This is a genomic window from Paenibacillus sp. 79R4, assembly GCF_013393165.1.
Lineage (GTDB): Bacteria > Bacillota > Bacilli > Paenibacillales > Paenibacillaceae > Fontibacillus.
This window is the reverse complement of record NZ_QJOT01000002.1, coordinates 1-115343: the sequence shown is the minus strand read 5'-3', so window position 1 is coordinate 115343 and position 115343 is coordinate 1. Positions and strand designations below refer to the sequence as shown.

Sequence of the window (115343 nt, the reverse complement as noted above, 5' to 3'; positions counted from 1 at the left end):
AATCCTTGCCGTAAGCATTCACATTCTGACCCAGCAGCGTAATCTCCTTGAAGCCCTGCCGTGCCAGTTCCCTCACTTCGGCGATGACATCCTCTGGCCTGCGGCTTCGCTCCTTCCCACGTGTGAATGGAACAATGCAATATGTACAGAACTTGTCACAGCCATACATAATATTCACCCAAGCGCGCATGCCTTCGCGTTTCTTCGGCAGGTTTTCGATAATGTCGCCTTCCTTGGACCAGACCTCGACCACCATCTCTTTACCGAACAGTGCCTCCTGAATCAAATAAGGCAGACGATGAATATTATGCGTACCGAAGATCATATCTACAAAACCATGCTTCTGCAAGATCCGGTTGACAACGCCCTCTTCCTGCGACATGCAGCCGCATACGCCGAGCAGTAAATCCGGCTTCTCCATTTTCAATACTTTCATATGCCCAAGTTCACCGAATACTTTGTCTTCGGCATTCTCGCGGATCGCACAGGTATTGTACAGAATAATATCCGCTTCCTTACGATCCTCCGTGGGCTGATAACCCATCTGCTCCAGAAGGCCCTTGATCGTCTCACTGTCATGCTCATTCATTTGGCAACCAAACGTATACACAATATAGTGCTTGCCGAGTCCAATATGCCGAAGCTCCTCCGGTACCATATTGTCATATAGCACTTTGATCTCTTCCTTGCCACGCTGCTTCTCAATTCGGCTGTTCGGTTCCGACAAGATTTGGATCTCCCGTCCGCGGATTCTGATCTTCTTCCCTCGTTCGTCCTCCGAGATGACTTTAGCGTCCGAAAAATCAAAATACTTGGAGTAATCCTTGGTTTCTTTAGCCACGGTGTCGGCTCACTCCCTTTTACCAATCTATGTGTGTACCCATGAGGTTCAGCAACCTTATAAAAATGCATTACACTAAATTATAACATGATTTATAGTGCTTATCTACCTGGGTCCCCGCGAAAAGGTCTATTTCCACAGTCCTTAACGCACACACTTATTCCACAAAAAAAGAAACCCCGTTCCGGTCAGAACGAAGCTTCTCTTTATACCCTTTTAATGCTTAGAAACCTTTATACTGTGGCTCTTCCTGCTCCAGCTGTTGTACGCGGGATTGCACTTGATCCACGATTTGCTGCGTTTGCTGGGCAGCATTAGTGAACAGTTGCTTGGCTTCCTGGTTTTGAGTGCTTAGAGCAAATGACTCAAGGCTGGCCTGGGCACTTTTGAGGGATGCAACGGTTGTCTTCACTTGGGATGCTACAGTCAATTTGTTCACCACCTTATCTGATTCAATTTGAACAAGCATTAATTTTGCCATATTCGCTCGGACTGATTCATCAGCCTCTTGCCATATATTGTGTTAGTAAAATAACGCAAGTTGCGCATAATTGGGATACAATGACTGTTCAAAAATCTGATAAGTAAATGTCAAATTGCGCATGCATGCTGAAAGGAGCTTTCTCGCTATGCCCGTGTGGTTAGAAATTATCATCAGAACTTTATCCGCCGCCTTCGTGCTCTTTCTCATGACCCGTATTCTTGGAAAAAGGCAGCTCTCGCAATTAACCTTCTTCGAATATGTTACGGGGATAACAATAGGGGATTTAGCGGCTTTCCTATCCATAAATCACGACCAAGATTGGTACATTGCGCTTGTCGCTATCGTGACCTGGTTCTTAGTCTCCCTGGGAATCGAGTTCCTGCAGATGAAGAGCAAGAAATCACGGGATGTCATCGACAGCAAAGGCACAGTTCTTATTAAAGATGGCAAAGTTCTCGAGGACAATCTGATGAAAGAGAAGCTGACCAATGAAGAGCTCATGGAGCAGCTTCGCAGGAAGAGCATCTTTAAGGTATCCCAGGTCGAATATGCCGTCATCGAACCGGATGGCCAGGTTAACGCCTTGCTGAAGGATCAATATCAACCGATTACGCTGGCGCAGCTGGGGATTTCGATCCCGACCGAAGCCGAGCCGCAAACTGTCATCCTTGACGGCAAAATCATGGACGAACCTCTGGCAACAGCTGGCTTCGGTCGGCAATGGCTAAATACCGAGCTGGAGAAGCAAGGCGTGTCCCTTGAAAATGTCTATCTTGGCCAGGTCGATGGCTATGGGCAGCTCTATGTCGACCTGTACGATGATAAAATCAAAATTCCGCAACCTCAAGAGAAACCGCTGCTTCTGGCAACACTCAAGAAATGTCAAGCGGATCTCGAAATGTTCGCCCTCTCGACGGAGAACGAGACGAATAAGCAAATATATACCACCTGCTCCGAGCAATTGCAGCACGTCATTGATGACACGAGGCAAGTGTTGATACAACAATAAAGGAAGTGCGTAACATGGCTAATGCAAAAAACAAAAAAATGACTCCTACGCAGCAAAAGTACCAGCGCCTGGCTTCATCCATGGAGCCTAAACGCCCGGTGCTCAAAAACTGTCTTCGTGCTTTCCTGGTCGGTGGGATGATCTGTTTGCTCGGCGAGTGCATTCGCCAGGCCTTTATCGCTTTTGGCGGATTTGACGAGAAGAGCGCCTCTAATCCGACGGTTGCCGTGCTCGTTCTGATCGCTGTTATTCTGACCTGCCTGGGGGTCTATGATAAGATCGCACAGTGGGCCGGGGCAGGCACAGCCGTGCCGGTCACCGGATTCGCCAATTCCATGACCTCGTCTGCGCTTGAGCATCGCGCGGAAGGAATGGTTCTCGGCGTTGGCGCCGGCATGTTCCAGCTCGCCGGTTCCGTCATCGTGTTCGGTACCTTTGCAGCGTTTATCGTAGGTTTATTTTACGCTATCTTCATTCCAGATTTTTCCGGGGGAGGTCATTAACTATGCTAAAAGGCCATCAAAGCTGGGTGTTCGAGAATAAGCCAACCATTATAAGCAGCGCTACCATCGTCGGCCCCTTCGAAGGGCAGGGGCCCTTAGCCAATGACTTCGACATCATTCATGGCGATCTGTACTTAGGTCAAGACAGCTGGGAAAAGGCGGAGAAAACGTTGCTTGAAGAGTCCGCCAAGAAAGCTATTGAGAAGGCTGGACTGACGAAGGAACAAATTCAATTCTACTTCGGCGGCGATCTGATGAACCAGATTATTAGCAGCAGCTTTGCTGCCCGGACGCTAAGCATCCCTTATCTGGGTGTATTCGGGGCCTGCTCTACCTCGATGGAAAGCCTGGCCTTGGCAGCATATATTGTGAATTATAACGGTGCCAAGCACGCGCTGGCCGGGACTTGCAGTCATAATGCCAGTGTGGAGAAGCAGTTCAGATATCCGACGGAATACGGTTCGCAAAAGCCGCCAACCGCGCAATTTACAGTCACCGGTTCAGGTTCAGCCGTCCTGTCGCTGGAAGGGAGCGGTCCGAAAATTACTTCAGCGACGATTGGCCGCGTGATCGATATGGGAATCACGGACCCCTTTAATATGGGCGCAGCGATGGCACCGGCGGCAGTCGACACCATCCAGGCTCACTTCCGAGATATGCAGATTGAACCTTCGTATTATGATCTGATCGTTACTGGCGATCTATCCAAAGTTGGCTATAAGATCGCCAAGGAATTATTCAAGCGCAATAACTTCCCGATCGACCAGACGGATTATCAGGACTGCGGGATGATGATTTATAACTACGATAAGCAGAATGTACAGGCTGGGGCGAGCGGGTGCGCCTGCTCCGCTGTTGTTACTTACGGCCATTTGCTGAATCGTATGAAGCGCGGCGAGTTGAAGCGACTGCTTGTCGTTGCTACCGGCGCCCTCCTCTCCCCGCTATCCTTTCAGCAAGGAGAGAGCATTCCATGCATCGCTCATGCCGTAGCGATCGAAAGCGATTAATTCAACCTGCAAAAGCCTCCTAATGAATAAAGGGTCTCGCCGATCTGTTACGATCGAGCGAGACCCTTGTCTATAATAACCGATGATTATTCTACGATTTCTGCGATATCGCCATTTTTGGCGCCAGCAGCATTCGCTTCATCTGTATCGATATGCATATCAAGTGCGAAGGAATCCGATACACGCGCGATGACATTTTCCATAATCATACCGCGTTCTCCGCCGAAACGAACCTTCAGCAATTCTTTATCCTGGATGCCCCATTTCGCAGCATCGGAAGTGTGGAAGTGGATATGACGCGCTGCTACGATCACGCCTTGCTCCAGTTCAACTTCGCCAGCAGGACCCACTACTTTGATTCCAGGCGTTCCGTCAATCTTGCCGGACTCACGAACCGGAGCCTTAACGCCGATAGCAAAGGAATCCGTACGGGAAATTTCCAATTGGGAAGCCGGACGTGCAGGGCCCAAAATGCGAACTTTGTCAAATTGGCCTTTCGGTCCAACGACGGCTACTGTCTCGTTAGACGCGAATTGTCCTGGTTGGGACAACGGCTTGAATTCAGTAAGCTGATAACCTTGTCCAAACAAAGCTTCAATATGCTCTTGAGTTAAATGAATATGACGTGCTGATACGCCGACAGGTACAGTCTTGCTCATTTTGTAAACACTCCTCGTTTTTTCTCTATCACGGGTGTGACATTTCTACATCGCCCCTTATTATACACCTTTTTCATGTAAAAAGAAAAAGATGTCCGTAAAATACGGGCATCTTTTTACCAATTATCTGAATTCTGCAACAAGATTGTCAAACTCAGTCTCGCTTAATGCCAGCGGCTGATTCACAAGCGGCTCTGGCTTAAAGCCATGAACCAGGTCCTCATAGCACTTCCTGTCTTTGTTCTGATAGATCAGACCCGTAATCATGCTGCCCGTATCCATCAACGTCGTCATGGCCTGCGTGCGGTTGCTAGGATCATAATCCGGCATCGTGTCGAGATTCGTAATATGTTCTTTGAACCAATCGTATGTGTTCACCTTGTTAAAGGTGACGCACGGGCTGAATACGTTGATTAACGAGAAGCCTTCATGCTGAATGCCTTGTTCGATCAAGGAAGTCAGTTGCTTCAGATCGCTGGAGAACGATTGAGCCACAAAGGTCGCCCCGGCTGAAATCGCCAGCTCAAGCGGGGAAAGCGTCGATTCAATCGAGCCTTCCGGCGTGCTCTTCGTCTTGAAGCCCTCACCGCTGCGCGGTGAAGTTTGCCCCTTCGTCAGGCCATAAATCTGATTATCCATAACGATGTAGGTCATATTAATATTTCTGCGGATCGCATGGATGGTATGCCCGATACCGATCGCGAACCCATCACCGTCACCGCCGGATGCGATCACCGTCAGATCGCGGTTAGCCAGCTTCACGCCTTGTGCGATCGGGAGCGCACGGCCATGAATGCCGTGAAGACCATACGCGTTAATGTACCCCGAAATCCGCCCGGAGCAACCGATGCCTGAGATTACAGCCAAGTTCTCCGGTTCAAGTCCTACATTCGCTGCAGCGCGCTGAATCGCGGCCTGCACTGAAAAATCTCCACAACCTGGACACCAGTTAGGTTTGATATTGTTACGGAACTCCTTAAAGGTTGCCATTTTGTACCAACTCCTCGTGCGGTTTATAGCCGGCGGCCTTTGCGCATTCTTCGAATACTTCCGAAGGCAGGAACGGACTGCCATCATATTTTAATGCATTCAGAATTTTGTCATGGTTGCCGCAATGCAGCTTCATCAGGTTCGCCAATTGGCCCGTCGCGTTATTCTCAAATACGAGAACCTTCTTCGCCTTCTCGATTTCCGGAAGGATCAGTTCCGTTGGGAACGGATGCATTTGGCGTACCGTCATATGGTTCGATGTCACTCCTTCACCATTCAGGCGAAGGCGAGCTTGATCGATTGTGCCGCCTGTTGAGCCCATGCCTACGATCAGAAGATCGGGCTCGGCATGCGGGGAATGCAGATGAATCGGGTTCGTAATCTGCATTTCGTCCAGCTTACGCAGACGTTTATCCATCATTTTCTTCCGGTTGGCCGTCGATTCGGACGGACGTCCGGCTTCATCATGCTCTACGCCAGTAACATGGTGAATACCATTCTTCTCGCCAGGCAATACCCGAGGAGAAATACCATTGTCCGTCACCGCGTAACGGTTGAACATACTCTTATCTTCACGTTCCGGAATATCCTTCACGATATAACCGCGTTCGATTTGAATCTTGTTATAATCCAGCATTTCACAGGACTGCTTGCCCAAGGATAATTGCAGATCGGTAGCCACGATGACCGGAACCTGATACTTCTCAGCCAGATTGAACGCTTCAACGGTATCATAGAAGCATTCCTCGATCGAGCTAGGCGCAATGACGATCTTTGGAATTTCGCCATGCGTTCCGTAGATCAGGGCATTGATATCGCTCTGCTCCTGCTTTGTCGGAAGCCCGGTACTTGGGCCGCCACGCTGTGTATCAACGATAACGACCGGCGTCTCGGTCATGCCGGCAAGTCCGATCGCCTCCATCATCAGCGACAATCCAGGGCCCGCTGATGCGGTCATAGAGCGTACACCGGCATAGTTCGAACCGATAGCCATCGTAATGGCGGCAATTTCATCCTCCGTTTGTACAACGGTGCCGCCAAGCTTAGGCAATTTCTTAATCAAATATTCCATAATTTCGGAAGCCGGTGTAATCGGATATGCACTCATGATTCGGCAGCCTGCCGCAACCGCACCAAGTCCGATCGCATCGTTACCGATCATGAACAGCTTCTGCTTGCCGTCAGCCGGTTCCAGCTTGAAGTTATCAAGAGGTCCCCCGGCCAGCTCCAGTACAAAATCGGCACCGCGCTTCACCGCTTCGATATTTTTGTCCACAATGGCTTGACCTTTACGGCCAAATTCCTCTTCAACCGCTTTATTAAATACTTCAAGCGGCAATCCCAAGAGGGCCCAAGAGGCGCCTGAAGCAACCATATTCTTCATCAGCGAAGTGCCCAGTTCCTCCGCAATGCTCGTAATTGGAACAGGGAACAGCTTCGCATCGATTCCTTCAGGAACAGACGGATTAAACTTGGCGTCTGCAACAATGACTCCACCGCTGCATAGCTCATGCGCATTCAAATCGATACTTTCTTGGTCAAAAGCGACTAAGATGTCCAAGTCGTCGGAAATAGCTCGAATCGGCTTGGTACTAATCCGGATTTTGTTGTTCGTATGACCACCTTTAATACGCGAGGAAAAATGACGGTATCCGTACAAATAATACCCAAGTCTATTCAAGGCTGTCGAAAAAATCCGGTCCGTACTTTCAACCCCTTCGCCTTGCTGTCCACCGATCTTCCAAGACAATTGACTAATCAAGATCGCCCACCCCTTTAATCGTATCGCACTATAAAAGATATAAAATTAAAATAATAATAGCACTCCCAGAACATCGACATGTTAACTATCACACTTTACCGTGACACTTGTGAACATTCTGTTTCAGAGTCATGTCAATTTTATGTCGAAGACATATAAAAAGCAAGCGTTTTCTACCCTTTTTCATATAGTTGTTTTCGATCATAACGATCTCGTAATTGGATTAATTAAAGCGCTTACTTATCTGAGGGTAGCCACTTTTGCAAAAATTCCAGGGCATTGCCGGACATCCAGCCCTTTACAAGCTCTTCCGGATAGTGTTTAAGCAGGGTCTCTACCCATCTGTAATAATCACCTGCATGCCGCAAATCATCTATATGGGTATCAATTCCGTCAAAATCGGAGCCAAACATAATTTGCTTCTCGCCGCCCAGCTGGCAAATATGATCGAGATGCGGCAGCAGATCCTCACTATGTACCACTGTGCTGTCTTTTACAAACCAAGGGACAAATGTCACACCGATCCGACCGCCGCTATCTATTATCGCTCTGATTTGTTCATCGTGCAAATTCCGGGCATGAGCGCAAATATGATAGGCATTCGAATGAGAGGCAATAAAAGGCCGCTTCGCACTCTCAGACAGCTCTACCAGCTCCCAGAAGCCCTTCTGAGATAAATGTGATACATCTAGTATAATTCCTAGCTCGTGACAGACCTGCACCAGCTCAAGCCCCTTACGAGTGAAGCCGCCATTACGCAGCTCCATCACACCATCCGCCGCCCAATTCGCATAATTCCAGGTAATCCCGAGAAAGCGCACTCCCCGTTCATAACAAAGCCGTAAGTAGAATAAATCCCCCTCCAGGCCATCCGCTCCTTCAATAGAGAGCAAGCCGCTCCTCTCTCCCGAAGCTGCGACCCGTTCCAAATCAGCAGTATTTCTAATGAGACCGATTCCTTCCGATGCGATACGCTCCTGAAATAGATCAAGCTGCTCCATGATATGTTCAATGCCCGGCGGGCCTAATTTCTCCGATAGGTAGATGGCAAAGCATTGCAGATCTACCCCTCCTTGCTTCATACGCTCTAGATTGACATCAAGTCCATTAGCACCCTTGAAGTCCAGACTGCGATCCAGCTGTATTTTGCTAAGCACATCACAATGGAAGTCAACAATTTTCAATACGTCCCCCTCCTTCATCACTCTATTTTCCAGTATATTTTAAATCTTGCTTATACATATTCATTTTTTACAAAAAAGCAAAAAAACCTGTCTACTTATGAGTAAACAGGTTCACCTACATTCCTACAAGACCTTATCTAGGTTCAACTATGAGCTTGATCGCCGTGCGATCCTCACCATCAATCACAATATCCGTAAAAGCCGGAATGCATATCAGATCTACGCCGCTAGGTGCAACGAATCCCCGGGCTATGGCTACCGCCTTGATGGCCTGGTTAAGAGCACCCGCTCCAATAGCCTGAAGTTCAGCAGCACCACGCTCTCTTAGAACTCCAGCTAGAGCACCGGCAACGGAGTTGGGATTGGACTTTGCTGAAACTTTTAATACTTCCATGGTAAGTACCTCCCTGGGAATAATGGTTTGACTCCACTACTTAGAAGATATTCGTGAGCTGCAAAATAATTCCTTCTTTTTTGGGAGGTACCTTGAAGGTCGTTCAAAAAGTCCATTCCTCACGAGAAAAGGGATCGAACTCATCCAAGGATGAGCAACAGGCTCTGGCCTCATACTCCTGAAATGTTTTGAAAAAAACGCGCATCGGAAGCATCAGCTTTAGTATTGAAAGCCGTTTTTTGGGAAAACAGTATCGGAAGCACTGCATTCATGCTGAAAGCCGCCTTTTGAAGACCTATTTTTAGAGTATATCTGATCCGTTAGTCCATGAACCATTCATCTTCAAGCATTTTTATCTTCTCGATCTTTTTCGCTTTGCCGGTGGCTTCATCGATCTCGACGAACACAGCGTGGAAATGCCATTTACCTTCACATACCTGGAACCGAACCGGCAGCTGCGTCGTGAACTTGCGAATCACCGCCGAACGCTCCATCCCCAGCACTCCTTCACGAGATCCAACCATGCCGGAATCCGTCAAATAAGCGGTGCCCTGCGGCAAAATAATATCGTCATTGCTCTGCACATGCGTATGTGTTCCTACAACGAAGGAAGTTCTGCCATCTAAATACCAGCCCATCGCAATCTTCTCCGATGTTGCTTCGGCATGGAAATCAACCATGATGCATTTATGCTTCTTCGACAGCTCGGCTAGAATATCATCCGCTACCCGGAACGGATCATCAATCGCCGGCAAGAACGTGCGCCCCATCAGATTGACCACCGCCAGTTCCTTGCCATTCCCCTTAATAACGGTATGACCGATCCCGGGTGTCCCTGGAGGGAAGTTGGCCGGACGAACCATTCGCGGCTCACGGTCAATAAAGTCGAAGATCTCCTTGTTATCCCAGGTATGATTGCCCATCGTCAAACCGTGGATGCCTAGATCGAAAAATTCCTTAGCAATCTTCTCCGTAATTCCGCGTCCGGACGCCGCGTTCTCCCCGTTTGCGATAATAATATGGGGACTGTATTTAGATTTTAAGCGAGGAAGGGATTCCCGCACTGCTTTCCGCCCCGTACTGCCAACAATATCTCCAATAAATAAAAGTTTAATAATGTCTCTCCTCCATTCCGTACACTGCTGTTTCTTAGTAGAATCTCTAACGAAACTGGGTAGCGCTATTTGGCCCATAACGGGCTCCTGGGATTTTTAACGAAACTGGGTAGCACTATTTTTGCATATTAGCGGTTAAAAGCAGGGATTTCTCCTGAATAACGATATGACGTTTCGTTAGATTTTTTTTGCCTCTGTTTTTAAGGAAATAACGATACGTAGTTTCGTAAGAGTTTTCATAGATCTGTCTACACATCGTGGCCGCTCATCCATAGGTGCTGATGAGAGGTTTTGCTTAACGTAAGTGGATCGATTGAACCTCTCAATATAGAGCTTTCAATGAAAAAGCGGCCCACGAGGGGCCACTTCATCAGCATAACCTTTACTTCGCATATTCAACCGCTCTCGTCTCACGAATAACCGTAACCTTGATGTGACCCGGATAATCCAGCTCACTCTCAATCTTCTTCGTAATGTCACGCGCCAGACGGAACGCTTCAGCATCATCGATTTTCTCAGGCTGTACCATAACGCGAACCTCGCGACCTGCCTGAATTGCGAATGACTTCTCCACACCTTCGAATGATTCCGAAATCTCTTCCAGCTTCTCCAAACGACGGATATAGGTTTCCAACGTTTCACGCCGAGCGCCAGGTCTAGCTGCCGACAATGCATCAGCCGCACCAACCAGCATAGCGATAACCGAAGTAGCTTCACAATCTCCGTGGTGGGAAGCGATGCTGTTGATAACAACCGGATGTTCCTTGTATTTCTTCGCCAGTTCCACGCCGATTTCGACATGAGATCCTTCCACTTCATGATCCAGCGCTTTCCCGATGTCATGCAACAGTCCGGCACGTTTGGCAAGCGCAATATCCTCGCCCAACTCGGCGGCCATAAGTCCGGCCAAGTAAGCTACTTCCATCGAGTGCTTCAGCACGTTCTGACCATAGCTTGTCCGGAACTTGAGACGACCCAAAATCTTGATTAAATCCGGGTGCAGCGCGTGAACACCAACCTCAAATGTCGCTTGTTCACCGTATTCACGAATTCTTTCGTCCACTTCACGACGTGATTTCTCAACCATCTCTTCGATCCGTGCTGGGTGAATTCGTCCGTCAGCTACCAGTTTCTCCAGCGCTGTGCGGGCGATTTCACGACGGATTGGATCAAAACCTGACAGGATAACCGCTTCCGGCGTGTCATCGATAATCAAGTCAATACCAGTCAACGTTTCCAGTGCTCTGATGTTGCGGCCTTCACGCCCGATAATCCGGCCCTTCATCTCTTCATTCGGAAGAGCAACTACCGAGACGGTCGTCTCAGCAACGTGATCAGCGGCACACCGCTGAATAGCTAGTGTAATAATTTCACGCGATTTCTTATCGGCTTCTTCCTTCGCCTGCAACTCAATGTCTTTAATCATTTGAGCCGTTTCATGGCGAACCTCCTGCTCGACATTATTAAGAATGATCGTGCGGGCGTCCTCCATGCTCAAATTGGAAATACGCTCAAGTTCCTGAACCTGACTCTTATAGAGCAGATCGATCTGTTGCTGGGTTTCTTCAATTCTCTTCTCTTTGCCAGCTACTTGTTCTTCTTTACGTTCCAGTGATTCAATTTTTTTATCCAGCGACTCTTCTTTTTGCAACAATCGTCTTTCTTGTCGTTGAATTTCATTCCGACGTTCACGAATGTCTTTGTCAGCTTCGGTTCTCAGTTTATGAATTTCGTCTTTCGCTTCAAGAACCGTTTCCTTTTTCAGTGCTTCTGCGTCTTTTTTTGCACTTTCCAAAATTTGACTTGCTGCATGTTCCGCACTGGAAATTTTAGCCTCTGCAAGAGATTTGCGAATAAAATATCCGATCCCGAACCCAAAGAATAAAGCGGCGACGGCAACGAGAATGATCCAGATTACTGTGTCCATCTGTTCACCTCCCCGCTGTTTCCTCCAAGGCATTCCCTGGGATGCTTGTTAGTTTTCAGTTTTCATTCATCATCATACAAAGAATCGATTTCTTGCCGATTCAGACAGGCTATCACGCCAAATCAGCATGAATATTCCGTTAAAATGCCGGAATCTTGGCCCCATGATTGCGAATAGAATCTAGTTAGATCCATCATTTGGAAGGAATAAGGATCCACATGATATAGATTCATGACCATTTTATTATTTAATGAAAGAAATTGTCAAGCAAAGGACATGATTGTACAATCTGTGTCCCTCTATATCGCTATGAATTTATAATTCTTCCCACTCATCCCTGTCTTCTATACCATCTTTTTGAATCAGCTCACGGAGTACCTTGCCAGCGAGCTGGCCGGAGAAGCCCCTCCGCATTAAAAATGCGCCTATCTTGCGCTTCTTGTCCGCCGTCTCTCCGGACGTAGTCCGCCATTTACGCTGCGCGAGCTGCATGGCGCTGTCATACTCCTCGTCTTCGCTGACCTGCCCTAGCGCCTCTTCAATCAAAGGCTTGGAAATGCCCTTCTGACGCAGTTCATATCTGATCCATGCCTTACCCTTCCCGCGGCTGCGAAGACGTTGTCCTGCCCATTCCTGAGCGTATGCGGCGTCATTGATCCAACGCTCTTGGATCAACCGTTCGATTACTTCACCAATCGTCTCCTCGCTCCATCCCTTCTCTTTAAGTCGAGTAGCGATTTCAAAAGAAGTTCGCGGTTTGCGGCTAAGATATTTCAAGGCTTCTCCATATCCCCGCTGCCGTTCATCGGCAATTACGATCTCTTCCAATTCAAGTTTGGTAAATACAGCGCCCTTCATCATGCGATACTTGACCATCACATCTTCATGCACTTCCACCTGGAAAGTACCGAAGTAAATACGGTATCGGAATTTTGGCGATTTCAGCAGCTGCACCGATGTAATGGTCAGCTCTTTATCCTCAGGGAAAGCAGACAGATCATTTCCCTCTGCTGCCGCTGGGCTTGCTGCTTTTTCCGATTCTTCATTCTTATATGAACGGCGATTCTCCCATGAGCCAGGATCAGAAATGTCGATGATTTCGTCCTTCTCATTATCCTTGCCCGCTCCTGTATACGGTTTGGATCTAGACTTCCCAAATCGTTGCTCCACCAGGTTTACGCTCCTTTATTAGACAAGAGCGCCCTGTCCGAACCAGTGTTTACTGGCGGCAGAGCGCTCCATATCATTCTTACTCTTCTTCGAAAAGTGCCTGCTCTTCCTTAGCTTCTTCTTCCTGCTCGCTTGAAGACGATGGCGCAACTGAAGTCGTCAGGTTGCTGTTCTCGCGAATCTTCTGCTCAATCGTATTTGCAATTTCCGGATGCTCCTTCAAATACTGCTTCGCATTCTCACGTCCCTGACCGAGACGCTCGCCAGCAAAGGAATACCAAGCGCCGCTCTTATCCACAATATCCTGCTCAACGCCGATATCGATAATGCTGCCTTCCTTGGAGATCCCTTCACCATACATAATATCAATCTCTGCCTGTTTGAACGGCGGAGCTACCTTATTCTTTACAACTTTAATCCGGGTCCGGTTACCGACCATGTCATTGCCCATCTTGATCGTCTCTACCCGGCGAACATCAAGGCGAACCGTCGAATAGAACTTGAGTGCTCGTCCACCTGGAGTGGTCTCCGGATTACCGAACATTACGCCCACCTTCTCACGAAGCTGGTTGATAAAGATGGCAATCGTCTTGGATTTGCTGATCGCCCCGGACAGTTTACGAAGTGCCTGGGACATCAGACGAGCTTGCAAGCCGACATGAGAATCGCCCATCTCGCCTTCGATTTCAGCCTTAGGTACCAAGGCTGCTACGGAGTCTATAACAATGATATCTACTGCGCCGCTGCGAACAAGCGCTTCGGCGATTTCCAACGCCTGCTCGCCTGTGTCCGGCTGAGACAACAGCAACTCATCAATATTTACACCTAGCTTACTTGCATAGGAAGGGTCAAGCGCGTGCTCGGCATCGATAAATGCAGCTTGTCCACCAACCTTTTGAACTTCCGCGATTGCATGCAAGGCTACGGTAGTCTTACCGGATGATTCCGGTCCGTATACTTCAATAATTCTCCCCCGAGGCAATCCCCCGGTTCCAAGCGCGATATCCAATGCTATCGATCCGCTGGGTACAATTTCCACCTGCATATGGGTGGATTCTCCCAACTTCATGATCGAACCTTTTCCGAATTGTTTTTCTATTTGACGAAGCGCCATTTCCAGCGCAGCACGGCGGTCTGACAATCAGCTCACATCCTTCTCAATGATTAGAAATTTACACAAATTTGATTGATGACAAATTAGTTAAATAAGAAAATCAATTTCTTTTATACAACAATTGTACCTTGTTTTGAAACGTTTGCCAAGCATTTTTTCGAACATACATTCGTAGTCTCAACCCACCCAAACCCTCCCTTACCGTAAGGGAGGGCTCCAAAGGGCCTGCCGCCCTCTGGACTCCTGCAAACTGAACTAACGGGTGGATGGGGAACAGGCGCTCCTTAGCCGCTCTCCCCATTGGGGAGAGCTCTACTTTGGCACGTGGCACGCTTTTCCCCCTTCGGGTACGTCTTACTTTTGGATCTCCTTGGTTACCTGGGCTGGGGAGTTCTGCTGCTTTCGAGGCACCCGGGTATATGTCTCCAATCAACGCTTTCCTCCCTTCGGGCACGCTTTACTTTTTGTGCTCCTGCCCTTGGTGCTATGTTGGAGTTCTAATGGCGCTCTCCCTACGGGATTCGCTCTACTTCGTGCGGCGCGCGGCACTTCCATTGTGATGTCCGTGGCTTCGCCCACTTCACATCTTTAATACACTTATGGTGCTACTTCGAGAACTTGATCGGCGCTCTCCCTACGGGATTCGCTCTACTTCGTGCGGTATACGATAGTCCGGGACATTATATTACATATCAATTGCTGCATCAGCCCTGTCTTTAGATCACCTTTGGTTCTCCATTGGTTCCAGCAGCGATCAAAGCCTCCTCTCTTCTCTCTCCATACTTCATCACGCAATTACGCAAAAAAGAACCGCAGCAGCAACTTGAAGCAAGTTGGGCTACGGTTCTTCCGTAATTCGATTATATCCAATATTTAGGAGTCCGGCAATGGTTATTTGCCAGCTTGGTTCTCATTCCGTTTAAGCTGCTTCCAGAGATGGTAAAGAACAGCCTTGGTGGAGCGTAGACGGATCGTGTTGCGGTTCCCCTTCAGATGCAGTTCGTGCACCTCGGTATCGCCATTACGGCGAGAGATCGCGATATAGACCAGCCCCACCGGCTTGCGCTCGGAATAGGCAGGTCCAGCTACGCCGGTAACGGCGAGGCCAAAATCGGTATCCACGATCATCCGCACCTGTTCAGCCAGCACCTTCGCTGTCTCAGCGCTGACGGCTCCGGGCGCGTTCTCGCCCTCCAGCAGATCATGCGGTACGTTGAGCAGCTTCTCCTTCATGGCATTGGAATAGCACACGATTCCGCCGAGGAAAACGGTGGCGCTGCCAGGGATCGTCGTGATTGTCTGCATCAGCATGCCACCGGTACAGCTCTCCGCACAACTGACTGTAAGTCCCTGCTCCGTCATCATATCGACGATGGTCTTCTCGATCGGCACATCCTCATTCGCATAGAAATGCTCCGGCAGGCGAGAAGCGATCTGCTTCTCCATCACGTCCAGCTTGCCCTCGGCCGCGCTCTGGCTGTCCGCCTTTGTCGAGATGCGGATCGTTACCTCACTCTCCTTGGCATAAGGAGCTATTGTAGGATCGGTTTGACTTTCAATCAGATCAAGCAGCTTGGTCTCTAAAGCCGATTCACCGATACCGGCGAATTTAAGCATTCGCGAATAGATTGGAGATTCATTCGTCAGCACATGCTGCATCATCCAGGGCTTAGCCTGTTGCTCGAACATCGGCTTCATCTCGCTAGGCGGTCCGGGCAGCAAAATATAAAATTTCCCGCCCTCAGCGAGGGCATTTCCTACAGCAAGACCTGTTTCATTGGCCAGCGGGGTTGCCCCGTCTATAGACAGCGCCTGCCTACGATTATTTTCCGTCATCGGCACGTCGCGATCCTTGAAGAACCGCTCTATATTATCCATGGCCATCCGGTCGATATGTAAGGATCTGTCCAGCACCTCGCCCACTACATCTTTCGTTAGATCATCCTGAGTGGGACCGAGCCCCCCAGTAAAGATCAATACGTCCGCCCGTCCTGCGGCCAGCTCGATCGCTTGCTTGAGCCGGGATGTATTATCGCCCACTACGGTCTGGAAGTAGACATCAATCCCTAGCGAAGCCAGCTCCTGAGACAAATATTGGGCGTTGGAATTGACGATTTGCCCCAGCAGCAGTTCCGTTCCTACGGCAATAATTTCCGCTTTCATTCAAGTCATTTCTCCCTTTTAGAGATTGTTCAAAAAGTACTTGAACACATAGCTATAATTAAGCTACCTTCTCGAAGTTGTCTCTTTTTCCAATTGGATAAGAGGTATTATAACCCCCAGCAAAAGTTCCATTAGCGATTACATTTTTGAAAAGTTCAGCACATGCTTGTTCTTGACGAAGTAATCAATCCCGGAATACACCGTAATGATCGTCGCAAGCCAAATCATAATGTCCGCAAATGGAAATCCGATCCATTCGAACGGGAAATTGTTAAGCAGCAAAGCCGAGATGGCAATAATCTGCGTAATCGTCTTCGCTTTTCCCCAATTACTGGCAGCAATCACCGAGCCTTCCAGCAAGGCGATCTCACGCAAACCCGTAACTGCAAACTCACGACTGATAATGATGACGACCACCCATCCGTTCACCTTATCGAGGGCTACGAGCGATATTAGCGCAGCCGCTACAAGCAGCTTATCAGCAAGGGGATCAAGCAGCTTGCCAAGATTAGTGACAAGATTGCGTTTACGGGCAATATGTCCATCGATGCCATCTGTGCTCGCGGCAATAATGAACAGAATAGCTGCAATCAGATGATTCACAGACAGTGAGTAACTCCCCAGAATCAATTCATGAGACCACCACTCAAAATCAAACAGCAAGAACACCAACATCAGCGGGATCATGAAAATACGCGCTAAAGTGATACGATTGGGCAGATTCAAAGTACACCCTCCCCGGACATATCATATTCATAGGCATGAGTAATTCGTACTGGAATAATCTCACCAATTTCAACTTTGCAATTCGAGACATAGACATCTCCGTCAATTTCCGGTGCATCATACTGCGAACGGCCGACAAACACATCGCTGCGACCATCATAGCTTTCGATCAATACCTCCAGCACCTGTCCAACATATTTTCCGTTGTTCTCATTGGACACCTGCCGCTGAATTTCCATAAGCGTATTCGCCCGCCACTCCTTAACTTCCTCGTCGATTTGGTTTGGCAGACGCGAAGCAGGGGTATCGTCCTCCTTGGAGTATGTAAAGACGCCCAGGCGATCAAATTTAACCTCTCTAACAAAATCGCATAACCGTTCAAAGTCCTCTTCCGTCTCTCCTGGGAAACCTACGATCAATGAAGTACGCAGCGCCACACCCGGGATCCGCGAGCGGATCTTGGCGATAAGCTCACGTATATCACGATTTCGGCCCGGTCTCCTCATACGCTTTAACACCGCATCCTCACTATGCTGCAGTGGCATGTCGATATATTTGCAGACCTTCGGATTAGAGGCCATCGTCTCGATCAGTTCGTCTGTGAAGAAGCCCGGATAAGCGTAGTGCAGTCTGACCCACTCGATACCTGGCACCTCACTGGCCTTGTTGATCAGCTCTGCCAGCTTATACTCTCCATCGTACAGATCAGTTCCGTAATTCGTTGTATCTTGGGCGATCAAGCTGATCTCCTTCACACCTTGAGCCGCAAGCCCGGTCACTTCCGCAACAATGGACTCCATAGAGCGACTGCGGAATGCCCCCCGCATAATAGGAATGCTGCAGAAGGTACAGTTATTGTCGCAGCCTTCCGCGATCTTCACATAGGTTGTATATTTCTCCGTCGATAACTTGCGAGGCAAGATCTCCTCGTAGTTAAATACAGGATTCCCGACAAATGCCGGTTTCTTACCTCCTAACGCTTCATCGACGATCTGATTAATGTTATAGAAGTCGCCGGTACCAACGATCCCATCAATCTCCGGCATTTCTTCCATCAGTGCCTGTTTATAACGCTGCGTTAAGCAGCCCGATACGATAAGCGCCTTCAGCTTACCTGTCTCTTTGAGCTCGGCCAAATCAAGAATCGTATTTACGGACTCCTCTTTGGCGGCATCAATAAATCCGCAAGTATTTACGATAATAACGGTTGCGTCCTCTGCCTGCTCTACAAGTGAATATCCGCGCTGATCAATCAGACCGGACATAATCTCGGAGTCAACCATATTTTTCTCGCAGCCTAATGTAACGATCTTCACCTTTTCAGTCATCATGCTATGAGCCCCTCCATTTTACAACCATAATACCCTGTATAAGTATAATATTTCGTGAATACCGCTGTCAAAAACATGAAAAAGTCTCACGTCGCGGCTTGGCCGCTACGAGAGACCGCATGTCATGAACTATCGAAGACACAATCATAATTCTGCTTACTTCATATTCGTAAACTGTAGATCGACAGTAAGATCCGCTTTGCGAAGCATTTGGATTACTTGCTGCAAATCATCTCTACTCTTGCCGGTTACGCGAATTTGATCCCCCTGGATCTGGCTCTTCACCTTCAGCTTCGAGTCGCGGATCAGGACATTAATCTTCTTCGCATTTTCCTGATCGATCCCTTGCTTCAACTTGATCCGTTGACGAACGGTACCCAGGGAGGCCGGCTCGACCTTGCCATAATCCAGATTCTTGATCGGCAGACCGCGCTTGATCATCTTCGACTGCAGAATATCTATGACTGCACCAAGCTTGTACTCATCATCGGAAATAACGACCAGTACATCCTTCTCTACCTTAAGTTCACTTTTGCTGCCCTTGAAGTCAAACCGGTTCGCAATTTCACGCTCCGTTTGGTCAATGGCATTGGATAGTTCCTGCATGTCCATTTTGGAGACAATATCAAAAGAGCTTTCTGAAGCCATCTTTCACATTCCTTTCTCTATAAGGGTGCTCAGGCAAAATTACCAATGAACACACTATAATCCTATGTCTCCTAATTATATGTAATAAATTTAGCAAAGTCGAGTATTAAGCCCCTTCATAATAAAAAACAGGTGTGACTGAACCCTCTGCTCAGCCTACACCTGTTATATTTTATTATTGACCCGTTACCGTTCCGTCAGTACCGGAATTGGAACTATTAGTGCCTGTATTTGCACTATTTGAATCCGAAGAAGTATCCACGGTACCCAGGTTCAATTGAATTTTCGAAGTATTCTTGCCGTCATCAACGACCTGTCCTCCAACGGTAATCGTCGTATTCGGGGAGGCCCCGGACTTGATAAACATCCCTTCCTCGCCAAGATCAAAGTTCAGCACTTCACCATCTTGCATCGTCTGATAGTAAAGCTTCTCGCCGCGCTTATCGCCCTTGCGCACTTCAACCCAGCTGCTGCCCTTCGCTGTAATGACGATTTTCACCGGTTCACTGCCTACAGGTTGTACCTTGAACTTCGTCGTACTTCCTTCCTTGCCGTCAGGAGCTACGACAACTTCTTTGTTAGCCGTATTATCCGTATTCGTATCATCAGGCCCCGTTGTATTTGTATCCGTTGCATTTCCATCACCAGGAGTTCCCGTCTGATCATCCGTACCGGCATTCGTATTTGTCGCGCCATCTTGATCAGTTCCTGTATTGGAATTCGGCTTTGTATTATTTTGCGGATTTTCCGAATTGTTAGTAATCGCTGTTGGATCAGGCTCTTTGGTCTTTGCCTCATTCGACTGACTCCATACGGTGAAATATAAATAAATGACGATCACAATCAGCGCAAAGAAAGACCACATCAAAGCAGTCGTAAGCCACTTCGAATTGCGTTCAGTGGTCTGTCTGCTGCGACGCTTCTGAAGCACAGGTTCCATGGTTGTGTCCGGTACCGCTTCCGGCACATTCTGTTTATGTTCGGCCAGAAGTTCATCCGCGTTAATCCCTACTGCTTCCGCATATGTTTTGATAAATGCCCGGACATAAAAACTCCCCGGTAAAACCTTATAGTCTCCCGCCTCGATGGCTTCCAAGTATCGCTTGCGTATCTTTGTTATTTCCTGAACGTCATCCAATGATAGGCCCATAGATAGACGAGCTTCTTTTAACTGTTGTCCCAAATCCGACACGACCATCACCTCCTGATATTATTTATACTCCCTCTTCTATCACACCAATTGACATAACACTGTCAATACAAGAGCTTCATTTAATCTAAAGTTTAATCCTCCGGATATTGCGTAGCAAACGTATCTTTAACGATTTTCTCTTCCGGATTGTTACGTAATTCGATAATAATGTCAAAATCGTCATAACTATAATCCGTATGCTCTATAAATACATCCGGGTGCTCAATCACCTTCGTGGAAGGCATCTCCATAATTTGTTTGATCAGCTGATTATGCTTCTCATTGGATCGCATCGTGCTCATAATTCCATCTATAATAAATACATGCTGTGGATTATTTTCCTCTTCAGAGAGCTGTGTTCGTATCGTCTGCCGTAGCAGTGTGGAAGATACGAACGTCCAGCGCTTCATTGCGCAGACGCTTCCGGCAATGATGGATTCCGTCTTGCCTACACGGGGCATTCCTTTGAGACCAATCATTTGATGGCCATCCTTCTTAAGCACTTCACCTAGAAAGTCCACCAAAAGACCTAATTCATCACGGCTAAAACGAAATGTCTTCAAATCGTCTGAGTCCCGCTCAATATATCGACCATGTCGAACCGCTAACAAATCAACCAGTCGAGGGCTGCGGAGCGCAGTTACGGTTATACTGTCCACTTTGGCCAGCATTTTTCCAATCTGCTCAATCTTCTCATCTTCATCGCTTTCCAGCAGCAGTCCGCGCGTATCTCCTTCTACCCCGTTAATGGTCAAAATATTGACTTCCAGCATACCGAGCATCGATGCAATATCACCTAACAAGCCCGGGCGGTTCTTATGTATTCTATACTCCAAATACCACTGTCTTTGACCCATCAAACATACACCTTCTTATATTCCTTACAGACTACTCTTTTTCGACAAAATCATCCAAATGTCCTGCCTTTCGAACATAAATGGATACTTTCTCGCCGAAACGTATAAAACAATACGTGTCTAATAATAAAGAAAAAATTTTTGAAAGGCAAGTAGTTGTAAAAAATGGGAGAAAAGCCCCCAGATTTCGGGAGCTTTCCAGGCAAGTCTATGCGTTTTTCTTCGCCAATTTAACCATCAGACGGGCGATTGCCTTGCGCTCCGATTCATCCCCAACATCCCACAGTTCTTTCAGAGTACGGTTGGAATCATTTTGCGGATCAACCTTGTCCTCCAGAAATCCCCCAATCTCATAAGCAAGATTGGCGATGGCTTCCTCGCTAAAACCTGCGTTCTCCGCATGTTTTACGCGCTCACCCAGGAACTTCTTCCATGTATCAAAATTTTTGAGTACTGTTGACAAAATTAACTCCTCCTCAATGTCGGTAAATTATAATCAACAGTCGTAATATTCGTTATTCCCTGCTCATTTATTCACGAGACAGCACAGCCTAAATCAGGTAATCCAGCCCCCGTTCGGGCTAATGATCTGACCTGTAATATAGCTGGACTCCGGCAAAGCCAAAAAATAAACCAGAGAGGATATCTCCTCCGGTGCGGCGAGCCTGCCCACCGGAATATCCTCCTCCAATTGTTTCAGTTCTTCGGCATCGAAGCGGTCCATCATATCCGTCTTCACAGCCCCCGGAGCGACCGCATTTACGGTTACGCCGGAAGGGGCTGCTTCCTTGGCCAGCGCTTTCGTAAAGGCGTTAACGCCGCCTTTGGCGGCGGAATAGACAACCTCGTAAGAGCCGCCGGCGATGCCCCAGACGGAGGACACATTAATGATCCGCCCGAAACGCTGCGATATCATGTAGGGCAAAAAAGCCTGACTCAGCAGAAAGACACTCTTCAAGTTAACATCCATAATCTCGTCCCATTTAGCCTCCTCGACATCCGTCAGCAGTCCGTAATGGGAAATTCCCGCATTATTCACAAGAATATCCGGATGCAATCCGTAGCCCGCCAGCCTCTCCTTCATCCGTTCAATCTCCGTCTTGCTCCGCAAATCTGCAGAGATGGTATGTACCTTCGCCCCCATCTCCATGCATTGTCTGGCTACTTCATTCGCTCTTTCATGCGAATTCAAATAGTGAATCACTACATTCATCCCCACCGACGCGAATCGGAGCGCAATTTGCGCTCCAATCCCTCGACTGGCTCCCGTAACGAGAACCGTCATATCCCCGATGCTTTTCTCACTCCCATGTTGTATTGTCATATTACGGACTCACCACTAGTGATACAGCTAATTGATTCCAGTCAATATGCTCGCGCAGACGTTCGTTTACATCCTCCAGTGTCAAGGTTTCATAAATCGACAGTACCTTGAACAGGTCCCCGCCCCGGAAGTTATATCTGGTAAATTCATGGGCGATATTCTCCGGGTAGTTCAGCATCCGCAGATAACCACCGATCTTCTTGTTCTTGGCCCGTTCAAAATCCTCCGCCCGGAATCCGCTGGCCTTGACAGCCTCGATCTCGCTCTTGATGACTTCCAGCAATTGATCCGGGTCTTTGGTATCCCCGCCAATCGCCGAGAAACAGTAATGCGGATTACTGTTATATTCATAAGAGAAGCCGTCCGATATCAAATCCATATCATAGAGCTTCTGGTAAAGCTTCGTGCTTGAGCCAAGCAGCAGATCCATCGCCAGCTTTGTCGTTAAATCCCGGCGTAACAGTTCTTCTCCAGAAACCCCCAGTTGCGTCTCTTTGAAGCCAAACAGACATTTTGGCAGCGAAACCGGCAGCTTGGAAACTTTACGAGCCTGGTGTACAGCAGTGGGCTCTTGGTCAAACAAACGTTCAATCGCACCCTGCGGCTTGTAATCCTTGGCCGCCTGATTGTCCCGAATCATTCGGAATACTTCTTCAGGATCCACCCCGCCCACGACAAACAGCAACATGTTGCTTGGATGGTAGAAGGCATTATAACAAGTGTATAACGTCTCCTTCGTAATCGTGGCGATTGATTCCACCGTTCCGGCAATATCGATGCGAACTGGATGCACCGCATACATCGCTTCAATTAAGCCGAAATACACTCTCCAATCCGGATTATCTCCATACATACCGATTTCCTGGCCGATAATTCCCTTTTCCTTCTCCACATTCTGATCCGTGAAATAAGGATGCTGCACAAAGTTCACAAGAGTTTCCAGATTGGCCATAATATTTTCTGTAGCCGAGAACAGGTATACCGTCTGATCAAAGCTGGTAAAGGCGTTAGCCGAAGCCCCTTGCATAGCGAATTTGGTGAAGATATCGCCCTCTGGCTCCTCGAACATTTTATGCTCAAGAAAATGGGCTATGCCATCCGGCACTGATATTTCCGATTCGCCTTCTACCCTGAAATGATTGTCGATCGAACCGTACTTTGTGGAAAAAGTAGCGTAAGTCTTTTGGAATCCGGGCTTGGGAAGTACATAAACCTGCAAACCGTTGCTCATCGTCTCGTGATATAAGGTTTCCTGTAATCGATCATAAGTGATAGCTTCCACAGGTTATCCCTCCTTCTGCCCTGTCAAAAAGTATATCGTGTCAAGCCGAACCGTATTCGCTGCTTCAACAACATCGGCAGGCTGCACCTGTTCTACCTCGCTTAGCAATTGCTCTACCGGACGATCCTTGCCGGAAAGTATCCGGTTGAAATCATAAGCGATCATTTCAAACGCCGAGTCCTGCATTTCCAGCAGACTGTTGCGGATCATCGCTTTGGTCTGTGTCATTTCCATCTCACTGATCTCGCCGGCTTGCAGGCTAGCTAATTGGGCCTTGATAATATCTAAAGCTTTTTCATAGTTAGCGATCTCAATGCCGGATTGAATGCCGATCATTCCCTTATGGCCATCAAATCTCGAAGCTGCATAATAAGCCAGACTTTCCTTCTCCCGTACATTTACGAAAAGCTTGGAATGCGGATAACTTCCGAGAATTCCGTTATACAACAATGCAGCGGCATAGCGTTCATCCCCATAGGTGATATCCGTGCGAAGTCCAAGATTTAGCTTGCCCTGGCTTACATCCAGCTTTTCAGTAATTGTTCGTGGTTCGGTATTGGATAGCTTCACTCGCTCCGGCTCATAACCCAGGAAGGCAGAACGATTCAATTGAAAATGATGCGTCACCAGCTCTTCAACCTCAGCCAGTGTCGTATCCCCTACAACATATAGATCAAGGCTTGCGTTCTTCAGCCATTCTTGATAAGCGTTATATAACGATTCAGGTGTATTTTGTTCAAGATCGCTGCGCTCGCCAAGAGGATGCAACCGATAGCTGTCATTGCGGAACATTTCCTCAATACAGCGCTCAGCAGCATAACGCATTTTGTCGTTGATGATCGCCTCAAGCTTCTTGCGCACATTCTCGCGCTCCGAAGCGACATAAGATGGGCGAAAAGCATTTGACTCTGTCACGGGCTTCGTTACGACTTCACCAAGAAATTCAAAGCTCTGCGACAGGAGCGACTGCTCGCTCTGCACAAACGAATCATTTATTGTATCCATCCGAAACTGAACGATCTGATAATTACCCCTTTTGTAGACATCAAAACCGAATCCCGCGCCGTACAAGCGCTCTAACTGCTCTCTAAACTGGGTTGTCTCCGGATATGAAGCGGTACCGCGACGAAGTACAAACGGCGTTAGAGCTGTCGCAGTAACCGTCTCTCTGGCCAGAGGAATACCTGCATAGAGCGACACTGCAAACGTCTTGAATCTGGTAGTCGGCATTACATGAATCCGAATTTGACCCACGCTGCCCCGTTCAAAAATCATCTTGTTCAAGACCAAAACTCCTTTACAAAAGACTTAAAATGCAAATCATGCATGTGTAAAAAACAGGCGAAATGAAGATTCGAAGCTAAATCCACCCGCTTAAAAATCAGTGGCCAGATGTGGACCACTTCGAATTTAACAATGAAATTAGTTCCATTCTATACCATTGGAAAGGAAAGAAGCAACCACCCATCAAGCAAGCGGCTGCTCTTCATTTAGATCTATTTACATACAGAAAATATGCTTTCCAATCGTCTTAACCTGCGGTCTGGTCCAGATCCATTTAGAAGTTGCTGTCTCCGGATTGAAATAATAGAGGCAGCCTCCGGAAGGATCCCAACCATTTAATGCTTGCTGAACCGCCTTCTTGGCAGTCTCGTTCGGCGTCAGCCAGATTTGCCCGTCAGCAACCGCTGTAAAGGCCCCTGGCTGGAAGATAACCCCTGAGACGGTATTCGGAAAGCTTGGCGATTTGACCCGATTCAGAATGACAGCGGCAACCGCAACCTGACCTTCAAACGGCTCTCCGCGTGATTCACCATATACGGCATTCGCCATTATGTTCAAATCATTTTGTGAAAGTCCCATCGCATTGGAAGGCGATAACTCCTCACTTTCCTTCCCTTTCTCCGGTTCCTTCGACGGAGTCTTTGCCGTCTCCTTGCCCGTTCCCTGGCCTGACTCCATACCCGGCTTCCATTCCTTGGTTGCTTTCCATAGCATAAGCTTCGTTTTCGGACCTGCTAGACCATCCACCTTGAGTCCGAACTCGGATTGGAACCACTTTAAGGAATCCCGGGTCTTATCTCCGAATTTACTGTCGATCTTCCCGTAATAAAAACCCAAAAAAGCCAGACGGCCTTGGAGCTCGTATACATCCTGTCCAAATGCACCATAGTTGATAACCTGTTCACTAAATACAGGCACGGCCTGCTTGGGAACCTCTTGATTTGCCTTTACATCGTTGGCCTGGGTAAAATGATATATCCCGAACCCGATGCCAAATAAAAGCAGCACTAAACCGGCGGCATACCATATTTTCGCTTTTATCATTCGTTTAGCTCTACCTTTCTGTTGTGGATTAACATGGATGGTTGACTTTAGTATGACAAGCCCGACCACTTCCTATGCACTCCAAAAAAGGCAGCAACAAATGAGGTTTTGCAGCTATGATATGAGCGTAGAGCTGAGGTGGCTTTTTAAAAAAACTGCTCTACGATGAGATTTTATTATTATTCATTTTGAATTGCTCCATTGTAAGCAGCACTTCCCGCGGTTTACTTCCTTCATAGGGACCTACGATCCCCCGCGCTTCCATCGAATCGATTAATCTTGCGGCCCGGGTATAGCCAACGCGCATTCTTCGCTGCAGAAGCGATACCGAAGCCTGCTTCGCCTCAAGGACAATCTGCACCGCCTGATCATACAATTCATCGAGAACCTCTTCCGGCTCTGTCGACTCCTCATCGATTTCCGGAACCAGGCTCTCATCATATTCCGCTTGGCCTTGAGTCCGCACATAAGAGACGATGGTCTCGACCTCCTGATCACTCATAAATGCACCTTGTACGCGGATCGGCTTCGAGGCGCCCATCGGCATATACAGCATATCACCACGGCCAAGCAGCTTCTCAGCACCGGCCATGTCGAGAATCGTACGGGAATCGACCTGTGAGGAGACCCCAAAGGCAATTCGCGACGGAATATTAGCTTTAATCACCCCGGTAATAACGTCAACCGAAGGCCGTTGTGTAGCAATAATCAAATGAATACCCGCGGCCCGCGCCATTTGTGCAAGACGTGCAATGGCATCCTCTACATCATGCGCAGCTACCATCATCAAATCGGCAAGCTCGTCCACAATGACGACGATATAAGGCAGTACAGCCTCGGGATTATCTTGCATCATTTGGTTATAACCTTCAATATTGCGGGCTCCCGATTTGGAGAACAGCTCATAGCGCTTCTCCATCTCAACAACGATCTTCTTCAGCGCCAGTGAAGCGCGGCGTGGATCGGTAACTACCGGAGTCAGCAAATGAGGAATACCGTTATATACATTAAGCTCGACCATTTTCGGGTCAACCATCATAAACTTGACCTCATCCGGTTTGGCTTTGTACAGAATACTTGTGATGATCCCGTTAATACATACCGATTTGCCTGAGCCAGTTGCTCCGGCAACGAGCAAATGCGGCATCTTGGCCAGATTGCCAACGATGGTCTGTCCTGAAATATCGCGACCAAAGGCGATCGTTAATCGAGCCTCCGAATTCATAAAGGTCGGCGTCTCCATAACTTCACGCATCGTGACAAGAGAAACTTCATTATTTGGCACTTCAATGCCAATCGCGGATTTACCAGGTATCGGCGCTTCCATGCGGATATCTTTGGCGGCAAGCGCCAGCGCAATATCGTCAGTCAGATTGACAATCCGGCTAACCTTCACGCCGATATCCGGCTGCACCTCATAACGGGTTACCGCAGGCCCCCTTACCACCTCAAGCACGCGCGCGCGCACCCCGAAGCTCTCCAGCGTAGCTTCAAGCTTGCGAGCAGTTTGCATATAATCTGCCTGATCGCCGGCTTTGCCTGATCCGGCAGGCTTCGAGAGCAAACGGAACGATGGCAATTTATATGGCTTTGGTGCAGGCTTTGGAGGTGCTATCGGCACATCCGTTTCGGTTTCCTGTTCTCCCGAGGAAGCTTCCGCTTCAGGACTGGAGTCTATCTCATCCAAGTCCGCCGCCTCATTCATGAAGCTTTCTTCAGCAAGGGGGCCGGAAGGAATTTGCTCCTCTTCTGGATAAGTCGCCGCATGATCGAAGCCTTCTAAGTCTAGATCTTCCTCCATGGCTTCATCCTCTTCATGCAGACGACTCTCCCGCTGAATATTGTCGAAGAAATCTCGAATGATTGGGCCTCTATCCTCAGCGGCGAGCTCCCCGTTCTGCTGGCCTTCATATTTCAATTCGTTCCAGTTAATGCCTTGGGAAGCGTCTGATTCCAATGGTTCCGTCTGCTGGTCTTCATCTATGTAATCATTCGCGGTCTCAGCTTGGTTTGCAGAAACGCCTTTAAAGCCAAACAACTGGAAAAATACCGGTTTCTTCTTTGGCGTAGACGGCGGTTCCTCATCAGCCAGCATATAACCTGCATCGTCTTCCATGTCCTCTGGCGATACTGCCACCGGCTTCGCCTCCCGCCGATTCCGGTTCTTTACGGGAACAGGGCGCAGCATTCGCACTTTCTCGCCCATCTGTTTGCCCAGCTCCCCCAATCTGCCACGAAGCAGACGAACAATATCCACGTAGGATAAACCGGTAATCAGCATAAAGCTGATCGCCAGCATAACGATCATAATCAGCGTAGCTCCAGCAGGACCAAACAGAGAATAAAGCAACGCAAATTCAATACCGCCAATATATCCTCCGCTGATATTTAAATTCAGCATGCTGAAGCCCGCTTCAATCGCTGTCGGCTGAAATAATGAGGTGCGCAGATCGATATGAATCTGATTCAAAATATTGCCAAAGGTCATCGGAACAACCGGCTCCAGCCTTTGCTGCATCGAAATTAGAGTGCTCATCAGAGCGAGCGCGAGCACAGCAAGAAGGCCCCCGCTGCGTCTAGTCGTCCAGCGGGATGGCCATTTGCGATTGATCATAACGGCTAGTCCAACATAAATACCTATTAAAGGAATCACGAAATAGAACTTGCCCAGCAAAAGAGCCGACATCTTGGACAGTGTTCTCCCCACCGCAGCTTCGCCGGATAGCGCTATTATAGATAGAGTAATCAGGATGATCCCATAAATTTCATATTTTAGTAAATTGCCTATGGCAACAGCCTTTTTCTTCTTCCTTTTTTTTGCCAAAACAGGAACACCCCCCAGATGAATATTATACCATATTCACCCGATAAAACCGCTACCCCTTTCTTTGAGGTCGTTCAAAAAGGCTGCTTTTGATAAGAAAACCGCCCGAGGTAATTCAAGGATGAGCGACCGCGATCCAGAGGTAGGGTTTCTTGCGATATAGAATTTCATCAGCTTCCGCTGATAACGAATAAATTCTATATCCAACACGAAGATTTACCAAGAAGTTACTCGACATCGAATCTTAAATTCAACCGAACCCTCCCGGTGCTCTCGTACAAACCACGTACGCTCCGCTCCTCAAGCCCTAGCTTCATCCAACCTTCTCGGTGTTGAAAACCCGCTTTTTGAACTTGATTTAATTGAGGCGGTTCAAAAGGCTGCTTTTGGGTCACACACTTAGTTAAACAAGGTTGGCATATAGATGATTTGCTGGCCGGGAGCGAGCCGCGGGTTCAAATAATCCTCAAGATTACAGCGCAGCAGCCTGATAATTGTAGCCCGATTTCCCTGTTCCATCCGGACCTGCATCAGAACGCCTCCCATCTCGAGCTCCGTATACATTTCCTGAACCTCAGGCTGGGCCCAGTATTCCTCTTCCGGCATAATGGTATAATGCGTCATTGCTTCGGTCCCCCTTGGGCAGTTTTTCTTCGCGAATCGATCAGACTGTTCAATTGAAGCAAACCTTCACCGATCCCGCCAACCCCGTCAATCAGGCCATATTTGACTGCATCGTTTCCCCCGACCGAGGTTCCGATATCCCGATTAAGCTCGCCCGTCTTGAACATCAGCTCCTTGAACATTTGTTCAGTAATATTAGAATGCGACGTTACGAAACGGACCACGCGCTCCTGCATTTTCTCGATGTACTCGAATGTCTGCGGAACACCGATAACCAGCCCGGTCATGCGAATCGGATGAATGGTCATCGTCGCACTCTCGGCGATCAGCGAATAATTAGAAGCAACAGCAATAGGTACGCCAATGCTATGTCCGCCTCCTATAACGACTGTGACCGTAGGTTTAGTAAGGGAAGCGATCATCTCGGCGATGGCCAGCCCTGCTTCTACATCACCGCCAACCGTATTTAAAATGATGAGCAAGCCCTCGATCTTCGGATTTTGTTCAGCTGCAACCAATTGCGGAATCAAATGCTCATACTTCGTCGTCTTATTCTGCGGAGGCAGCACAAGATGACCTTCGATCTGACCGATTATCGTCAAGCAATATATGTTGGACTCTCCTGGAGTCGGTACAGCCGTTTGACCAAGCTGCTGGATCATCTCAGTTACATCGGGTTTATCCTCAGGCATCGGCTGCTGTACCTCGGGCTTTTCCCCGGGCTCGATCTCCTGCCTCATTGATACTTCACTATGTCTATGCATGATGCACCTTTCCTTCCGGCATTAGCCTGTAATCTAATCTTGCGTCCATAAGGTTTAGTATGCCGTTATTCCTATGGCCTCATTACAATACCAAGCAGAAGAAGTGCCGCAACACAAAAAAAGCCCCCCTCCCACGGGGAACCGTCCAATATTACCTTTGGGAGAGAGGCGACTGTGTGCCTAAAATATTATTTAATTAGCTAAATTTACAGAAGTATTACACTTCCATGATGATTGGCAAAATCATCGGTCTGCGACGTGTCTGTTCATATAGGAAACGTCCGAGCGCATCTTTGACGCTGGTCTTCAACGAAGCCCACTCATTCACGTTCTCGCTCATCAATTTCTCCAGTGTGCTGGATACGATCCGGTTCGCTTCTTCCAAGAGCCCTTCGGACTCACGCACATATACGAAACCTCTGGATATAATGTCCGGCCCAGAGACGATAGTGCCATCCTGCTTACTCAGCGTGACAACGACAACCAGAATTCCGTCCTGTGACAGAAGCTTGCGGTCGCGCAGTACAATATTACCTACGTCACCAACGCCAAGCCCGTCAATCAGTACATTACCGGACGGAACTTTGCCTGCCTTGCGGGCTACACCGTTCTGGATCTCGACAATATCTCCGATATCAACCAGAAAGATATTGTCTGGATCAACGCCAACGGATTCCCCAAGAAGCGCATGCTTGCGAAGCATCCGGTATTCACCGTGTATTGGGATGAAATATTTCGGACGCATCAGGTTCAGCATCAGCTTAAGCTCTTCCTGACTGCCGTGACCCGATACGTGGACTCCGGAATTTGAACCGCTATATATTACTTCCGCACCTAGACGGAATAATTCATCAATCGTTCTTCCAACATACTTCTCATTACCAGGTACTGGAGTAGCAGCGATGATAACGGTATCCCCAGGCAAAATATCGACCTTGCGATGTGTTGAGCGCGCCATCCGCGTCAGAGCGGACATAGGTTCGCCTTGGCTGCCTGTACAGAGAATGACTACACGATCTGCGGCCATTTTATTGATCTCTTCCGGCTCAATCAACAAGCCGTCAGGTACATTCAGATAACCAAGCTCAGAGGCAATCGTCACCACGTTCACCATGCTGCGCCCGATGATAGTTACCTTGCGTCCCGTTGTATAAGCCGCATCAATGACCTGCTGAATCCGATGAACGTTGGAAGCGAAGGTCGCGACAACTACCCGCTGTGCGGCCTTGCTGAAGATATCGTCAAGCACGATGCCTACATTTTTCTCAGATGGCGTAAAACCGGGTCTCTCCGCATTCGTACTATCCGATAGTAAGGCGAGCACGCCTTTCTTCCCGATTTCACCCATGCGATGAAGATCGGCAAACTGATTGTTCACCGGCGTATGGTCGAATTTGAAGTCCCCCGTGTGAACGACATTGCCTTCTGGTGTCTCCAGACATACCCCGACGGAATCCGGAATACTATGGTTCGTTCTGAAGAAGGTGGCCTTCATCGTAGACCCCAATTGAACTTCGGAATCCGCGTTAATAAGCACCCGCTTCGTCTCACCAAGCAGACCTGCCTCCTTCAGCTTGTTCTCAACCAGCCCCAATGTAAGCTTAGTACCGTAGACAGGTACATTCAGGTTTTTGAGAACGTATGGCAAGCCACCGATATGATCTTCATGACCATGGGTAATCAAGATACCCCTTACTTTATCACGGTTCTCCGTCAAGTAAGTAATATCAGGAATGACGATGTCAATGCCAAGCATATCTTCCTCCGGGAATTTCAAACCGGCATCGATGACGACGATATCATTGGCATATTGAACGACGTACATGTTCTTTCCGATTTCGGCAACGCCGCCCAATGAAAAGATCATCAGTTTATCATTATTCATTTTTTTGGACAAGTGAATCTAACCCTCCTAATTTGTTTGGACGTCAAAAATTTTTGAATTTGTTGTTATGCACCCGATCAGTGCTCATTTAAATGAAACTATAAAAAACTTAACCGCACCCAGTCACTTGAATTACATTATACATGATTAAAAAGATAAAAAACAAGTCAGCCGAATTTACCGCATACCTCTACATTGCTCCATAATAAAAAAAGCAATGCCTCATTCAAGGCATCGCTTTATGGTTAAGTATCATAAATTTGGTTGTCGCGAACTAGTTCAGCAACTCGCGAATGCGCTCTGCTTCCGCCTCTGTCGGAGGAATAAGCGGCAGTCGCACCGAACCCACCAAATATCCGCGCAGATTAAGCGCGTACTTCACAGCAACCGGATTCGGGCATTCGAACAATCCCTTAAACACAGGCAGCAGTCTTTGATGCAGCTTTGCAGCTTCTTCTACCTGACCTGCCAGGAAGCCAGTGATCATTTCCTTCATCGGGCTGCCAACGATATGGCTTGCCACACTTACAACCCCATAGGCCCCTACGGCCAGAGCCGGAAGCGCAGCCGCATCATCACCGGAATACACTATGAAACCGGCCGGTGCGCCGCTGGCAATCTCGGCTACCTGATCCAGGGGAGCACACTCCTTCGTGGCAACAATATTAGGGATTTGCGCTAATCTCAAGGTGGTCTCGGCACTGATGCTTATCCCCGTACGACCTGGGATATTATACAGTACTGCTGGTAATGAAACCGAATTAGCAATTGCAGAGAAATGTTGATATAAGCCTTCCTGGGAAGGCTTATTATAGTATGGGGCTACAAGCAGCAGTCCATCTACACCCAGCTTCTCCGCTTCTTTGGACAATTCAATAGTGTGGGCTGTATTGTTGCTTCCTGTCCCCGCAATCACTTTGCATCTGCCAGCCACATGTTCTACTGTAAAGCGAAATAACTCCAGCTTTTCCTCGTCTGTCAATGTTGGAGACTCGCCGGTCGTACCGCATACTACCAGGCTGTCGGACTTCTGTTCCTCAATTAGATAATCGATAAGACGAGCTGTCTCGCCCCAATGAATTCGATTCTGTTCATCAAATGGTGTAACCATCGCTGTAATCAATCTACCGAAATCCATCTTCGTCTCCCCTCTCAATTCGCTGAATAAGCGGAATAAAACTTATTTATAGGCTTAAGCGATCTACCGGCCCAGTTCAAACTTGGTATGCAAAGCCCGCAATGCCGCCACCATATCATCCTGATTAACTAGCACCCAAATCGTCGTATTGGAGTCTGCAGATTGCAAAATCTGTACCTTTTGCTCCGTTAAGGCTTCAACGATTTTGGCCATAATTCCCGGAACCCCATTGATTCCACCGCCGATGACCGATACTTTGGCACAGCCTGTCAATACATCCGGCTTCAAGCCGTGCTGCTCCAATACCTGTACCGCTTTATCGGAATCATGGTCAAATACCGTATAAACGACTCCTGACGGGGTAACATTAATAAAATCGACACTGATTGAATTTTCTGCCATCGTCTTGAAGACTTGCAGCTGCAAGGACTCCTTATTGTTACTACACGATGCATCAACCTTGATCTGTGTCACATTGTTCACATAGGCGATGCCGGTAACATAACGGTCCAGAATGCCAAGTTGCACATCCTTGAACCCTTCCGGATTCGCAACGAGCGTTCCTTCGCTTTCCGAGAAAGTGGAACGTACGCGCACAGGTATACCTGATTGCATGGCAATTTCAACTGCCCGCGGATGAATGACCTTAGCCCCTTGATGAGCCATATTGCATATTTCAGCATAACTCACATAGTCAAGCTGTCTTGCATCCTCTACGATTCTAGGGTCTGCTGTAAGGATGCCGTTCACATCCGTATAAATATCGACCATTTCAGCATGAAGCGCCGCACCCAGCGCTGTTGCCGAAGTGTCGCTTCCACCGCGTCCCAGCGTCGTAAAATCGCCGATCTGATTTTGCCCCTGGAACCCGGTTACAATCACAACATCTTTCTGCTCCAGCTGCTCCAGCACTCGGGTAGGTACAATATCGAGAATTCTGGCGTTGCCATAATGGCTATCCGTTCGGAACCCCGCCTGCGCTCCCGTTAATACGGAAGAAGAGATATTCTCTCTATTTAGCAGGCTGCTAAGCATGGAAGCGGAGATCATTTCACCACAGGCTAACAGCAGATCCTGTTCCCGCGGCTCCAATGATCCCCCGCTGCCAGCAATAAGATCAAGAAGCGTGTCTGTTGCATACGGGTCGCCTTTGCGGCCCATTGCTGACACCACCACAACGAGCCGGAAACCGTTAGCCAGCTCCCGGCGAATATGTGAGATGACGTAATCTCTTGCCTCCGGAGTGGAGAGAGAAGTGCCACCGAATTTTTGCACTAAGATGCGCATGGGTATTCCTCCAATTTACGTATGCGGAGTAAAGCTTGACTTTATTCCGTTGTTCTAGGCTGCTATGGTATCAAGTTTTATCCATTAGCTGCAATAATCTCTGCAATTTAAACAGCGTTCCATGCTGCGCCTTTTCAGCAGATTATCGGACACAATCTACAATTTAGCGCCCGTGCATTGCCAAGATTACGACGCAGACGGTCTATGAACACCTCCGTCTTGACGGCAGTTTCCGTAACCAGAGCTCCAGCTCTGCACTGCCGGATCGTCAACAAGCGTCACACCCGGTGCATCGGACAGCAAGCTTCTCACTTCATCCAGATCGTGACCCGTGCCAACTTTGACAATAGACCGACCTCAAAATGCCCATAAACAACCGGAATACGCACGCAGGTTGCTGTTACCTAAGTTAATAATCCTTCATATGCCCCTATGAATTGAACCGTTCTACAATGAGCGGCTGCAATTGCTTACCTTCAAGCGCCGCGAAGCAGGCCTCAGGAACCAGTTCCATCCGTGCCACCAGAGAATTCGGCTTCTCTGCCGGATTATCCTGACCGAAAGGAACGAAGTATATATTCTTCGCGACGATAAGCTTGGCGATATTCGCCAGATTAAACCCCAGACCATCATTCGTTGAAATAGCGACCACTAGCGGACGCCCATTGCGCATTTGCGCTTTTGCTGCCATCAGGACAGGACTGTCTGTTACCGCATTCGCAAGTTTACTGGTCGTAGTTCCTGTACAAGGCGCTATAACCATAATATCCAGCAATTTCTTAGGTCCGAGCGGCTCGGCCTCGACAATTGTAGAAATGATATTATTCCCGGTAATATCTCTTAACTGCTCCTGCCAATCCTCTGATTTGCCAAAACGGGTATCCGTTGTTAGTACCGATTGGGATATGATCGGAACAACTTTAGCACCATCATCCACAAAACGCTGGATTTGCGGCATCACCTCAGCAAGTGTACAATGTGAGCCTGTTACCGCATAACCTACTGTTACACCTTGCCAATTCACTCTTCATCCCCCCGTAAATGGAACTCTTCCGTAATCGACTGACACAATGTGTTCGCTATAATAATTCCAGCCGTTTTAGGAGCTACGATTCCAGGTAATCCGGGAGCAAGGAGCGCTTTGATTCCACGCTTCTCGGCGAAGCGGAAATCCGTTCCGCCAGGAGCTGAGGCAAGGTCGATAATTACCGTTCTTCTGGGCAATTTCGATATGATTTGCGCTGTGATTATCATAGTCGGTATTGTATTAAAAATCAAGTCAATATCGCTGGTGCAAGCGGTCAAATCCCTTGTCATAAAAGGCTCCCAGCCCATAACGGCCGCTCTCGCAGCATCCGCCTCCCTGCGGACACCTACCCTGATTTTCGCTCCTAATCCCTGCAAAGTCTTCGCCAGAGTGAAGCCTGTTCTCCCAATTCCAAGCACGACACAGGTCGAGCCGTGAATGGTAATATCAGTATTCTGAATTGCCATCATAAGGGCTCCCTCTGCCGTCGGAATCGAATTGTATATCGCCACATCATCACGATCAAGGAGTTCGATGAGCCGGAAACCATACTCGCTGCTCATCCGTCGCAGCAAACTCTTGGCCATGCCCGTGTAGACCAGGGCTCCCTCCCGTATGGCCATGAACAGCTCCTGCTTCATCACCAGATCTCCGCTTCCGAACGGCGCAGCGATAATTCCATTGTCATCGCAGCCAATCACCGGCATGACGATAATATCCGCCTCTTGCAGCAAAACAGAAGACAATGCTTCATGCCTCACTCCGGATGGCGGATTTTCCAACTTGTCGAAGCCAACCAGACGAACTGAGGCATCCAGTTCAATGCACTTATTAATGACTTCGATCTGCCTGGCATCTCCACCCAGGAACACAATTGTAAGACCGGTCAGCATTCAGGACGCCACTCCTTCCAGGCAATACAGTATAGAGCATAGTATGCCGTTGCCTACCAAGTGGTGATGGAGGGGGGGTTATCTTTTTGCGCGGCTCAAGTTACATATAAAAAAACAAGCATCCGGCCCCGGTTTTTACAACCGAAGGCAGGATGCTTGCTTGTTTTAAGTATGTCTCTTCACATGATATGCTGACCTGAAGTTTCAAATCCAGGCCAACTTCTACGGAGCTTTTACTTCGTTCCCGTATGGCCAAATCCACCGGCCCCACGCTCTGTATCGGACAGCTCGTCCACGGCAACCAGGTTGACCACAGGCACAGTCTGAAACACCATCTGCGCAATCCGCTCATTGCGTGTAATTGTGAACGCCTCATGCCCCAGATTAATCAAAAGCACTTTGATCTCTCCGCGATAATCGGCATCGATCGTCCCGGGCGTGTTAAGGCATGTAATACCATGCTTCAATGCCAATCCGCTGCGCGGACGGACTTGCGCCTCAAGCCCGGCTGGCATGGCGATTGCAATGCCGGTCGGTACGAGGAACCGTTCTCCCGGCTGCAATCTGATATCCTGTGTTACTGCTGCATAAAGATCAAAACCAGAGGCAAGTTCAGACATTTTGCGGGGAAGCTCTACATCCTCATTGCCTGGCATACGTTTTAGCTGTACATCAAATGACAAGTTCATCTCTCCTTAATCCGGATATTGCCCGGTCCGAAGCACCTACCATGGCAAGTGCGAACGGCTTCTTGAACATTTCCATAATACAATAGTTTACATCATCCATCGTTACCGCATCAATACGATCTATCATTTGATCGAGGGTAAAATGACGTCCCAGCATCAATTCATTCTTACCGAGGCGGTTCATCCGGCTCCCCGTACTCTCCAAACTTAGAATCAGGCTGCCCTTAAGCTGCTCCTTGCCCTTGCGGAGCTCGTTATCAGTCAGTCCGTTTTGGGCGATATCTTGCAAAATTTCTTTCGTCAAGCTCAGAACATCCTCGGTCTGCTTAGGGGCAGTTCCGGCATAGACCGTAAACAGGCCGCTATCCGCACTGGAGCTATGATAGGAATAGACAGAGTAGGCCAGGCCGCGCTTCTCGCGAATTTCCTGGAACAGGCGAGAGCTCATGCCGCCGCCAATCGCATTGTTAAGCAGCACCATCGCATATTGTCTGTCATCCCCAGTAGCAAGTCCCGGGAAGGAGAGACAGATATGATTTTGCTCCGTCTTCTTCTTATAGAACTTGAGCTCGCCCAGGAATTCGGGCACAACCAATGGATCGCTAATACCATGATTGCTGAAACTTCCGAAATATTTCTCTAGCAGCTCCATCAGAGAGTCATCGATATTGCCTGCAACACTGATCACAGTATTCTCGTTCGTATACTTCTCTCTCATATATTGGCGAAGATGATCTGGCGTCATCGCCAGAAGCTTCTCCTCGGTTCCGAGAATAGGCAGAGCCAGAGGATGTCCCCCATAGGCGGCTTCTGTTATAAGATCATGAACCATGTCGTCCGGCGTATCTTCATACATCGAGATTTCCTCCAGGATGACGTTCTTCTCTTTGCGAAGCTCTTCGGCATCAAACAGCGAATGAAAGAACATATCCGATAGCACATCAACTGCAATCGGCAGATGTTCATCAAGTACCTTGGCATAGAAGCAAGTATACTCTTTTGAGGTGAACGCATTAACATTGCCGCCGATGGCATCAAATTCCTCAGCGATGTCTTTGGCGCTGTATTTTGACGTTCCCTTGAACAGCATGTGTTCAATAAAATGAGAAATCCCGCCCTGCTCCGGCGTTTCATTACGCGATCCGGTTTTCACCCAAATTCCGAAGGAGACCGATCGACAGGATGGAATTTTCTCCGTAACGACCCGCAGGCCATTGCTTAATTGCGTCTTATTCACTAAGGATCCTCCTAAAGGTTTTGCCCCGCAAAACTTGTTTCGTGAACCATCATTTAAACGGATAGCTTGACCAGCAACCCGCGAATTGATAAATGCAATCCTATCCTATCAAAAAAAAGGCTACCGCTCAACTCCAGGCGTATCGATTCGTTCTGAGGACAAGGTCTCTGCCACCGTGCCCAGCTTGATCCCCTTGCGCTCAATCACCTGAATCATCCCTTTTAGGGCATCTCGTGAGGATGCGGTGGGATGCATCAGAATCAACGATCCGGGCTCCACCTTTTGAGCGATTTTTTGTATAATTGTACTTGCTGCAGGCTTCTGCCAATCAACCGTATCTACGGTCCATAATACCGTTTTTAGTCCTTGCTCAGCCGCCAGATCGACCGTTCTCTGATTGTAATCCCCGGACGGCGGTGCGAACCAGCGATTCTCTACCCCTAACTTCTCCTTCAGCAGATCCTTCGTCTTCGATATTTCCAGCCGGGCCCGGCTATCGTCCAGTTGACTCATGTTCGGATGGGAATAAGCATGATTCTCAAGCTGATGCCCTCTTTTTTGAATTTCCAACGCCAGATCGGTATTCTTCTTCAGCCAGCTTCCATCAAAGAAAAAGGTTGCTTTCACATTAGCTTCATCGAGCGTGTCCAGCATTGGAATAATATACTCGTTGCCCCAGGCCACATTAATCATAAATGCAGCCATCGGCTTGTTGGGATTACCGCGAAAGATCGGCACCGCCCCCAGATCATCCAGGCTGACCTTCGGCTTCAGCTCGCGATAGACGAACTCAAGCTTCTGGCCGGGACCTGCTGCTTTAGCCTTTTCATAGGTCTTATCTATATCTACCTCACGACCATTGTATCCGGGAACAGCTTTCCATACCCGGTCATTGACTGCATCGATAGGCTCGATTCTCCGTTTATCTGCCTCGGCGCGTATTTGCGCCAGCAAGGGATCATCCTCTTTCTGCTCCCCAAGTAAACCGAGCACAAGCTTATTGCCCTTCTCAGGGTCTCCGCCTGCTACAAATTTGTGAATTCCGGCAAACTGACCCAGCATCATCACGAGCAAGGTTGTTGCTACGATAACCACCAGTTTTTTTCGACTCATGACAGACTCACCCCTTCAGCGGGTTTTGTCCTAATCTTATGAAGACAAGTCCCGGAATATGCGAAATAAGCACAGTTTGGAAATAATCCTGTCCTTTTCAGAAAACTTATGTTATAATTACATTCGTTGAGTAAATTTAACCTCGTAAGTTCCTCTAAGTTTTCTAATTAACCCATCTAGAAGTGAAGAAAATTCCTATTTGATAACCCTACAAAGTAAGAGTTTCTAGTTTACGGAACGTTTGAAATTTTCTGATTCACGCTGGAGCGGTCTTCGGAGCCGCAAGGACGAAAGAGAGGCAGGGCTTTTGTTGTTTTAGAAGTAATGTACCGATTGATGAACTTCACAAATACGGAACCGTGTACAGCATTTTTTCTATTGTGCTGTCAGAGGTTAAATTTATAAGAGTCGCTTTATTCATAGTTCATGTTCAAAAGTTCGCTTTTCAGCACCAAAAGGGCTGGATCAAGCCAAGGGCTGAGGCGTTTAGTCTGGTATGTTTTCGTAGAAAGCGATCTCGGATGCATACCTTTTGAACAACTCTAATAGCGCATAATACACAAGTACCCGGCGATTCTAATCGCCGGGTACGTCCAATTTATAGCTTAAATTTATCTTCTTTATATCGAGCTCAATTCCACCTTTTTAACGATTTCCGCCCGATCCGAATCCGCAGATTCACCTTGCCACAGCAGGCGCATTTCTTCACAGGAGGCTAACAGGTCCTGCAAAGTACCTTCAGCTTCGATTTGCCCTTCTTTCATAACTATTATATGATCCGCCCTACTTAACGCTGCGCGCCGGTGCGATACGGCAATACAGGTTACATCCGTTTCCTGGAACAGTCCTTCCCATACCTTCTGCTCGGTCTCTACATCTAGCGCGCTAGAGAGATCATCAAATATACACAAGTCCGAATCTGTCATCAGCATCCTGGCTGTCGCTGCCCGTTGAATCTGCCCGCCAGACAACATAACTCCACGTGGACCTACATAAGTATCCAGTCCGTCATCAAGATCGGCTATATCTTTGTCCATGACGGACAGGCGGATCGCCCGTTCCAGAGTTTGCTCATCCGGTCCACCCTGCACGATATTCTCCTTCAATGTATCACTGAACAGACGAGGCCCCTGTGGAGTGTAGGCTGCTCTTGGAGGGATCAGGAACTCGGCGGTGTGCACCTCCTGGCCATTCCACAGAATCTCTCCTTCTTCTTTAGGCAGAAGCCCTAGCAGCGTCCGTACCAACGTTGATTTACCCGAGCCGATCCGACCGGTAATTACGAGGAATTGTCCCCGCTCAAGCCGCAGATTCACTTGCGATATCCCGCTGTCCGATTCCGGGTAATGGTAGGACAAGTTATTCACCTCAAGACTTCGCAGACGCTCCTCCGGCTTTTTCTGACGTACCGGCAGCTCCGGAGGCTCACTGTTCAGATAAGTCTCTCTCGCTTCGATAATTCGATCCTCTTCACCTGGCCTGAACAAATTACGCATTCTATCAAAAGATACTTTTAGACGTTTATGCTGATATACCATATAGCCAAATAACGAAATACTGAAGCCAATATTGGTAAGATAGGTCGTATATAAGGCGAAATCCCCTACTGTAAACCGCCCCGCCTTCATCTCTGCCGCACACATGAGCAAGATCAACCCTGTGCATATGCTTAGCACATGCTGGTTCAGCGATCTCATCCACTGCTTGAACAAATTGTCCTTCAGCGCCGCCTGACGCCGCTCCTCATTAAGCTCAGTAAACTTGCGATGCACATGCTCCTCGGCCTGGCCAAGCTTGAGCGCCTGCACCGCCCCAAAAGTCTCAGCAATGAAGCTCGTAATGCGTCCGGTTGCCTCACGGTTCATCTGGCCGTATTTGCGCGCTTTATTGCCAGACAGATTGTTCAGCAAGGTGACGATAAGCAGAGGGAGAATCGCAACCAGTGTGATCTTCCAGTTAATATTGGCCATAATGATAATGGATGCGGCGGCAAATATCAGCCGGCCCCAGAAATCAACCCAGGACTCCACATATTCGACCACCTCATTTACATCATCCCGAAAACGGCTCATAGCCTCCCCGGGAGTCGCAGGCAGGTTCCGACCCGGCCAGCGCATAATTCCCGCCAGCATATTTGTACGCAAAATTGCTTGAATATGAAAAATATAAGTTACCCATTGATAGAAAGCGGTGAAGAAGGTTCCCACACGCAGAAATCTGACCACCGCCAGGAAGATCAGTGGCGTGGCAAGCCACAAATAATTATCGCTCCCCATCGTCGCACGGTCAAAAAACCACTGCATTCCGAGTCCAAACAGGAGCGGTAAAGAGTGAAATACTCCCCACAGCAATCCATTTAAAATAAACAGGACTGGCTTATATCGGAATAGGCGGCTGATAAAGCCTGTAATATTCATGCCAATTCCTCCTCTCGGCCGGTTGCCAGCAATCTGGCGTAGTGCGAATCCGGACGGTCAGCCAGCTCCTTCCGATCACCGAACTCCAGGATCTGCCCATCACCGAGCACTAGGATCTTGTCAACCTGCTCCAACGTAGCCAGGCGGTGTGCGATAACGACTCCGGTGCAATGCTCCATCAGCGAGTCCACAGCGATCTGAAGCATCGATTCCGTAGCTGCGTCCAATCTTGACGACGGCTCATCCAGAACGACGAGACTCGGCTCGGTTAGAAATACACGTGTCAAGGCGAACAGCTGGGCTTCTCCGGCTGACAAGGAAGAGCCTCCCGAGGAGAGATGAGTATCCAGTCCATCCGGCAAAGCTTCAATCCATGTACTCAGCCCAAGGCGTCCCGTCGTCTCCAGTATTTGTTCATCCGTTACCTCTGTATTAAACAGCGTTAGATTGTCACGCAGCGTCCCGTCGAATAGCTGTACGTCCTGAGTAACCATTCCTACACGCTGATAGAGCGAAGGCAGATCCAGCTTCGTAATATCGATGCCTCCGATTCGGATTACCCCTTGATTGATGTTATAGAGTCGTAGCAGAACACGGCTAAGACTCGATTTGCCACTCCCCGTACGACCAATAATCCCCAGTCTCTCCCCGGCTTCAACCCGGAACGACAGATTGTTCAAGACGGGCTTATCCTCGCTATAATGGAACGAGACCGCTTCAAATTCCAGACTTAGAGCACATTCAGGCAATAACGCCTGATCCCCGCCAATAATCTCGCTGCGGCTTGACAGCAGTTCTCTGGAGCGGAGCATACCCGATTTCGCCTTTTGGAACTCCTGCACCTGATCGCCAAGCATCTCAATCGGATCATTCAGCATCTGTGTATATTGATAGATGAGGAACAGCATGCCAAGCGATATTCTCCCCGTTAAATAATAATGAACGCCAAGCAGCAGCACTGCAGTTACGGCAAGCGCAAACAGGACGACCGTCGTGTTCCAGGGAATGATTCGCAGTATCCATGCCCTTCGTCCCGTTATCGCTACCGAGCGCATCGCGCGGTAGAAGCGATTCATCACATAAGGCACATGCCCGTTGGCCTGCACATCCTCGATCCCGGCGATTCGCTCCTCGATCAGACCAAATAGAGCCGCACTCGCTTCCCGCTCTTTCTTGGACGACTGTACACCCAAATTGCGGATGATGACCATGAACAGAATCGCAAGCAGGGTGAACAAGGTCATTACGCCAGCGATTAGCGCGTTAACATTATACATATATCCTAGGATTCCGGCCAGCAGTACAAAGCTCCCGATAACTTGAACAATGAACATAGCAAAAAAATTTGAGATCCCCGTTACATCGCCATCAACTCGCTCGATCATTTCTCCTGGGGTCTTCAGATTATGGAACCGCATATCCAGCTTCAGACAGTGTCTGAGCAAATCGCCACGCAGCTTGTTCGTTGACCTCCAGGCGACATCATTGCCTATGTAGCTTACGGCTACTGTAATTAACTGATTGCTTACAGCCACCACGAGAAAAGCGCCCGCAAGCACCAGCAGGCTGGATACGAGACCGTCCGCAGCGGCTGTATCGATAAAGCGTGCCACAATCTGCGGATGAATAAGCTGCAAAGCTGTTGAGGCAAGCAGCATGACAAGCAGAAGCGCCAGCTTCCCCCTGACCGGCTTCAAATAGGTTAAGAGCCAGGTCATTGATAATTTCTCTTTTGTAGCCATCTCGCCCCTCCCATTCTTGGCAACCCTAATTGCGATGGCAGAATATTTATTAATTATGGCATGAATTCAACCGCAGATTCAAAGTAAAAAACAAGTATAAATAAATGAGCACGCAAAAAAGAGCCAGAATAATCATTCTGCCTCTTTTCCCGTAACGGTATCTGTTCAAAGTTAGAGCTTAAGAGTGTGATTTTTCCTCCGCGGTTAATACCGCTTTACGGGAAAGGTTAACACGTCCCTGTTGATCAATCTCGGTTACTTTAACAGTAATTGTGTCCCCGATCGCAATGACATCCTCTACTTTTGCAACACGTTCCGTTGAAAGCTGGGAGATGTGCACTAATCCGTCCTTACCCGGCAGGATTTCAACGAAGGCGCCGAATTTCTCAATCCGTTTAACCGTACCTACGTAAATCTCGCCAACGACAACTTCCTTAACGATGCCTTCGATAATTGAGCGTGCTTTGTTATTCATCTCTTCATCGGTTGAAGCGATGAAGACTCGTCCATCCTGCTCAATATCAATCTTAACGCCGGTTTCCTCAATGATCTTGTTAATGATCTTGCCACCAGCACCGATAACATCGCGGATTTTGTCCGGATTAATGTTCATGATTGTAATCTTAGGGGCATACGGAGACAAATGCTCCTTTGGAGCATGGATGCGTTCCTGCATTTTGCCCAGGATGAACATACGGCCTTCTTTTGCTTGCTCCAAGGCTTCGGACAAAATTTGACGATCGATTCCGTCGATCTTGATATCCATTTGAATCGCGGTTACGCCTTCTGCTGTACCTGCTACCTTGAAGTCCATATCGCCGAGATGATCTTCCATCCCTTGAATATCTGTTAGGATCGATACATGCTCTCCGTCCTTGATCAAACCCATAGCTACACCGGCAACAGGCGCTTTGATCGGAACACCAGCATCCATCATAGCCAGCGTGCTGGCACAGATGCTCGCTTGTGAAGTAGAGCCGTTCGATTCCAAAACTTCAGATACAAGGCGAATCGTGTAAGGGAATTCCGATTCTGGCGGAATAACCTTTGACAGCGCCCGTTCACCCAATGCGCCATGCCCAATTTCACGACGGCCTGGTGCGCGCAGAGGACGAGCCTCGCCCACACTAAATGGCGGGAAGTTGTAATGATGCATGAATCGCTTTGATTCCTCAAGGTCGATGCCGTCGAGGATTTGTACATCGCCCAATGCTCCAAGCGTACAAATGCTAAGCGCTTGCGTCTGACCACGAGTGAACAGACCAGAGCCATGGGTACGCGGCAGTAAATTGATGTCGCATTCGATCGGACGAATCTCATTTAATTTGCGTCCGTCCGGACGAACTTTATCGTGAGTGATTAAGCGGCGCACTTCTTCTTTGACGATGTCATGCAGCACTTCCTTCACATCATCCAATAACTCAGGAGATTCTATGTACTTCTCCTCAAAATAAGCGACCGTCTCATCATTGATCGCATCGATCGCATCCTGACGGGCATGCTTCTCCGCAATCTTAACCGCTGCAACCAAACGCTCGGAAGCAAAGGCGCGAACCTCGCTATTTACCTCAGCATTAACAGCGTGCAGCTTCACTTCCATTTTTTCTTTGCCTGCAGCAGCAACCAGCTCTTCAATAACGGCGATGATCTTCTTGATCTCATCATGTCCGAACATAATCGCTTCCAGCATCACTTCTTCCGGAACCTCATTAGCTTCGGCTTCAACCATCATGATTGCATCTTTGGTGCCGGAGACAACAACATAGATATCGCTTGCTTCTTGCTGAGCAATATTCGGGTTAATGACGAATTCGCCATTTACACGTCCTACAGCAACGCCGCCAATCGGTCCATTAAAAGGCACATCCGATATGCTCAGTGCGGCCGAAGTACCGATCATTGCAGCAATTTCAGGCTCACAGTCCTGGTCCACACTCATAACCAGATTCACGATCTGTACATCATTGCGGAACCCTTCTGGGAACAGCGGGCGGATCGGGCGGTCGGTCAACCGGCTTGCAAGAATGGCTTTCTCGCTAGGGCGTCCTTCGCGCTTGATAAAGCCGCCAGGAATTTTACCTACAGCGTACAACTTCTCTTCATAGTTCACGGTCAATGGGAAAAAATCCAGGTCCTTAGGTTCCGCAGATGCTGTAACAGTACACAGCACAGCTGTATCCCCATACCGGACCATTACCGCAGCGTTAGCCTGCTTGGCCAGACGCCCGGTCTCCAATGTAAGAGGTCTTCCTCCCAACTCCATCTTCACATGCTTTTCCATGAAATCCCTCCTTATTCACAAATAAAACTTCGTTACAAATCTCATTATTTCCTGCTTCTATCCGATTCATAAAGCAACAAAAATGATTATTGTTTGTTTTTCTCATTATAGCTAAAACAAAAGCTCCTCACGGAGCCCTTCATTAGCATATATGCGTCATTATTTCAGGAAACGGTACGTATTGTATTTCTTCGTAAAAAGCAACCCGGCTGCCGGCCATTCGCTGTAATAGCGCTCGGCGGCTACCAGGCTGCTTCTCAAACAAAGGAAAATTAACGGCGCAATCCGAGTCTTTCGATCAACGCGGAGTAACGTCTAACGTCTTTGTTCTTCAAGTAAGCCAACAGCTTGCGGCGTTGACCAACCATCTTCAGAAGACCACGACGAGAGTGATGATCCTTCTTATGGGAACGCAAGTGATCCGTCAAATTCACGATGTTCTCCGTGAGGATAGCAATTTGTACCTCTGGTGATCCGGTGTCGGATTCATGAGTTTTGTACTCTTCGATCAATTGTTGTTTACGCTCTTGAGTTAATGCCATCCTATCCACCTCCTTTACAAGAATCGCCATTAGCCTAGTAGTCGGACGGTGAGACCTGACAACCAAGCCAAGGTTGTATGTTGACATGCGGAAACTCCTGCATGAGCAACGTAAATCAGTATAACATAGATAAGAGATAAAAGTAAATGATGCTTGTTCGCATTATTCTGCCGAAGATAATATTTGCTTCGCCGTCTCGGCATCCTTGGTAATTTGCGCAATCAATTGCTCAATAGAACCGAATTTACGTTCCTCGCGAATAAAATCGATTAGCTCGACTGGTAGCGGTTTTCCGTACAGATCTCCACTGAAGTCTAGCAGATGAATTTCGATGGAGGGAACCGTCTCATTCTCATGGAAGGTCGGCTTGACTCCTACATTCATAACTCCATGCAGCACCTGAGCCTCGTAGCCAACCTTTACGGCATAAACTCCTTTTTTCGGTAAGACAAAATGCTCATCCATCTTCAAATTGGCCGTCGGGAAACCAATGGTCCGTCCGCGCTTTTCACCGTGCATAACGATTCCCGACAAGGAGTAAGGACGGCCTAATAACCGCCGCACTTGCTTCACATTGCCTTCTTGAAGATCAAGGCGGATGTTGGAGCTGCTTACTTTATCGCCTTCGATCAGAAAAGGAGGCACAATCGCGACATCAAGCTTGTAATCGCTCAGCTCGCGCAGCATTCCCGCATGGCCTTCACCACGGTATCCAAAATGAAAATCAAAGCCAACGACAGCGGTATGAATCTCAAGCGGCATCAGCATGCCGCTGACGAAGTTCTGCGGACTTACTCGCGAGAAGCTGTCATTGAATTCAACAATATATAAATAATCCACACCCATATCGCGGATAATCTTCTCTTTCTCCGCCGGTGGGGTCAGGTATCCTTCATAGTCACCTTTCTTCATGACTTCTTTCGGATGGGGATGAAACGTCATTACGCCGGAGGGGAGGCCCTGCTCAGCAGCAACCCGTAATGCAGATTTAATGACACTCGCATGACCTAGATGCAGTCCATCGAATTGTCCGATGGCAATGACCTGCTTTCTAGCACACCGTGCGATCACATCTTCAGTTAAAGGATAGGTCAAATATATCGTTTCCACTTGTCTCACCTGCAATTTCACTGATATAGAGATAGTTTGAAAAAAAGTCCACTTTTTGATCACGGAGCAGATTTAGAGGCTGAGCCTGCTCCAAGCCTAATTCGAATCGGGCAGAAATACTTTCACAGGGGTAATCGCCCCGGTCTCTTCCCCAATACGAAAAATGCCTAAAAACTGCTCGGCAGGACTGTATAGACGGATGACGTCCCCACGATTCGCTGAAGGCTTGATCGCATAAGGGGAGAGGCGTTGTCCTTGCAGGGCCGCCTGTACCTTCTCCTCTTGCACGATATGGGCCGGCAAATGCTGAACAGCCCGATCGATTGGCAACAGGCAAGACTGCAAGGTTCCAGCTTGAACTTGCTCAGCTACCTGTTCCAGCGTCAGGCAATGCTCATCCCGAATTCCGGCGGACATTGTGCGCTTGAGTCGAAGCATCGACGCTGGAATGCCTAGAGCCCGCCCGATGTCCACACAAAGCGTGCGGATATAGGTCCCCTTGGAGCACAGCACGCGAAATGACAGTTCCGGATATTCAAGATCCGCTTGATAGGAAATCAGCTCCAGCTCATGTATCGTCACTTCACGCGCCTTGCGATCTACGACCTTCCCCTCGCGGGCCAGCTCATAGAGTCGCTTCCCATCCTGCTTCACGGCCGAATACATCGGAGGAACCTGTGATATTGTACCGATGAATTGAGACAAGACGGCAGACACCTGTTCTTCATTTACAGCGGCATGCTCCCTACGTTCAATTACCGTTCCGGTCATATCCTCTGTATCAGTGGCAATGCCTAGCACGAGCGTGGCTTCATATTCCTTGGGCAATTCTTGCAAATACTCAACCATTCTAGTTGCTCTTCCGAGGCATAGCGGCAAGACTCCAGTCACCGCCGGATCAAGCGTCCCTGTATGGCCGATCCGCTTCATTTTTAAAATGCCGCGCGCTTTGGCAACAACATCGTGTGAGGTGAAGCCAACCGGCTTGGCGATAGGAAGAATTCCTTCATAGGGTATCATAGCTGTAATTTCACCTGCTCCACAACACGGGACACGATCTGTGCCAGATCCCCCTCGATCCGCGCTCCAGCCGCACGCACATGGCCGCCACCCCCAAAGCTTTGGGCAACCTTGGCCACATCTACCTTGCCCGCGGATCGAAGACTGACTTTCACGGCGCTTTCGTGAATCACCTTGAACAGCATCCCGACTTCGACCCCTTGAATATTGCGAGGGTAATTCACAATACCTTCAAGATCCTCATGTATCGCCCCGGTTTCTTTCATATCCCCGTCCTGGATCACTACCCAACTGATCTTGCCATCCTCCGTGATCTGCAGCTCGTTCAACGCTCTCGTCAAGAGCTTCAATTGAGGCAAAGTCATTTGTTCAAGCAGCAGCTCGGACAAGCCCGGACCATCCACCTTGTATTCAAGCAGATCTGAAGCAATCGCCATCACCTTCGGCGTCGTGTTGGAATATCTGAATCCTCCGGTATCGGTTAACATTCCGGTATAGATCGCCGTTGCAACCTCAAAGTTCAACGGAATCTCCATATATTTTAGTAAATCATATAAAATCTCCGCGGTCGCAGCCGCCTCAGGCACAATTAAATTGACGGCACCGTATGCATCATTGGTTGGATGATGATCAATATTCAAGATAAGGGCATCATCAGCGAACCATTCCGCAGTCCGACCAACTCGCTTAAAATCTGCGCAATCTACGCAGATGACATGGCTGAATTTGGTATCAAGCGGAGCCAACGAGAGATCTACAATCTGCTCAGCTTCCCATAAATAGCTCATACGGCGAGGAATCGGCCCCTCATTCGCCATTCTATAATTTTTGCCCAAACAAGAGAGAAGCCAGCCCACTGCTAACGTGGAACTGACTGCATCTCCATCCGGCTGAATATGCGCTACGACCAGGAAATCGTCATGCTCCATCAGGAATTGTTTTACCTGCTGGAACTCACGTTCTTTGGTTTGCATTGCCGTCTCCTTTAAGAGGTGAATCCAAAAGACTTACATCTTTTGAATCCACCTTGTTGTTAATTTTCGCCTTCATCCGAAATTTCATCGAGCAGCTTCTCGATACGGCTACCATAAGCAATTGACTCGTCGATCTTGAAGATCAGCTCAGGTGTATGGCGCAATCTGATTCGCTTACCGATTTCAGTCCGCAGGAAGCCGGTTGCTTTGTCGAGTGCTTTGAGCGTATCCTTCTTCTGTTCTTCATCGCCAAACACGCTTAAATACACTTTGGCTTGCGATAAATCATTGGTTACATCGACACCTGTGACTGTAACAAATCCAATGCGCGGATCCTTCAATTCGCGTTGGATCATCACGCTAAGTTCCTTCTTGATCTCTTCGCCTACCCGGCCGGTACGATTCTTGGCCATTGATGACACCTCACCTTACTTAGGTTCGACGGTTTCCATAATAAATGCTTCGATCACGTCGCCCTCTTTAACATCATGGTAATTGTCCAAGGTAATACCGCACTCATAACCTTGAGCCACTTCCTTAGCATCATCCTTGAAGCGTTTGAGGGAATCGATCTTGCCCTCGTACACCACGATGCCGTCGCGAATCAAGCGTGCTTCTGCGGAACGGGTAATCTTGCCGGAAGTAACCATACAACCTGCAATCGTTCCGACCTTGCTGACCTTGAACGTATTTCTTACTTCAGCATGCCCGATAACCGATTCTTTATAAACCGGATCCAGCATTCCCTTCATCGCTTGCTCAATCTCTTCGATGGCATTGTAGATGACGCGATGAAGCCTGATATCTACATTTTCTTGCTCGGCAGTCGCTTTAGTCTGACTATCCGGACGAACGTTAAAGCCGATAACAATCGCGTTCGATGCCGCTGCCAAAATAATATCCGATTCTGTAATCGCTCCGGCACCGCTATGAATAATCTTCACGCGTACGCCTTCAACCTCGATCTTCTCGAGCGACCCCTTAAGCGCCTCGACGGAACCTTGGACGTCCGCTTTGATAATAACGTTCAAATCCTTAATCTCGCCTTCCTTGATATGGCGGAATAGGTCATCAAGCGTAACGCGGGTATTGGCTCCAAGCGAGGATTGACGTTCAGTCGTCGCCCGTTTATCGGCAATCGAACGAGCCTTGCGCTCATCCTCAAACACCATGAACGGATCGCCAGCTTGCGGCACTTCATTCAGACCGGTAATTTCAACCGGTGTTGAAGGCCCTGCTTCCTTAATGCGGCGTCCCTTGTCATTCACCATGGCACGCACGCGGCCAAAGCAGTTGCCGGCTACAAAGGCATCGCCAACCTTAAATGTACCATGCTGCACGAGCACCCGTGCAACCGGTCCGCGATTCTTATCAAGCTCCGCCTCAATGACTGCTCCACGGGCGCGCTTGTTAGGATTTGCTTTATACTCGTTAACCTCTGCTACGAGAAGAATCATTTCGAGCAGATCCTCAAGACCCATTCTTTGCTTGGCTGATACGTTTACGAAGATCGTATCTCCGCCCCATTCCTCCGGAACAAGTTCGTATTCGGTCAATTCTTGCTTCACTTTATCTGGATTAGCTTCGGGTTTATCGATCTTATTGACAGCAACGATAATCGGCAGTCCGGCTGCCTTGGCGTGGTTGATCGCCTCAACGGTCTGCGGCATGACGCCGTCATCTGCAGCAACAACGATAATTGTAATGTCCGTCAATTGCGCACCCCGAGCACGCATCGCTGTAAACGCTTCGTGACCCGGTGTATCGAGGAATGAGATTTTCTTGCCGTTGATTTCAACTTGATATGCACCGATATGCTGAGTAATGCCGCCGGCTTCTCCACTGGATACATTCGTCGAGCGGATAGCATCAAGCAACGTCGTTTTACCGTGGTCAACGTGACCCATAATCGTAACGACTGGCGGACGTGCTTTCAAGTCTGCTTCATCATCAACTTCCTCTACCGTCTCGAAGCGATCATCCTCAACAGGGATCTTCACTTCTACTTCTACACCGAATTCACCGGCCAACAGCAGGATTGTATCGATATCAAGCTCCTGGTTGATTGCTGCCATGACGCCGAGCAGCATAAGCTTCTTAATAACTTCCGAAGCATCCTTATGCAGCAGCTTGGCCGCCTCACCAACGGTCATTGTGCCGCGCACAATGATCTTCTTCGGTGTATTATCAATCTTCTCGCGCGGAGGCTGTTGATTGCCGCCTCTGCCGCCTTTACCGCCTCTACCACCGCGGTTATTTCTGAATCCGCCCTGGCGATTATCATCAAAGCCTTTGGACTTATTGTTGTTATTCGTGAATTTGCCTTTTTTGGCACCTTGATTTTGTCCACTATTGCTGTTATTGCTACGGTCAGTGTTAAATGCCGGCTTCTCGCGGTCAAACTTCTTGCCTCCCTTATCAGAACTAGCCTGGGTTGAAGGTGTAGAACCGCTGCGAGTTTGCTGCGATGAATTGGGGCGTTGCTGTTGTCCGCCACCACCTTGCCCCTGAGGACGGCCTGATTGCTGGCCACGGTTCCCAGGTTGGTTTGAATTCTGTTGTGGACGTGAGCCGCCCTGTTGCGGACGTGAGCTCTGTTGCGGACGTGAGCCTTGCTGGCTCCCCCCGTTGGAACGTAGACTTCTATCTTGTGTCGCTGTATTGCTGCCTGTGGCAGATGGTCTATTGGAATTTGTTTTTGTATTCATGCTTACCTGCTTTTCTTGTTGATTTTTGTTGTTGCTTGTTCCTTGATTGGTTGACGCAGCGTGGGCCTGGTTCCCATGATGATCAGCACCACTCTTCGCTGGTTCTGGCTTGGCGTTGGCTGAAGCCGGCTTAGAAGAAGCCTCATTGCGCCCGCCTCCATCACGTTTGGCTGCTGCATTGCTCTTAATATCCTTGAAGAATTGCTCCACTTTTGTAACGGTGTCATTCTCCATAACGCTCATATGATTGTTAACTGGGATATTCAGGCGCTTAAGAATGGTTATAATTTCCTTGCTGCTCATATTAAGTGACTTCGCATATTCATAGACTCTGAGTTTATCTTTGTTTTCTTGTTTACTCAATATACTCCACCTCCGGCGTTTTCTCGATTTCTTCTCGAATCATATCGGCAAACCCTTGATCCGTCAGTGCTATTACGACCCGCTCTGGTTTTCCAATACTTGAACCGAGACGGATCCGATCCGGCCCGATGATCAAAGGGACTTTGTATGTGCCGCATTTATCGCGGAATTTCTTGTGGGTATTATTTGAAGCGTCCCCCGCAACGATAACCAGTTTGGCCTCTTTCGACCGAATGGCTTTCATTACGATCTCATCACCGGTCACCAACTTGCCAGCACGCATGGCCAGGCCAAGCCGGGACAACATTTTACTCATCGCTATCTGCCTCTTCCTGCTCCTGGCTGAGATGGAATTCATCCTCGATCGCCAGGAAATCATGGGCCAACTGTTCGTAGACCTCTGCTCCTACCGTAGCCTTCAAGGCCCGATCCAGCGCGCGGTTCTTATGGGCGAGCTTAAAGCAAGCAACCTGTCCGCAAAGATAAGCACCACGCCCCGACTTTTTGCCAGTCAAATCAATCGAAACCTCACCCTCTGGTGAACGAACGACGCGAATCAACGATTTTTTCGGCATCATTTGCTGGCAAGCTACGCATTTGCGCATTGGTATTTTTTTAGCTTTCATTTCAAGCCCCCCATACATACTCCCGGTTATGCCTATATCTCTTTAAAGAGGTTGTTCATGTTGCACTCATATACTAAAAATCAATAGATACGGAGTCCTGCGGCATTTCATCCTGCTCGGTCTTCTCTCTACCGAATTCTTCCTCTGCCTGAGTTTCGCTCTTAATATCGATCTTCCAGCCTGTCAGCTTAGCAGCAAGCCTTGCATTCTGCCCCTTAATGCCAATCGCCAGCGAGAGCTGATAATCCGGCACGATAACACGAGCCATCTTCTCGGGCTCGAATACCTGCACCTCCAGCACCTTGGAAGGGCTAAGCGCATTGGCTACATACTCTTCAATATTGTCGGAATAGCGCACGATGTCGATCTTTTCCCCATGTAGTTCGGTTACAATCGTCTGCACGCGCGTGCCCTTCGGACCAACGCAAGAGCCGACCGGATCTACCGCGCTATTGCGGGAATAGACGGCGATCTTCGAACGGAACCCTGCTTCGCGGGCAACAGAACGAATTTCAACAACGCCATCGAAAATCTCAGGAACCTCCAGCTCGAACAAACGCTTCAACAAACCAGGATGCGTACGGGACAGCAAAATTTGCGGCCCTTTGGTCGTATTCTCAACCTTTGTAATATACGCTTTGATCCGATCGCCGTGCTTGAACTTCTCGCCGGGCATTAATTCATTCAACGGAAGATGCGCTTCAATCTTGCCGAGATCGACATAGACATTACGCAAGTCCTGACGCTGTACGATACCCGTAACGATATCCTCTTCCTTCTCGACAAAAGCGTTATAGATCAGTCCGCGCTCCGCTTCACGAATGCGTTGGGTTACCACCTGCTTCGCCGTCTGCGCCGCGATCCGTCCGAAATCTCTAGGCGTTACTTCAATTTCCGCTACATCGTCCAGTTGGAAGCTGGGATTGATCTCACGTGCTGAATGCAGCGAAATTTCCGTCCGAGGATCGAGAACTTCTTCAACAATGAGCTTGCGCGCAAATACTCTGATGGATCCCGTATGGCGGTTCATGTCTACACGAACGTTCTGCGCCGTATTAAAATTCCGTTTATAGCTGGAGATCAGTGCTGCTTCAATAGCTTCAAATAATATATCTTTGCTGATCCCTTTTTCCCTTTCCAAATCATTCAAGGCTTCGATAAAATCCATACTCATTTGCCTCGAGTTCCCCCTTTCATAATCCTATATAAGTGTTGTTAAAAAATAATCGCCAATCTGGCGCTAGCAACTTTACTATACGATACGGCATGTTTCTGCTTGCCGATTTCAATGACGAGCTCGTCACTCTCAAAAGAGAGAAGGCGTCCCTCAAATTCCTTCAGGCCATTCACCGGCTCGTATGTAGTGACAAACACATCCTTGCCTACGGCTTTGACGATATCGTCCGCTTTCTTCAACGGCCGTTCCGCACCGGGCGAGGACACTTCAAGGAAGTACGCGGATGGAATCGGATCATTCTCATCCAGCTTCTCGCTGAGATATTCGCTGATCCGGCCGCAGTCATCAATATCGATGCCGCCGTCCTTGTCAACGAAGACACGCAGAAACCAATTGCTGCCTTCCTTTACATATTCAATATCAACCAATTCAAAGCCGTTCTGCTCGAGATATGGCATTACCATCTGTTCTACGGCCGCTTTGATTTTCGGTGTGCTCAAGAGTACATTACCTCCATCAATTGTTTCCTGTATACCAAAGAGTAAAGAGTGGGTTTCCCCACTCTTTAGACAACGTTTCTATCTCCATGATTACCAAAAAAATTATAACATAGTCTGGTAATAGTGACAAGTAAAACACCTTTACCACCCTTAGCCCTATCCTTAGGTTAGAACAAGGAGAGCTGATTGCTCTCCGGCAAGTCACGGAAACAGCCCAGCGAACCCAACAGTTCAATGATCGTCTTACTTGCTTTGGATCTCTGCTGAAAATCTTCCACGGAGAGGAATTCCCCTGCTTCCTTCGCCGCAGCGATGTTCCGCGCCGCATTCTCCCCGATTCCTGCCAAAGCGGCAAACGGAGGAATCAGGGCATCGCCATCTACAATAAAGCGAGTTGCATCAGAACGGTACAGATCGATCATCTTGAACCGGAAACCACGCGCTGTCATTTCCAGCGCCATCTCCAGAATCGGCAGCATCGCTTTCTCCTTCGGCAACGCCTGGAAGCCCTTCTGCTCGATCTCCTCGATCTTGCGGTATATCGCTTCATATCCCTGGCAGCATAACTCAATATCGAAATCTTCACCACGGACCGAGAAATAAGTCGCGTAGAACTCGATCGGATAATATAGCTTAAAGTAAGCGGTACGCACCGCCGAAATAACATAAGCGGACGCGTGCGCCTTCGGAAACATGTATTGGATCTTGAGGCAGGAATCAATGTACCACTGCGGCACCTTGCATTTCTTCATCTCATCAATCCATTCCGGCGTCAAGCCTTTCCCCTTACGAACGCTTTCCGTAATTTTAAAGGCCAATCCGGCATCCATTCCCGCTTTGTAAATCAGGAACAGCATAATATCATCCCGACAGCCAATCACCGTCTTAATGTTGCATGTGCCATTCTTGATCAATTCCTGGGCATTGCCCAGCCAAACGCCAGTACCGTGGGACAATCCGGAAATCTGCAGCAAATCCGCAAACGAAGATGGCTGTGATTCGACCAGCATCTGGCGTACAAACTTGGTTCCCATCTCGGGAACCCCGTAAGTTGCCACCGGAGTCCGAATTTGCTCCGGAGTCACTCCCAGCGATTCCGTTGAGTTGAACATACTCATCACCTTGGGATCATTCATCGGGATCGTCGTTGGATCAATCCCGGTCAAATCCTGCAGCATCCGCATCATTGTCGGATCATCATGGCCGAGAATATCAAGCTTAAGCAAGTTGGCTTCAAATGCATGATAATCGAAGTGAGTCGTCTTCCATTCCGCACTCGTATCATCAGCCGGATATTGTACAGGTGTAACATCTTCGACTTCAATATAGTCAGGCACGACGACGATCCCGCCAGGATGCTGGCCTGTACTACGCTTCACGCCGGTACATCCGGCCGCCAGCCTGTTTAGCTCTGCACTGCGCCAATGCTTATGATGCTCTTCCTCATACTTCTTCGCAAAGCCAAACGCAGTCTTCTCCGCTACGGTACCAATCGTACCCGCGCGAAATACGTTCTTCTCCCCAAAGATAACCTTCGTAAAATTGTGAGCCTCCGGCTGATATTCCCCGGAGAAGTTAAGATCTATATCGGGGACCTTATCGCCTTTAAAACCCAGGAAGGTTTCGAACGGAATATCCTGTCCCTCTCCCTTTAGCGGCTGGCCGCACTTCGGGCAATCCTTCGCAGGAAGGTCGAAGCCGCTCGGTACGCTGCCATCCAGGAACCATTCACTATGCTTGCATTCCGGATTACGGCACATATAATGAGCTGGAAGCGGATTAACCTCGGATATACCGAGGAAGGTAGCCACGATTGAGGAACCGACCGACCCCCGTGAACCTACGAGATAGCCATCCTGATTGGATTTCTTAACAAGTTTTGCCGAGATCAGATAGTTGGCCGAGAACCCGTACTTGATAATCGGTTCGAGTTCTTTTTCCAGCCGCTTGACGACCACCTCAGGCAAATCCTCCCCATACATAGAGCGTGCTGTATTGTAACAGGTTGAACGGATTTCTTCGTCCGCCCCATCAATAATCGGCGTGAACAGCTTGTCCGGAAACAATTCAAGATCCTCGAAGGAATCCGCCAGATTCGCCGTATTCGTCACGACAACCTCATAAGCCTTGTCCTTACCGAGAAATTCAAATTCAGCCAACATTTCGTCCGTCGTGCGGAAGTGCGCATCCGGCTTGCGGAGATCCTTCAGCGGACTGAAACCGGTAATGCCATGGATCGTAATATCGCGAAAAATTTTATCCCTAGGCTCAAGGTAGTGTGCATTTCCGGTAGCGATGACTGGCTTGCCCAGCTTAAAGCCAATCTCAACCACTTTGCGAATTGCCGTCTTCAATTCCTCAACACTGCCGACCAGGCCTTTATCGACCAGATGCATATACATCGTTAACGGCTGAATCTCCAGTACATCATAAAAGCCGGCAACTTCCTCAGCTTCTTCGACCGTCTTATTCAATACAGCCTCGAAGAACTCTCCTTTCTCACAACCTGAGATGACAAGTATCCCCTCGCGCATTTCAGTCAGCTTCGATTTCGGGATACATGGAACCCGCTTGAAATACTCGGTATGCGACATAGAGATCAGCTTGAACAAATTCTTCTTGCCGGTCGTATTCAAGGCATAAATTCCGCAATGGAACGGACGGGTATTGGACAGATCCTTGCCAACCCGGTCGTTCAGACGATCGAGCGTGGTCATTCTTTCCTGCGTAATCGCGTCTTCGATCAGCCCGGTTAATACACCGGCAAGTGCTATGGTATCGTCGATTGCGCGGTGGTGATTTTCCAGTGAAACTTTGTATTTCGATGCCAGTGTGTTCAATCTATGATTTTTCAAACTCGGGTGAATCAAACGTGCCAGCTCCAGTGTATCCAGAACCGGGTTGAGCATAGGCGGTCTGCCAAGCTCCTTCAGCTTTGCATTTACAAAATCAACGTCAAAGCGGGCATTATGAGCGACCAGTACCGCATCTCCGGCGAATTTAATGAATTCATCCAGTACCTGATCGACCTCTGGCGCGCCTCTTACCATGTCGTCATTGATGTTCGTCAATTGTTGAATATGATATGGAATAAGTTCATGCGGATCAACAAAGGTGGCGTAACGTTCCAGTTCTTTGCCTTCCTGCATCTTGACCGCGGCGATTTCAATAATTTTGTTCTGCGTTACAGACAGACCGGTAGTCTCAATATCGAATACGATATAAGTTGTCGTCTTCAGATCATCAGGGCGCGGATTTAATACGACGGCCACATTATCATTCACTACATTCGCCTCGACACCGTAGATCATCTTGATCCCGTTCTTCTTGGCAGCTTTCGCAGCATCAGGATAGCATTGCACACCGCCATGATCGGTTACCGCGATCGCTTTATGTCCCCATTTGGCCGCCATCTTCACGTAATCGCCGATTGGAGTTACCGCATCCATCGCACTCATCGTCGAATGCAAATGGAACTCAACGCGCTTCTCTGCAGCATTATCCTTACGAGATGGAGGGGAGTTCACTTCGCATAAATCCGAAGGGATCATGACAAGCTCAGGAATGGACATAAAGCGGTCCATCTCTACTCTGCCGCGGGCTTTGATCCATTTCCCGTTGGCTAATTGACCCATGATCTTGAGATCTTCCTTATTCTTGGCAAACAGCTTCATCTGCAAAGAATCGCTAAAATCGGTAATATAAAAAGTAAATAAAGTATTGCCATTACGCAGTTCCTTGCTCTCCAGTCCGAAGATCGTGCCCTGGATCGTGACCCGTTTTTCTTCATCTTGCAGTTCCTGCAGTGGAATTGGCTGATCTTTGATGTCATAGCCGATCTGCAGCTTAACCGCTTCGCCATCGTCTTCCTCCGGCGGCGCTTCTGCTTCCATACTCTCCATCATCCGCTGGATCACTTCGCGTTCTTCCTCAGCAATCCGTTGCTGGAATTCCTCAAAAGCTTCCTCATTGTTCTCGGCTACATGCAGCTTGACTCTTACATCCAGCCCAAAATAATTGCCATAGAAGGTCGTAATCGCCTTGTCTATATTCTTCTTACGGGCTAGTTCCAGCGCCATCGCATCGCCTAACGCTACCGTTACAAGATCGTCCTCGATCTCATAACCAGCCTTGGCCATCCAGCCATTAACGGATGGTATTTCCCGCTGCACCCATTCCAGGAACAGCTTCCAATATTCCGTAACGATCTGCTCGGCAGTCTGGTCCTGTTCATATCGGAATAGAATAGCGATCTTGGCAATATGCTGCATTCGCTCCTGGATACGCAAGCAAAACGTTCTATAGACCTGGGCAGGGACAAGCGTCTGTTTGCGGATCGTAATCTTCCACTCGCGGTTGCCGCGGCTAACCTCTACCTGATCGATATATCCGTCTAGAAAATACGGATCAATCAGCGAAGCCGGAACTTCCGCCTGCTTCATCAACAGTTCAAGTCTGGTTCTTTTCTCCTGGACGTCGGTCATCTCTTCCTCCCCCATACTCAAATAGTGGCAATGAAGTTCAAAAAGTCCGCTTTTGATCCCTAAGCTTCAGCAAGCCCATGCGGGATCGAATCTTGAATTCCCCGGACCTAAGCAGTTGCTTGCGAAGTTATGTTTCCTCCGGAAACCTCTCGGGTGCCTCACGTACCCACTATGTACGCTTCACTCCTTAGCCCCAGCCTTTTTCCACTGAAGCATATTGAAAAAACGCATAGCGGAAGCATAAGCCTCGGTGCTGAAAAGCGAGCTTTTTGAACATTTCTTAAACGCTAACGAAACACAGTATCGTTATTTGCGCTAAAAAAGAGTTTCCAAATTCCTAACGAAACTTGCTATCGCTATTTGAGCTAATTACGGAGCCAACCCGCGGATTTCCTCCAAATAACGATTGGGGGTTTCGTTAATAAATTTCTCCCCTTATTTTTCAGGAAATAACGTTCTGTAGTTTCGTTAGACGAAAAATGTATATCAGTGCAAAAATTAAGGCCTCCGCAAATCTGGCCGACAGGAGCTTGTAGCAACAAATACCTGTCATGGCCGTTTCTGCCGAAAGCCTTAATATCGTTATATTCTCTGGACAACAGTCCAGTTCCCCTTGCACGGTTCTTGCGGCAGGACTAATTAATAGGCTCTGGCAAAAACAACAGTATGCTTGGCCGTTTCTCCACAGACGAGACATTTCGTCTTCTGAACTTCCGGCTCAAACGGAATATTCCGGCTAGTTGCTCCGGTCTCTTCTTTGACTTGATGTTCACAAGCCTCAGAACCACACCAGCCTGCAAGCGTAAAGCCACGCTTCTCTTCCATGCTGGCTTTCATCTCATCCAATGTATCCACGGAATAGAAATGCTCATCACGGAATGCCTTGGCACGGTTGTACATTTCCTGATGAACCTGCTCCAGCATCGCTTGAACTTCTTCCAAAAGACGGTCTTGCTGTACAACCTTCTTCTCGCCGCTAATACGCGATACGAGGACACATACGCCATTCTCCATATCACGAGGGCCAATCTCAAGGCGGACAGGAACACCACGCATTTCATATTCATTGAACTTCCAGCCCGGACGAACATCAGCACGGTCATCCATTCCTACGCGGATCCCCGCCTTCTTCAATTCGGCAAACAATTCATCGCTGCGAGCAATCACCATATCGCGCGTCTTTGGCGGTCCGATCGGAATGATCATAACTTGCTTTGGAGCTACTTTAGGCGGCAATGCCAGCCCACGGTCATCCCCGTGCACCATGATCAAGGAACCGATCAAGCGGGTGCTCACGCCCCAGGAGGTCGTATGCACAAATTCGTGCTCATTCTCGCGGTTCAAATACTGGATATTAAACGCAGATGCAAAGTTGGTACCAAGATAATGCGAAGTTCCCGCCTGTACGGCACGTCCATCCTTCATCATCGCTTCAATCGAAAAAGTATCCACAGCTCCGGCAAATTTCTCGGACGGTGTCTTCTGACCCGTAATTACCGGAATTGCCAGATAACCCTCTACAAAATCGCGGTAGATTTCCAGCATCCGCATCGTCTCTTCCCGAGCTTCCTGTTCATTTTCATGAGCAGTATGGCCTTCCTGCCACAAGAATTCGCTTGTGCGCAGGAACGGTAGTGTCCGTTTCTCCCAGCGAACGACGTTAGCCCATTGATTGATCAATACCGGCAAATCGCGATAGGATTGAATCCACTTCTCATACATATGCCCAATCATCGTCTCAGAGGTAGGCCGGATCGCAAGGCGCTCTTCCAGCTTCTCGCCAGCCGCCTCAGTCACCCAAGGAAGCTCAGGGTTGAAGCCCTCCACATGCTCCTTCTCTTTCTGGAAGAAGCTCTCCGGAATAAAGAGTGGGAAATAAGCGTTGCGATGACCCGTCTCTTTGAAGCGGCGATCCAGCTCAGACTGAATATGCTCCCAAATTTCGTAGCCGTCCGGCTTGAACACAATACAGCCGCGTACTGGCGAATAGTCCATCAAATCCGCTTTCTTAATGACGTCGATATACCAGCGCGAGAAGTCTTCTCCCTGCGGGGTAATTTCCGTTACAAATTGTTTCTCCTCGTTAGCCATAAAAACTCTTGTCCTCCCGTAAAAGCCTCATAATTATCCAAACAATCGTAATATATCGTTATAGGTTACCGCAATCATTAGCAGGAACAGCATGGCAAATCCGATAAAATGCACCAAGCCTTCATGATTCGGATCCACCGGCTTGCGGCGAAGGGCTTCGATGCCCAGGAAGATCAGCCTGCTGCCATCAAGTGCCGGAATCGGCAGCAAATTAAAGATCCCCAGATACAGGCTAAGGATGGCCGTCCATCTTGTGAGCTGTACAATCCCTTGCTTGGCAATCTGCCCTGTTACTTCAAACGTTCTTACTGGCCCGCCAAGATCATCCATGGAGAATTTGTTAATCAATTGCTTAAACCCCTGGAAGATCAGCTTCGTTGTATCGACCATATCCGTTCCGGCTCTGGTAATTGACTCACCCACAGAGGCGCTGCGCATAGGGAAGAAAGTGATAATCGAGCTGCCTACCTTCCCCACCTGCTCGTTGTCTGTCGCCCGGGGAGTAACGGTAATATTCACTTCCTGTTCTCCACGCTTAAGCGTCCATACCATCGGTTTATCTTTAGAAGCCTGAATCGTCTCGATCATTTTGTTCGCATCGGTTCCAACTGGCATACCATTGATCTTCTCAATAATATCGCCCTCTAGAACTCCGGCTTCCGCTGCAGGCATTCCTTTCACGACATCACCAACTTGCAGATGACTTGGCTTATCAAGCGGAATCCCTGCCATTAGCGTATACAACGCAAATAACACAAAGGCAAGAATGAAGTTCATGAGGGGCCCGGCGAAAATCGATAATGCTCTTTGTCGCACTGTTTTGCTGCCATATTGACGATCCCTAGGTGCAATCTGTGTCTCCTTGCCTTTGACAACAAGCATCGCCTGCGGATGAATCGAGTACCTTACGCTCTCCCCATCTACATCCAGCAGTACGGACAGATCATCCACCAGGTCGATTTGCAGCACCTCGCCGCGAATGACATTCTTGCGACTGTCCAGTCGATCCAAATAAATCTTGCCGACTTTATCTTCCTCCAGGCGGAGCGCTATCGTCTGCCCGTTAGAAATCTCAATCAACTCAGGATCTTCTCCGGCCATGCGGGCATATCCGCCAAAGGGAAGCAGACGGAAAGTAAACTGCGTCTCGCCTCGCTTATAAGCGAACAATTTAGGTCCAAATCCTATCGCGAACTCCCGTACCAGTATCCCAGCACGTTTTGCGAAGTAAAAGTGCCCCCATTCATGCACCGCCACAATGACGAAAAACATGAGCACCGTCAAAAAAATAATTTTCAGTAGTTCCAATCGAAAGCATCCTCCTTTTGGCCACGGATCGTCCAAGTTCTTTCTAGATTATCATTATTCTCCGATCAGGCACAAGAGAATACAAGAATGAATCTTTTCCATGATGACGACAGCAGGCCCTTTGAGGAATTACAACGATTCAGCCACCGCTCTCGCCCATTGGTCAGCATCCTTGATTACTTCAAGACTTGGATCGGCCAGAGCTTCATGTCTGGAAAGCACGGTCTCAATGAGATATTCAATCTTCAGGAATGAAATTTCTCTATTTAAGAAGCGAGCTACCGCAACTTCATTAGCTGCATTGAACACCGTCGGTGCGGTACCTCCTATTTTACCACATTCAAAAGCTAGTCTTAAACAAGGAAAACGTTCAAAATCCATCTCTCTAAACTGGAGCTCGCCTGCCTTGGCCAAAGAAAGGCGCTGCGCCGCCGAATTCCAGCGCCGTGGATACGAAAGCGCGTACTGAATCGGAACCCGCATATCCGGTGCACCAAGCTGAGCAATGATGCTGCCATCACGATACTCAACGAAAGAGTGGACAATGCTCTCAGGATGGAGCAATACCTCAATCTGTTCAAATCCAAGCCCAAACAACCAGTGGGCTTCAATCACTTCCAATCCTTTGTTGACCATCGTGGCTGAATCGATCGTCACCTTGGCGCCCATCGACCAGTTCGGATGCTTCAGGGCGTCCTCAACCGTTACATTCGCAAGCTGCTCCCGGCTATAATCGCGGAAGGAACCGCCCGACGCTGTTAATGTAATGCCGGCTACATCCTCCATATGCTCACCATTCAGACATTGGAAGATCGCCGAATGTTCACTGTCAACTGGAAGGATGGACACGCCTTTCTCCTTGGCTAGAGCCATTACCAGGTGACCGGCTGTTACCAGCGTTTCTTTATTCGCCAGAGCGATGGTTTTGCCCTCGGAAATAGCCGCCAAAGTAGCCGGAAGACCAGCACTGCCGACAATCGCGGTGAGTACGGTATCCGCTTCGGTACCTGCCGCAACTTCGATCAAGCCCTCTTCCCCATAGCTAAGCTCTACCCCGGCCGGCAGCAGCGGACGGACTTGATCCGCCAATTCCTTGGTAGCAATAGAAGCCTTCTTCGGCCGAAATTGATTCACTTGCTGTACGAACAGCTCCATATTGGCTCCGGCAGCAAGTCCCTCAACGACAAATTGTTCAGGATGCTGCTGGACAACATCCAGCGTCTGCGTCCCGATCGATCCGGTCGAGCCAATAATTGCAATTTTCTTCATAAAGCACCTCACCACACTCATGTAATGAATGGATCTTCAAGATTCGACGCCGACTCTGCTTCCTTGCGTCCCTTGCATGATGATAAGACAGTTATAAAATTTCCTCTTCCAATCAAGATTTAATGCCTTGGCTTTTCAGCACCGAGAAGGTTGATTGAATCTAAGATCTGAGGAACGGAGCGTAGGTAAACCTACGTGAGTACCGGAAGAGCTTAGATGAATTCAAGATTCGATGCCGAGTCCGCTTCTTCGACTAACCTTCGTGATCAAAAACTAGTCATTAAATTTCCTCTTCCAATCAAGATTTAATGCCTTGGCTTTCCAGCACCGAGAAGGTTAAATGAATCTAAGATCTGAGGAACGGAGCGTAGGTAAACCTACGTGAGTACCGGAAGAGCTTAGATGAATTCAAGATTCGATGCCGAGTCCGCTTCTTCGTAACCTTCGTGATCAAAGTCAATTATTGAATTACCTCTAATAGGGGAGCAGCATTAGGATATGTATGAATGGGAATACCGCAATCCAACTATCACACCGATCAAGAATTCCCCCATGCCCCGGCAAGATCGTGCCGGAATCCTTGATTCCATAGGCCCGTTTATATGCCGACTGAATCAAGTCGCCCATCTGACCGACAACAGCGGCAATAATCCCGAGGATAATAGCACGTCCGATGGTCAGCAATCCGCCTGAAGCCAGCGCAAAGATTACAGCAGCAACGACAGACAACACAATTCCACCTATCGCGCCTTCCACCGTTTTATTGGGGCTAATGGCTGGCCAGAGCTTATTTTTCCCTAACCTGCGTCCGACAAAATATGCCCCTGCGTCACTGCTCCAGATCGAGATAAGCATCAGGAAGGTCCAGAATAACCCCTGTCCATCCTGCGTATTTCTCGTTGCCACGATCGAGGAGAAGCCAATGCCGATATATACCATACCAAGGAATAACAAAGAGACCGTGGAAATAGGAAGTTCATTTTTTGTAATCACAGTAACGACTAGGAACAACAGCATCAGCAGGCCAAAGACGCGCATCAGGTTCCAAGGCATCTCCAATCCAAGCGCCTCCCAAGGGAAGAGCGCGTAGAACACACCCAAATAGCCGAGCAGAGCAGGTGCACCGAAAGCCGGCAGCCCAATCATTCGAACAAACTCATAGAAGCCTATCAAGGCCATGAGCAAAATTAATATATTGAAGCCGATTCCACCGAGCAGGCAAAGTCCAAGGAAAAAGCCTCCGGCCACAATTCCTGTGATCAATCGTTGTTTCATTGGTCTGCACCTTCCATTTCAATCAAGATTTAATGACTTGGCTTTCCAGCAACCAGAAGGTTGAATGAAGTCAGGGGTCAAGTCATTAAATATCCATCTTCACTAGGATAACCCGCCATATCGGCGTGTCCGTCGTTGATATTCTGCGACCGCAGCGAATAGATGCTCCCGGCCAAAGTCAGGCCAATATAGATCCGTGAACCATAGCTCACTATAAGCGGTCTGCCAGAGCATGAAATTGCTTAGCCTGAGTTCTCCACTCGTCCGAATCAACAAATCCGGTTCTGGCAAGCCTGCAGACAAGAGCTTGGATTGAATCATCTCTTCAGTAATCTCTTCGGCAGAGATCTCACCGATCTGAACACGGCGAGCGAGTTCTCTAACGCCCTCTGTGATCTCGCGCCGGCTTCCATAGTTCAAGGCAAAGTTCAATATAAGTCCTGTATTATTCTTGGTACGTTCCATCGCTTCTTTCATAGCAGCGATTGTATGCTCCGGAAGTTCCTTTGTATAGCCCATCATGCGGATCTGCACATTCTTCTGAATCAGTTCATCCAGCTCCAAGGCGAGAAACTCTTGTGGAATAGCCATTAGGTAGTCTACTTCCTCCTTAGGACGCTTCCAATTCTCTGTAGAGAACGCGTATAGCGTCAATACAGAAATGCCCAGTTCATCGGCTGCAATCGTTGCCCGCTTCACAGCCTTCATCCCGCTACGGTGGCCCATATTACGCGGCATTCCCCGTCTACGCGCCCAGCGCCCGTTCCCATCCATAATGATTGCAACGTGCTTCGGAATTTTTCCATCTGAGAGATCCACAGCTGACGGATCTACAGACGACGCGGGTCTATCCCCTTTTTTCCACCAGGATTGAAATAGCTTGATCATTTCTTTTCCTCCAGTAGGTGATGAAAAAGAGACAAAACCCCACCGTATTTGGAGGGGCCGCTTCTCGTCTCTTAAACTTCCATGATCTCTTTTTCTTTAGCTGCAAGCACTTTATCCACTTCCGCGATATATTTATCGGTCATTTTCTGAACATCATCTTGATGTCTGCGAGACTCATCCTCGGAAATGTCCGTTTTTTCCAGCTTTTTAATGTCGTCGTTAGCATCACGGCGAATGTTACGAATAGCGACTTTGGATTCTTCTCCATATTTCTTCGTCATCTTCACCAATTCAACCCGACGTTCTTCAGTTAGTGGCGGAATCGACAAGCGAATGTTCATACCGTCGTTAGCCGGCGTTAGACCCAAATCCGACTTCATAATCGCTCGCTCAATATCAGACAGCGACGATTTGTCCCAAGGCTGAATCATTAACGTGCGCGAATCCGGTGTGTTAATGTTAGCCAACTGATTAAGCGGAGTCATCGATCCGTAATACTCTACTTGAATACGGTCAAGCAAGGCCGGGGTCGCTCTTCCTGCGCGAAGAGTTGCAAGATCTCTTTTCAACGCCTGAATCGCTTTCTCCATACGTTCTTCAGCATGCTTTTTAATCGTTTCTGGCATTAATCTACACTCCCTTTGACGATCGTCCCGATCTTCTCGCCCAGGACGACGCGCTTAATATTACCTTGTTCTGTAATAGCAAACACGATGAGCGGAATGTTGTTGTCCATGCAAAGCGATGAAGCCGTAGAATCCATAACGCCCAGATTTTTGTTAAGTACTTCAAGGTAAGTCAGGACTTCAAACTTCTCAGCTGTCGGATCCACAAACGGATCTGCCGAGTATACTCCATCCACCTTGTTCTTAGCCATCAGGATGACTTCAGCTTCAATCTCTGCGGCACGGAGAGCTGCTGTCGTATCTGTGGAGAAGAACGGGTTCCCGGTACCTGCTGCGAAAATAACAACACGGCCCTTCTCCAAATGACGGATCGCTCTACGGCGAATATATGGCTCAGCGATTTGCTGCATCGCAATTGAAGTTTGAACCCGCGTAGGCACGTCAATCTGCTCCAATGCGTCCTGCAGAGCCAAGGAATTCATCACCGTCGCTAGCATCCCCATATAGTCAGCTGTCGCCCGGTCGATGCCTTTGGCACTTCCAGCGATTCCGCGCCAGATATTGCCGCCGCCACATACGATAGCTACTTCCACACCAAGCTCGACGACTTCCTTCACCTGTTCAGCGATCGATGAGATCGTCTCGGCATCAATACCATATCCGTTCTGACCGGAAAGCGACTCACCGCTGACTTTCAAGACAATACGTTTATAAACTGGCTGTTTCAAATGCATACCCTCCACAATCATCCTTCATGAGGCATCGTATATACCCTTCTTGCCTCAGCAAAGAGGATATATACGCGTTCTCACGCTGGGCTTAGGTCAAGCCAAAAGATTTAGCCGTTCTTGCAAACGAATATCCCCTTTGGAATCACTTATAAATTCTATATCTATAAAAGAAGGAACACGGTGTGTTCCCACTTCTATAGATGTAATTCGATTATATTCTATCGCTTAGTTCTTAACTTGAGCCATAACTTCTTCTACGAAATTATCGACTTTTTTCTCCAGACCTTCACCAAGCTCATAACGAACAAAACGACGGATCGAGATGTTCTCACCGATTGTGCTGATCTTCTCGCTCACGAGGTTAGCGATCGTCTTGTCTGGATCTTTAACGAAAGCTTGCTCAAGCAGGCAGAACTCTTCGTAGTATTTGTTGATGCGGCCTTCAACCATTTTTTCAACAATCTTCTCAGGCTTGCCTTCGTTCAAGGCTTGAGCGCGCAAAATTTCCTTTTCCTTCTCGATTTCATCTTGTGCCACTTCTTCGCGACGAACATAACGTGGGCTCATTGCAGCGATGTGCATTGCAACGTCACGAGCGAATTCTTTAAATTGATCCGTCTTAGCTACGAAGTCAGTTTCGCAGTTGATTTCTACCAATACACCGATACGTCCGCCAGCGTGGATGTAGGATTCTACAACACCTTCAGTCGCAATACGGCCCGCTTTGTTAGCAGCAGCTGCCAAACCTTTTTCGCGGAGCAATTCGATCGCTTTGTTCAAATCATTATTAGCTTCTTCCAAAGCTTTTTTGGAGTCCAGAATTCCTGCTCCAGTCTTTTCGCGAAGTTCTTTTACCAATTTTGCATCAACAGCCATTGTTATTACCCTCCATATCGAATAAGCAAATTGTTTAGCTTCCTCTAAAAAAAGGGTAGCGAGAGGTTTAACACCTACTAACCACCCTTTTTTGATTTAATTTATTATTTCACTGTAAGACTGAATTAAGCTGTAGTTTGTTCGCCTTGGTTAGCTTCAATCACAGCATCAGCCATTTTGCTAGTAAGCAATTTAACAGCGCGGATCGCATCGTCGTTACCAGGAATCACATAATCGATTTCATCCGGATCGCAGTTTGTATCAACGATACCTACGATTGGAATACCAAGTTTGCGAGCTTCAGCAACAGCGATACGCTCTTTACGAGGATCGATGATAAACAAAGCGCTAGGCAAGCCCTTCATGTTCTTGATACCGCCGAGGAATTTCTCAAGACGATCTTTCTCTTTGCGAAGGATGATAACTTCCTTCTTAGGCAATACAGTGAAAGTTCCGTCTTCTTCCCAAGTTTCCAGCAGTTTCAAACGGTCGATCCGTTTTTGAATCGTTTGGAAGTTTGTCAGCGTTCCGCCGAGCCAACGTTGGTTGATGAAGAATTGACCAGCGCGTTCAGCTTCTTCTTTAACAGAGTCTTGAGCTTGCTTCTTAGTACCTACGAACAGGATCGTTCCGTTCTCTTCAGCGATGCTCTTAACAAAGTTATAAGCTTCTTCCACTTTCTTGACTGTCTTTTGCAAGTCAATAATGTAAATTCCGTTTCTTTCAGTGAAGATATATTTGTCCATTTTCGGATTCCAACGACGTGTTTGGTGTCCGAAGTGCACCCCTGCTTCAAGCAGTTGTTTCATGGAGATTACTGCCATCTTCACGCACCTCCTAAGTTTGGTTTTTTTGATGCTTCCTCCGCAAACGTCATTTCCCGCCAAGACTCCCTAGTGCAGATGCCTATATAGGAGCACCCTTCGCGAAATCAGTCAGCGTGCGTTATAACACCGTCATTTAATATACCATAAGTAAAATGTGGATGCAACAAATCGTCACTGCTTTTCGCGAAAAAGTGCTAACCATGCAAAAAAGCCCCGCAGGTTCAGGAGCTTTCGCTATAGATCAGACAAACCGCGGTTATACTCTGATCGCAGCTGATGAAATATGATATCACAGTCGCTCATTTTTGAACGAATTGATTGGCTTTCTAATCAAAGCGGATTTTTTGAAATCCTCATCTAGGGGCAATGATCTTGTCGATGATTGAATCATAATCTTCGCCGACCTGGAATGAATACGTACCGGTGCGAATCTTGGAGTTGATTTTGCGTGCCTTGGCTTGCTTAATAAACTCATTTTTGTTAGCAATAATGCCCTTCTTATGAAGCCCGTCAGCTACGTTGGTCAACGTGTTTCCATAGGATATTTTATATTGTACCTCGGTAGCTTCCGGCTTACTGGGTTCTTTAGGGGCGTCTGTCTTCGGGGTTTCCGGCGAAGTCGTCTTGGCGGTATCTTTTGTGCCATTATCCGTCGCAGGTGTATCAGGCACCGTTGGAGCTTTGGGATCCTCCGGGGTGTCCGCCTTCTTATCTATAGACTCGGACTTCGAGTTCTCCCCCGAACCTGCAGCTGGCTCCGACTGGGCTTCCCACTCTTCCTTAGTGAGCAGTTCATCCTCATGTTCGACGACCTTCAAGTTAAGCAGTGCGGCAGCTTGTTCAACTTGTTCCTTAGTCCATAACTTCCCGCTGTCTTCCTGCCCGATCAACATAAGCTGAAGAAGCAATGCTCCAACGATCAAACCGACACCAAGTCCCATCATAAAATGGCGATTTTTAATCATTGGGACTCCTCCCTTTTGGCCAGCTGCAAAATAAGCTGCACTTCTCCGCGCGGGATGCCGAGAGTCTTGGTAATTGAATCGATAGATTTGCCACTGCTATACAATTCAAATAATTGCGGATAACGATCACGCACTAATTCCGGAACCTGTGGCTCTTGCTGCGGTTCAACTATAGGCTCGGCCGAGTCCAACACAGCCTCCTCGGCCACTGTCTGAGCAGCCGCAGTTTGAACGGCAGCTTCGTTAAGCTCTGAAAGAGTTACTTCAAAAGCCACCACATTAGAGGTCTTCTGACCGGAATCCTGTCCCGCCTGATCCAAAGCAGGAGCAGCAGTAGAAATCGGCTTAACTGCAAAGGTCTGTTCTCGAGCGGCAAGCTCTACTTCAAGGACCCGCTGCCTTAATTCTGCAATCTGCTCCTGCTGGGCCAACTGCTTGGAGACGAACTCCTGCTTCATCTGCGATACCAGATCAATGAGTTCGCCATTCTCTTGTTCAATGTCAGCCATATATTGTTCTAAAGTTGCTTCCAACTCATGATTTGCGCCAGCCTTCGCCTGGGCAGCCGCTTTCCGCTCGGGAATGAACAGCGCATAGACCAGCGCTGCCAATCCGAGGAGCACGATATAAACCCACGGATCACTAAAAGACACTGTCATCCACACCTTTTTGCTGTATCAATATTGTGTATTTCTCTATGATTTAATCCGAAACGAACATCCTATAAGCGCATGTTCAAAGTGGACTTTTTGAACTACCTCTATAAAGAAAGATCGATGTGATGTCCTTTATAGGGATGCTCAGCCGGTTTTTCTTTCTCTTTCTCATCCTGATGATCCCCGGATGATTTGCCCTGCTGCTGCTTTCGGGATGATTCGTCATCCCGCTTCACATGAGAGCTGGATGAACCCTCATCTACTTCAGTACTGCGTTGTCTCTGGAGATCGCTATCCTTCATATTTTGCGTTGATAGCAAACTCTGGTCGATCTGAGGTCTATGCTGTCCTTCGTGCTGAACTCGTCCTGCTTCACTTGTTCGCGGCACTGCGATCTGCAATTCGATAGATTTCAAATCCATAGGATTGCCTCTCTTCCTCTAAACATAAGGTGACATCGTAATATCCCCTTCACTATAGTAGAAAGACATTCGCGAGATCGGATCTTTTATATATTTCGTATAACGTCCAATGACGATTCTCGATCCGCCGTATATCATTTTCATTACATCTACACGGGCTTTTCCTGTATCTTCTAAAGCCTTTTCAATATCCAGGATTCGTTCCTTGATATCATTAATTTCTTCGAGGTTTGATTTCTTGGTAAGCCCCAGCTTGGAACGCATCGCTACTTTATCCGGGGTCAGCTTGCCCATGGAAGCCAATTGATCCAACAGAGTGAGAGCCTTGTCCGTTTTATCCAGATTGACCATAATATCTCTAATTTGCTGTCTAAGATTTTGCAGCTCATTGCGAAGCTCGGGAACAACGCCGACTTCGATCGAGGTTGTCGTAGACATCGGATTTCCAATGATACGAGCCACAACTCGCTCGCCAGCCTGAACGACCCCTCCTACAATAAGCCCCTTGGAACCGCTGCAAATGACATCTCTGCCAGCTCGGATATTGGAATGCATAATGCTCTGGGTGGCAATTACATCTTCACCGGCAATAACATTCGCATCCTGGATGAAAGAGCCTTTGACAGTATGCCCCGCCTTAATCATCCCCTTGTTATAGCCAATAATGCCCCCGGTGACCTCTATGGAGCCATCCGCATAAAGCTCGGCCCCTTCGACACCGCCTACAATACGAATATCGCCGGACGCCGTTATCTTGAAACCTGTAAGCACATTGCCACGAATCACAACGGTCCCTACAAAATCGATATTTCCCGTACTATAATCAACGTCGCCGTTCACTTCATAAACCGGAAAAACATTAATTTTCCCTTTATCCGTCTGCGTCACCAGACCATCAATCGCAGCATACATCGCTGTCTGCTCCGGATTAAGCACCACGTTCTTGCCAACCTTGAATCTGGCCACCTTTCCCTCGCGATAAGGGATCGAATCACCCGTCACAGCCATCCCCTGCTTGCCAGGAACCGGCGGAATCAATTCCGCGATAATTTGGCCTTTGCGCACATTGTTAAGGCGTGTTACATCCTTATAGTCCACTTTCCCATCTTCCAACTCAGCAGGTTTTACGCGCTGATCATCCTCCACTGACACCGAAAGCTTGATCCTGCCATCCTCCCCTTGCTGCGACTCTAAACCGATTGCAATCGGGGTTTTACTATAATAATACTCTTTCGGATTTACAATAAAGCGCTTTACAATATCTTGTTGTATACCGTATTTGATTCCTTCACTGCGCAGAAAATGCAGCAGGGCATCTTCCGTGCAGCTAAATTCCTCTTCCTTCTTCAGAAACTGCAAATAGGCAACTGTCTTATCGTCATTGATTGTAACTCCGAGAATTTGTCCCAAATCACCTGAATAGTCCATTAGCCGCTCCTCTCCGAAATCCATTCACCCTGTGGAAAATGATATTTCATTAATCATTACACATGAGCAAATCCCGCTGCTTTTCCAAAGTTCCACGAAGCCTTAGGATCGCTTTGGAATGAAGCTGTGAAATCCGTGAAGGCGATAATGACATGACCTCCGCGATCTCACTCAAAGACAAATCTTCATAATACAACAAAGAGACCACCGTACGTTCCTTCTCGGTCAACTTCTCAATTCCCTTCGTCAGCGAATCTTTCAAAAAGAACTCCCGCACCTTATAATCCGGGTTTTTTGCCTTCTCGTCAACGAGTAATGTAAGCCTTGTCTCAGATTCTTCTTCCCGAATCGGGTCTTCGAGAGAGCATAGCGTCATAACTGCTACTTCTTGAAGCATGGATTGAAACTCTTTCTCACTGATCTGTAAGTAATCGCTCATCTCCGCATCCGTTACCGAACGCAGATACTGTTGCTCAAGCTGCTGATAACCCTCTTCGATCTTCTTCGCCTTTTCTCTGACGGAACGAGGCACCCAGTCGCCTTGCCGAAGCCCGTCCAGTATTGCTCCTCTTACTCTCCATGAAGCATAGGTTTCAAACTGGAGTCCACGTTTGTAGTCGAATTTCTCGACAGCATCGATCAATCCCATAACCCCATTGCTGAACAAATCATCCTTGGAGACGTTCTTCGGCAAGCCGACGGCCAGACGTCCCGAAACGTAGTCAACAATATGCAAATACCGCTCGATAAGTTGTTTCTTTGCCTCTAAATCGCCATGTTCCTTCCACTGCTCCCAAACATCAGCATAACTCAGAGTGGATGTCTTCCGCTCGTGCAATTGCCCTCACCCTCCTTATTGTTCTGTCAGGTGACGAACGACTTTAGCCAGCTCTTCCGGAGCTTTATCGTCAGTAGTCTTCACTAATCTTGGCGGATTAAGAGGTGTAAACTGTTGTTCCGATAACTCTCCTTCTGGAGCCTGCTTCAATAAGTCACCGATCTCCTTGCTTTCATCCGGAGTTGTTAGATCCAAATTGCCACCTTTCCCGAGTTCCGCAGCCAATGCCGCTTCTTCCTGAGCCTCCACGTCTGGCGGAAGCTCCTTAAGGACGCCGATAACCCAGCTTCCCGCCCAAGAAAGGGCGAACCAAATCGCGAAGGCGAAAAGCGACCGGATCAGGCTTGTAGCGAACAAATTATTGCCTGCGGACACCGCGAAAGTAATCAAAAAGCCGATAAAGCCAATTAACAAAAAGTAACGGATTTTCCCTGTCATATGCTACAGTTCCTTTACACCCTTTTGTACACTTCTTATAAATAAAGTGCCTGTCTCAACATCTAACTCAATCGTACGCCCGTGATTTCCACCCGTATCTTCTGCAATTAATGATATCCCCAGTTCCTGCAATCTCTCCTTGCAGGCCTCCACATTTCTCGGCCCAATCCTCATCGAATCCGAAGCCCCGGCAAAAGAGAACATTTGCGCTCCTCCGGCCATCTTGGCGACGAGTCGTTTCTGGCAAGCCCCGATCGCCAGCACTTCCTCCAACAGCTTGTCCAATGCCGTATCAGCATACTTTGCTAGGTTCAACGCTCCCTCCCGAGCGATCTCGGATGAAGGAAGCATAACATGCGCCAGACCGGCTACTTTTTTGACCGGATCATATAGCGTTAACCCAACACAGGACCCAAGACCGGTTGTCCGGATCAGACCATGCCCGGAAATGACATTCAAATCGGCCATGCCCACCTTGACAACCTGCTGTTCATCAATCATGGTCCAGCGGCACTCCTAGAGCAGTGAATATTTTGGCAAAAGATTCTGGGTCCGGGATAAGGAAAAACTGGCCTTCAACTTCATGTTGTCCTTCAATAAAGGTTGTATCGATCAAGAGTGCGGAATCTCCCATCTCTCCGAATTGGAGCAGACCATAGCTCAGAATAGCTCCGGCCATATCCAACGCTAATGCAGGCACTGTCGGCGTCATCTGCAGCCTCGTAAAATCCGCAAGCGAGGACAGATAGGAGCCGGCCAATATGTTGCCGATTTCGGAGAGTGCGGACCATTCCATTTCAGAGAAGTCCTCTCCATCACCGACTTCAAATCCGGCCAGACGATGAAGCAGCTTTTTGGCCGCCTCAGGACTGAGAATAAAGAAGCGATTGCCTGGCGCATCCCCCTCCACACGGAGGAAGATGGCCAAGACGACTTGCTCTGCTCCGCCTACTCGATCCGAAACGGCTTCGAATGGGAGCATCTGCACTTTAGGAACGGCCATATCTATCGGTTTGTTTAATAATCTGGACAATGCCGTAGCAGCATTGCCGGCACCGATATTGCCTACTTCCTTCAGCACATCCATTTTGAACTCTTCCAAATGATTGAATAAGTCCACAGGCTTAACCCTCTAAGCTTTCCAGCTGGATAATCTCGCTGCGATTCAATACCTCGGATAAATTCAGCATTACAAGCAAGCGCTCTTCGGAAATACGCGCAACACCACGCAGATATTTGGCTTTGACCCCGCCCACTACATCTGGCGGAGAATCGATAATATCACTGTTAATATCGATGACATCATTGGCAGAATCGACGATAAAGCCAACCTCCATCTCATTCGCTGTCACAATAATAATTCGGGTCTGATCGGTAAATTCACTCTCCGGCAGACCGAAACGCCCGCGCAAATCGATCACAGGGATAACAACGCCGCGCAGATTGATCACACCTTTGACGAACGAGAACGTCTTAGGAACACGGGTGATTGGCATCATACGCTCGATGGTTTGAACTTTGTTAACCTCGATGCCGTACTCTTCTTCACCCAGCTTAAAAACGATTACTTTCAATTCCTCTCCCATGGAAATTCCCCCTTAAATAATTGCTGACAAAAGCGGACTTTTTGAACTACCTATAAGATGAGCTTATTTAATGAAGGCATTCGGATCAACGATCAGTGCAACTTGACCGTCCCCCAGGATTGTCGCACCGGCGATCCCCTGAATGGCCGGAAGATATTTGCCCAGATTCTTAATGACAATCTCGCTCTGACCGATGAAATCCTCCACAGTGACAGCAGCTAGACGATCACCCTTGCGGACAACGACAATTTCGGATTCCTCTTCCGCATCCTCATCATACCCCGGCACTTCGAAAAGGTTAGCAAGCGATAACAGTGGAATATGCGCATCTCGGTATGGAATCATCGTGTAGCCATGAACCTGACGAATTTGATTGCGTTGAATAAGCCCGGTCTCGACAATTGATGATAGCGGAATCGCATATTTCTCAGATCCGACCTTAATCAGCATCGCAGAGATAATAGATAGCGTTAATGGAAGCTGGACGGAGAATTTTGTCCCCTTGCCGAGCTTGGACTCCACCGATACTACGCCGCTAAGCGACTCTATCTTCGTCTTCACAACATCAAGTCCTACACCGCGGCCTGAAATATCGGAGATGATCTCTGCGGTACTGAAGCCAGGTGCGAATAACAGCATAAAGACTTCTTCATCCTTCATCGCCGCGCCTTCGCTCTCGGTGACAATTCCTTTGGATATTGCTTTGGCTAAAATTTTGCTGCGGTCAATACCATGTCCATCATCCTCAATCTCAATAAAGACATGATTTCCGCTGTGGAAAGCCCGTAGATTGACTGTTCCGATCTCTGGCTTCCCGGCCGTAATTCGTTCCGCAGTCTGCTCTACACCATGGTCGACCGCATTGCGGAGCAAGTGTACAAGCGGGTCGCCGATCTCATCAATGACCGTACGATCAAGCTCAGTCTCGGCACCGGTAATAATCAGATCTATCTTCTTGTCTAAAGATTTGGCGAGATCCCGCACCATACGCGGGAAGCGATTGAACACCGTATCAATCTGTACCATTCTCAGCTTCAACACGATATTTTGCAGATCGCTGCCAACCCGGCTCATATGCTCAACCGTCTCAGTTAATTCGGATCGTTTGACCTCGCTAGCAAGCTGCTCGAGACGAGAACGGTCAATGAGCCATTCGCTTAGCAAGTTCATCAATACATCCAGCCGGTCGATATCAACCCGAATGGTTCTTGAAGGCGCTGCTGAAAGATGGGCTGCCGCCTTTTTCGGTTCGGCCTTCGCTGAAGCTGCCGCTTTTTCAGCGCCAGCGCTTGGCGCCTTATCCTCGGCATTTGCCTCCTGAGCAGGCTCAGCTACCACCGCGGCCGCTGCTTCTTGTACCCCGGCAGAGATCTGATTAAGCGTCTCATGATCCAACTGCATCACTTCGGCAGATTCGATCTCTGAGAGATTCATAATCATGCTCTGTAATTCCTGGGCTTCTTTTTGAGTTATGTAATAGAGAGAGAAACTGCGATCGAACTTCTCTTGCTCAATATCCTGAACCGAAGGGCTCGACTTAACAATGTCTCCATAACGTTCTAACAGATCAAACACCATGTATGCTCTCGCTGCCTTGAGCTGGCTATCTTCACGGATGGCTACACTAATGTACAGAACACTGTGGCCTTCGGTGATCGATTGTTCCAATACCGAATATTGATATTGATCCAAACTGATCTCGGCACCAGTCGAGGCCGGACTTGCAGTTAGTGCTGCAGCAGGAGCTTCATTCGATGCGAAATCCCCGCGTACGATTGCCTGGAGCGAGGATACAATCGAACTGACATCAGCCTTGCCTTCCCCACCCTGGGTAATATCCTGTACCATCGCCTGTAGAGCGTCCAAACCTTGGAACAAGGTATCAAAAATATAATCCTGCATCTTCAGCTTCTCGTTGCGAACCAGGTCCAGTACATTCTCCATCTGGTGCGTTAAAGATGACAGGTCCTCAAATCCCATCGTTGCGGCCATCCCTTTCAGCGTATGGGCTGATCTAAAAATAACCTGCACGATCCCGATATCATCGGGGCTTTGCTCTAGCTCCAGCATATTTTCGTTTAATGCTTGCAAATGATCATTCGACTCATCGATAAACATGGATAAATATTGGTTCATGTCCATGGTGAGGCACCTCCTTCTAGAGATTCCGTTATTTCACAATCTGTACAAGCTTTGGGCCAATTTGCTCTAGCGGCAATATCTGGCTAACACATCCCATTTCAATCGCTGAACGCGGCATCCCGTATACGACGCAGGATTCTTCGCTCTCCGCAATCGTCGATGTGACTCCTGCATCATAGAGACGCTTCATCGACCTTGCTCCATCGCTTCCCATTCCGGTAAGCAATACGATATGCTTCTTCAGCCCTTGCAACGGCAGAAGAGATTCAAACATCACATCTACCGATGGCCGATGTCCATTGCAGGCTTCTAAGCTGGACAGGGTTGCCTGATAAGATCCGCCGGCGCCAGCAGCCACTTTCAAATGCAGTCCGCCTGGTGCAACATACGCGCTGCCAGGAAGCAGTTCCATTCCTTCCTCCGCCTCTACAACATTCAGGGCACTCAGGCTGTTCAAGCGCTGGGCCAAGGATTTTGTAAAATTAGGAGGCATATGCTGCACGATAACGATCGGTGCCGGAAAATCGGCTGGCAGTTTCTCCAGTACAGCCTTTAACGCTTTGGGGCCACCGGTTGAAGTACCGATAGCAACGAGATCGGTGAATCCGGTTCTTGAGCGGCTCCGTGGACGATCCAGATCTTCCTGGGCCTGCTCTTGAATCAGCTGCTTTCTCGCCTTCGTCTCCTTGACGGCTATGGCTCTCCTCCCTCTGTTGCAGGGCTAAACTTGAATCAGCTGCTTTCTCGCCTTCGTCTCCTTGACCTTCTTTATCGGCCCCGGCTTCACTGCGGTCTCCTTTGCCGCAGCCACAGGAGCTGTCGGCAGCGGCTGCTTCACTGTCTTCGAACCGCCCGTTGTTCCCCCGCCGTCCTTCGCAACGCCTTGCGGCTTCTCCTGCTTCTTCGGCTCCCCTACTGTCGTCGGTTTACCATTGCGTTGACTGAGCGTTGGCTCTGTATCTTGCCCCTGCGGCTTGGTTATACCTGGCTGGCCTGCCGGCTGCCGATCCGGCTCCAATTTTCGCTTCCGGCTCGCCGGAATAATCGGCAGTTCTGGCGTTGGGGTCCGCGCTTCCTGAAGCTTTGCCTCAAGCGCCGCCTGCCGCATCTCTCTTCTCTCCTTGGCCAGCATCGCCGCTTTCATCTGCTCTCGCAACTCGCGTCCGACTTGCTCGATATCGTAAGAGCTTGTTGACGCCAACGGTTTGCGGATGAAATCAAAAGCACCCAGTTCCAATGCCATGATGGTCTCCCGCATGCCCTCTTCATTAATTCCGGAGAGCATAATGACAGGCAGGGGATAATCCTTCATAATTACTTTCAATGATTCCAGCCCGTTCATTACCGGCATTTCTACATCCATCGTAACCAGGTCAGGCTTCAGCTCCGCTACTTTATCGATCGCTTCGCGTCCATTAACAGCCGTAGCCACGACCTGAAATGCCGGGTCCAGCTCAATCAAATCGGATATAATCTTGCGCATGAATCCCGAATCGTCAACCACCATAACCCGATAAGACATTTCTCGCATCCCGCATCCACCTTTAGCTTCTTTTTCAGAATCACTTATCACGTCGTAACCACTTATGCATAAATCCTTTGATTCCTGATAAAGTATCATCCGGTTTATTCCGTGGAACATTCAAGTAAGTCATAGCGAGGCGCTGAATATCGCGCGCTGCTGCACTAGCGGGAAAAGCTGTAATAAATGGGGTCTGCCCTTTTACTGCCTGCATGACATGGGTGTCATCCCTCAAATAACCAAGCATCGGAATCTCAAGCTCAAGAAAGCGGCGTGAGACAAGCGAGATTTTATCAGCGACCTGTCTCGCTTCACTCTCACCGTTCACACGGTTTACTACGAGCCGAAAATTAACCTGTTCGTCCAACCCATGCACGACTTTGATCAAAGCATAAGCATCCGTAATCGAGGTCGGCTCCGGAGTAGTTACAACCAGACATTCATCCGCCGCTGTTATAAACTTTAACGTCTCCTTGGAAAGTCCGGCACCTGTATCAAAAATAATGAAGTCCATCTCTTCAGCCACAATCTCAATCTGTGATGTGAAATAATTCAGATCTGCTTCCGATAATAAAAATAGGTCCGCCAGACCCGATCCTCCTGCGACAAAGGGAAGCCCCAACGTTCCCAGCTCAACAATCTCCGACATCTTTCTCTCGCCTCTTAACAGATGATAGAGATTATACTTTGGCCTCGCCCCCATAAGCACATCTATGTTAGCCATACCGATGTCCGCATCGAACACTAGCACTTTCCTGCCTAAGGATTTGAGAGCGAGTGCAAAATTAAGCGTGAAATTGGACTTGCCCACACCACCCTTCCCGCTGCTGACCGTCAATACACGTGCTGTTCGCTTCTTGCCGGAACCCTCTGCAAGCCCCCTATAAGAAGAGACTAGCTTTCTTAATGCCTGGGCTTGATCACTCATGCTCTGCCAGCTCCCATGACGAGATCAATCATGAATTTCGAATCCGCGACCAGCAGATCATCAGGGACGTTTTGACCATTGGTGATGTAAGACATGGAGACAGGATAATCCTCCAGTAAGTTAAACATCGGCCCTACACTTTCAGTCTCATCCAGCTTCGTGAAGATGACCTTCTTCAATCCATACCTGCTGAAATGCTCGGTGATTCTCTCCATATCCTGCGTCTTGGAAGTTAGGCTAAGGACCAAGTAGGTCTCGCTGTTCTCGGTAGTGTTAAGCAGACTATGCAGCTCTGCCACATGAATCTCATTTAAATAGTTGCGTCCAGCCGTATCCATGAGGATGATATCGCATTGCTCAAGTCGCTGAAACGCTCTCTGCACATCGCCCGGCGACTGTACGACCTCGATGGGTACATTCAGGATCGAAGCATACGTCCTGAGCTGTTCAACCGCGGAAATGCGGTACGTATCAGCGGTGATGAAGCCTACTTTTTTACGTGCCCGGAAGATCTGATCCGCCGCTAGCTTAGCGATCGTTGTTGTCTTGCCGACCCCGGTTGGCCCGGCAATATAGACAATGCGCGTATGCTCGCCAATTCCGCCGTCTAAGCGCCCTTCCAATGAACTTGACACACAGCTTTGGATTTCCTCCATTAATTCGTCTTCAGACATGGACTCCTTCGAGTCAAGCCATCTATCGTACACCTTGTCCACCCAGGCTTCGACCAGCTGTGGCGAAAATTCCTTGCATAGCAGCCGGTTCTGAAATGCGCTTAACGGCTCCGGCAACTCACGGTTTTCCTTCTGCTGCTTAGCCAATTGTTCCAGCCAGGTTTTCATTTCACGAATTTCTTCCAGCAAACGTTCCTCTCTAGGACTATTAGTCGTGTATAATCCGGTTGAGGCCGAAGGAGGGCGTTGCTCCTCCGTCAGCCTCGGTTCGGATGTCCTGACCTGGGTAATCTCGTTCTCGGCCCTTCGTGCGGATGTCGCACTCGCTTCATGAAGGACATCAAACGCTCTGCTCAGAACCGGATTATCCACCTCTGCCGGCAGCTTCGGGCGTTGTGGTACACTTCCTACAGAAGCCGGCATTGATTCACTGGATTTCATATAAACATCCGACGCAAAAGATTTAGTCATCGGTCTTAGAGGGGGAGAGGACGGGCGGCTAACTCCTTTTCTAGCTGCCCCTGTATCGTTACCTTCGGAAGCCGCCACCACTTCTATCCTTTTCTTACGGAACATGCCCATAAACCCGCCGATTTTCATCTCTTTCGTGCTTAATATTACAGCGTCTACTCCAAGCTCATCTCGTATTTTCTGCATTGCATCAGGCATCGTATCGACGACATACCGTTTTACTCTCATAAGTTCACCACTCCGACGCTTTGAATTTCAACATTCGGTTCCAGTTCACTATAGGACAATACCGGTATATCCTGCATACTCCGCTCAATAATCTGCCGTAAATACATGCGGATCGTTGGCGATGTGAGCACGATTGGCTGTTGGCCGGATTGAATCAGACGGTTAACCTGCTCAGACAGCTTCTGGAAAAGCGTCTGACTGGAGGTAGGATCCATAGCGAGATAGCTTCCATGCTCACTTTGCTGTACGCTCTCGGCAATTTTCTTCTCCAGCGAAGGTCCTACCGTAATGACGCGCATGGTCTCTCCCTGCTGTGAATATTGCTGAGTAATCTGCCGTGAGAGTGCTTGTCTGACATATTCGGTCAGAATTTCCGGATCCTTCGTATAGGTTCCGTAATCAGCCAAAGTTTCAAATATCGTTACCAAGTCGCGGATTGATATTTTCTCTCGGAGCAGCTTAGCCAATACCTTTTGAATATCGCCGATCGATAGTACAGATGGGATCAATTCATCGACAAGAACCGCGTAATTCTCTTTCAGGTTGTCGATTAAAGCCTTCGTCTCCTGACGTCCCAGCAATTCGTGGGCATGTCCCTTAATTAACTCCGTCAGATGCGTAGCAACAACCGATGGCGGATCCACTACAGTATAGCCGGCTAGCTCGGCGCGATCCTTGGTCGCCTCATTAATCCATAGTGCTGGCAGCCCAAAGGCTGGTTCCTTCGTCTCAATGCCTGTGATGGAATCATCATCCATCCCCGGGCTCATTGCCAAATAGTGATTAAGTAATAATTCACCACTGCCAACGACATTTCCTTTAATTTTTATGACATATTCATTCGGTTTTAGTTGAATATTGTCGCGAATTCGAATCACCGGAACGATTAAGCCCATCTCCAGTGCACATTGCCGTCGAATCATGATAATTCGGTCAAGCAAATCGCCACCCTGAGCTGTATCAGCGAGCGGGATGAGCCCATAACCGAATTCAAATTCGATAGCATCGACCTGAAGCAAGTTGATGACGCTCTCTGGGCTGCGTACTTCTTCGATTTGCTGCTCCTCCTCCTGCTGCTCCTGCTCGATCTGCTTCTTATTCATATTCTTCTGCATTCGCCTTGCCGCGAACAACAGAAGAGCCGCAAAAGGAAGCGTAGTCCACGGACCGATCGGCGTAAACAGGCCAAGCACTGTAATGGTGCCTGCTACGATGTAGATCAGCTTCGGATATGTAAACAACTGACTCGTAATATCTTCGGCAAGATTGCCTTCCGAAGAAGCGCGGGTAACGATCAGGCCCGACGCCGTTGAAATCAGCAGCGCCGGAATCTGACTAACGAGTCCGTCTCCGATAGTCAGCAAGGAATAGGTCCCTAATGATGACTGAAAATCCATCTTGTGGATCGTCATTCCGATAATAAATCCACCGATCAAATTGATCAGCAAGATAATGATACTGGCGATTGCATCACCTTTGACAAACTTACTGGCACCGTCCATCGCTCCGTAAAAGTCAGCTTCGCGCTCAATCTTTCTGCGGCGTTCACGGGCCTGCTGCTCGTTAATCAAGCCGGCGTTAAGGTCGGCATCGATACTCATCTGCTTCCCTGGCATTGCATCCAAGGTGAAGCGCGCGGCTACTTCTGCAACCCGTTCCGAACCTTTGGTAATAACGATAAACTGTACAACCACCAGAATCAGGAAGACGACAAAACCGACAACCGGTTCCCCCTGTGCCACCCAAGAGCCAAATGTAGCAACCACATGTCCGGCTTTGGCCTGCCCCAGAATCAGCTTGGTCGTCGATACGTTAAGCGCAAGCCGAAACAGAGTCGTAATGAGCAGCATTGCCGGGAAGATTGAGAACTGCAGAGCTTCCCGTGTATTCATCGCCACTAGCAAAATCGTGAGCGAGAGCGATATATTAATGATGAGAAGAATGTCCAGTAGCCATGTCGGGATGGGAACGATCATCAATAGAACGATACCGATTATCCCCACTAATATGAACAGATCTTTGAACTTCTTCACCGGTCTTCCTCCGATCCGAGAGCTTATTTCACTTTGCCTTGTAATCTATATACATATGCCAGCACTTCGGCTACGGCTTGGAACAGATCCGCAGGTATCGAATCGCCGATTTCGGTTCTCTGGAAAAGGGCGCGTGCTAACGGCTTATTTTCCATCGTGATTACGCCATGCTCCTTGGCGATCTCCTTGATACGCAGAGCTACATAATCTTGACCTTTTGCTATTACTTTCGGTGCATCCATCTGCGTGCCATCATATTTGAGTGCTACAGCAAAGTGCGTCGGGTTTGTAATAATCACGTCCGCCTTTGGCACTTCCTGCATCATCCGCTGCAAGGCCATCCGTCTTTGCCGCTCACGGATTTTCCCTTTGACGAGCGGATCGCCCTCCATTTTCTTATACTCGTCTTTAATGTCTTGCTTGGACATCTTCAAGCTCTTGTCGTGTTCGTATTTCTGATAAATATAATCCAGGACTGCAAGCACAAACAACGCCGCCGCAATCTTCAGGCCGAGACTCATCGTCAATTGAGCCGTAAAATGAAAAGCTTCCTGTACCGGAACATAGCTAAGCGATGCAATCTGGTCTCTAGTGCCCCAAATCGTCGAATATACCAGAAAGCCTATAATAATAAGCTTCAATATCGATTTCAGAAACTGAACGAGCGAGCGCATCGAGAATATATTTTTGAAACCTTTGATCGGATCGATCTTGCTGAACTTCATCTTTAGCGGGTCACCGGTCAACAGAAACCCGACCTGTGCGTAGTTGACAATAATCGCCATCACCACAGCAACGAGGAAAACCGGCGCCAGCGTGAGCAGTATCTGAATGGCATAATCACCGAACATGACCATCACATTTTCGCTCGTCACATTCATTTGTAAACGGTGATAGTATACATCAGAGAACATGAAGACAACTCGTTCCTTGATATATCCGCCAAAGATAAGCAGGCTCAGAAATGAAGAGAGTAGGATAGCCGCTCCGGACAGATCCTGACTTTTTGCAACCTGCCCTTTCTTTCTTGCATCCTGCTTTTTCTTCGGAGTCGCTTTCTCCGTCTTCTCCCCAGAGAACAGCTGCAAATCCAGCTTTATCCGATATGCCACCTGCGATTCTCCTCCTTACTGCGGCGCCTTTCCGATGGTAGCAAACAAATTGTGCAGCGCCCGGAACATCACCTCAAACAAATGCTCAAACGCATAGATGAAGCTGGGGATCAGGAGAAGCAGCATCGCCAGACCTACCAAGATCTTGAGCGGAATGCCGATTACAAACACATTGAATTGGGGCGCTGTTCGAGCTAGAAACCCTAGGGCCACATCTGTCACAAATAAAGCAACCACAAGCGGTGCAGCCATCTGAAAAGCGAGCATGAATGCCTGACTGAACGTAGTCATTAAAAATTCAGACAGATTCCCATTGTAAATTCTTTGAAACGCTTCATTTGATAACGGAATCCAATTGTAACTGCGAATTACCGCATCAAGTAAATAGTGATGGCCGTTCATACTAAAGAAGATCAGCGTCGCAAATACATACTTCAGATTGCCGATTACCGGTACACTGGAGCCCGTAACCGGGTCAAGCACATTAACGATCCCAAAGCCGATCTGTATATCAATAAAAGAGCCAGCCATCTGAATAACCGTGAACAGTAACGTAGCTACATAACCCATTAAAAGCCCAATCAGGATTTCCCGAATCACGACCAATAAATAGCTAAGATCACTGGGCACCGCCTGATTCGTTCCCTGTATAAGCAAAATGAAGACGGCTATGATCGCCGACAACCCAATCTTGTAACTGTTTGGGACACTCCGCGATGAAAATATCGGTGAAACTACAAAAAAGGCTGTCATTCGACAAAAAATCAGCATGTAGACAGAAGCACTTTGCAAAATAATATCCATGTCGTACCGGCCTAACTAATGTAATTGGCAAGATTATTCAAAATCCCATAGGTGAAATCAACGAGTGTTGACAGAATCCATGGGCCGAATATTAGCAAGCTAATTAATACGGCAACGATTTTTGGAATAAAGGCCAGTGTCTGCTCCTGAATCTGCGTCGTCGCCTGAAATATACTGACGATAAGCCCAACCAATAGACCAATCAGGAGCATCGGTGCACTTACCTTCAGAACGGTATAAACGGCTTGTCCGGCCAAACCGATAATAAATTCCGAACTCATGAACCGTCTTCCCCCCTCTTAACTCGCGAATCAGGCGGGGAATCCCCCGCATCCACTGCATACGTTTAATCATAGATGTAATAATGCTATGTAACAAAACTGGTAAGCAGCGATTTGATGACCAGATACCAACCGTCAACAAGCACGAACAGCAATATCTTAAATGGCAACGAGATCATGACCGGAGGAAGCATCATCATCCCCATCCCCATGAGGACGCTGGCTACTACAATATCGATGATCAGGAATGGAATATAAATCAGGAATCCCATTTGAAAAGCCGTCTTCAACTCGCTGATGGCGAACGCCGGTACCATAACACTGATCGGAATATCCTCATATTTCTCCGGCTTGGCCGTCTTCGTGTAGCTCATAAACAACTGTAGATCCTTAGGCCTAGTATGCGAGTACATAAATTTCTTCATCGGGACTGCTGCTTTATCCAGCGCTTCAGTCTGAGAGATTTCCCCTTTGATATAGGGCTGTAGAGCTACCTCATTTACAGTAGACAAGGTAGGACTCATGACAAATAGCGTTAAAAAAAGCGCAAGCCCGACCAGCACTTGGTTAGGAGGCATCTGCTGCGTTCCAAGCGAGTTACGCACGAAGCCAAGCACGATCACAATTCTCGTAAAACTCGTCATCAGTACTAGAATCGCAGGAGCGATACTTAAAACTGTAATAAGCAGTATAAGAGATAGAGAGCTTGTACCCGATGCGCCATCAGAATTGCCGATTTGAATATTCACATCTGGAATCGGATCGGTCGGAGCTGCGGAAGCCACGGTTACAGCAAAGACACTCAGGAGCATCAGAGCCAAGCTTATTATAATAACTTTGTTCTTCATGAATCCCTCAACCGATCTGTAGATTGTTGCTGCTGATCCTTCAGCAGCTCCTGCATTTGCCGCTTGCGATTCGGCATCTTCTGCAATTGAGCGTGGAACATCTCATGAAAAGCTGATTCATCCAGCTCTTCCTCCTGCACCACATTCCCTTTGCGGAAGCGGGAGACGAGTCCAGAAAAGACAGTAGTCAGTCCGGCAAACTCGGTCCCCTCTTCTTCAAACGCCTGCTGTAAAAGAATGACTTCTTCAGGGTCGGAAATTTTATCGACCATGGAAATGTCCTCACCTACACCAACCAGATAAATACTGCTGCCGATCTCTATGACCTGCAGCGATTTATTTGGCCCTAGACCGATAGCTCCCAGAGTGCGGATCGATCGACTTTGCGACAAAAAGCGATTCTTCCTGCCTAAAAAACGGATTAAGACAACGATTAAAACAATGATAATGGCCAGAACAACAATTACCATCGTCAGATTTCCCCAAAGATTAATATCACCGCCTGGTAACTGGGAATCCGTCTGTGTCGAAGGCATGACGCGACCTATATTCCCAGGGTTTTGTTGATCGCTTCGATTACCCGATCAGATTGGAACGGCTTAACGATGAAATCCTTGGCACCAGCTTGAATCGCATCGATAACCATCGCCTGCTGTCCCATCGCTGAGCACATGATTACTTTTGCATTCGGATCCATTTTCTTGATTTCCTTCAATGCTGCAATCCCGTCCATCTCAGGCATTGTTATATCCATCGTAACCAGATCGGGATGCAATTCCTTGTATTTTTCGATAGCCTGTGCCCCATCCTGGGCTTCACCAACAACCTCGAACCCGTTCTTCGTTAAAATATCACGGACCATCATTCTCATAAATGCTGCATCGTCTACGATTAGAATTCGGTTTGCCATTGCTTTAAAATCCTCCCTAAGCTCTACTATTGTAATTTTTGTATTCGATCCCATTGGCTAACGATATCTGTAACGCGAACGCCAAAGTTCTCATCGATGACCACGACTTCACCCTTCGCAATCAGCTTGTTGTTCACCAGAATGTCCACGGGCTCACCGGCGAGCTTATCCAGCTCAATAATCGAACCCTGAGACAATTCCAAGATATCCTTAATTTGCTTTTGGGTCCTTCCTAATTCTACGGTGACTTTAAGGGGAATGTCCATCAGTAAGTTTAAATTATTTTCATCTATATGACCTAAAGCTGGATTTCCAAAGTTAGCGAATTGCACCGGTTGAACGTTCAAATTACGTCCCGGTACCGTTCCGAAATGCTGCGGTTCAGCCATAGGCCGTTCCTGCGGCGGATAATAATATCCTTGCTGCTGGGGCATAGGCTGAGACGACATTGGCGGCGCCGTATATGTAGGCGCAGGTGGCTCATAGGCTGGCGCTGGCGGCTCATAAGCTGGTGCCGGCGGTGCCGCAGCTGCTGCAGTCTCCTGCTTAACTGGCTCCGAGACGGAACCATTGATCAAGCTTTCCACCATTTCCTTGGCGAATTTCACCGTCAATAGCTGCATGATCGTAGAATCGATCAGATCGCCAATGGTCAGTCGGAAAGATACTTTGATCAATATCTCATCGGATGGCAGATTGTTGATTCCCGTACCGTTCGTCATATTCAGAATATCGATGCCCGGCGGCGAGATGTTCACGAAACGGTTGAAAATCGTTGACATGGATGTGGCCGACGAGCCCATCATCTGGTTCATCGCTTCCTGAACGGCGCTAATATGAATTTCATTTAATTCCTCTTCTGCCGGATTGCCGTCGCCTCCGAGCATCAGATCGGCGATAACCTGAGCATCTCTGGTCTTAATAACCAGTGAATTCATTCCTTCAAACCCGTCAACATATTGCACATGAACAGCAACATGCGGTTTAGGAAATTCGGATTCAAATTGAGAGCGTGTAATAATCGATACTTTAGGGGTTGTAATGTCAACCTTCTTGCTTAACAATGTGGACAGCGCGGTCGCCGCACTTCCGAATGTAATGTTGCCAATTTCGCCCAGCGCATCCTGCTCAAGCGGCGTCAAATAATCCGATACTGTGGGTTCAGTGGGTGTATCCTGATTAGCCTGCTTTAGAAGGGCGTCAATCTCTTCCTGGGATAAATAATCTTTACTCGTCAAGCTCCTCAACTCCTTCGCTGACAATTTCATCAATTTGAACAGCTACCCGATCTTTGAGCGTACCCGGGCTGCCGATGTATTTCAATCTGTCTCCGACGCGAATAGCCAGTCCCTCTTGAACCGATTTGTTCAAGGAGATCACATCGCCTGCGGATAGTTCCAAGAACTCGCGCACTGTGATGTTCGACTCGCCTAACTCCGCGATAATCGGCAAATTCGCTTTGCTGACCCGGTTGCGCAGCGCATCCATCTCCTCCGGTGCCCGCGACTTCTTCTGCGATACGAACCAGTGATGGACTGACAGCTTCGGCATAATTGGCTCGATAACCACATGTGGTATGCATAAATTGATCATCCCGGAGGTATCGCCGATCTTTGTGCTCAGCGAGATAAGCGCGATCGTCTCGTTAGGAGACACAATCTGCATGAACTGCGGATTCGTCTCGAGCCCCTCCATTCGTGGCTGGATATCAATCACGGTCTTCCAAGCCTCCTGGAGGCTGTCAAACGCGCGGCTGAATATCTTCTCCATGATGATCGTCTCGATCTCTGTCAATGAACCGATCTTGGAAGGTGCAATCCCCATCCCGCCAAGCAGTCTGTCCAGCATAGCAAAAGCCACGTTAGGGTGAACTTCAAGCACCATCCGGCCTTCCAGCGGTTCCGCTTCAAAAATGTTAAGAATCGTCATCTTCGGTATTGAGCGGATAAACTCGTCATAAGGAAGCTGTTCCACCTGTACCACATTAATCTGCACAAAAGTACGAAGTTGCGCCGAAAAATAGGTGGTAAGGTAGCGGGCAAAATTCTCATGAATCCGTGTCAAGCTGCGAATATGATCCTTCGAGAACCGAACGGCCCGTTTAAAATCATAGGATCTGATTTTCCTCTGAGTCTCTTCCTTTTTCAATTCCTCGGCGTCCATTTCGCCCGAAGATAGAGCCGCAAGTAAAGCATCAATCTCATTTTGCGATAATACATCTACCAAACCTCTCACCCCCTCCAAAGAAAAGTAATTCTATCAATATCAACTAGTAGTAGAGATTCCGCCAATACTAGAAGATCGGCTGCATAATAAAGTTTGTGATATCGATTTGAATCAATTTTCCTTCCGGCAATGACTTATTGATTAGGTTCAACAATTTGGAGCTCAAATTGTCTTTTCCCTTCGCTCCAGTCAATTCATCCGGCTTGGTATCGGCCAAAGTCTTGATGATGATCGGTTTAATTTTATAATCCTTGATCTTGTCGAAAGCTTCCTTCGTTGTAGCACTATCCATTTGGAATGCAAAGTCCATTCCAACAACGTAGCCTGCATCCGATAGGTTCGTCTTGATTCCCTCAATCGTGGACGTGACCTGTACAATCTCATCCGCAGATAGAGACTTCGGCACTGCCACATTTCCTACTGCGTTCTTCACTTCACTGCTCCGGTCAGGGCTCGTAATTTGATTCATTAGCAGAAAGGCGGCTAGTACAATTAGTGTAATGGCTAGTAAAATAGTAATTAGCCAAGGCGCCATTTTCTTCATGACAATTCCTCCGTTTGTTGCACTTTTATGGATGCTGCGTGGATGCCGATTTCACTATAGTAATTTTTAACCATCGTAATGACCTCAGCCGCCTTCTCCAGCACTATAATACGCTTACCAGTAACCAAGGTTACGTATGTATCGGGTGTTTCCTCGACAGTCTCGATCATCAAGGCATTAAGCCACATTTGCGAGCCGTTCAAGCGTGTGACATAAATCATTATTAACCTCCCGTCTTAACCGTAAGTCGCTCATTCTCCCTGTATAACCTGCAGGTGCATCCGGTAAGTCGGGGAAGGGAGCTCCCTCCCCCGTTATGCTAGGTTTAGCGTTTCAGGTTAACAACTTCTTGCAAGACTTCGTCGGAAGTCGTAATAATTCGGGAGTTTGCCTGGAATCCGCGCTGAGCGACAATCATCTCTGTGAATTCACCCGTCAAATCGACGTTGGACATTTCCAATTGTCCAGAGATAATTGAACCTGTGCCCAACTCAGCGTTATTGGCCGTTGTCGGCTCAAGCTCCCCATCAGCAATGGCGTTCAGCGTAACACGATACAGATTGCCACCAATCTTCTCGAGTCCCTCTGGGTTCGTAACCTTGGCAACGCCGATTTGAGCGCCTGCCTCCGTCTCTCCCGTATTCATCTTCTGTACAATCGTTCCGTCAGCAGCAATTGAGAAGGCCGTTACATCCTCGCCGATCGGCTCGAGCACCTCGCCACCGGCATCGCAGACAAGCAATCCATCGGAAGTAACCAATTGACGAGCTGCATCCAGATGGAAGTCCCCTGCTCTCGTCAGGAATGGAACTTCCTGATCAGGAGACAATTTTACGAGGAAAAATCCGTCCCCATCAATCCGCAGATCCAGCGGATTATTGGTTGTCATTGCGCTTCCTCCGGTATGCATTGTATCGATCGAACCGATAGATACACCAAGGCCGATTTGCTTGGCATTTACGCCACCGTTTTCCCCTTCGTTTGGTGCAGTGACCCCGGATACCGTCTGACTCATGATATCCTTGAACATTACGCGTCCAGCTTTGAAGCCAACTGTATTCACGTTGGCGATATTGTTGCCGATTACGTCAAGTTTCGTCTGAAACCCGCGCATCCCGGACACGCCAGAGTACATCGATCTTAACATTGATACATTCCTCCCGTTATTGATAGTTGTTAGAGCCGCTTCCGTCGATCTGCGGCATCTGCTTGGCTCTCCGAATCCGGGCCAGCCAATTTAAGAGATTACTACTGCACTATCTATCTGAGTAAACACATTATCCTGCATACTGTTCTTGTCCATCGCGGTGACAACGGTTCGGTTCTGAACATTAACGATCAATGCCATATCCTTCATTAATATTAATGAATCCTTGGCTCCCTTGGCCGCTGCACGATCGATGGCCGAATTGATCTTGCTGATCTGTTCAGGCTCCAGTTCTATTCCCCGCTGCTCCAGACGCTTGACCGCATGGTTGCTCAAACGGAATAACTCGTCCTGGAACAGTTCCTTAAAGGAATTCCCTTGAGATTGAGTGTTGCCCCCGATATGATTCTTCGGCTGCTGTAAAGCACCTGGATGAACGATGCCAGGATATAGATTACCTACGCGCATAGGTTCATTCATTCTGTCTCAGCCCCTTGTCCAGTGGAAGGATCCTCCGGAGCAGTCTCAACAGGTGGTGGATCTTCTGTAGAAGGATTCTCCGCTTCTTGCGGATTCTCCACTCTCTCAATCTTGGATACTTCAATCTCCTGATTGCCTACCTTGAGATACATTTCACCGCTACGAACAATAACTGCCTCAACGATGCCGCTAGCCTTTTCCGATTTAATCGATGGTTTACCAGTTGCTATATCGTACTCTCCGGTAGAAGTCGATGTATTCCAGCTAACGACCTTCCCGATCAGCCCGGAAGTGTTGCCGAGCGACTGGCTCATAACCGCAAGCTGATCAGATATATTGATCAATTGCTCTACTGAAGTGAATTGCGCCAATTGAGCGATTGTATCCTTATTATCCATCGGAGATAACGGGTCCTGATTCCCCATTTGCGTAATTAGCAATTTGAGAAAGGAGTCTTTGCCCAAGGAGTTATCGAGCTTGCTTGCTTTGGCCACATTCTCAGCCGAGTAATTCGGCCACATGACCTTTGACGTTACTACGTCTGCCATTTGCTTACCTCCTCTCTTATGCTCTCGCTACGAAGGAGCTGCCCATATTCAATTCTTTCGCTCGCACTTCGCTGATCCAGTCATTCCATTCTTCATTCAGGTCATAGACTGACAGCAATTCTTCCTCAGAGACGGTCACATCACGCCGCTTGCTTTGCTGCTGCCCGCTGCTTCCGCTGCCTGGCTGTCGTCCATCATGATACATATGCGAAGAAAGGGATGTATTCTGGGTTACCTCCAGCTTGCTTACCTGAAGCCCCTGGGCTTGCAATGCCGAACGAAGCTGTGACATCTGCGCTTCCAATGACTCCTTGGCAAAAGCGTGCTCCGTAATAAACTGTGCTACCAGTTGACCGTTCTGCATCTTAATTTGGACATCCACACTGCCGAGATGCTGAGGGTTCAAGGAAATTCTTGCTTCAGACATCCCTTGAGTCTTAATAATGTCCAGCTTATTAATCAGAAATTGGCCGACTTCTTTGCCGAAGTTCTCCACAGGAACTGGTGGTGCTTTGACCGTAAGTTGGGCCGTTCCCGCATCGCGAAGAGCAAGTTGGCCTGCAGTCATGACATGTCCCAGCTGGAAGTTGGACAGATCATCCGCCGTGTTATATCCAGAACCCGACTGCTCGGCACCTTCGAGTACGCGTCCACTCGTTATTGTTGCCTCTGCCGCAGTTAAATCAACGGCGCGTGCCAGATGAGCTGAAGGGATGACCTCATTCGCCTTGGTAACTTTACTTTGACCTGAATCTACTCGTAGACTTGTATCCGCAGCCAGCTGAGAGAGTCCATTTTCCGCTTTATTCGAGACAGTAAATCGTCCGTGCTGAGCATCTGTGCCCTTCAAGTCGCCGGTTAATCCAGCTCCCGCCAGAATACTCTTCAGAGAACCCAGTAAATTCTCAAAGGATTGAGCACCGTTGCCACTTAGGCCTGCTAACTTGGATTGCAGATTTGCAGCCGCCAGCTGAAGCAATGTATCCTGGAGCGCAAATTTTATCGTCTCCACATGTTGTGCCAGTGCAGGCACCTTGGCTTCGGTCGCAGACAATGTCTCTGTATCTTGAACAAAATCGCTGGGCTGTAACATTTGCTGGGCCTGGATCATCCAGCTCTGCAGCGCAGACAATAACGCAGGATTGTCAGCCAAGGCTTCATCCAGTTGCTCAAGCTGCTGAAGCAGGTTATCCAACATGCTGTTCAGTGCTTCCGCCTCAGGATCAACCTCAACTTCCCCGCCAGTTGCCTCGGAAGTAATACCTAGTAGAGCATTTAATTGGGTCAATAGCTGCGTTGGCTGAGTTTTACCGTCCCCTGCCATCATAGACAGCATAGCTTGGCTGAACGATTGCGCCGGGTCTACGGCAGCCGTTCCCTTACTGTTTCCGGAGGAAATGATCGAGTTCGCTTGGGTTCCGGCAAGTAGATTGGTTACTGTTTGGCTCATATTTTTTTCACCTCCTTTCAAGTGTCCACTTTTGATCACGAAGCGACGATAGCTGAAAGTTTATTCGACTTCGAATCTTGAATTCAGCCGGGCCTTCTTGAATCTTTATTTTGCTACGAGCTGATTCAAGATTTTGACCGATGCTTTCTCATCTTGCTCTGTCATCGCAGTCATAATCTTCGAGCGGGTCGAATCGTTGATTGCTCGTAAAATCTTAAGCGATTTTTCAGGGCTGATCTTGTAGGTCTGTAAAATAAGCTTGGCGGCCGAGTCCGTTGACATCGATGCGAACGTCGCGCTTAATTGAGCATCATCCAACCCTTTATTAGCAACGGTGCTGCCGGTTTCGGCTTCCTTCTTGAGTCTGGATTGCAAAGCAGCGATATTCAGATCTTCAGAAGGTTTTACATCCTTCAGTTTGATCGAGATGTCAGCCGCTTTTTGCGGGTCCATCTTCTCCAGTATCGCAACCTTGCTATCATTGCTCATGACGCTGAACATCTGCAGGGTTTCTTCCTCCGTCAGCTTGTCAAAAATCGCTGCTGCCTTACTTGGACTCATCTCCGCATAGATTTGCGACAGCTTCTTGACTTCCTTCAAGTAGTTCGCGTCTTGCTCTTCCTGGGCGGCTTTAGTCGAAACATCACGCTCTGAATTCAGAGCGTTTTGAAGCTTCTTCACCTGATCCGATTGCTCTTGAGCCTTTGAGTTTGCTTCTTGCAGCTGTGACTCTTGCTTGGCCAGTTGTTCCTTAAGCTGTTTGATTGTCGCCTCGGAGCTCTTCTCCTGCAGTTTTGTCTCCTCTTTCTTCTTTGCTTCAGGTGAGCCCTCGTCAGGAATCCAATTTTTTACGATCGGAATTTGTTTGCCGAGGTCAAACAAAGTATCCCGAAAATTCATATTGAATAGTGCCATAAGCACCGTAAGCATAACAATAAGGAATATAATCGGTGTCACGAAGAACAAAAATCGTGTGAACCCTCCGCCTGATTCCTCCAGTTGTTCGTCAAGCTCTACCTCATTTTTGGCCATTTCTATCCCCTCCTTCGTAACCCATGCCCGTTAATCCAATAGAGGCTGTTACTTGTAACACGCGTTATTAGCGGGCTTTCATGGCAAACCGGACCGTAGCCATCTCGTCCAGTTCGTGTTGTTCCCGAAGAAGCATCTCGTGCTGGAATTTCTGCTGCTCCTTTTCCTTCGCTTTAAGCCACACTTTCTCATCAAGCATTTTGCCGGTCAAATGTGTTTTTTTCTTATCAACATTGATTTCGGCACGTTTTACCTCACCGGTCTTCTGCGAAATGCACACTTCCAAGTAATCCGCATAGTACTGCAGCTCCTGCAGCTTAACGACCGAAGCCCTGTTTTCCATTTCCGACTGTATCTCAGCCAAAGTATTCGCGCGATCCAAGAAAAGCTGCTCCAAGGAACGCCGCTGTGCCTCCAGTTCGCCAACCGCAGCAGAAAGCATCCATTCAGCCTGAGTTCTCTCATTAGACTTCAAATCTACGACTTTTTGATAGACATAACGGAACCTCATCCTTGTATCTGTCACTCCCTAGTAAATTCGGAAATTAAACGCTCCTGCGCTTCTGACAATACGACCTTCTCATCCACCCTTTGCTTTGAAAAGGTCCAAATACTTTGAATATAGCTTAGCGCTTCATCAATCTCCGCATTGGAGCCTTGCTGGTAGGCGCCGATATTAATCAGATCCTCGGAATCCTTGTAGACGGCGAGCAGCCGCTTGTAATTCTCGGCGGCATCGTTCTGTTCCCTGGACACAATGTCCTTCATTACACGACTGATGCTTGCCAAGATGTCTATGGCCGGGAAATGTCCCCGATTAGCAATGTTGCGGTTCAAGACAATATGTCCGTCGAGAATCCCACGCACGGCATCCGCTATCGGTTCATTCATATCGTCCCCATCAACCAGCACGGTGTAAAAAGCCGTAATCGAACCAACCGGTCCGGTCCCTGCACGCTCCATAAGCTTGGGAAGTGCAGCGAACACCGACGGTGTATAACCACGCATCGCCGGAGGTTCGCCGACGGCCAACCCGACTTCACGAAGCGCCATCGCGTAACGTGTGACAGAGTCCATCATGAGCATTACATTCAGCCCACGGTCGCGGAAATACTCCGCGATCGTCGTCGCGATTAACGCCCCCTTCATCCGGATGAGTGCCGGCTGGTCGGACGTTGCTACGACAACAACCGAACGCTCCAACCCTTCCGGCCCGAGATCGCGTTCGATAAAGTCCCTCACCTCGCGGCCCCGTTCCCCGATCAGTGCAATTACGTTAACATCCGCTGAAGTATTGCGGGCAATCATGCCCATCAGCGTACTTTTCCCGACCCCTGAACCAGCGAAGATACCGACGCGCTGGCCTTTGCCGATGGTAAGCAATCCATCGATCGCTCTAACACCGATGCTAATGGGCTCCTCGACTCGAGGACGATTCATCGGATTGATCGGCTTGGCGAAAGTGGAATAATGACCTAGTCTGGAAGGCAATAGCGATTCATCAAGCGGCTGCCCCAGTCCATCCAACACCTTGCCTAGCAGTTCAGAACCGACCTGCACCGTGAGCGGCTTCCCTGTCCCAACTACGTCACAGCCGGGGCCGATAGCTTGCAATTCTCCTAGCGGCATCAACAGCACCTTATTGTCGCGGAATCCAACAACTTCAGCCATCAGCGGCTGGGAGGATTTATTCGGATATATGTAACAGACATCGCCGATGCTTGCGTCCGGACCCTCGGACTCAATCATCAGGCCGATGACTTGTGTGACTTTGCCATTAACACGCACAGGATCAAGTTGTCTCAGATGCTCGATATAACGCGAAGGATTAATGGTTGTCATTTTTTCGTCCCCTATTCCTCTGTCTGCAGCGAGATACGCAGCAATTCCTTCTTAATCTCCGCAAGCTGGGTATCGATTCTGGCATCGATGCTGCCGTAGGCGGATCGTATAACGCAACCCCGATCCTTCACAGTCGGGTCAGGCAGGATCTGGAGTTCAGCCTGTGAATCGATCGCTAGCGTCAGTTCTTCTCTCGCAGCTTGTACGAAGGAGAACTGGGCAGGGGCTACGCATAGCGTAATCTCCCCTTGTTCTCTTTTCCGAGCCAAGCTGCTCCTAATCAGATCCACCGTATATGATGGTTCAAGCGCCAACTGCTTGTCGATAATCTTCTCGGCAATCGCACAGCTTAACTCGACCAGAAAAGGCTCGGATTCTTGGATGATCCGCTCTTTCTCCACATAGGCTTGCTGCAGAACCGTACTCGCTTCATACATCATCTCATCAATCTTTGTCTTCAGTTCTTGCTCAGCCTGCAGTTTGCCTTCCTCATACCCCTGGCTGAAGCCCTCCGACTTAATAGCCTCGACAAGATGTTCATCCTGTTCTCGCTTCTCCTGCCACCAAGCTTCAATCTGTTCGCGAGCTTCAGCCAACAGTTTCTCTGCCTCTTCCGAAGCAGCCCTGACTTGCTGTTCAGCAAAATCCTTGGCATCGGCCAGCATTTGCCGTCTGGCTTCCTCCGCTGCTAAATCCGCTTCTGAAACAACATCTGCTTGGACGGTTGGGGCCGCCTCATCCTCAGGCACTTCGCCCTCAGGATTAGCGTAGGTTTTAGCTAAATCCAGCTGCTTAAGAACATCTACCGGAACGTACTGCGACACCTTAATCAGATTAGACAATGATGTCATCTCCTCCGCCGCGGGCGATAATGATCTCACCGGCTTCTTCCAGTCTGCGGATAGTAGCTACGATACGAGTCTGAGCTTCTTCCACGTCACGCAGCCGTACTGGCCCCATATATTCCATTTCTTCCTTGAATGTATCGGACATCCGCTTGGACATGTTGCGAAATACCGCTTCGCGCACTTCTTCGCTTGCCACTTTGAGCGCCAACTGCAGATCGGCATTTTCGATATCGCGGATAATCCGCTGAATCGAACGATTGTCGATATTGACGATATCCTCGAATACGAACATGCGCTTCTTGATTTCCTCGGCAAGTTCCGGATCCTGTATCTCCAGGGAATCGAGAATCGTCCTCTCTGTACCGCGGTCGACGCCATTCAAGATCTGAACGATCGACTCTATGCCGCCAGCGCTCGTATAATCCTGAGTCACCGTTGCCGACAGCTTCTGCTCCAGCACACGCTCTACTTGAGATATTACCTCTGGCGATGTACTATCCATCATTGCAATCCGGCGAGCGACTTCAGCTTGCTTCTCCTGTGGAAGGGAAGACAATATAGAAGCTGCTTGCTCAAACTGCAAGTATGACAATACCAAAGCAATAGTCTGTGCATTTTCATTTTGAATAAAGTTAAGAATTTGATTCGGATCTGCTTTACGAGCGAAATCAAATGGCCTTACTTGCAAAGTAGCCGTTAACCTATTGAGAATATCCTGCGCCCTGCTCTCGCCAAGCGCCTTCTCCAGAATCTCCTTAGCATAAGTGATACCGCCTTGTGAAATGTATTCCTGAGCCAGGCAGATCTGGTGAAACTCAGTCATAATCATTTCTTTCTCGGCGCTGTCAACCTTGCGTACATTTGCGATTTCAAGCGTAAGTTGTTCAATCTCTTCCTCACGCAGATGCTTGAAAATTTCCGCGGACACTTCTGGTCCGAGAGTAATTAACAGAATTGCCGCTTTTTGCCTTCCGGTAAGCACCGTAGGATTTCCTTTTGACAATGCGTTCACCTCTATTCGTCAGCCAGCCATGTGCGAAGCAAGTTGACAAATTCATCCGGCTTCTTCTTGGCCAGTGTCTCAAGTTGTTTGCGCACTTGGTTCTCGTTCGTGACTGATTCCAAATTAATGGAAGGAAACTCCGGTGTAAGCGGCATTGGAATTTCTTCTTCCTCGATCTCTTGATTTCTGCCCCGGCGGACAACCAGGAAAATAATCCCGGCAATCGCCAGCAGTGCAGCGGCTCCGACTCCCCATACAAGCGGGCTTGACAGGCTCAGGCCAGAAGTGCTTTGCTCAGTTCCATGAAATGGTTGCGAATAGACAGCAACTTTTCGTTGTAGTTCAGCGTCTGTATATGTAGTACCGGAATCTGCAAGATATGAACCTACGATATTAGCCAGAATAGTCTGGATCGCGGATTCAGTAGCAGGGTCTAAAGCCTGTTGTCCGTTCGGGGGTTCAACCACCGCGTTAATGGTTAAATCCTTCACCACATAAGGACTGGCAACAATATCCTTTGTAATATGATTCACTTCATAATTTATCGTCGATGACGACTCTTCTGAAGAAGAACCGTTACCTGTCCCACCAGATGGATACCCCGGGACATCCTGCTCACCGGTTCCAGCTATACCACCTACGCCATCAGCTTGGCCTGTATAGCTCTTTTGAATTTTTTGGGCGCTGATTTCGATGCCCTTCATATTCTCTGTATCTACTGGAGTTACTAGATTATCCTTCTGAGTAACCTGATCGAAGTTAAGGGTAGAGGCTACCAGCACTTCGACCTTTTCCGGTCCGGTTAGCTTGGACAGGAACTGCTTGACACTCTGGCGCACATCGCTCTCGAATTTCTTCTGCAGAGCCATATTTTCCTGAACAGCCGTTGTAAGCGAAGCGATCTTGCCTCCGCTCCCCCCTTCTCCCGAAGCAAGCAGCACGTTATCATCGCTGGAGGACAAGGAGATGTTCTCGATCGGCAGATTAGGCACCGACGTCTTGATTAGATTGAAATAACCATCGATTGCTTCCTGTGTCGGGCGATAACCCGGCTTGAAACTAACAACTACGGAAGCGGAAGCCTTTTCCTGCTCGGAAGGACTGGCGAATACGTTTTCCGCTGGCAGATTGATCAGCACTTTCGCATTATTAACGCCCTTCATGCTCTTCAGCAGTTGCTCTACCTCGCCATTCAGTGCTTTTTTGTACTTCACACTGAATTCATTATCCGTCATCCCGATCAACGAAGAGTTCTCGTTGAAGGATTCCAGCCCGATCGACCCGTTCTGAACGATCCCTTGTGAGCCGATATCGACCTTCACTCTAGCTACATTCTTACTGGGCACCGAAATGCTCGAACCATCCGCGCTCAATTTGTACGGAACACCGCTTGATTCCAAATAAGTAATAATACCCGCTGCATCCGAGGAATCCAAATTCGTAAAAGCGACATCATATTCCGTTTTAGAAAATTGAACCGTAAGCAGAATAATCGCCAGCAATATTATTGAAACTGTAGAAATTAACAACGTTTTTTGTTTCTTGCTGAAACGGTTCCAGTAACCCGTTAATGTGTCCCGGTACTGGGCAATTCTCTCATTCACGACGTCACCTCATCCAAAGCTTGCTAGTTTTCATTAAATTTGCGTACGCATGATTTCTTGATATGCCTCAATCACTTTATTCCGCACTTGCGTAGTTAATTGCAAACTTAACAAGGCCTGCTCCGAGGCGATCATTACCTGATCGGCATTTACTTCACCGACCAGGAACTTGTCGTTCAATATCTGAACATTCTGTTCTTGCGCGGCTACATTATCGAGAGCATCCGACAAGAACGAGCCAAAGCTCTTCATGGCTTCCGCAGGGGTCTTCCCCTTAGCTTCCGCTGTACTGTACTGCTCGACTCCTTCCAAAGGCTTTACAGTATTAAAATTCATGCTTTGTATCAACGACCAACACTCCTTAAGTCAAAATAAAAGATGCTATTTGCCGATTTGCAATGCCTTGGTAATCATCGCTTTACTCGCATTCAGTGCTGTTACATTGGCCTCATAAGATCTGGTTGCCGAGATCATATCTACCATTTCTTTGAGAATATCCACGTTCGGCATATATACATATCCTTCGTTATCCGCATCGGGATGAGTCGGATTATAGACCGGCTTGAAAGGTGCGCTGTCCTCCCTAATCTCCGTAACCTTAACCCCCTGAGCTTTATCTGTGCCGTCTAACGCTGTATTCAGGGCTTGTCCAAAGGTTTGCTGCTTAGGCTCCAGCACAACCATTTTTCTTCGATAGGGCACCGCCTTGCCATCAACCACCCCAGCTCTTGTCGTCTCTGCGTTCGCAATATTCGATGATATAACGTCCATTCTAAGACGCTGCGCCGTTAGAGCGGAAGAACTAATACTAAAGCTATCGCTGATCTTCAACCCCGTTATCTCCCTTCAACCGCATTTCGCTTCATTTTAATCTGGTAATTAATTTGCTCTATGTAGGTGTTATATCTCAATTGATTCTCGGCAAGCTGTGACATTTCGCTATCAATATCGACATTATTCATGTTGTTGTTCATGGCTGTCGTCCTGTCTGTAGTTACCACAGGCTCAGGCATACCTGAGGGAGGACCTATGACAAAGTGCCTATTATTGGTACGAATGCCCTGCAAAGCTGGCATATCTCCTTCACTTGCTTGCTGTAGCAAACTCTCAAATGATACATTTGAACGTTTGAAATAAGGGGTATCTTCGTTAGCTATATTGTTAGCCAGCACACTTTGGCGCATATTAGCGGCCTGTACTGCTGACTCAATCCGAGCAAACCCTATTCCGTTCAACAGTTGCATTATTTCGCCCCCTTTGTTATTTCGCATATTTTCCTTAAATGTACGTATTCAACATTCAGATGGCTTTCCCTCTTTTTTCGACATTTTTTTTGATAATTATTTATCAATTCATGTAGGTTTGTAGAAAAAAACATCTTCATGTCATATAACATAAGTTTCTAGGAGAATCGATTTTATTACAATAAGAAAAAAGCACTATCTTTGAAATAATTGGCTTTGAATTTGACAATATTTTAAAATTTTACTAGTTTTTCGAGAAATATCGACAGTAACTAGTCTTATAGAATCCCTCTATTACTCCTTTAGAGAATAAAAAAAGGCCGTTTCCCCCTAATAATACTGGGTCTAACGGCCTTTTTATACGGGTCAAGTCTTATATGTCAATGGAAAATTAAAGAATATATTGGCTTAAATCTCGATCTTTCACAATATCTCCTAATTTGCTGCTAACATATTCCGGTGTAATCGTCATTCGGTCAAGTGTCAATTCCGGCGCTTCGAAAGACAGATCTTCAAGCAGCTTCTCCAGAATCGTGTGAAGTCTTCTCGCCCCGATGTTCTCCGTATTAGAATTCACATTAGCTGCAATCGCAGCGATCTCCCGGATAGCCTCATCTGAGAAATCAATCTCGATATTCTCCGTACGCAGCAAATCTGCGTACTGCTTCGTAAGGGCATTCTTCGGTTCGGTCAAAATGGATACGAAATCGTCCAGCGTCAGACTATCCAGTTCAACCCGGATTGGGAATCGTCCCTGCAGTTCCGGAATCAAATCCGATGGCTTGGCGATATGGAAAGCCCCGGCGGCGATAAAGAGAACATAATCGGTCTTCACAGGGCCATATTTGGTCATAATCGTGGAACCCTCAACGATAGGCAGAATATCGCGTTGCACCCCTTCCCGAGATACATCCGGCCCCGAGCCTTGCCCCCGGCTTGCTACCTTGTCGATCTCATCGATAAAAATAATGCCTGACTGTTCGGCCCTGCGGATAGCCTCCTGGGTCAGATCATCATGATCAATCAACTTAGCCGCTTCTTCCTGAGTAAGCACTTTTCTGGCTTCCTTGATCGTCAGCTTTCTTCGTTTGGTCCGATGCGGCAGCAGGTTGCCAAACATCTCCTGCATATTCATGCCCATCTGATCGTTGCCTTGGCCAGCGAACATATCGAACATGTTAGGCGTATTGTCCTCTACATCGATCTCAACGATATCGTCCTCCATTTGACCCGCTAACAGCTTGAAGCGTACTTGACGACGCTTCTCATTCAATTCACTGCTATCCTCTTCTTGAGGTTCTGATCCTGAGGAAGAGTTCTGATTGGCATTTCCAAACAACATCTCGAATGGGTTGCGTACCCCCTTCGACTTATGAGTGGACGGAACAAGAATCTGGACAAGTCTTTCATTCGCCAGTTCCTCAGCCTTATCCTTCACCTGCTCTGTGCGCTCAGCTTTGACCGTACGAATAGCAACCTCCACCAGGTCGCGGACCATGGATTCAACATCCCGACCGACATAGCCTACCTCTGTAAACTTCGTCGCCTCAACCTTGACGAATGGAGCACCTACCAGCTTGGCGAGGCGGCGAGCGATCTCGGTCTTGCCGACTCCAGTAGGTCCGATCATAAGAATGTTTTTAGGTACGATCTCGTCCTGTACCTCATCGCTGAGCAAGCTGCGGCGATAGCGATTGCGAAGCGCAACTGCAACGGATTTCTTGGCTTGCTTCTGTCCGACAATATATTTATCCAACTCGATTACGATTTGCCGTGGTGTTAAATTCTGATTATTCATCCAAGATCCCTCCCGCATCAAAGTTCTTCAACGATAATATTATTGTTCGTAAATACGCAAATTTCCGATGCGACCAGCAGCGATTCGCGTACAATATCCTTTGCCTCCATATGCGCGGCATTGCGTTTTAGAGCACGGGCAGCAGATAGGGCATAATTCCCCCCGGAGCCGATCGCTAAAATATCATCGTCCGGCTCGATCACTTCTCCGCCGCCGGAGATCATAAGCATCCCGGTTTTGTCCATAACGATCAGAAGAGCCTCCAGCTTGCGCAGCACGCGATCCTGACGCCATTCCTTGGCCAGCTCAACCGCAGCTCTCTGCAAATTCCCCTGGTGCTCTTCCAGTTTACCCTCGAACTTCTCAAACAAGGTTATTGCATCCGCAACTGAACCGGCAAAACCCGCCAGCACCTGTCCTCTATATAATCTACGGACCTTCTTGGCGGTCTGCTTCATAATGACACTCTCGCCAAGCGTGACTTGGCCATCACCGGCAATTGCTCCCTTTCCGTTGTGACGAACGGCACAAATTGTTGTAGCATGAAAAGTAGGAACCATGAACAACCGCATCCTTCCATCTGATAATTATAGCACCCGTCTACCTCCTCCAATCCAGGCCGACGAAAAGCCCGGAGCCTATGGAGGACATAGACGGGTGCCGCTATGTCCGCTATGCAATACGATATAGGATCTCTCTAGGGCTGGTTCGAAAAAAATCCATCCTAAAGTAAATCTTATGTCGTATCTCTATGATATATCACGACAAGGCCAGAGTCTAATTATGCCATTCCTTCAGCCGCAATAAAGGAGCGGAGACTGTCCAGCGCACGCTGTGCCAACGCTTCATTCTTCTCGGCCTTCTTCCGATACCTTGTATCCAGCTTAGGGAACAGCCCGAAATTCGCATTCATCGGCTGGAAATGTTCAAAGTCCGCCGTTGTAATATACCGGGCCATACTGCCTAGCGCTGTATCTTCAGGCAGGACGATGCCTTCCTGGCCGAGAGCGACTCTCGCTGCGTTGATGCCGGCAAGGAGACCCGAAGCTGCGGATTCTACATATCCCTCCACACCGGTCATTTGCCCGGCAAAAAAGAGCGTTCTGCGTTCCTTCAGTTGATAGGTTGGAAGCATCAAACGAGGTGAGTTGATAAATGTGTTGCGATGCATGACGCCGTAACGGACAAACTCCGCATTTTCCAAACCAGGTATCATCGAGAAGACGCGCTTTTGCTCGCCCCATTTAAGGTGAGTCTGGAAGCCAACCATGTTATAGAGCGTTCCGGCAGCGTTATCCTGTCTAAGCTGTACGACAGCATGGGGGAGCGTACCCGTATGCGGGTTCACGAGCCCTACTGGCTTCATCGGACCAAATAACGCGGTCTGCTTGCCGCGGCGCATCATGATTTCAATCGGCATACAGCCTTCAAAATACACTTCCTTCTCGAACTCCTTAAGCTGAGCAACTTCGGCGGTGATAAGCGCTTCATAGAATGCATCAAATTCCTGTTCTGTCATCGGACAGTTCAAATAGGCGGCCTCTCCCTTATCATAACGGGAAGCAAGGTATACCTTGTTCATATCGATCGATTCTTTCTCAATGATCGGCGCAGCCGCATCGTAGAAATAGAAGTAATCCTCTCCCGTCAACGCCTTGATCTGCTCGGAGAGAGCCGGCGAAGTTAGAGGGCCTGTAGCGATGACTACGACCCCCTCTTGCGGAATCTCTGTGATTTCTTCGTTCACAACCTCAATCAGCGGATGCTCGCGTAAAGTGTTCGTAATCTCCCCGGAGAAGCCGTCGCGGTCCACAGCCAGCGCTCCGCCGGCAGGAACTGCATTATGATCAGCCGATCCGAGCACGAGCGAATTCAGCATCCTCATTTCTTCCTTCAATACCCCTACAGCGTTCGTAAGCCCATTCGCTCGCAGCGAGTTGCTGCATACGAGTTCGGCAAATTTATCGGTATGATGCGCCGGTGTCTTAACCACCGGACGCATCTCATACAAAGTAACAGGCACCCCACGGCTGGCGATTTGCCACGCCGCTTCGCTTCCGGCCAACCCGGCGCCGATGACGGTTACTCTACTAGAATCTGTCAACTTAAATCCCCCCAGAATTCGCTGCTGTAAATGTCTTATTAGAATTGTATGGTCTTATTCGCCCGCAGCGTCTTCGTTCTCCTCAATCGCCTGTACAAAATCACAAGCGGTGCATTGCAGCTTCCCGCCCTGCTTATTGCGCTTCTCGATGAGGAGCGATCCACATTTAGGGCAAGGGATTGGCGATGGCCTATCCCAGGATACAAAATCGCACTCCGGATAACGGTCGCAGCCGTAGAACACTCTGCCCTTTTTACTGCGGCGCTCAACAATATGCCCTTCCTTACATTTCGGACAGGCTACTCCGATGTCCTTGATGATCGGTTTCGTATTGCGGCAATCCGGGAATCCAGAGCAGGCGAGAAACTTGCCGAATCTGCCCAATTTGTAGACCATCGGTCTTCCGCACTTATCGCAGATTTCATCGGAGACCTCATCTTCGATCTCGATCTCCTTCATCTCTTTCTCCGCAACTTCCAGCCGCTTCTCAAACGGCCCATAGAACTCGCTCAGGACGCGAACCCAGTCTTCAGTGCCTTCCTCGACATGGTCAAGATCTTCCTCCATATGGGCGGTAAATTCAACGTTGAGAATTTCCGGGAAGAACTGTTCCATTTGCTCGAGAACCAGCTCCCCCAATTCGGTCGGGATGAACTTCTTATCTTCAATCGCCACATACCCACGCTTCTGAATCGTCTCCAAGGTCGGCGCATACGTACTCGGGCGTCCAATGCCAAGCTCTTCAAGCGTCTTAACCAGACGTGCTTCGCTATATCGCGGAGGCGGCTGAGTGAAGTGCTGCTTCGGATCAATCGTTTCCTTCTTCAGCACATCGCCAGTCTTCAGCGGAGGCAGGAACTTATTGTCTTCCGTTGTTCCGTCATCGTTACCTTCCACATAGACCTTCATGAAACCCGGGAAGCGGATCTTCGAGCCAACGGCCCGGAAAGTCACTTCACCCGCAGGGATATCAACGGACATCGTATCCAGCACCGCAGAAGACATCTGACTAGCCATAAATCGTTCCCAAATCAGTTTATATAAGCGGAACTGATCACGGCTCATAAATGACTTCACAGATTCCGGGTCGCGTAGTGCCGAGGTAGGACGAATCGCTTCATGGGCATCCTGCGCTCCGGCCGCCTTCTTCGAATATTGCCGCGGAGCTTCCGGAGCGTAGTTCTCTCCGTACTTATCCACGATATATTCCTTGGCTTCCTCCTGTGCCGAAGCAGCAATCCGCGTCGAATCTGTACGCATATAAGTAATTAGACCAACTGTGCCCTCTTTGCCTAAATCAACGCCTTCATATAATTGCTGGGCAACAGACATCGTCTTAGCCGCACGGAAATTCAACTTGCGGGCCGCTTCCTGCTGCAGGGAACTCGTCGTAAACGGCGCAGCCGGATGACGAAGACGCTCCTTCTCCTTCACTTCACCAACCTTGAACTCGGCGCCTTCCAGCGCTTTGAGAATCTCTTCGACCTGCTGCTCATTCGCAAGCTCAAGCTTCTCTCCGCGGTATTTATAGAACTTCGCCTCAAATTCAATGTCCCCGATTTTCAGGACAGCTGTAATTGTCCAATATTCCTCCGGGACAAAGGCCGAGATTTCATTTTCGCGGTCCAAAATAATCTTTACAGCTACCGATTGTACACGGCCAGCGGATAACCCCTTCTTAACCTTCTTCCACAATAACGGACTAATCTTATAACCAACCAGACGGTCGAGAATTCGTCTCGCCTGCTGGGCATTGACCAGATCCATATTGATCTTGCGCGGCGTTTTAAAGGCATCCTTAACCGCCTGCTTCGTAATCTCATTGAATACAACGCGGCAGGCCTTCGAGGCATCTACATCAAGCACGTGGGCAAGATGCCAGGCAATCGCTTCCCCTTCGCGATCGGGGTCAGCCGCCAGATAAATATTTTTTACTTTTTTGCTCGCATCTTTTAATTCCTTCAGTACTGAACCTTTTCCACGGATGGTTATATATTTGGGATTGAAGTCATTTTCCACGTCAACCCCGGTTTGGCTTTTCGGCAAATCGCGAACATGCCCCATAGAAGCCTTCACGATGTATTTGCTGCCCAAATATTTTCCGATCGTCTTCGCCTTTGCAGGCGACTCCACGATAACGAGAGAATCAGCCACAGATCCATCCTCCTCTCAACAATTGTATATAGTCATATGTTCAAGCCACTCTTCGATAGGAATGGACTATATAATCTTATAAACAGAACCCGGCAGCTGGACCGCCGCTTTTTTCATGATTAAAGATAACAGAACTGAATGTAAAAGTCCAAAATCCCATGACGTTTGCAGCAGTAAATCGTCAAAATGATTTATCCCCTGCTGCAACATATCGTAAATGCGCTGCTCCTCATCTGTCAACTCACAAACTTCTGATACCCTCTTCGTAGTCACACGCGAGTAAGATAAAAAAGCCTGATATTCCTCCAAAATATCGTCCACATCCGTGACCATTTTCGCCCCTTGTTTGAGCAATTCCAACGTCCCCCGGCTTTTCGGGGAGGTGATTGGGCCGGGCACTGCAAATACATCCCGATCCTCCTCAAGTGCAGCATCTGCTGTAATCAGCGATCCGCTGCGGGCGTCCGCCTCGACAACGACTGTGCCCCGGGAAATCCCGGCAATGATCCGGTTGCGCTGCGGGAACATGCCCGGATGTCCCTTCATGCCCATCGGGTATTCCGAAATGATCAATCCGGACTCGGCGATTCTACGGTATAAGGAGTTATGTTCAGGCGGGTAAGCGATATCGATCGCGGTTCCCAATACGGCGATGGTTCTTCCGCCGCAGTTAAGCGCGGCTTCATGACATGCCCCGTCAATGCCACGCGCCATGCCGCTGACAACGGTGATCCCTCTATCACATAATCCTTCCGTTAACCCTGCGGCTACTTTTCGTCCGTAAGCCGTGGGAAGCCGCGTGCCAACAATCGCTACAGATAAAGCGGATAACAGCCTCATATTTCCAATTGTGTATAAAACCCAGGGGGGCCGAACCGTTTCCTTCATTAATAGTGGGTATTTCTCATCGTAAATAGTTACCGGTCTAATCCGTTTACGCTTCATGCGCTCTAGTCTTTCTTCTACCCAATCCAAGGTGAATTGCTGGCTCATCCACAACGCCAATTCCGCTTCAAGTCCTCTTTCCAACCAATCAGCTGCGTTAAACTGATAAGCGTGCTGCCAATCGCTATCTCTCTTAACGATTTCCTCTATCCGCCTCCACCCGAGACCATTCACTTCATGCAATGCGATCAATACTTCATTTCTATCCACCATTCGTTCCTCCCATTCATCCTCAATAAGTTTCGTGAACGACAAAAAAGCAACCCCCTGCCATTTGGCCCAGAAGGTTGCTTACCTTAAACTAACTAAAATATACCAATATAAACTTGCTTAAAGTATTATAGCAAATCAAATAAAGGAACGCCAGAAGGCCCGCCGAATAAGCTCTTCTCTTAACTACGTGATCAAAAGCGTGCTTTTTGAATTACCTCCCAAATCAAAGATTCAAAAAGGTCGGTTTTCAGCACCGAGAAGGTTGAATGAAGCCAGGGACTGAGGAGCGCAGCGTACGTTGTGGGTACGTGAGCACCGGAAGGCCCGGCTGAATTCAAGATTCGATGTCGAATAAGCTCTCCTCTTAACTACGTGATCAAAAGCGTCCTTTTTGAATTACCTCTCTTAATGTGTCGTGCACATGCCTAATAATCCGCGCTCTTCAAGCACCCCAACCAAGGTTGCCCCCATCTCGGATGGAGTCGGAGCGACCTTAATGCCGCATTGCTCCAGCTTCGCGATCTTTTCTTTGGCCGTACCTTTGCCGCCTGAAATAATTGCACCCGCATGGCCCATTCTCTTGCCTGGAGGCGCAGTAACCCCACCGATGAAGCCGACGACAGGCTTCGTCATATTCTCAGCGATCCATTCCGCCGCTTCCTCTTCAGCCGTTCCGCCAATCTCGCCGATCATAATTACCGCATGGGTATTATCATCTTCATTAAACCGGCGCAAAATATCGATAAATTCCGAGCCTTTAACCGGATCGCCACCGATACCAACAGCACTGGATTGCCCGATGCCGCGTGTTGTTAACTGATGAACCGCTTCATAGGTAAGCGTACCGCTGCGCGATACAACGCCCACATGGCCTGGCAGATGAATATAACCCGGCATAATCCCGATCTTGCATTCTCCCGGCGTAATTACTCCCGGACAGTTTGGCCCGATCAGTACCGTCTTCTTGCCTTCCATGTAACGTTTCACCTTGACCATATCGAGCACCGGAATGCCTTCCGTGATACAAATGACGAGCTCCAGCTCCGCTTCCACCGCTTCAAGGATCGAATCCGCGGCAAAGGCCGGCGGTACGTAGATAACACTCGCCGTTGCACCGGTCGCTTCCTTCGCCTCTCTTACTGTATTAAACACCGGCAAGCTCGCCGTTTGTCCGTTCTCCAGCTCAATCTCGACCGTAGTGCCTCCCTTGCCCGGGGATGTGCCGCCCACCATTTGCGTCCCGTAGTTCAAGGCGCCCTTGGCATGGAACAACGCAGTCTTGCCCGTGATCCCCTGGGTGATAACCTTTGTATTCTTATCGATTAAAATACTCATACTTCAAGCCTCCCCTTTATGGATAAGGTGATTACATTACGATACGAGCGCAACGATCTTCTGAGCGCCGTCTGCCATCGAATCCGCCGATACGATCGTTAAGTCGGATTCGGCCAGAATACGCTTGCCCAGCTCTACATTCGTTCCTTCCAGACGTACCACCAACGGACGATCCAGTCCGACCTGATGTGCCGCTTCTACGATCCCCGCTGCAATAACGTCGCATTTCATAATTCCACCAAAAATATTAACAAAAATGCCCTTTACATTATCGTCCGACAGAATAATCTTAAAGGCTTCGGTTACTTTTTCAGCCGTCGCTCCGCCCCCAACATCAAGGAAGTTGGCAGGATCGCCGCCGTAATATTTAATGATGTCCATCGTCGCCATAGCAAGACCTGCTCCATTAACCATGCAGCCGATATTTCCGTCGAGAGCAATATAGCTAAGATCGTACTTGGAGGCTTCGATCTCCTTCTCGTTCTCTTCTTCCAAATCGCGCAAAGCAAGGATATCCTTATGACGGAACAGGGCATTGGCATCAAAATTCAATTTAGCGTCCAACGCCATTACATTGCCGTCACCGGTAACTACCAGCGGATTGATCTCCGCGATCGAGCAGTCCTTGTCGACAAATGCCGTATAAAGAGCCATCATGAATTGAACCGCCTTATTCACCAGTTCATTAGGTATGTGAATCGCGTAAGCCAGTCTGCGCGCCTGATAGGTCTGTAGGCCCAACGCAGGATCAACTACCTCTTTGAAGATTTTCTCCGGAGTTGCTGCGGCGACCTCTTCGATCTCCGTACCGCCTTCTTCCGACGCCATCATTACGACGCTGCCGGTTCCACGGTCGACAACAACGCCTATGTAATACTCTTTCTTAATGTCGCAACCTTCTTCGATCAACAAGCGTTTGACCTCTTTGCCTTCCGGGCCAGTCTGATGCGTTACCAGTACCTTGCCGAGAATTTCCTGTGCATAAGTCCGCACTTCTTCCAGATTCTTCGCGACTTTAACGCCACCAGCTTTGCCGCGTCCGCCAGCATGGATCTGCGCCTTCACAACGACAACCGGGCTGTCCAGTGCAGCCGCTGCCTCTACAGCTTCCTCCACCGTAAACGCAACTTGTCCCTTCGGAACGGCGACTCCATACTGCTTCAGCACTTCTTTTCCTTGATATTCATGGATATTCATACTTTAGAATCCTCCTATCAACAGGCGGTATTAGAAGTTGTTCCATAACCCGAAGTAACGAACCTCACAGGTATGGTCAAATCGTTGAAACCCCAACCATTGTATCATGTTTTTGAAACGCTTTCCTTAAAAAGTTCATGATTTATACACAACTTTTTTATATCAATTTGATCTCATTTTGAGATAAATCAACCCACTATTTAAAGTGACGCACCTTCTTTCATCTCACCGCCGAAAATCGCCATTTTATTTTAGAATATTTATATATTCGACTTTTTCACTTCCAAGCAGTATTAGCGAATCACATCCAGGCTTATGAAATACATCGCGAAATGAGATGAATTCCTAGTCTATCATGATAATCAACCCGATAAAATGATGTGATGTTTTTTATTGTTATTCATCAAAGCTTGACAATCTCAAAAGAAACTTCTACGATACGATCAAAGCATAATCAGGAAAATATGGAAGCACCTTTTTTCCCTCGATTTGGCTCCATTGCCAGGCAACTGGTGTCAAATGAAGGTTCGTAAAAGTCGAGTAAATCACTCAGCTTACGACTGAACCTCCTAATTATGGAAATGAGGTGTTTTTCGTTATGTCCATGTACGGAAAGCTTTACAGCGCTTGTCTTTACGGGATTGATGGGGTATTGATTGAGGTGGAAGTCGATCTGTCCGGTGGGATTCCTCAAGTAAATCTGGTCGGATTGCCGGATTCCGCCGTGCGCGAAGCTGTGGAAAGAGTACGCTCAGCCATAAAAAACTGCGGCTACACCTTTCCACTGCAACGAGTCACTATAAATCTTGCGCCAGCCGATCTGCGCAAAGCAGGCAGCGCCTTCGATCTCGCCATCGCACTCGGACTCTTGGCAGCAAGCGAGCAAATTCGGCTGCCGGAGGGCGAACGCCTGCTTATCCTCGGAGAGCTCTCGCTCGATGGCACGCTTCGCCCGATTCCCGGAGTGTTGGCTATGGTTGATCTGGCGATGAAACGAGGCTTCACCTCGGTACTAGTACCAATAGAGAATGCCCCGGAAGCAATGCTGCTGGATGGAGTTCATGTCTATGGGCTAAGACATTTAAAGCAGCTTGCTCCAGAGGAGATATCCCATAAAAAGGGCACAGCAACAGCACCCCCCTTGTATTTGACCACACTCTCTCATTTACAGATCCATCAAGATCACCCGATAGCGACCGAGGAGCCCGTCCTGTTCCCGCCATCTGCCGAGGATTATAGCGATGTGCTTGGACAGCAACATGTCAAGCGGGCGCTGATGATCGCAGCGGCAGGCATGCATAATATCGTCCTGATCGGTCCTCCAGGTACCGGCAAGACAATGCTCATTCGCAGACTGCCCACAATTCTCCCTCCGCTATCCCAAGAGGAAGCTCTGGAAGTTACAAAGATTTACAGCTCGGCTGGCAAATTAAAAGGGAGTGGGAGCGGCTTAATGCGCGTACGTCCTTTTCGTTCACCTCACCACACCATTTCAGGGGCTGGGCTGATTGGCGGCGGCAGCATACCGAAGCCGGGAGAGGTCAGTCTTGCTCATCACGGCGTCTTATTCCTGGATGAGCTGCCCGAATTTTCACGGGGTGTACTGGAGGTGCTGCGCCAACCGTTGGAGGAGCGCGTCGTCTCGATCAGCAGATCACGGGCTTCCTTTACTTTTCCAGCACGATTTTTGTTAGCGGCTTCTTTGAATCCGTGCCCCTGCGGATTTTTAGGATCTGAACCACCGCTTCCTCCATGTACCTGCAGCCCGGCCAGGATCGCTCAGTATCGTGAGAAGATATCCGGCCCACTGCTTGACCGGATTGATATGCATGTTGAAGTGCCGCGTCCAGCCAATTGGCAAAGCGATGTACAGCCTTTATCTTCAATTAAGATGCGTGCTGCCGTTGAGAGAGCCGAAGCGATTCAACTTAATCGTTACCGTAATGACACATTCACCCGCAACAGTGAATTATCCGGCCGGATGCTTCGCAAGTTCGCTCCCCTTGACACAGAAGCGGGCCGTTTACTAGAAGCTTCATTCGAAACGCTTGGGCTCAGCATGCGTGCCTATGATCGGATTATTAAGCTGGCCCGTACGATCGCCGATCTCGAGGGCGTGGATCGAATTACTTCCGCCCATATCGCCGAGGCGATCCAATATCGACAGTTAGATCGGCGCAAAGTTGAGATTCTGTAAATCAAAAAGGCCTCCATTTCCACGGTCCATTGTGGTTCTGGAAAGCCTTTCATTGATTAGGGAGCAAGATCGTTGGTAGCGGAAAATTCTAGGTTAAGAGGCAACAGACATATATTATTCGTCGCTTATCACTTATCTTGGATAAACCTCGTTCGCAATTTCTAATGACCCCGGCGTCTTTCTATATTAAAAGGCAGCTTTTAAATGCTCTAACTGTGGCTCGCCATCTCCAGGGTACAAAACTGTAATCACATCAAAGCGGACTGTAGCTGTCTGTTTATCGGCTTGCAGTAAGTAGACGGCAGCGGTATCACGCACCTTGCGAATTTTGCGCGGAGTGATGGACTCGGAGGGAAAACCGTAGGCTAGCGCGTAGCCACTGCGGCTGCGTACCTCGACAATAACAATCTGCTCCTCCTTGGTCACAATTAAATCCAATTCTCCCGTCCGGCAGCGCCAATTTCTGGCCAAGATCCTATATCCCTGATTTTGCAAATATAGAGCGGCCATATTTTCCGCCTGCCTGCCACGAATTTGGCGTTCATCTGTACCCGTTCTTTCGTTTCTCAGATTACCCATATGTAACGACCCCTTCATAACTTCTATAGCAAAGTATACATGGACTATGGGATATAAAGGCTATAACTACACTTAAATCCAATATAAGTTATGAATGGATATCTGGCAAATGGTTTATGCAAACCATCGTTAACGATAACAGTCATCAACAGAACCCGGATCAACAGACAGATCTACTATGAAAAATTCAAGCGCCGTGAATTTGCTTCACGGCGCCCTGGATTATTCATAATACCATTCTTCCTCAGCTTGCTTGTCGGAACGGTAAATGAAAGTGAGTATTTCCGCTACCAGATTATAAAGCTCTGGCGGGATTTGTTGGTCCAAATCAAGCTTGGATAACACTTCCACTAGCGCTGGGTCCTCCTGAACCGGAATCCCATGCTCCTTGGCCGTCTCCAGGATACGCTCCGCCAGCAGCCCCCTGCCTTTGGCGGCTACGATCGGTGCATCGCCTTTGGACGGTTCATATTTCAAAGCGACAGCCTTCTTCATAGAAAGCGGAAGCTCCTGGGATTTCTCCTCACTCATACACGGTAGTCCACCCCTCTATATGAGCTGGGCGCGTAAGCTTGTGACATTGTTAAATCATTGGCTCCGTCCTCTTCAACAGCTTTGAACAACGGTTCTGCGTGCAAAGCTAACAAGCGGTATCCCGCCGAATCCAATGCAGCTTCCACCTCATCCTGGCGGGACTCAAGAAAGGCTCCGGCAAGTTCATTCTCACTATAGATCTTGAGCAGCACCTTCTTGTCTGCCACCTGTACATCGACCATAATTTGGCCAAGCGCCTTCATTTGCAAATCGAACCATAGCCGGCAATTGTCAGCATCAAGTAGCCCTTTGCGGCCACGCCTTGATTCGATATGCACGGACGCCGTCTGTTCGCCATCCGGCCCGATAAAGGGCAGAAATAGCGTGACTTGTGCGAACGGAGCCGTACGGTCCGTCGTAAGCAATAGCTGCTGCCCGGTCAATTGGCTGGCTAGCTGCCGGGCGGTGTCCAGCAGCGGTGCTGGAGCGTCGTCCCGCGACAGCACCTGCATCAGCAGCCCCTTCAGCGTATCGCTGACGATGAGGGGGCTGCTCTTGGACGCAGCCAGAGCTTCCGGCTGCGCCGGCCCCGCGGCAGCCCCGGCGGCTTGCGCGCCGCCGGGCACTGCCCCGTCCGCGCCGCTATGCGGCAGCGCGGGCCCCTCCTGCGGCGCGGCCATAGGCCCGCTGCCGCCAGCCCCGCC

The 115343-nt window shown here is 48.5% G+C and carries 105 protein-coding genes and 3 pseudogenes (1 of these 108 running past the window's edge); 4 read left to right on the top strand and 104 right to left on the bottom strand.

Features of this window, described 5'->3' with window-relative positions; translation table 11 throughout:
* Both miaB and DMN77_RS02500 read right to left on the bottom strand, forming a co-directional pair.
* Positions 1–841, bottom strand: partial view of a tRNA (N6-isopentenyl adenosine(37)-C2)-methylthiotransferase MiaB gene (gene miaB / locus DMN77_RS02505; protein ID WP_179013370.1) — the 5' portion only. Its footprint begins 713 nt before the window's first position; the window shows 841 of its 1554 coding nt (coding positions 1–841); it begins with the start codon at positions 839–841; its stop codon lies off the left edge, out of view.
* A 223-nt stretch (positions 842–1064) separates the two neighbouring features.
* Complete coding sequence (locus DMN77_RS02500) at positions 1065–1271, bottom strand: DUF1657 domain-containing protein (protein WP_068780954.1); 207 nt, start codon at positions 1269–1271, stop codon at positions 1065–1067.
* 199 nt (positions 1272–1470) lie between these two features.
* On the opposite strand from DMN77_RS02500, the gene DMN77_RS02495 reads away from it, so the two are divergent.
* The 3 genes from DMN77_RS02495 to spoVAD are packed head-to-tail and all read left to right on the top strand — an operon-like array spanning position 1471 to position 3847.
* Positions 1471–2334, top strand: coding sequence for a DUF421 domain-containing protein (locus DMN77_RS02495; RefSeq protein WP_068780791.1), 864 nt, complete (start codon positions 1471–1473; stop codon positions 2332–2334).
* Between the two features lie 14 nt (positions 2335–2348).
* The gene (spoVAC, locus tag DMN77_RS02490; protein WP_179013369.1) at positions 2349–2837 is read left to right on the top strand and encodes a stage V sporulation protein AC; all 489 of its coding nucleotides are present in this window, start codon (positions 2349–2351) and stop codon (positions 2835–2837) included.
* Between the two features lie 2 nt (positions 2838–2839).
* Positions 2840–3847, top strand: a complete 1008-nt coding sequence (gene spoVAD, locus DMN77_RS02485) for a stage V sporulation protein AD (protein ID WP_068780789.1) — start codon at positions 2840–2842, stop codon at positions 3845–3847.
* Between the two features lie 86 nt (positions 3848–3933).
* Here spoVAD and pduL read toward each other — a convergent pair whose 3' ends face one another.
* The 99 genes and pseudogenes from pduL to sucC form a co-directional block, all read right to left on the bottom strand.
* Entirely contained in the window at positions 3934–4506 is a 573-nt protein-coding gene (pduL, locus tag DMN77_RS02480) for a phosphate propanoyltransferase (protein WP_068780788.1), read from the bottom strand.
* 123 nt (positions 4507–4629) lie between these two features.
* Positions 4630–5496: a 2-oxoacid:ferredoxin oxidoreductase subunit beta gene (locus tag DMN77_RS02475; RefSeq protein WP_068780787.1), complete on the bottom strand. Its 867-nt coding sequence runs from the start codon at positions 5494–5496 to the stop codon at positions 4630–4632.
* Positions 5483–7258, bottom strand: coding sequence for a 2-oxoacid:acceptor oxidoreductase subunit alpha (locus tag DMN77_RS02470; protein WP_068780786.1), 1776 nt, complete (start codon positions 7256–7258; stop codon positions 5483–5485). The genes DMN77_RS02475 and DMN77_RS02470 overlap by 14 nt, the downstream gene beginning before the upstream one ends.
* Before the next feature lie 236 nt (positions 7259–7494).
* Positions 7495–8442: a dipeptidase gene (locus tag DMN77_RS02465; RefSeq protein WP_372775238.1), complete on the bottom strand. Its 948-nt coding sequence runs from the start codon at positions 8440–8442 to the stop codon at positions 7495–7497.
* 133 nt (positions 8443–8575) lie between these two features.
* Positions 8576–8836, bottom strand: a complete 261-nt coding sequence (locus DMN77_RS02460) for a stage V sporulation protein S (protein WP_006286829.1) — start codon at positions 8834–8836, stop codon at positions 8576–8578.
* Between the two features lie 320 nt (positions 8837–9156).
* Positions 9157–9951, bottom strand: coding sequence for a TIGR00282 family metallophosphoesterase (locus DMN77_RS02455; RefSeq protein ID WP_068780953.1), 795 nt, complete (start codon positions 9949–9951; stop codon positions 9157–9159).
* A gap of 382 nt (positions 9952–10333) precedes the next feature.
* Positions 10334–11878, bottom strand: a complete 1545-nt coding sequence (rny, locus tag DMN77_RS02450; protein WP_068780784.1) for a ribonuclease Y — start codon at positions 11876–11878, stop codon at positions 10334–10336.
* A gap of 315 nt (positions 11879–12193) precedes the next feature.
* A complete protein-coding gene (locus DMN77_RS02445) occupies positions 12194–13048 on the bottom strand; it encodes a regulatory protein RecX (RefSeq protein ID WP_179013366.1) in 855 nt (284 codons plus the stop codon).
* Positions 13049–13127: 79 nt separating this feature from the next.
* Entirely contained in the window at positions 13128–14189 is a 1062-nt protein-coding gene (recA, locus tag DMN77_RS02440; RefSeq protein WP_068780783.1) for a recombinase RecA, read from the bottom strand.
* Positions 14190–15053: 864 nt separating this feature from the next.
* On the bottom strand, positions 15054–16325 hold the full coding sequence (locus DMN77_RS02435) for a competence/damage-inducible protein A (protein WP_179013364.1): 1272 nt from the start codon (positions 16323–16325) through the stop codon (positions 15054–15056).
* A 138-nt stretch (positions 16326–16463) separates the two neighbouring features.
* Positions 16464–17051, bottom strand: coding sequence for a CDP-diacylglycerol--glycerol-3-phosphate 3-phosphatidyltransferase (pgsA, locus tag DMN77_RS02430; RefSeq protein ID WP_068780780.1), 588 nt, complete (start codon positions 17049–17051; stop codon positions 16464–16466).
* Positions 17048–18379, bottom strand: a complete 1332-nt coding sequence (gene rimO, locus DMN77_RS02425; protein ID WP_068780951.1) for a 30S ribosomal protein S12 methylthiotransferase RimO — start codon at positions 18377–18379, stop codon at positions 17048–17050. The genes pgsA and rimO overlap by 4 nt, the downstream gene beginning before the upstream one ends.
* A gap of 159 nt (positions 18380–18538) precedes the next feature.
* Positions 18539–19030: a YajQ family cyclic di-GMP-binding protein gene (locus DMN77_RS02420; protein ID WP_068780779.1), complete on the bottom strand. Its 492-nt coding sequence runs from the start codon at positions 19028–19030 to the stop codon at positions 18539–18541.
* 175 nt (positions 19031–19205) lie between these two features.
* The gene (locus tag DMN77_RS02415) at positions 19206–20228 is read right to left on the bottom strand and encodes a helix-turn-helix domain-containing protein (RefSeq protein ID WP_218652828.1); all 1023 of its coding nucleotides are present in this window, start codon (positions 20226–20228) and stop codon (positions 19206–19208) included.
* An 86-nt stretch (positions 20229–20314) separates the two neighbouring features.
* On the bottom strand, positions 20315–21079 hold the full coding sequence (locus DMN77_RS02410) for a DUF3388 domain-containing protein (protein ID WP_068780777.1): 765 nt from the start codon (positions 21077–21079) through the stop codon (positions 20315–20317).
* 208 nt (positions 21080–21287) lie between these two features.
* Positions 21288–21542, bottom strand: a complete 255-nt coding sequence (locus DMN77_RS02405; protein WP_179013361.1) for a DUF3243 domain-containing protein — start codon at positions 21540–21542, stop codon at positions 21288–21290.
* A gap of 93 nt (positions 21543–21635) precedes the next feature.
* On the bottom strand, positions 21636–22403 hold the full coding sequence (gene ymfI / locus DMN77_RS02400) for an elongation factor P 5-aminopentanone reductase (protein ID WP_179013359.1): 768 nt from the start codon (positions 22401–22403) through the stop codon (positions 21636–21638).
* A gap of 1 nt (position 22404) precedes the next feature.
* Complete coding sequence (yfmH, locus tag DMN77_RS02395) at positions 22405–23685, bottom strand: EF-P 5-aminopentanol modification-associated protein YfmH (RefSeq protein ID WP_179013358.1); 1281 nt, start codon at positions 23683–23685, stop codon at positions 22405–22407.
* Positions 23686–23688: 3 nt separating this feature from the next.
* A complete protein-coding gene (gene yfmF / locus DMN77_RS02390; protein WP_179013356.1) occupies positions 23689–24969 on the bottom strand; it encodes an EF-P 5-aminopentanol modification-associated protein YfmF in 1281 nt (426 codons plus the stop codon).
* A 216-nt stretch (positions 24970–25185) separates the two neighbouring features.
* Positions 25186–26013 carry a spore cortex-lytic enzyme gene (gene sleB / locus DMN77_RS02385; protein ID WP_068780772.1) on the bottom strand — a complete coding sequence of 276 codons (828 nt, stop codon included), beginning with the start codon at positions 26011–26013 and terminating at the stop codon, positions 25186–25188.
* A 160-nt stretch (positions 26014–26173) separates the two neighbouring features.
* Positions 26174–28837: an FtsK/SpoIIIE family DNA translocase gene (locus DMN77_RS02380; protein WP_068780771.1), complete on the bottom strand. Its 2664-nt coding sequence runs from the start codon at positions 28835–28837 to the stop codon at positions 26174–26176.
* Between the two features lie 399 nt (positions 28838–29236).
* A complete protein-coding gene (locus tag DMN77_RS02375) occupies positions 29237–29461 on the bottom strand; it encodes a YlzJ-like family protein (RefSeq protein WP_068780770.1) in 225 nt (74 codons plus the stop codon).
* A complete protein-coding gene (locus DMN77_RS02370; RefSeq protein WP_068780769.1) occupies positions 29458–30225 on the bottom strand; it encodes a ClpP family protease in 768 nt (255 codons plus the stop codon). The genes DMN77_RS02375 and DMN77_RS02370 overlap by 4 nt, the downstream gene beginning before the upstream one ends.
* Before the next feature lie 217 nt (positions 30226–30442).
* Positions 30443–32122 carry a ribonuclease J gene (locus DMN77_RS02365; protein ID WP_068780768.1) on the bottom strand — a complete coding sequence of 560 codons (1680 nt, stop codon included), beginning with the start codon at positions 32120–32122 and terminating at the stop codon, positions 30443–30445.
* Between the two features lie 262 nt (positions 32123–32384).
* Entirely contained in the window at positions 32385–33248 is an 864-nt protein-coding gene (dapA, locus tag DMN77_RS02360) for a 4-hydroxy-tetrahydrodipicolinate synthase (RefSeq protein ID WP_068780767.1), read from the bottom strand.
* Positions 33249–33311: 63 nt separating this feature from the next.
* Entirely contained in the window at positions 33312–34535 is a 1224-nt protein-coding gene (gene dapG, locus DMN77_RS02355; RefSeq protein ID WP_179013355.1) for an aspartate kinase, read from the bottom strand.
* A gap of 107 nt (positions 34536–34642) precedes the next feature.
* Positions 34643–34939: pseudogene (locus DMN77_RS24180) on the bottom strand (Asd/ArgC dimerization domain-containing protein); the annotation flags it as partial.
* A gap of 26 nt (positions 34940–34965) precedes the next feature.
* On the bottom strand, positions 34966–35559 hold the full coding sequence (locus DMN77_RS02350; protein WP_068780765.1) for a dipicolinate synthase subunit B: 594 nt from the start codon (positions 35557–35559) through the stop codon (positions 34966–34968).
* Positions 35556–36455, bottom strand: a complete 900-nt coding sequence (gene dpsA, locus DMN77_RS02345) for a dipicolinate synthase subunit DpsA (RefSeq protein ID WP_179013353.1) — start codon at positions 36453–36455, stop codon at positions 35556–35558. Before dpsA ends, DMN77_RS02350 begins: the two co-directional genes overlap by 4 nt.
* A gap of 233 nt (positions 36456–36688) precedes the next feature.
* A complete protein-coding gene (dut, locus tag DMN77_RS02340) occupies positions 36689–37144 on the bottom strand; it encodes a dUTP diphosphatase (protein ID WP_068780763.1) in 456 nt (151 codons plus the stop codon).
* Positions 37128–38381, bottom strand: a complete 1254-nt coding sequence (locus DMN77_RS02335; RefSeq protein WP_179013351.1) for a M16 family metallopeptidase — start codon at positions 38379–38381, stop codon at positions 37128–37130. Before DMN77_RS02335 ends, dut begins: the two co-directional genes overlap by 17 nt.
* A gap of 120 nt (positions 38382–38501) precedes the next feature.
* Entirely contained in the window at positions 38502–39494 is a 993-nt protein-coding gene (locus DMN77_RS02330; protein WP_179013349.1) for a polysaccharide deacetylase family protein, read from the bottom strand.
* Between the two features lie 620 nt (positions 39495–40114).
* The gene (locus DMN77_RS02325) at positions 40115–41911 is read right to left on the bottom strand and encodes an ABC transporter ATP-binding protein (protein WP_179013348.1); all 1797 of its coding nucleotides are present in this window, start codon (positions 41909–41911) and stop codon (positions 40115–40117) included.
* Entirely contained in the window at positions 41908–43653 is a 1746-nt protein-coding gene (locus DMN77_RS02320; protein ID WP_179013346.1) for an ABC transporter ATP-binding protein, read from the bottom strand. Before DMN77_RS02320 ends, DMN77_RS02325 begins: the two co-directional genes overlap by 4 nt.
* Positions 43654–43831: 178 nt before the next feature.
* Positions 43832–45934, bottom strand: coding sequence for a polyribonucleotide nucleotidyltransferase (pnp, locus tag DMN77_RS02315; protein ID WP_179013344.1), 2103 nt, complete (start codon positions 45932–45934; stop codon positions 43832–43834).
* A 272-nt stretch (positions 45935–46206) separates the two neighbouring features.
* Complete coding sequence (gene rpsO / locus DMN77_RS02310) at positions 46207–46476, bottom strand: 30S ribosomal protein S15 (protein ID WP_068780757.1); 270 nt, start codon at positions 46474–46476, stop codon at positions 46207–46209.
* A 162-nt stretch (positions 46477–46638) separates the two neighbouring features.
* Entirely contained in the window at positions 46639–47586 is a 948-nt protein-coding gene (locus tag DMN77_RS02305) for a bifunctional riboflavin kinase/FAD synthetase (protein ID WP_179013342.1), read from the bottom strand.
* Between the two features lie 96 nt (positions 47587–47682).
* Complete coding sequence (gene truB / locus DMN77_RS02300; RefSeq protein ID WP_068780755.1) at positions 47683–48606, bottom strand: tRNA pseudouridine(55) synthase TruB; 924 nt, start codon at positions 48604–48606, stop codon at positions 47683–47685.
* Positions 48603–49580, bottom strand: a complete 978-nt coding sequence (locus DMN77_RS02295; protein WP_179013341.1) for a DHH family phosphoesterase — start codon at positions 49578–49580, stop codon at positions 48603–48605. Before DMN77_RS02295 ends, truB begins: the two co-directional genes overlap by 4 nt.
* 59 nt (positions 49581–49639) lie before the next feature.
* Positions 49640–49993: a 30S ribosome-binding factor RbfA gene (gene rbfA, locus DMN77_RS02290; protein ID WP_068780753.1), complete on the bottom strand. Its 354-nt coding sequence runs from the start codon at positions 49991–49993 to the stop codon at positions 49640–49642.
* A gap of 15 nt (positions 49994–50008) precedes the next feature.
* Positions 50009–52651, bottom strand: a complete 2643-nt coding sequence (gene infB / locus DMN77_RS02285) for a translation initiation factor IF-2 (RefSeq protein ID WP_179013339.1) — start codon at positions 52649–52651, stop codon at positions 50009–50011.
* Positions 52644–52967 carry a L7Ae/L30e/S12e/Gadd45 family ribosomal protein gene (locus tag DMN77_RS02280; protein WP_068780751.1) on the bottom strand — a complete coding sequence of 108 codons (324 nt, stop codon included), beginning with the start codon at positions 52965–52967 and terminating at the stop codon, positions 52644–52646. The genes infB and DMN77_RS02280 overlap by 8 nt, the downstream gene beginning before the upstream one ends.
* Positions 52960–53277, bottom strand: a complete 318-nt coding sequence (rnpM, locus tag DMN77_RS02275; protein ID WP_068780750.1) for an RNase P modulator RnpM — start codon at positions 53275–53277, stop codon at positions 52960–52962. Before rnpM ends, DMN77_RS02280 begins: the two co-directional genes overlap by 8 nt.
* 73 nt (positions 53278–53350) lie before the next feature.
* On the bottom strand, positions 53351–54451 hold the full coding sequence (nusA, locus tag DMN77_RS02270; RefSeq protein ID WP_179013338.1) for a transcription termination factor NusA: 1101 nt from the start codon (positions 54449–54451) through the stop codon (positions 53351–53353).
* Between the two features lie 41 nt (positions 54452–54492).
* Positions 54493–54954, bottom strand: a complete 462-nt coding sequence (gene rimP, locus DMN77_RS02265; RefSeq protein WP_068780748.1) for a ribosome maturation factor RimP — start codon at positions 54952–54954, stop codon at positions 54493–54495.
* 167 nt (positions 54955–55121) lie between these two features.
* The gene (locus DMN77_RS02260) at positions 55122–59438 is read right to left on the bottom strand and encodes a PolC-type DNA polymerase III (protein WP_068780747.1); all 4317 of its coding nucleotides are present in this window, start codon (positions 59436–59438) and stop codon (positions 55122–55124) included.
* Between the two features lie 639 nt (positions 59439–60077).
* Positions 60078–61529 (bottom strand): proline--tRNA ligase, encoded by a 1452-nt coding sequence (gene proS, locus DMN77_RS02255; protein ID WP_179013336.1) that lies wholly within the window; start codon positions 61527–61529, stop codon positions 60078–60080.
* A gap of 33 nt (positions 61530–61562) precedes the next feature.
* Positions 61563–62837 carry an RIP metalloprotease RseP gene (rseP, locus tag DMN77_RS02250; protein ID WP_068780745.1) on the bottom strand — a complete coding sequence of 425 codons (1275 nt, stop codon included), beginning with the start codon at positions 62835–62837 and terminating at the stop codon, positions 61563–61565.
* A gap of 129 nt (positions 62838–62966) precedes the next feature.
* Positions 62967–64106 (bottom strand): 1-deoxy-D-xylulose-5-phosphate reductoisomerase, encoded by a 1140-nt coding sequence (locus tag DMN77_RS02245; protein WP_179013335.1) that lies wholly within the window; start codon positions 64104–64106, stop codon positions 62967–62969.
* 474 nt (positions 64107–64580) lie between these two features.
* Entirely contained in the window at positions 64581–65381 is an 801-nt protein-coding gene (locus DMN77_RS02240; protein ID WP_179013333.1) for a phosphatidate cytidylyltransferase, read from the bottom strand.
* A 102-nt stretch (positions 65382–65483) separates the two neighbouring features.
* On the bottom strand, positions 65484–66269 hold the full coding sequence (locus DMN77_RS02235; RefSeq protein WP_179013332.1) for an undecaprenyl pyrophosphate synthase: 786 nt from the start codon (positions 66267–66269) through the stop codon (positions 65484–65486).
* A 71-nt stretch (positions 66270–66340) separates the two neighbouring features.
* Positions 66341–66895: a ribosome recycling factor gene (frr, locus tag DMN77_RS02230; protein WP_068780741.1), complete on the bottom strand. Its 555-nt coding sequence runs from the start codon at positions 66893–66895 to the stop codon at positions 66341–66343.
* Entirely contained in the window at positions 66895–67623 is a 729-nt protein-coding gene (gene pyrH / locus DMN77_RS02225) for a UMP kinase (RefSeq protein ID WP_068780740.1), read from the bottom strand. The genes frr and pyrH overlap by 1 nt, the downstream gene beginning before the upstream one ends.
* A 228-nt stretch (positions 67624–67851) precedes the next feature.
* A complete protein-coding gene (gene tsf, locus DMN77_RS02220) occupies positions 67852–68502 on the bottom strand; it encodes a translation elongation factor Ts (protein ID WP_068780739.1) in 651 nt (216 codons plus the stop codon).
* Between the two features lie 125 nt (positions 68503–68627).
* On the bottom strand, positions 68628–69326 hold the full coding sequence (gene rpsB / locus DMN77_RS02215) for a 30S ribosomal protein S2 (RefSeq protein WP_068780738.1): 699 nt from the start codon (positions 69324–69326) through the stop codon (positions 68628–68630).
* Between the two features lie 356 nt (positions 69327–69682).
* A complete protein-coding gene (locus DMN77_RS02210; RefSeq protein WP_179013330.1) occupies positions 69683–70294 on the bottom strand; it encodes a hypothetical protein in 612 nt (203 codons plus the stop codon).
* Positions 70291–70953 carry a DUF6115 domain-containing protein gene (locus DMN77_RS02205; protein ID WP_179013329.1) on the bottom strand — a complete coding sequence of 221 codons (663 nt, stop codon included), beginning with the start codon at positions 70951–70953 and terminating at the stop codon, positions 70291–70293. Before DMN77_RS02205 ends, DMN77_RS02210 begins: the two co-directional genes overlap by 4 nt.
* 101 nt (positions 70954–71054) lie before the next feature.
* The gene (locus DMN77_RS02200) at positions 71055–71372 is read right to left on the bottom strand and encodes a hypothetical protein (RefSeq protein WP_068780735.1); all 318 of its coding nucleotides are present in this window, start codon (positions 71370–71372) and stop codon (positions 71055–71057) included.
* An 18-nt stretch (positions 71373–71390) separates the two neighbouring features.
* Positions 71391–72800: a FapA family protein gene (locus DMN77_RS02195; protein WP_068780734.1), complete on the bottom strand. Its 1410-nt coding sequence runs from the start codon at positions 72798–72800 to the stop codon at positions 71391–71393.
* Positions 72801–72849: 49 nt separating this feature from the next.
* Positions 72850–73638, bottom strand: coding sequence for a FliA/WhiG family RNA polymerase sigma factor (locus tag DMN77_RS02190; RefSeq protein ID WP_068780733.1), 789 nt, complete (start codon positions 73636–73638; stop codon positions 72850–72852).
* Positions 73639–73653: 15 nt separating this feature from the next.
* Positions 73654–74076 carry a hypothetical protein gene (locus DMN77_RS02185; RefSeq protein WP_068780732.1) on the bottom strand — a complete coding sequence of 141 codons (423 nt, stop codon included), beginning with the start codon at positions 74074–74076 and terminating at the stop codon, positions 73654–73656.
* Between the two features lie 3 nt (positions 74077–74079).
* Positions 74080–74577 carry a chemotaxis protein CheD gene (locus tag DMN77_RS02180; protein ID WP_068780731.1) on the bottom strand — a complete coding sequence of 166 codons (498 nt, stop codon included), beginning with the start codon at positions 74575–74577 and terminating at the stop codon, positions 74080–74082.
* The gene (locus tag DMN77_RS02175) at positions 74570–75163 is read right to left on the bottom strand and encodes a chemotaxis protein CheC (protein ID WP_218652844.1); all 594 of its coding nucleotides are present in this window, start codon (positions 75161–75163) and stop codon (positions 74570–74572) included. The genes DMN77_RS02180 and DMN77_RS02175 overlap by 8 nt, the downstream gene beginning before the upstream one ends.
* Positions 75164–75200: 37 nt before the next feature.
* Positions 75201–75662, bottom strand: coding sequence for a chemotaxis protein CheW (locus DMN77_RS02170; RefSeq protein WP_068780729.1), 462 nt, complete (start codon positions 75660–75662; stop codon positions 75201–75203).
* Positions 75663–75725: 63 nt separating this feature from the next.
* Positions 75726–77804 carry a chemotaxis protein CheA gene (locus DMN77_RS02165; protein WP_068780728.1) on the bottom strand — a complete coding sequence of 693 codons (2079 nt, stop codon included), beginning with the start codon at positions 77802–77804 and terminating at the stop codon, positions 75726–75728.
* Between the two features lie 28 nt (positions 77805–77832).
* Positions 77833–79326, bottom strand: a pseudogene (locus tag DMN77_RS02160) (protein-glutamate methylesterase/protein-glutamine glutaminase).
* A 40-nt stretch (positions 79327–79366) separates the two neighbouring features.
* Positions 79367–80254 (bottom strand): MinD/ParA family protein, encoded by an 888-nt coding sequence (locus DMN77_RS02155; protein ID WP_179013326.1) that lies wholly within the window; start codon positions 80252–80254, stop codon positions 79367–79369.
* The gene (gene flhF / locus DMN77_RS02150) at positions 80251–81627 is read right to left on the bottom strand and encodes a flagellar biosynthesis GTPase FlhF (protein WP_068780726.1); all 1377 of its coding nucleotides are present in this window, start codon (positions 81625–81627) and stop codon (positions 80251–80253) included. The genes DMN77_RS02155 and flhF overlap by 4 nt, the downstream gene beginning before the upstream one ends.
* A complete protein-coding gene (gene flhA, locus DMN77_RS02145) occupies positions 81624–83660 on the bottom strand; it encodes a flagellar biosynthesis protein FlhA (RefSeq protein ID WP_179013324.1) in 2037 nt (678 codons plus the stop codon). The genes flhF and flhA overlap by 4 nt, the downstream gene beginning before the upstream one ends.
* A gap of 23 nt (positions 83661–83683) precedes the next feature.
* Complete coding sequence (gene flhB, locus DMN77_RS02140; RefSeq protein WP_068780725.1) at positions 83684–84772, bottom strand: flagellar biosynthesis protein FlhB; 1089 nt, start codon at positions 84770–84772, stop codon at positions 83684–83686.
* A gap of 15 nt (positions 84773–84787) precedes the next feature.
* On the bottom strand, positions 84788–85576 hold the full coding sequence (gene fliR, locus DMN77_RS02135) for a flagellar biosynthetic protein FliR (RefSeq protein ID WP_068780724.1): 789 nt from the start codon (positions 85574–85576) through the stop codon (positions 84788–84790).
* An 11-nt stretch (positions 85577–85587) separates the two neighbouring features.
* A complete protein-coding gene (gene fliQ / locus DMN77_RS02130) occupies positions 85588–85857 on the bottom strand; it encodes a flagellar biosynthesis protein FliQ (protein ID WP_068780723.1) in 270 nt (89 codons plus the stop codon).
* Positions 85858–85943: 86 nt separating this feature from the next.
* A complete protein-coding gene (gene fliP, locus DMN77_RS02125) occupies positions 85944–86705 on the bottom strand; it encodes a flagellar type III secretion system pore protein FliP (RefSeq protein ID WP_068780722.1) in 762 nt (253 codons plus the stop codon).
* On the bottom strand, positions 86702–87241 hold the full coding sequence (locus DMN77_RS02120; protein ID WP_068780721.1) for a flagellar biosynthetic protein FliO: 540 nt from the start codon (positions 87239–87241) through the stop codon (positions 86702–86704). The genes fliP and DMN77_RS02120 overlap by 4 nt, the downstream gene beginning before the upstream one ends.
* Positions 87242–87249: 8 nt before the next feature.
* Positions 87250–87615, bottom strand: a complete 366-nt coding sequence (locus DMN77_RS02115; protein WP_068780720.1) for a response regulator — start codon at positions 87613–87615, stop codon at positions 87250–87252.
* A gap of 26 nt (positions 87616–87641) precedes the next feature.
* Positions 87642–88853, bottom strand: coding sequence for a flagellar motor switch phosphatase FliY (gene fliY / locus DMN77_RS02110; RefSeq protein WP_068780719.1), 1212 nt, complete (start codon positions 88851–88853; stop codon positions 87642–87644).
* Entirely contained in the window at positions 88843–89841 is a 999-nt protein-coding gene (gene fliM, locus DMN77_RS02105) for a flagellar motor switch protein FliM (protein ID WP_068780718.1), read from the bottom strand. The genes fliY and fliM overlap by 11 nt, the downstream gene beginning before the upstream one ends.
* Before the next feature lie 67 nt (positions 89842–89908).
* Positions 89909–90385, bottom strand: coding sequence for a flagellar basal body-associated FliL family protein (locus tag DMN77_RS02100; protein ID WP_068780717.1), 477 nt, complete (start codon positions 90383–90385; stop codon positions 89909–89911).
* A complete protein-coding gene (locus DMN77_RS02095; protein WP_068780716.1) occupies positions 90382–90606 on the bottom strand; it encodes a flagellar FlbD family protein in 225 nt (74 codons plus the stop codon). Before DMN77_RS02095 ends, DMN77_RS02100 begins: the two co-directional genes overlap by 4 nt.
* 104 nt (positions 90607–90710) lie before the next feature.
* A complete protein-coding gene (gene flgG / locus DMN77_RS02090) occupies positions 90711–91532 on the bottom strand; it encodes a flagellar basal body rod protein FlgG (RefSeq protein WP_068780715.1) in 822 nt (273 codons plus the stop codon).
* A 90-nt stretch (positions 91533–91622) separates the two neighbouring features.
* The gene (locus DMN77_RS02085) at positions 91623–92012 is read right to left on the bottom strand and encodes a TIGR02530 family flagellar biosynthesis protein (RefSeq protein ID WP_068780714.1); all 390 of its coding nucleotides are present in this window, start codon (positions 92010–92012) and stop codon (positions 91623–91625) included.
* Positions 92009–92560 (bottom strand): flagellar hook assembly protein FlgD, encoded by a 552-nt coding sequence (locus tag DMN77_RS02080; RefSeq protein ID WP_069188356.1) that lies wholly within the window; start codon positions 92558–92560, stop codon positions 92009–92011. The genes DMN77_RS02085 and DMN77_RS02080 overlap by 4 nt, the downstream gene beginning before the upstream one ends.
* Positions 92561–92576: 16 nt before the next feature.
* A complete protein-coding gene (locus tag DMN77_RS02075; protein WP_179013322.1) occupies positions 92577–94010 on the bottom strand; it encodes a flagellar hook-length control protein FliK in 1434 nt (477 codons plus the stop codon).
* A gap of 105 nt (positions 94011–94115) precedes the next feature.
* Positions 94116–95042 carry a MotE family protein gene (locus tag DMN77_RS02070; protein ID WP_068780712.1) on the bottom strand — a complete coding sequence of 309 codons (927 nt, stop codon included), beginning with the start codon at positions 95040–95042 and terminating at the stop codon, positions 94116–94118.
* A gap of 67 nt (positions 95043–95109) precedes the next feature.
* Positions 95110–95553, bottom strand: coding sequence for a flagellar export protein FliJ (gene fliJ / locus DMN77_RS02065; RefSeq protein ID WP_179013321.1), 444 nt, complete (start codon positions 95551–95553; stop codon positions 95110–95112).
* An 11-nt stretch (positions 95554–95564) separates the two neighbouring features.
* The gene (fliI, locus tag DMN77_RS02060; RefSeq protein WP_068780710.1) at positions 95565–96884 is read right to left on the bottom strand and encodes a flagellar protein export ATPase FliI; all 1320 of its coding nucleotides are present in this window, start codon (positions 96882–96884) and stop codon (positions 95565–95567) included.
* An 11-nt stretch (positions 96885–96895) separates the two neighbouring features.
* Positions 96896–97726: a FliH/SctL family protein gene (locus tag DMN77_RS02055; protein ID WP_179013320.1), complete on the bottom strand. Its 831-nt coding sequence runs from the start codon at positions 97724–97726 to the stop codon at positions 96896–96898.
* Entirely contained in the window at positions 97719–98735 is a 1017-nt protein-coding gene (gene fliG / locus DMN77_RS02050; protein ID WP_068780708.1) for a flagellar motor switch protein FliG, read from the bottom strand. The genes DMN77_RS02055 and fliG overlap by 8 nt, the downstream gene beginning before the upstream one ends.
* An 11-nt stretch (positions 98736–98746) precedes the next feature.
* Positions 98747–100339, bottom strand: coding sequence for a flagellar basal-body MS-ring/collar protein FliF (gene fliF / locus DMN77_RS02045; protein ID WP_068780707.1), 1593 nt, complete (start codon positions 100337–100339; stop codon positions 98747–98749).
* Positions 100340–100372: 33 nt separating this feature from the next.
* Complete coding sequence (gene fliE / locus DMN77_RS02040; RefSeq protein WP_068780706.1) at positions 100373–100687, bottom strand: flagellar hook-basal body complex protein FliE; 315 nt, start codon at positions 100685–100687, stop codon at positions 100373–100375.
* 33 nt (positions 100688–100720) lie between these two features.
* Positions 100721–101170 carry a flagellar basal body rod protein FlgC gene (gene flgC, locus DMN77_RS02035; protein ID WP_068780705.1) on the bottom strand — a complete coding sequence of 150 codons (450 nt, stop codon included), beginning with the start codon at positions 101168–101170 and terminating at the stop codon, positions 100721–100723.
* Positions 101171–101175: 5 nt separating this feature from the next.
* The gene (gene flgB, locus DMN77_RS02030) at positions 101176–101583 is read right to left on the bottom strand and encodes a flagellar basal body rod protein FlgB (RefSeq protein WP_068780704.1); all 408 of its coding nucleotides are present in this window, start codon (positions 101581–101583) and stop codon (positions 101176–101178) included.
* A gap of 391 nt (positions 101584–101974) precedes the next feature.
* Positions 101975–103381, bottom strand: a complete 1407-nt coding sequence (gene hslU / locus DMN77_RS02025; RefSeq protein WP_068780703.1) for an ATP-dependent protease ATPase subunit HslU — start codon at positions 103379–103381, stop codon at positions 101975–101977.
* A gap of 17 nt (positions 103382–103398) precedes the next feature.
* Positions 103399–103941: an ATP-dependent protease subunit HslV gene (gene hslV / locus DMN77_RS02020; protein ID WP_068780948.1), complete on the bottom strand. Its 543-nt coding sequence runs from the start codon at positions 103939–103941 to the stop codon at positions 103399–103401.
* 221 nt (positions 103942–104162) lie between these two features.
* Entirely contained in the window at positions 104163–105500 is a 1338-nt protein-coding gene (gene trmFO / locus DMN77_RS02015; RefSeq protein ID WP_148466584.1) for an FADH(2)-oxidizing methylenetetrahydrofolate--tRNA-(uracil(54)-C(5))-methyltransferase TrmFO, read from the bottom strand.
* Between the two features lie 39 nt (positions 105501–105539).
* Positions 105540–107639 (bottom strand): type I DNA topoisomerase, encoded by a 2100-nt coding sequence (gene topA / locus DMN77_RS02010; RefSeq protein ID WP_068780701.1) that lies wholly within the window; start codon positions 107637–107639, stop codon positions 105540–105542.
* 66 nt (positions 107640–107705) lie between these two features.
* Positions 107706–108797: a DNA-processing protein DprA gene (gene dprA, locus DMN77_RS02005; RefSeq protein WP_218652841.1), complete on the bottom strand. Its 1092-nt coding sequence runs from the start codon at positions 108795–108797 to the stop codon at positions 107706–107708.
* Between the two features lie 405 nt (positions 108798–109202).
* Positions 109203–110132 carry a succinate--CoA ligase subunit alpha gene (gene sucD, locus DMN77_RS02000; RefSeq protein WP_179013318.1) on the bottom strand — a complete coding sequence of 310 codons (930 nt, stop codon included), beginning with the start codon at positions 110130–110132 and terminating at the stop codon, positions 109203–109205.
* A 36-nt stretch (positions 110133–110168) separates the two neighbouring features.
* Positions 110169–111329 (bottom strand): ADP-forming succinate--CoA ligase subunit beta, encoded by a 1161-nt coding sequence (sucC, locus tag DMN77_RS01995; protein WP_068780699.1) that lies wholly within the window; start codon positions 111327–111329, stop codon positions 110169–110171.
* Between the two features lie 604 nt (positions 111330–111933).
* Between sucC and DMN77_RS01990 the strand changes: the two genes are divergently transcribed.
* Positions 111934–113526 carry a YifB family Mg chelatase-like AAA ATPase gene (locus tag DMN77_RS01990; RefSeq protein ID WP_068780946.1) on the top strand — a complete coding sequence of 531 codons (1593 nt, stop codon included), beginning with the start codon at positions 111934–111936 and terminating at the stop codon, positions 113524–113526.
* 186 nt (positions 113527–113712) lie between these two features.
* Here the strand turns inward: DMN77_RS01990 and DMN77_RS01985 are convergent, their stop codons facing one another.
* The 3 genes and pseudogenes from DMN77_RS01985 to DMN77_RS01975 all read right to left on the bottom strand — a co-directional run.
* Positions 113713–114105 (bottom strand): YraN family protein, encoded by a 393-nt coding sequence (locus DMN77_RS01985; protein ID WP_068780698.1) that lies wholly within the window; start codon positions 114103–114105, stop codon positions 113713–113715.
* A gap of 222 nt (positions 114106–114327) precedes the next feature.
* Positions 114328–114636, bottom strand: coding sequence for an EscU/YscU/HrcU family type III secretion system export apparatus switch protein (locus DMN77_RS01980; RefSeq protein ID WP_068780697.1), 309 nt, complete (start codon positions 114634–114636; stop codon positions 114328–114330).
* A pseudogene (locus DMN77_RS01975) lies at positions 114633–115343 on the bottom strand (flagellar hook-length control protein FliK); the annotation flags it as partial. The pseudogene DMN77_RS01975 and the gene DMN77_RS01980, both read right to left, overlap by 4 nt.

Excerpts from the sequence above, each read along its gene's own strand:
- dut (WP_068780763.1), bottom strand. The coding sequence starts at position 37,144 with ATGAACTTGTCATTTGATGTACAGCTAAAACGTATGCCAGGCAATGAG.
- DMN77_RS02320 (WP_179013346.1), bottom strand. The coding sequence starts at position 43,653 with ATGGCTACAAAAGAGAAATTATCAATGACCTGGCTCTTAACCTATTTG.
- DMN77_RS02370 (WP_068780769.1), bottom strand. The coding sequence starts at position 30,225 with ATGCATAGACATAGTGAAGTATCAATGAGGCAGGAGATCGAGCCCGGG.
- DMN77_RS02100 (WP_068780717.1), bottom strand. The coding sequence starts at position 90,385 with ATGAAGAAAATGGCGCCTTGGCTAATTACTATTTTACTAGCCATTACA.
- DMN77_RS02410 (WP_068780777.1), bottom strand. The coding sequence starts at position 21,079 with ATGGGTCAAAGACAGTGGTATTTGGAGTATAGAATACATAAGAACCGC.
- pduL (WP_068780788.1), bottom strand. The coding sequence starts at position 4,506 with ATGAGCAAGACTGTACCTGTCGGCGTATCAGCACGTCATATTCATTTA.
- dapG (WP_179013355.1), bottom strand. The coding sequence starts at position 34,535 with ATGCGCATCTTAGTGCAAAAATTCGGTGGCACTTCTCTCTCCACTCCG.
- DMN77_RS02205 (WP_179013329.1), bottom strand. The coding sequence starts at position 70,953 with ATGACAGTGTCTTTTAGTGATCCGTGGGTTTATATCGTGCTCCTCGGA.
- DMN77_RS02075 (WP_179013322.1), bottom strand. The coding sequence starts at position 94,010 with ATGAGCCAAACAGTAACCAATCTACTTGCCGGAACCCAAGCGAACTCG.
- DMN77_RS02495 (WP_068780791.1), top strand. The coding sequence starts at position 1,471 with ATGCCCGTGTGGTTAGAAATTATCATCAGAACTTTATCCGCCGCCTTC.
- rpsO (WP_068780757.1), bottom strand. The coding sequence starts at position 46,476 with ATGGCATTAACTCAAGAGCGTAAACAACAATTGATCGAAGAGTACAAA.
- flgB (WP_068780704.1), bottom strand. The coding sequence starts at position 101,583 with ATGCAACTGTTGAACGGAATAGGGTTTGCTCGGATTGAGTCAGCAGTA.
- DMN77_RS02070 (WP_068780712.1), bottom strand. The coding sequence starts at position 95,042 with ATGGCCAAAAATGAGGTAGAGCTTGACGAACAACTGGAGGAATCAGGC.
- rnpM (WP_068780750.1), bottom strand. The coding sequence starts at position 53,277 with ATGAAAGCTAAAAAAATACCAATGCGCAAATGCGTAGCTTGCCAGCAA.
- DMN77_RS02330 (WP_179013349.1), bottom strand. The coding sequence starts at position 39,494 with ATGAGTCGAAAAAAACTGGTGGTTATCGTAGCAACAACCTTGCTCGTG.
- rny (WP_068780784.1), bottom strand. The coding sequence starts at position 11,878 with ATGGACACAGTAATCTGGATCATTCTCGTTGCCGTCGCCGCTTTATTC.
- DMN77_RS02170 (WP_068780729.1), bottom strand. The coding sequence starts at position 75,662 with ATGGGAGAGGAATTGAAAGTAATCGTTTTTAAGCTGGGTGAAGAAGAG.
- frr (WP_068780741.1), bottom strand. The coding sequence starts at position 66,895 with ATGCCAGAAACGATTAAAAAGCATGCTGAAGAACGTATGGAGAAAGCG.
- DMN77_RS01990 (WP_068780946.1), top strand. The coding sequence starts at position 111,934 with ATGTACGGAAAGCTTTACAGCGCTTGTCTTTACGGGATTGATGGGGTA.
- DMN77_RS02095 (WP_068780716.1), bottom strand. The coding sequence starts at position 90,606 with ATGATTTATGTCACACGCTTGAACGGCTCGCAAATGTGGCTTAATGCC.
- DMN77_RS02245 (WP_179013335.1), bottom strand. The coding sequence starts at position 64,106 with ATGAAGAAAATTGCAATTATTGGCTCGACCGGATCGATCGGGACGCAG.
- spoVAC (WP_179013369.1), top strand. The coding sequence starts at position 2,349 with ATGGCTAATGCAAAAAACAAAAAAATGACTCCTACGCAGCAAAAGTAC.
- DMN77_RS02210 (WP_179013330.1), bottom strand. The coding sequence starts at position 70,294 with ATGATTAAAAATCGCCATTTTATGATGGGACTTGGTGTCGGTTTGATC.
- fliJ (WP_179013321.1), bottom strand. The coding sequence starts at position 95,553 with ATGAGGTTCCGTTATGTCTATCAAAAAGTCGTAGATTTGAAGTCTAAT.
- dpsA (WP_179013353.1), bottom strand. The coding sequence starts at position 36,455 with ATGCTGACCGGTCTTACAATTGTGTTCCTGGGTGGAGATGCCAGGCAG.
- DMN77_RS02080 (WP_069188356.1), bottom strand. The coding sequence starts at position 92,560 with ATGGCAGACGTAGTAACGTCAAAGGTCATGTGGCCGAATTACTCGGCT.
- DMN77_RS02460 (WP_006286829.1), bottom strand. The coding sequence starts at position 8,836 with ATGGAAGTATTAAAAGTTTCAGCAAAGTCCAATCCCAACTCCGTTGCC.
- fliR (WP_068780724.1), bottom strand. The coding sequence starts at position 85,576 with ATGGATATTATTTTGCAAAGTGCTTCTGTCTACATGCTGATTTTTTGT.
- DMN77_RS02180 (WP_068780731.1), bottom strand. The coding sequence starts at position 74,577 with ATGATTGATGAACAGCAGGTTGTCAAGGTGGGCATGGCCGATTTGAAT.
- rimO (WP_068780951.1), bottom strand. The coding sequence starts at position 18,379 with ATGACTGAAAAGGTGAAGATCGTTACATTAGGCTGCGAGAAAAATATG.
- fliQ (WP_068780723.1), bottom strand. The coding sequence starts at position 85,857 with ATGAGTTCGGAATTTATTATCGGTTTGGCCGGACAAGCCGTTTATACC.
- DMN77_RS02325 (WP_179013348.1), bottom strand. The coding sequence starts at position 41,911 with ATGAATATTACAGGCTTTATCAGCCGCCTATTCCGATATAAGCCAGTC.
- sucD (WP_179013318.1), bottom strand. The coding sequence starts at position 110,132 with ATGAGTATTTTAATCGATAAGAATACAAAGGTTATCACCCAGGGGATC.
- ymfI (WP_179013359.1), bottom strand. The coding sequence starts at position 22,403 with ATGACAATACAACATGGGAGTGAGAAAAGCATCGGGGATATGACGGTT.
- DMN77_RS02185 (WP_068780732.1), bottom strand. The coding sequence starts at position 74,076 with ATGACAGGGAAAATCCGTTACTTTTTGTTAATTGGCTTTATCGGCTTT.
- DMN77_RS02115 (WP_068780720.1), bottom strand. The coding sequence starts at position 87,615 with ATGGCAAACCGAATTCTAATCGTAGACGATGCAGCATTTATGAGAATG.
- hslU (WP_068780703.1), bottom strand. The coding sequence starts at position 103,381 with ATGAATAATCAGAATTTAACACCACGGCAAATCGTAATCGAGTTGGAT.
- DMN77_RS02415 (WP_218652828.1), bottom strand. The coding sequence starts at position 20,228 with ATGGTCGTGTCGGATTTGGGACAACAGTTAAAAGAAGCTCGTCTATCT.
- DMN77_RS02120 (WP_068780721.1), bottom strand. The coding sequence starts at position 87,241 with ATGCCTTCGACACAGACGGATTCCCAGTTACCAGGCGGTGATATTAAT.
- spoVAD (WP_068780789.1), top strand. The coding sequence starts at position 2,840 with ATGCTAAAAGGCCATCAAAGCTGGGTGTTCGAGAATAAGCCAACCATT.
- flhF (WP_068780726.1), bottom strand. The coding sequence starts at position 81,627 with ATGAGAGTAAAACGGTATGTCGTCGATACGATGCCTGATGCAATGCAG.
- DMN77_RS02200 (WP_068780735.1), bottom strand. The coding sequence starts at position 71,372 with ATGGATTTGAAATCTATCGAATTGCAGATCGCAGTGCCGCGAACAAGT.
- nusA (WP_179013338.1), bottom strand. The coding sequence starts at position 54,451 with ATGAGTATGGATTTTATCGAAGCCTTGAATGATTTGGAAAGGGAAAAA.
- DMN77_RS02165 (WP_068780728.1), bottom strand. The coding sequence starts at position 77,804 with ATGGACATGAACCAATATTTATCCATGTTTATCGATGAGTCGAATGAT.
- fliP (WP_068780722.1), bottom strand. The coding sequence starts at position 86,705 with ATGAAGAACAAAGTTATTATAATAAGCTTGGCTCTGATGCTCCTGAGT.
- dprA (WP_218652841.1), bottom strand. The coding sequence starts at position 108,797 with ATGGTGGATAGAAATGAAGTATTGATCGCATTGCATGAAGTGAATGGT.
- sucC (WP_068780699.1), bottom strand. The coding sequence starts at position 111,329 with ATGAATATCCATGAATATCAAGGAAAAGAAGTGCTGAAGCAGTATGGA.
- truB (WP_068780755.1), bottom strand. The coding sequence starts at position 48,606 with ATGATACCCTATGAAGGAATTCTTCCTATCGCCAAGCCGGTTGGCTTC.
- DMN77_RS02475 (WP_068780787.1), bottom strand. The coding sequence starts at position 5,496 with ATGGCAACCTTTAAGGAGTTCCGTAACAATATCAAACCTAACTGGTGT.
- DMN77_RS01985 (WP_068780698.1), bottom strand. The coding sequence starts at position 114,105 with ATGGGTAATCTGAGAAACGAAAGAACGGGTACAGATGAACGCCAAATT.
- rpsB (WP_068780738.1), bottom strand. The coding sequence starts at position 69,326 with ATGGCAGTAATCTCCATGAAACAACTGCTTGAAGCAGGGGTGCACTTC.
- DMN77_RS02235 (WP_179013332.1), bottom strand. The coding sequence starts at position 66,269 with ATGATCAAGCTATTTCAATCCTGGTGGAAAAAAGGGGATAGACCCGCG.
- DMN77_RS02420 (WP_068780779.1), bottom strand. The coding sequence starts at position 19,030 with ATGGCTTCAGAAAGCTCTTTTGATATTGTCTCCAAAATGGACATGCAG.
- DMN77_RS02295 (WP_179013341.1), bottom strand. The coding sequence starts at position 49,580 with ATGCAAACCAAAGAACGTGAGTTCCAGCAGGTAAAACAATTCCTGATG.
- DMN77_RS01980 (WP_068780697.1), bottom strand. The coding sequence starts at position 114,636 with ATGAGTGAGGAGAAATCCCAGGAGCTTCCGCTTTCTATGAAGAAGGCT.
- sleB (WP_068780772.1), bottom strand. The coding sequence starts at position 26,013 with ATGATAAAAGCGAAAATATGGTATGCCGCCGGTTTAGTGCTGCTTTTA.
- pnp (WP_179013344.1), bottom strand. The coding sequence starts at position 45,934 with ATGGAAAAGCATGTGAAGATGGAGTTGGGAGGAAGACCTCTTACATTG.
- fliI (WP_068780710.1), bottom strand. The coding sequence starts at position 96,884 with ATGACAACCATTAATCCTTCGCGTTATATCGAGCATCTGAGACAACTT.
- dapA (WP_068780767.1), bottom strand. The coding sequence starts at position 33,248 with ATGGATTTCGGTAGATTGATTACAGCGATGGTTACACCATTTGATGAA.
- DMN77_RS02195 (WP_068780734.1), bottom strand. The coding sequence starts at position 72,800 with ATGGACTATTCAGGTGATTTGGGACAAATTCTCGGAGTTACAATCAAT.
- flgG (WP_068780715.1), bottom strand. The coding sequence starts at position 91,532 with ATGTTAAGATCGATGTACTCTGGCGTGTCCGGGATGCGCGGGTTTCAG.
- DMN77_RS02435 (WP_179013364.1), bottom strand. The coding sequence starts at position 16,325 with ATGAAAGCGGAAATTATTGCCGTAGGAACGGAACTGCTGCTGGGGCAA.
- rbfA (WP_068780753.1), bottom strand. The coding sequence starts at position 49,993 with ATGGCCAAGAATCGTACCGGCCGGGTAGGCGAAGAGATCAAGAAGGAA.
- DMN77_RS02240 (WP_179013333.1), bottom strand. The coding sequence starts at position 65,381 with ATGAAACAACGATTGATCACAGGAATTGTGGCCGGAGGCTTTTTCCTT.
- DMN77_RS02085 (WP_068780714.1), bottom strand. The coding sequence starts at position 92,012 with ATGAATGAACCTATGCGCGTAGGTAATCTATATCCTGGCATCGTTCAT.
- DMN77_RS02155 (WP_179013326.1), bottom strand. The coding sequence starts at position 80,254 with ATGAGTGATCAAGCCCAGGCATTAAGAAAGCTAGTCTCTTCTTATAGG.
- DMN77_RS02175 (WP_218652844.1), bottom strand. The coding sequence starts at position 75,163 with ATGGATGTGCTGAAGGAAGTAGGCAATATCGGTGCCGGCAATGCTGCT.
- proS (WP_179013336.1), bottom strand. The coding sequence starts at position 61,529 with ATGGCTAACGAGGAGAAACAATTTGTAACGGAAATTACCCCGCAGGGA.
- hslV (WP_068780948.1), bottom strand. The coding sequence starts at position 103,941 with ATGGTTCCTACTTTTCATGCTACAACAATTTGTGCCGTTCGTCACAAC.
- DMN77_RS02280 (WP_068780751.1), bottom strand. The coding sequence starts at position 52,967 with ATGAGTAAAATGTTGTCCCGGCTTGGCCTGGCCATGCGTGCTGGCAAG.
- tsf (WP_068780739.1), bottom strand. The coding sequence starts at position 68,502 with ATGGCTGTTGATGCAAAATTGGTAAAAGAACTTCGCGAAAAGACTGGA.
- DMN77_RS02375 (WP_068780770.1), bottom strand. The coding sequence starts at position 29,461 with ATGACGCATTATACCATTATGCCGGAAGAGGAATACTGGGCCCAGCCT.
- DMN77_RS02260 (WP_068780747.1), bottom strand. The coding sequence starts at position 59,438 with ATGACCGACGTCCAGGAGAAAAGAACCAGACTTGAACTGTTGATGAAG.